Consider the following 115,343-nt stretch of genomic DNA (forward strand, 5'->3'; position numbering starts at 1 on the left):
TCCCTGTTCGACGCGTGGGAAAAGCGCCAAGAATCCCAGGTGCGCACCGTGGGGCGTCGGGTTGTCCACGCGCTTGGCTTCGAGGGCGGTCTGGTGCTCATTCTTGTGCCGATCCTCGCCTGGATCCTCTCGGTCACGCTATTGGAAGCGTTGATTCTGGAGGCCGGGTTGTTGGTGTTCTTCCTGATCTACACCTTCGTCTTCGCTTGGCTATTTGACCGGGTTTTACCGGCCAAAAAATCCACACCTGCCGAAGTCGAAGAGTCGGCGAAATAGCACCGCCCACCAGCGAAACCGAGTTGGCTTCCTGTTGGACTAAACACCCTGGCTTCCGGCGCTGTCACAGACCCGGAAGCCGGGGTGTTTTCGTTAGGATGGAAGCATGACTTTACGTGCCGACGGCCGCAGCGCCGCGCAACTTCGCGACATCACCATCACCCGTGGATGGTCCACCCAGGCCGAAGGCTCGGCTCTGATCGAATTCGGAAACACCCGCGTGCTGTGCACCGCTTCCTTCACTCAGGGTGTGCCGCGCTGGCTCAAGGGCGAGGGCACTGGCTGGGTTACCGCAGAATACGCAATGCTTCCACGCGCCACCAACACCCGTAACTCCCGCGAAGCGGTCAAGGGCAAGCTATCTGGGCGCACCCACGAGATTTCCCGGCTGATCGGCCGCTCGCTGCGCGCGGTGGTCGACACCAAACAGCTGGGCGAAAACACCATCGTGCTCGACTGCGATGTCTTGCAGGCAGATGGCGGAACCCGCACCGCCGCGATCACCGGTGCCTATGTGGCGCTGGCCGAAGCTCTGGAATGGGCCCGGGGCGAGGGAATCCTCAAGGCCAACGCGAAGGTGCTTTCCGACTCGGTCGCCGCGATCTCCGTGGGCATCATCGACGGCACCCCGATGCTGGACCTGCCTTATGAGGAAGACGTTCGCGCGGAGACCGACATGAACGTTGTGGTCACCGGTTCCGGCGACTTCGTTGAGGTGCAGGGCACCGCCGAAGGCGCACCATTTAATCGTACAGAGCTCGACTCACTGCTGGACCTCGCGCTGATCGGAACCACCGAGCTTGCCCAGATCCAGACCGAAACCCTGCGTAACGCCAAATGAGCGAGGCAATACTTGTCCTAGCCTCGCGGAACCAAGGCAAGCTGCGTGAACTTCGCGAGCTGCTGCGCGGCCAGGTGCCTGGCCTGGATGTTGACACCCAGGTGATCGACGCGGCCACCGCCGGCGCCCCGGACCCGGTCGAAGACCAAGTCACCTTCGAAGGCAATGCGCTGAAGAAGGCAATGGAGATCAGTGCCGCTACCGGGCTGATCGCGCTGGCTGACGATTCGGGCTTGAGCGTAGATGTCCTAGGCGGCGCGCCCGGGATCTTCTCTGCTCGCTGGTCAGGAGTGCACGGTGACGATGAGGCGAATATCGACCTGTTGCTTGGGCAGCTCGGCGATATCGCAGAGGAGCACCGCGGGGCTGCCTTTGTATGCGCCGCGGCGCTCGCTACTCCGAGCGGTGCGCAGCATGTGGAACTCGGCAAGCTTGCGGGCCGGTTGCGCCGCGAGCGTGCCGGCGAGCATGGCTTCGGTTACGATCCGGTCTTCCAGCCCAAGGATTCCGATCGTTCGTTAGCGCAATTCTCGGCGGATGAAAAGAACATGATCTCGCACCGAGCGCAGGCGTTCAAGCAGCTGCTGCCAGCGATTGTCACCGAGGTCAGCAAGGCATTAGACGCCAAGTAACCGCTTACGTGGCTTAGCTCAGCTAGCCATCCAGTTTCTGGTCAACCGGCCGGTTTTTCGTATTTTTCCGACTCAGGAAATGCGGGGAACCGGCCGGTTTTTTCGTACCCGGAAGAAGACAGATATTGCAGAAATCCATTCTAGGTTCTATGGTTAGTTACATGAGTAATGAACCAACCAACTAAGTTGGTGATTCGGTTCCAATAACGAGGGGAAGTGCATGGCGTGATCGATGATTCGAAACCGATTTTCATGCAAATCGCCGAGCTGATTGAAAATGATATTTTCTCGGGCGTGCTTGCCGAAGAGGCCCAAGTGCCGTCGACAAACGAATTCGCCGCCTTTTACCGGATCAATCCGGCAACTGCGGCCAAAGGAATCAATAAGCTCGTCGAAGAAGGGCTGTTGTACAAGAAGCGGGGGATCGGAATGTTCGTAGCACAGGGCGCGCCGGAACGGCTGAGGCAAAAGCGTCGACAGAAGTTTCATGATCTGTATGTCCAGCCGCTGGCAACCGAAGCGGGGAAACTCGGCATCGGCGTCGAGGAGCTGATGGACATGATTAAATCCGCACACCCACTGGATCCGAGTCACGGAGGTATGAGCGATGTCTAAGACAATGGCAGTTTCGGCGCACCATCTGACCAAGACGTACAAAGATGTCAAGGCGCTGGATGACGTCACCCTACAGCTGGAATCCAACAAGATCTACGGTCTGCTGGGCCGCAACGGCGCCGGCAAGACGACGCTGATGTCGATCCTCACCGGCCAAGGGTTCCCCGGCAGTGGTGAGATCAAGATCTTCGGCCACGCGCCCTTTGAGCATGACGCAACACTCTCCCGCATCTGTTTTATTCGCGAATCGCAGAAGTACCCCGATGAGTTCAATGCCCGTCAGGCTTTCAAGGCGGCATCTCTCTTCTTCGAGAATTGGGATGAAGAGTTGGCCCAAGAGCTGATTTCCGAGTTCAATCTGCCGATGAAGCGCAAGATCAAGAAGCTATCCCGCGGTCAGCTTTCAGCCGTTGGTGTTGTTATCGGTCTGGCTTCACGAGCTGAGATTACCTTCTTTGACGAGCCATATTTGGGCCTGGACGCGGTGGCTCGGCAGATCTTCTATGACCGACTGGTTGAAGATTTCTCGCTCTATCCACGCACGATCGTGCTCTCCAGCCACCTGATCGACGAGGTCGCCAATCTACTTGAACACGTGATCATCATTGATGGTGGTCGCATTGTGATGGACAGCGATGCGGAGTCGCTACAGGGCGCAGCGGTGACGGTCAGCGGTAATGCAAGCACGGTGCACGAGTTTATCCAGGGCTACCCGGTCATTCACCGAGATGCTTTGGGAACGCTGGCAAGCATCAGTATCCGAGCGCGGCTCACCGAGGCGCAGAAATCCGAAGCACGAGAGCTGGGGCTCGATCTAAGCCCAGTTTCATTACAGCAACTGGTCGTACGGACCGCCATGGGGCAGTCAGTTCAGAGCGCAACGCCCGAGGGTGATGAGGAGGCAAGGCAATGGAGCGTGTAATAAAGGTAGTTCGCATGCAGCTGATCAACAAATGGGTTTTTGTTGGCCTCCCGCTGTTGATTCTTGCCTGCTCTTTCTTTTTCTCGCTGGCGATCTTCTGGATTGTCCGCGAAGCCGGAGCTGAGGGAGCAGTTTATGGTGGCGGAGCTCAGGCGCCTATGTGGTACTTTTTGGCCTTAGGCATCCAGGCGCTGACCTTAACCTTCCCGTTCTCCCAAGCCATGAGCGTCTCACGGCGCAGTTTCTACCTCGGAACGGTCCTCTTATTTTCGGCCTGCGCGCTGGCGCTATCGGTCTTCTACTACCTGATGGGTCTTGTGGAAAAGGCTACCGGTGGCTGGTGGTTGGATTCCCGGTTCTTCGCCTTGGAGTGGATCGCGGATAACAACGCAGCGGTTCAGATCGGTTTCTATTTCGTGCTGATGGTATTGCTGTTCATGATTGGATTCTTGATCGCCACGATCTACATGCGCTGGAAAACGACCGGCATGGTGGTCTTCTTCATTGGACTAGGAGTTGTCCTCCTCGGCGTTGCTGCGCTGATGACCTTCAGTGATTTTTGGGATAATTTCTGGAGTTGGGCAATCACCTGGACTGCGGCAGGGGTGACCCTGTGGGGTGGCGTCGTAGCGGTGGCTATGGCTGGAGGCTCATATCTGACTTTGCGCAAAGCAACTGTGGCCTAGTCACTAGATAAACGGCCTGATACCCGGGGAGCGCACGAAACGCTTCCTGGGTATTCTGCTGCCCGGTGACGCGATGCAGCATGAGCCCTAGCCCATTGACTTCGCTCCGTCGATGGACTCTCGGATGATGTCGGCGTGACCTGCATGCTGCGAAGTCTCGGAACCGATGTGAAGCAATGACCAGCGCACGCTACGGCTCGCACCCGGTTCGTTCCATGGAGCCGGCGGCAGCTCGAAACGCCGGTCTAGGTCTTCAACGGTAGCCACCACCTCGTCGGTGCGTGCTGCGCATTCATCATAGGCAGCGATGATTTCTTCCAGGGTTTGATCTGCGCCCATTTCAAACTGGGCCTGCCGAATCGCGTACTCCTGCGCACCCCACTGCGCAAAATGCTTCCCATTGACCGACTGCGCCGCCATGCCTTCGGTGACAAAGCGCGCCCAAGAATCCTCAACGACGGTGACGTGCTTGATGAGTCCGCCTAGGCAAAGCGCGCTACTCGTGGGGCGAAGCCTGGCCTGTTCATCGCTAAGGTCGCGGGTCGTATATTTCAAGAAGAACCGGGCCTCGGCGAGCAGATCCAAGATGTCTTGGCGTTCGGGGGATATCGAAACCATGGTGCTCCTCGACTGACTCAACGTCTGGATGGAAAGTGCTGTGCCCAAGGATACGATGCGCCGGTGGCGGGAGGAAGCCTCCTAATCAGCTGGGCCGTACCCAAGAGCTCGGTACTCTTCGACCCATTCTTGAGTTATTGCAGGTCATCTCAAAGTAATTAAGAAGCGCGAGGAGACGCTGAAGGGCATGAAATAGGAAGAACCCATTTTGCTTTCGTGGTCAATGATGTCGAAAAGAAGAGCAGTCCAAAGGCGGTAAATGATGATGGCTTAGCCTGCCCGAATATCCAAGGCCGTGTCAGTCCATAGGGGCTGTTTGACCGAGAATGGCAATGCCTACCTGTTCCTCTGGTGTTGTCAGTCTTGCTACTCTACTTACATTGTCGTCGAGCTTAACGGATCCGAATTCCATCTCGGCTTCCGCATGGAGAATCTGGAGAGTGGCCATGAACGTCCTGCCGACCGGAGCGCGCACCCCCGACGGGGCCTTGGAGTTGCGCAGGGAATTCACAGTGTGTGCCGCTGAGCTTTGGACCTACCTAGCTGCTTCGGATCGAACTGCTCTGTGGTTCGGCCGTTGGGAGGGTGATCCTGGCAGTGGGGAAGTGGAAGTGCTCCTGAGCGCCGAGGAAGGTACGCCCCGCGAGAAAGTTGAGATTCTGAGCTGCGACCGTGCGGCCTACCGTCTTGCCGTGCGCACAGGGGAAGGCGCCGATGTCTGGCAATTGGAATTGTCGATTGAGGAAGCAGAGAACGGCAGTCGGCTGGTGTTCAAGATGCCAGAACTCGACCCAAATATGGCCGGTTCGGTGGGGCCTGGATGGGAATACTACCTAGACCGACTGGTTGCCGCCGTTTCCGGTGCAAACGCCGATGACGTCCGTTTCGAGCCGGACTATTACCCAGCACTGAGCGGCTACTACGAGGCGCTCTTTCCCTCGCAGTCTGGATAGTAGTTGCTGGTGCGTATTCGGAGCTACTGGGTATCAGCGCTTCCAACGCGTCGTTCGGCGACACCTTCACGAGGTGCAAGCTAAAACGAAGAACCGTCTCGCCGAAGACGAGACTCGTGCCAGGCACCCAGACCTCAAAGCCGATTGCCAACCTGTTACGCAGATCAGCGTGAAGTCGTGGGCGGGTAACCTCGGAGCGGTATCGGCGGGGTCAGTTCCGCAAACCCTGGAATAAGACCTCAAGATTGCAGAGGAGATGAATCACGGTGCGCAGGTGGTCCGACGCCAAAACGGGCATGCATCTCCAGATAAATGCCGATACCTCAGCGCCATCTCATGTGAAGTGTCTTGCTCTGAACAGTTTAATATGCATTGGAAGAAAAGTTTATACATACAAGTCAAAGCTCTGTTTTCTGAGATCTTCAATGCTTGGTCATACGGATGAGCTGCAGGCAAACGATCCCATTGCGCAGACATGGATGACGTCGAACTAGTTAAAGGGAGTAAACTGGCATGCGTGTCATTGGACTTCACAGCGCTAGATTTTGAAACGGCAAACGGATTTATCGGCTCGGCCTGCTCGGTCGGCCTGGTTAAGGTCCGTTCTGGACGTATCGTCGAAACCGAACAGTGGCTGCTTCGGCCTCCGGAGGGTTTCGACCATTTCGACCCACGCAACGTCTCGATCCACCACATCACCGAAGATATGGTCACGCACGCTCCACGCATCGGCGAAAAGCTTGGTGACCTCCTTGAATTTGTCGGTTCCGATGTTCTCGTCGCTCACAACTCTGCATTCGATTCGGGTGTTATTCGAGCCGCTTCCGAAGCCAGTGAGCTTTCGGTTCCGCAAATCGCTCACCTTTGCACGGTCAAGCTATCGCGCAAAGCCTATGATCTGCCAAGCTACTCCCTGCCGTTCGTCGCCGACGAGGCAGGGCACCCAATCGAAAACCACCACGAAGCCCTAGCCGATGCCGAGGCTTGCGCGTGGGCAATGATTGACATTGCACACCGCAGCAATACGAGCACCGTCTTGCAGACCGCCGATCATTACAGTGTCGGACTAGGCTTGACTGCCGCGTGGAATCCAGGCGAAGAGTTCTCCCGAGCAACCCGTGACGCTCAGGGATGGATTGCCAGCGGACACTCGCTGCCGCCCCAAGACGCCTTCGGCTCATGGCCGCAGGAGGGCGATAATCCTGAACCGAATTCGAATGCCGATCCGACGCATCCGTTATTCGGACAGGTGATGGTCTTCACCGGTAACCTCGCTGTGCCCCGCCCCAAGGCAAAGCAATGGGCCGCCAACTACGGCGCGCAGACCGCCTCGCGGGTCACCCGGGCAACGACCGCGCTGGTTGTCGGAGATGGATTTGTGCCGCAGGACCTCTCCAACGGGCGGCTGACAAACAAAGCCAAGCACGTGCTGAAACTGCGTGACAAGGGACAACGCGTGGAGATCATCTCCGAGGGCGAATTCATGCAGCTGGTCGAAGGTTTCGGAATGGCTGTCCAGGGCTAACCACGGGCAACCGCAGTAAATTCTTCAGCCACTAACGATCACGGAGCAAATTTGAGCGATAAAAATCGCGTGTTAACCAGACTCTTGCGTTTCATCGGCGTGGGCGGTTTCTGCTTTGTGGTGACGTTGGTCGTCAATTACGGTCTGAAATTCACCGTGCTCGAACAGCACCCGACGACCGCTTTCATTATTGCTAACTGCGTTGCGACAATCGTTTCTTTCATCCTCACTCGGCAGTACACCTTTCAGCATCAAAACAGTGCCTTCCGCAAGCGCGTACAGGCAATCGGCTTCTTCTCAGTTTCGCTGATTGGCATCGGCATCAATTCGGCTCCACTGTACGTGTCACGTTGGATCTTGGGATTCCACTATCCGCAGGTTTCTTTCCTGAGCCAAGAAATCGCTGACTTCATTTCAGGGCCGATTATCGGCACGCTGCTGGCCATGATTTTCCGCTGGTGGGCGCTGCACAAATTCGTTTTCCCGGATTCTGAGAACAACGCCTCTACCGATGACGCGCAAGAATTGGTTTTGGTTTCCAAGGCCTAAGAGCCTTCGCGCAGCCCCATTGATCCACACGTCATGGGCGGCAATGAACAGAAAAGAGGCAGTCCGGAACCAAATAGTTGGTTTCGGACTGCCTCTTTGAACTCTTGCGTAATTAGACGAGCAAAGCCATCCAACGATCATGCAGCTCGGAAATGATGTCATCCAATGCGGAGGCAGGACGGTCGCCCACCGCATCGGAACCGTAAACGGCAGCTAGCAGGGCTACGGCGTACGCATCGGTTTCCGGGTCGCGTGAGCTGTTCTCGTCTTCTGCCGGTGCTTCTTCGGCCTCGATATCCGATTCTTCCTCGGTCTCAGCAGGCCCTTTGTTATCGAAGTATGCTTCGTAAGCATCGGTCGGGGACAAATGCACCGAATCTCGGATGATCGAAACAACCTGGCGCAAGGCGTCGGACGAAGGGCCTTCGAGTCCTTCGAGCATGCCTTCCCACTCGCTGGCCGATTCTTCGGAGCGTTCCATGGCTGAACGAATGATCTTCGCGGCAGCGATGGCTGTATTTGCCGCTTGGGTATCGTGTGTCAGGAATGCAGCCGAGCGGGCCACGGTTACCGTCGTATCTACGGGTACGCGGGCCAGCAGCGCTGCTATGGCAGCACGCGGAAGCACACCGGTGGAATCGGCATTGGGGCCAGTGGGTCGAACTCGCTGACCCATATCGGCGGAGTTTAGTCCGGCGATGTTCTGTGGATCGCCGGGCATGATGCCGTCGTGTATTTCAACCTTGGCGAACTCGGTATCGATCCACCGTTTCAGTGGTTCGGGAGCGCCGGTGGGGAAAGACCCGGTCAGTTGTGCGTAGCCGCGCAGCGAGGCAAGCCACATGCAGGCCGCTTCATCACTGCCCACACCGTCGTTGGCCCATTCGAGGGCTTCGAGCAGCCCGTCAGCCATATACAGCGGGAGTAATTCGGTGGCGCCGGGATCGATATCGTCGCGGGCGTGGGTTGCGCCGTCGGCTATGCCGAGCAGGATCGCGAACACCTTGTCTGAGTAGTTCTCTGGCAGGAGTGCAATTTCACCGGTTTCATTCACACAACACATTCTAGTGCTCATTCTGTCCGAGTAATTGCATAAGGTGGATTCATGCGATTGCTTCACACCTCAGACTGGCATTTGGGACGGACCTTCCATGGTGCGTCGTTGCTTGAAACACAGCGCAACGTGCTTCAGGAGATCATCGATATCACCCGCGAACAGCAGGTGGACGCGGTACTGGTCGCCGGTGATATCTACGACCGGGCGCTGCCGCATGTCGACGCGGTCCGGCTATGCAACTGGGCGCTTGGTGAACTTCGCAAGACCGGGGCGACACTGATCCTGACCAGCGGCAATCACGATTCCGCTTCTCGTCTGGGTTTCGCCTCGGCACTGCTGGATTCCGCTGGCGTGCATATCTTCGCCGATACCGCACGCATGCTCGAACCGGTGCTGCTCGAGGGCGGTGACCATCAAGTGGCCGTCTATGGCATCCCCTATCTGGAACCACGCATGGTCATGGACGAACTGCAGGTCGACAGGGCCAGCCATGAAGCAGTGGTCGATGCGGCGGTCACGCGCATCGAAGGGCACCTGGCCGGCTTGCGCGAGCAGGGTTCGCCGGTTGTCTCCGTTGCCATGGCTCATCTCTTTGCAGCTGGAGGCCAGGGCAGCGACTCCGAACGGGAACTGAGCACCGGAAACCTGGACGTGGTACCCGCACGCCTGTTTGAGAACTTCGACTACACCGCGCTGGGGCATCTGCATGGTCGGCAACGCATCACCGAACACATCCGTTATTCGGGGTCGCCACTGGCCTACTCTTTCTCCGAGGTGAACCAGCGCAAGGGCGTATGGCTGATCGACACAGGAGCCGACGGCATCACCGGATACGAGGAAATCATCCTCTCGGTGCCAAAAAAGCTGGCCGTGCTCCGCGGAAACCTGGACGACTTGCTCGCGGATGAAACCCTCAATTACGCCAAGGACGCCTGGTGCCAGGTGACCCTGACCGACGCCGAGCGCCCGGCCGACGCGATGAGCAAAGTCCGGACCCGATTCCCGGACACGGTGGTGCTAACTTTTGACCCGCACGGCGGCCAAGCGAAGGAGAAATCGACGTACTCCGAACGCATGGCCAAGGCGACCAGCACCGCGGAAGTCTGCTCGGACTTCATTGAACATGTCAGGGACCGGCAACCCGACGAACTCGAACGTGAATTGCTCGATTCGGTCATTCGAACCACTCGTGAAGCACAGGTGAGCAAATGAGAATCCATCGGCTTCGAATTCAGGCTTTTGGCCCCTTCGCTGGCGTTGAAGAAGTCAATTTTGACGAGCTAGCCGCCGGCGGCCTGTTCTTGCTCGACGGGCCGACCGGCGCCGGCAAATCCAGCATTCTCGACGCAATTTGCTACGGCATCTACGGATCCTTGCCAGGTAATCGAGCCGGCAGCCGGCAGATCCGTTCGGACCATGCGGCGCAGGGAGTCGAGCCGCAGGTCATCTGCGAACTGACCATTGGTGACCGGCGTTTCGAAGTCACCCGATCGCCGGCCTGGATGCGTCCGAGCAAGCGCGGCAAGAATGGCGTCACCGAGCAAAAAGCTTCCAGCGCACTGCGCGAATTGGTCAAAGGGGAGTGGGAAGCACTGTCCACGCGCAACGACGAAGTGGGACAGGTGCTCGGGGGCCTCTTGGGGTTGGACCGCGATCAATTCACCAAGGTGGTGATGCTTCCACAAGGTGGTTTCGCCGACTTCCTGCGCGCTAAGGCTACCGCTCGCGAAGAACTGCTGAGCAACCTCTTCGACACCAGCGATTACGCGAAGATCGAGGATGAGTTCAACCTGCGTCTGGGCGAAGAACGCAAAAAGGCCGCCGATATTGAAGCGACGCTCAGCGCACGTGAAAATGGCATTCGCGAGGAAGCCACCGAGTATTTGGCGGTCCACGAGACTGTGGACCCGGACGCGCCCGTGGAAGAAGTGGCTGAAGCATTAGATCTAGACGCAGAATTTGCCGATTATGATGCCCGCATTCAGGACCTGGCCGCGACGCATCAGGAAGTCACCGCAAAGCAACGAGTGCAACGCGACAAGGCAACTAAAAACCAGCAATCCCTGGCCGAACGTCAACGGGTATTTGCCCGCCACGCCGAATTGCTGGCCTTGGAAGCCGCGCATGAACAGAAGCATCCCGCAGCAGTCCTTGCCGGACAGGCTATTGAGCTTCATGGGCGGGCCGCCGAAATCCGCGGCTATGAAGCTCAAGTCAAAGACACCCAGCGTGAGCTGAAAGTACGGACAGCACCGTGGGAAGACAGCAAAGCCACATTGCTGAAGGAACACGGAATGCAACTCCAGCCCAACGCCGAAGATCTAGAGGCCCTTCGAGTGCGAGCGCTGAAATTGAACAATCAACTCGCAGTCCTCAAGGCCGCGGTTAGTGACGAGGCCAAGCAGAAGCGCCTTGAACAAGAACATAAAGATTCGATCGAGCGGGCCGCCAAGCAGCTCAAGTCCCGCACCGACGCGGAAAAGATTCTGGAACAGTTGCGCGTTGGACGCGATGAGCTTGCCGTGGATCCTCAAAAGCTCGATGCGGTATCCGCCGCCACTGCCAAGCAGCATGCAGCTGACGAACTGAAGGCAGCACAGGAGTTGGTAGCACAGGTCAAGCTCCGCGATAAGCTCCGAATTGCACTGACCGAAGCCGAAATTGAGTATGCCGAACAGAGCTTGAAGCTCAATGCCGCGGAAAATGTGCATATCGCCGCGCAACGCACCCAACTAGCTCAGAGCGCCCTGCGTCTTGCGGCGGCACTGGAAGACGGATCACCGTGCCTTGTGTGCGGCTCACTGGAACACCCGCAGCCAGCAGTGGCTGAAACAGGTGCCGAACTGATCGACGATGAACGGCTTGAAGAGCTAGAAAAAGAAGTCCAGGCCGAACGCGGACGCCAACAGCGCAAGGCCAAGGCCCGCGACATCGCGACCACCAAATTCGAAGCAGCGGACGAGGATGCCAAAGAACTCACCGTTGAGGAAGGCCAAGCCAGGGTCGGCGAGGCTCAGGAAGCACTGGACTTGGCCGTGGCCAAACAAGCTGAGACAGCCGAGCTAGTTCAAAAACTCGAATCGCTGCGCACCCGCATCGAAGAAGAAACCTCGAAAGTCGCCAAAGCAGCGATGGGCCACGCCGCGAGCACCCAGCAAGTGGAGTCCTTGAGCACGCAGATTTCCGAGCTCGAGGAGAAACTGAAGGAGCTGCGCGAAGGCAGTGATTTGGGCATCGACGAGGTGGTGCTGAAGGTACGCGCTGAATTCACGATCTTTAATCGCGCCTTCACCACGCTCAAGGAATACCTCGCGGCGGTGGACTCCGCGCACAAAGCCCGAGACGTCTGGACGCGCGAACGCGATGCGGCCGGATTCGAAGATGACGAAGAATATGCGGCCGCGCTGCTCTCCACTGAGGTGCGTGAAGAATTCCAGCGACTCCATCATGAGGACACGGTGCGTTCCAGCGCGATTGCGACGCTGAAGGGCTCCGAGGATTACCTGCGCGCCCAGGAACTCAGCGCCGCGGGCATGCGAACACCTACCGAGGAGGAGCTGGACGAGGCAGGTGAAAGCGCCAAGCTGGCCGAAGAGATGTTCGAGGCCGCACGCCAGGGCGAAGTGCTCGCCCTGACCCAACTCGAACGGCTGCGCAAATCCGTCACGTCGCTGGCCGAATACCGTTCGGAATCAGGACCGGTGATCGACACGTATCGGCGACTACGCGATCTGGCCGAGGTGATTCGCGGTGGGGGAGAGAACAAGTTCAAAATGACGCTCAGCACCTATGTCCTGGCCGCGCGTTTAGAAGAAGTCGCGGCGGCTGCGACCGAGCGCTTGATGATCATGTCCTCGAACCGCTACTCCTTGCATCACGATGATTCGACCCGCGGCAACTCGAAGTCAGGTCTGGGCTTGCGTGTGCGCGACTCGTGGACCGGAAAGGAACGCGACACGCAGACGCTTTCCGGAGGTGAAACCTTCATGGCCTCGCTGGCCCTTGCGCTGGGCTTGGCAGACGTCATTTCTCATCACAGCGGTGCCGTAGACATGCAGACGCTTTTCGTCGACGAAGGCTTTGGCTCACTTGACGCGGAGACTTTGGAACAGGTTATGGAGGCGCTGGAATCGCTGCGTGCAGGAGGCCGCATGATTGGCCTGGTTTCACACGTTTCCGAGATGAAACAACGCATTTCCAACCGCGTCACTGTCACCAAGACGCAGCATGGATCGACCATCGATATGACTCCAGAAGTGATGCTGGCTATATGAGCTAGACATTGCTGAAGACGCTGGTATGTTGAAAGTAGTGCCATCAGGCATGTCTGGGAAATTTTGTGTGTCGGGGGGCGTGGGACGACACACGCTTTGTTGTGGAGAATTGTTGACTCAACATATGTTGTCCAACGAACCAAACGAAATAATCGAACCTAAACCAGGTTTTGCATCATTGGTTCCTATGGTTGGTACCGCGTACCTTCCGTTATCTTTTTTTGCTCGGCTTCCGCTGGCAATGCTCACCATCGGGTCCATGACCCTCGTGACTGCTTCCTCGGGATCTTATGCACTCGGCGGTCTCAGCGCCGCCATGGTCGGTTTGGGTTCGGCCATCGGCGGACCGAGCCTCGGCTTGCTGGCGGACCGCTTCGGCCAGCGCCCGGTCCTCATTCCAGCCGCGATCCTGCACACCATCTTGCTGCTCATACTCACCTGGTATGGAAACAGCGGTGCGGGCATGGTGGTCGGGGTGCTCGTGCTGATTTCCCTGCTTGCCGGTGCCACCGGACCACAGGTTGGTCCGATGTCACGTGTGCGCTGGATTTCGATGACACGCCAGCAGAAGAAAAACCCGAAGGTACTGACCGCTGCGCTCAGCCTTGAATCCATGCTCGACGAACTTGGCTTCGTCTTCGGGCCGGTGGCAGTCGGCTTGCTGGCTTCGCTGCTGCACCCCACCTTGCCGTTATTGATAGCTGCGGTACTCACGGTGGTGCTCGTTCCCGTCTTTGCCAAGCACCGCACCGTGGACGCCGTGAAGCTGCACGCCACCACCGGGCAATCCGAAAAGGTCCGCATCGGGCGAGCCCGGGTCGCGGCGATTGGCGCACTGGTTTTGGGCATGATCGGTTTGGGTACGGTCTTCGGCTCATCCGCCGCGGGTACTCTGGCCTTTGCCGGGGCCCAGGGCGACTCGAACCAGGGCGGACTGCTCTACGGCGCGATGGGTATTTCCAGCGCGCTGGCTGCGGTGTCCGTAGCCGCTTGGCCCCAAGGCTTCAGCCAGATCAACCGTTGGATCACCTGCGGACTAGCACTGACCATCGCCAGTTTCGGATTGCACTTTGCCGGTACCGTGCCATGGATGCTGCTGGCCTTGTTCGTTGCTGGTTTTGCGGTGGGACCGGTGATCGTCACGGTGATGACCCTCGGAGGCGAAGTCGCTCCGCCGAAGCTGCTGTCCACCGTGATGACGCTGCTATCGGCAGGCATCGTGGTGGGTACCTCGATCGGCAACGGTTTGGCCGGGATGCTCGCCGATTCGGCCGGCTATCTCGGGGCCTTCTGGGTGTCCAGCGCCGCCGCATTCTTGATTCTGCTGGCCGCGCTGGCCATGAAACTGATCGTTGCCAAAGCGCCATCGTTGCGACGCGTTCGCTAGAGTAGCTTTTCAAATGAGCGAAGGCTCCTTCCCCGGAGGGGAAGGAGCCTTCGCTCATCTGCTGTGGTTATTGTTGCGGTCAGCTAGGCGGTGGATCTTTAGTCCAGCTCGTCGCCGATATTGATCGCTGCTTCCTTCAAAGCGCGGATGATGCGTTCGCGATCGCCCACGGTACTGGTGGCGAAGACTACCGCGATTGCCGCCGGGGTTGGACCGCTGTGGGAGATGGGAACCGCGATGGCCGTGACCCCCTGAATCACTTCATCCTCGCTGGTGGCGTACCCCTCGATGCGTGCGGTGCGCGCGGGCTCCCGATACTCGATTCCGGTTTGCATCGCTTCCCATTGGCTGCGCGTGTATTTGGACTGGATAGCGATTCCCGGGGCGCCGATATCCATGCCATGGACCGAACCGGGTCGGTGAACAATTGCGCGGTGCGAATGCAGCGGTTCGACCGACTGCAAGGTGGTGCACATATCGTGTTCCCACACCGCAATGAACGCGGTCATGGAGAGTTCGTTGGCGAGCTTGGTGAGCTCTGGCATCGCAGCGGTTTGCAGGTCGCGCTGCACAGACCGGGCGAGCACAGCCAATCCCGACGCGGTTCGAATCCGGCCGGCGTCGTCTCGGCTGAGCAAGCGGTGCTCTTCCAAGGTGCGCAGAATCCGATAGGCGATGGAACGGTGGACGTCGAGTTCGGCGGCGATTTCTGCGATGGTCAGATTGACCGTGGAGTCTGCAACGATCTCCAGTACTCGGATACCACGAGACAAAGTTTGCGAGGACGACATCTTCTTCATTCCGGCGCTGCCACCGACTTTTCCGACGGACAGCTTGCCTTGGGCTCGACGCTAGTTCTTCTTAAAGCGAGTCTAAAGGTTCGCTATCCGAACGGCGAATTCTTTTTTTGAATTCACTCATCTCTGTAAACCGGCAATCAGGCTGGCCGCTCAGCGGCCCAGGCAGTGGCACGAACCTTCGTCGCTTGTGAGGATGATCACTTGTAATCTACTATTGGTTTGTTACCCGTCCGAACGGTCGGTATTTACTCGCATCTTCAGCTGAGGAAACTCGCACATGTCTATAACCGCATCTCGCACCCAGGAAGAGCGGCGCGTTCTCGCTGGCACCCTGGTCGGTACCACCATCGAGTGGTATGACTTCTTCATTTTCGCTCAGCTCACCGCAACGTTGCTGACTCCGCTGTTCCTGGAGCCACTGGGTGAATCGAACCCTGCGGTGGCGCAGATCCTTTCCTTCGCCATGATCGGCATATCCTTCTTCTTCCGCCCGCTGGGCGCCATCGTGGCAGGCCACTTGGGTGACCGCTACGGTCGAAAGAAGATCTTGGTGCTGACCCTGATCCTCATGGGCGTGGCAACCTCGCTGATTGGCCTCTTGCCGACTTACGCTGCGATCGGCGTTGGCGCGCCAATTCTGCTGGTGCTCTTGCGTGTGGTCCAGGGCTTCTCGGCAGGTGGCGAATGGGGCGGAGCCGCGCTGATGGCGGTGGAGCACGCACCGAATGCCCGTCGCGGTTACTTCGGCGCTTTCCCGCAGATCGGTGTGCCTATCGGCATGATCCTGGCGACCGGGCTGCTCTTCATCCTGCGCGTGTCGATGACTCCGGAGCAGTTCCAAGCATGGGGCTGGCGCATTCCGTTCCTGCTTTCGGTGGTGCTGATTCTTGTCGGCTACATGATCCGCCGTGCCGTGGAGGAATCCCCGGTCTTCAAGGCCATGGCACAGCGCAAGGCTTCCGAGCACACCCCGCTGCGCGAACTGATGAACACGAACCTCAAGCAGGTGCTGCAGGCCGCGCTGATCTTCGTTTCAAATAACGCAGCCGGCTACCTGGTGATCGCGTTCTTCATCTCCTACACCACCAAGGTGCTGGGGATGGAGCTGGCCCCGATCCTGCTGGCAACTACCATCGGCTCGGTCGGCTGGTTGATCTTCACTCTGGTCGGTGGCTGGCTTTCGGATAGGCTCGGACGCCGCAATACCTTCCTCATCGGCTACGGAATCGTGTTCGTTTGGATGATTCCGATGTTCATGCTCGTGGACACCGCAAATATCGTGCTCTACACGATCGCGATCTTTGTGCTCACCATCGGCTTGGGCCTTTCCTATGGTCCGCAGTCGGCGATGTACGCCGAGATGTTCCCGGCACGCATCCGCTACTCGGGTATCTCCATCGGCTACGCGCTCGGTTCGATCCTCGGCGGTGCCTTCGCGGCTACCGTCGCGCAGATCCTGCTGACCTCAACGGGCTGGTCCGGTTCCATCGCCATCTACATTATGGTGCTGACCATTATCTCCGCCGGTGCCGTGCTGTGGGTTGGCGAAACCCAAGGCCGCAACCTCCACCTGGAAGAAGTTGAGGACGAGGAAACTACCGCACCTACCGTTCGCTAGCTGAAGCTAGAGAACAAGAACAAGAACTGAATAATGGCGACGCGCTCATCGGCTCAGGCCGGTGGGCGCGTTGTCGATGAACGCACGATCAGCCGATGCTTGATCTGGTGCCCTTCGGCGGCTTCCAGCCCGCGGATGGTGCGCAGCAGCATGGCCACGGCAGTTTCGCCCTGTTCGTGCGGACGCTGCTCGATGGTCGTCAGGCGGAACATCTCGGCGAGCTCGTGGTTGTCGACGCCGATGACCGACAGATCATGCGGAAGCTGCAGGCCCAGATCCCGGGCGGCGAGCATCGCACCGATGGCCATCTCATCGCTCGCGGCAAAGATCGCGGTGGGACGGTTCACGGGGTGCCCGAGCAGTTGCTTGGCCGCCTCATAGCCTTGGGCCATGGTGAAATCGGCACCCATATACAGCTCCTCGTCCACGCCCAAGCCGGCTTCGCGCAAGGCGCGTTCGTAGCCGGCGCGGCGGTGGGTGGGGAGCTTGAAATCAAGATCGGTTTCCTGGCTGCCACCGATATGCGCGATCCGCGTATGGCCCAAGGCGATCAGATGCTCGGTGGCCAGCGCAGCGACGGCTTCCTCGTCCAGATACAAGGTCGGCGCTCCGGGAAGCGGCCCGCCGACTCCCACCAACGGTTTATCCAGTGCATGCAAGGCGGCCACCTCGGCTTCGCTGAGCTCGACGTTCACCGCGATCACCGCGTCCACGCGTTGGCGCAAGAGGAAATCGGAGAAGACCTTTTCGCGCTGATCCACGTCCTTGCTCAGCTGGTACAGCGTGGTGTCGTAGCCTTCGCGCATCAGCGCCGTGCTGATCCCTTCCAGCACCGAACCGTAGTACCAGCGGTTGACCATCGGCACCAGCACCCCGATATTACGGGTCCGCCCGCTGGCTAGCCCCGAAGCGCTGGAGGAGACGACGTAGTCCAGCTCTTCGGCCGCGCGGCGTACTGCGGCCAAGGTGGTGGCCGAGACGTTTCCGCGGCCCGAGAGCGCTCGGGAAACGGTGGCAATGGAAACCCCTGCGGCTTCTGCCACGTCTTTAATACCGGCCACGTTGACCCTTCCTAAATGCATTGCTGGGTGGGTGCGGCATCCGCTGCCCGGATGCCGCACGTACATTCGAGACTACCGGGCGCTACCGGCGCTCGGTGCCAAGCCACAAGGCCGATTCGGCCTCGATGACCCCGAGCCGTGATTGCTCGGCGCTGCTCTGCAGGACCTGCAGCTCTGCCAGCTCCGCGGGTAGCTCGGCGCGTTGCCCGGCGAAATTCACGATCACGACCACCGCGCGGTTGCGCAGTGCCAGCAGCTGCTCGCTGCCAGTCTCCAACCATTGCACGTCACCGGAGCCCAAGAGGTTTTCACGGCGCAGACGCAGCATCGAGCGATACATGTTCAGAGTCGAATCCGGCTGTGCTTCCTGTTCCGAACGCGCGTAGCGGTCCCAGTTCGCAGGCTGGGGCAGCCAGCTTTCCCCTGTGGCGCTGAAGCCGAAGGCGGGGGACTGGGCTTCCCAGGGGATTGGGACGCGGCAGCCGTCGCGGCCGTAGCGCTCGCCGTTGGTGCGGAACCACGTGGGGTCCTGCCGGGATGCATCTGGCAGTTCCATGGCTTCGGGCAGGCCGAGCTCTTCACCCTGATAGATGTAGGCGCCGCCGGGCAAGGCCAGCATCAAGGCGGATGCCGCCCGAGCTCGGCGCAGTCCAAGTGCCGGATCCGGGTGGTTTGGTGTGCGCGGGCCGATGCCTTCACCCTGCGGGTTGTCCTCGCTCAGCGCGAGGCGCGAGGCATGGCGCACCACGTCGTGGTTGGATAGCACCCAGGTGCTTGGCGCGCCGACGGCGCGGAAGGCACGCAAGGAGTCGTCGATGACTTGGCGCAGGGCCAGCGCGTCCCACTCGGTGCCCAGGTACGGGAAGTTGAATGCCTGATGCATTTCGTCCTCACGCACCCATTTGGACATCAGTTCCAGCGGGCTGACCCAGGCTTCGGCGCAAAGCACCCGGTCGCCTTCGTACTCGTCCATGACCTTGCGCCAGTCGCGGTAGATTTCATGCACGCCGTCCTGTCCCCACCATGGGGCGAGCACTTCGTCCCCTCCCATGGAGTCGCCTTGCGCCGGCGGGGTGAAATCGGGCAGGCCTTCGGCCTTGATCATGCCGTGGGCGACGTCCACCCGGAATCCGTCGGTGCCGCGGTCAAGCCAGAAGCGCAAGACATCGCGGAACATGGCGCGCACTTCCTCGTTATGCCAGTTGAAGTCGGGCTGGGAGGAATCGAAGATGTGCAGATAAGCCTGTCCGGGGGAGCCATCCGGGTTAGTCGTACGGGTCCACATGGAGCCGCCGAAGACCGAGTCCCAATTGTTGGGCAGGGAATCCGCGGGGGCGTCGCGGAAGATGAAGCGGTCTCTTTCCCGGGAACCGGGCGCTGAGTTCAGTGCTTCCTGGAACCAGGGGTGCTGATCGGAGCAGTGGTTCGGCACCAGATCGATGATGACGCGCAAACCGAGTTCGTGGGCGCGGGCCACCATCTTGTCGTAATCGGCCAGGGTGCCGAATAACGGGTCGACGTCGCAGTAGTTCGAAACGTCGTAGCCGCCGTCTATTTGCGGGGAGGTGAAGAACGGGGAGAGCCAGATAGCGTCGATATCCAGATTTGCCAGGGAATCGAGGCGCGAGGTGATGCCGGCCAGGTCTCCGATGCCGTCCCCATTGGCGTCGGCGAAGGAGCGGGGGTAGATCTGGTAGATCACCGAGGTGCGCCACCACTGCGAGCCGTGCTCGAACGCTGACGATTCCGAAAGAGTACGCGATTGAGTCATGTCGGTAACGATAGGCGATGAAACTAGGTTTGTAAACGCTTCCAATTAAGTGTGAAGTCGCGCTTGGTTGCTTCGATTAAGTGTCCGGCAAATCTCTGATGAATCCGGGAGGTGTTGCCAAGTCTGATGAATTGTGTCACTCTGGAAACGCTTACATTCTTGTCGTGATTCACGACACACTAACCCGTCCGGCCCAGGCGCAGCATATCGAGACTCAGCCGGCGCAGATCAATCAAGTTGCCACGAAAGGTACACCCAATGAAGGTGAACACTCGCTCCCTGATAGTCGGCGGGGCCATGACGGCCATCGCCGCGCTTTCGCTGACCGCCTGTGGCGGATCCGGCACGTCCACCGAACCGGCGGCCTCCAACTCACCGGCGGCTTCCGCTTCGGCGCCAGCATCTGCCGGCTTGCTGACCGTCTGGGTCGACGCCAACCGCGAACCGGTGTTGAAGCAGGCGGCCAAGGACTTCGCCGCAACCAGCGGCGTGAAAGTGGATCTGGTCATTAAGGACTTCTCCAAAATCCAGGAAGACTTCCTGCGCCAGGTTCCCACCGGCAAGGGGCCAGATATCACCATCGGTGCCCACGACTGGTTGGGCAACCTAGTCAACAACGGAGTCGTGCAGCCGGTCGAACTCGGCGACAAAGCGGCCGACTTCCAAGAGGTCGCAGTCACCGCAATGAGCTACGAGGGCAAGGCCTACGGCGTTCCGTACGCCACCGAAAACCTGGCGCTGCTGCGCAATACCAAACTGGCCAGCGAAGCACCGGCCACCTTTGACGACATGGTCCAAGCAGGCGAAAAATCGGGCACCGACTTCCCCTTCCTGGTCCAGGTCTCCGAAACCGGTGACCCCTTCCACCTCTACCCATTCCAGACCTCCTTTGGAGCGCCGGTCTTCGGCACCGATGACCAGGGCGCCTACGATGCCAGCAAGCTGGAGTTGGGCAACGCCGGCGGTGAAGAATTCGCCAAGTGGATGGCCGAGCAGGGCAAGGAAGGCACGCTGAAAACCTCGGTGGACAGCGACATCGCCAAGGAGAAGTTCATTTCCGGTGACTCGCCGTTCTTGATCACCGGCCCATGGAACGTCGATGCGGCCGAAGAAGCGAAAATCGATCTGGCCATCGACCCGATCCCTAGCGCCGGCGGCGAACCAGCACAGCCATTTGTCGCGGTCCAAGGCTTCTTCGTCTCCTCCAAGACCGAAAATCTGTTGGCGGCCACCGAGTTCTTGACCAACTACATCGGCACCGAAGAAGTGCAGACCGAATTATATGAGGTGGGAGATCGCCCGCCAGCAAACAAGGCCGCCTTCGAAGCGGCTAAGTCAGATGAGGTCGTGGCGGCCTTCGGCGAGGTCGGCGAGAACGGCGTTCCGATGCCTAACGTGCCAGAGATGGCAGCGGTCTGGGAATTCTGGGGTGTGGCCGAAGCAGACATCATCTCCGGCAAGGCCAAGGATCCAGTCAAGCGCTGGGATGAAATGGCTACGGACATCGAAGCCGCAATTTCCAAGTAAGCACGCGAGCGGCTGCTGGGGTTCGACCCGCTTGGGCGGACCCCAGCTGCCTGCCACCGATCATCGTTCACCAATGACCGTCTGAGGAACTCCGGGATGACCATGAAAACCACCGCGCCGAAAGAACATGCGCCCGCAGATGAACCGCCTAAGCCTTCCTCCGCGGCCCAAGGATTTACGCGCAACCTGAGCACCGGACTTGGTGCGATGCTCTTCAAGATCCTGGCCATCGCGGTCCTCGACGCGACGGCGATCTTCGCGGTGTTCCTGGCGGTTGCCAAGGATGCGCTGCTGATCGCAAGTATCATTGCGGTGATCACCTTGGCCATCAACGTCATTTACTTCAAGCGCGGCTGGCTGCCGGCGAAGTATCTGGCTCCCGGGGCGGTGTTCCTGCTGATCTTCCAGGTATTCGTGATCGGCTACACCGGGTATATCGCCTTCACCAACTATGGTTCCGGGCATAACTCTGACAAGGACGACGCGATCATGTCCTTGCTGCAAACGAACCAGCAGCGCGTCCCTGAATCTGCCGGTCTGCCGGTGACCGTGCTCGACGGCGCCGAGGGCTTGGCCCTGCTGGTCGAACGCGAGGGGCAGCAGCTGGTGGGCGACGTCGAGGAACCGCTGGCTCCCATTGACCCGGCCGCGCTGTCGCAGTACACCCAGCTTTCCTTCGCGGACCTGCTCGGGCGCCAGCAGGAAGTCACCTCGCTGGCGGTGCCGATGAGCGAGGATCCCGCCGACGGAACGCTGCGCACCTCTGATGGCCGCACCGCCTACCAGTACACCTCCACGCTGGTTTATGACAAGGGCGCGGACACCATGACCGATTCGCTCACCGGCATTCTCTACCAGGACACTGGGGTCGGAGCCTACAGCGCAGCAAGCGGCGAGCAGCTCATGCCCGGCTGGTCCATCAACGTTGGCTTGGATAACTTCACCCGCGCGATCACCGATTCCTCGATCCGCAGTTCGCTGATCTCCGTGACGGCTTGGACCTTTGGCTTCGCATTCCTGTCGGTGGCCACCAGCTTCTTCCTCGGACTGTTCCTGGCGATCGTATTCAACGACCTGCGGATGAAGGGACGCAAGGTCTACCGCGTCATCTCGATCCTGCCCTACGCGTTCCCCGCCTTCCTCGGCGGCCTGGTTTGGGCAGGCATGCTGAACAAGGACTTCGGCTACGTGAATCAGGTGCTCTTCGGCGGAGCGTCGATCCCGTGGTTGACCGACCCCTGGCTGGCGAAGTTCTCGGTGCTCTGGGTCAACCTCTGGCTCGGCTTCCCGTACATGTTCCTGGTATGCACCGGAGCGCTGCAGTCGATTCCCGACGAACTGGCCGAGGCAGCCAAGATCGACGGGGCCAAGCCCTGGCAAATCTTCCGGCTGATCAAGTTGCCGCTGCTGCTGGTTTCCGTCGCCCCGCTGCTGATCTCCTCCTTCGCCTTCAATTTTAATAACTTCAACGTGATCTACATGCTCACCGAGGGCGGACCACGTCTGGCTGACTCGGGGATGAACGTCGGTGCCACGGACATCTTGATTTCCATGGTCTACAAGGTCGCCTTCGTCGGCTCGCAACGCGACTACGGGCTGGCCAGCGCGTTTTCCATCATCATTTTCCTGATCGTCTCGATTGTCGCGATCATCAGCTTCAAACAGACCAAAGCCTTGGAGGAACTGAACTAATGAGTGCTCCAAAAACCGTCCCACGCACAGCGCAGAAGAAAAGCTTCGGCCAATGGTTCGCAGCGACCGGCTGGCGGCACCTGATCGGTGTGGCGCTGTGCATCTACGCGGCCTTCCCGCTGCTCTACGTGCTCTCCGCGTCGCTGAACCCCAACGGCACCTTGCTTTCCTCCAATGGGTTCTTCTCCACCATCGGCTTCGAGAGCTACAGCAAGCTCTTCGCCAATGAACAGCGCCCATTCGCCGCTTGGTTCGGCAACACCATGTTCATCGGGCTGACCACCGCCGCCGCTTCGGTCTTCCTCGGCGCCCTCGCCGCATACAGCTTCAGCCGGATGCGCTTCAAGGGCCGGCGCTTCGGGCTGGTCTCGCTATTGGTCGTGCAGATCTTCCCCCAGCTGCTGGCGGTGGTGGCGATCTTCATCCTGCTGACCACGCTGGGAGACGTGTACCCGGGCTTGGGCATCGACAACCAAATCGCGCTGATCATGGTCTACCTCGGCGGTGCGTTGGGCGTGAACACCTACCTGATGTACGGGTTCTTCAATACCGCGCCGGTGGAAATCGACGAGGCGGCCAAGATCGACGGGGCCGGGCACGCACGGATCTTCTTCACCATGATCTTGCGCTTGGTCGCACCGATCCTCGCCGTAGTGGGCCTGCTGTCCTTCATCTCCACCACCAGCGACTTCGTGATCGCCTCGGTGGTGCTGGTCAGCCCGGAGAACCAGACCCTCGCCGTGGGCCTGTACTCCTACGTCTCGGAGGAATTCACCTCGAACTGGTCGGTGTTCGCCGCCGGTGCGGTGCTCGCCGCGATCCCGGTGATGGCGTTGTTCCTTTTCCTGCAGAAATACATCGTTGGCGGACTGACCGCGGGTGCCGGTAAATAGGCAGCTGAGGAACGCTCTAAAAGCACTTATCAGGCGAAGGGACACCGCAAATGCGGTGTCCCTTCGCCTTCGTCAAACTAGCCCTTGCACCGCGTAAAGTAAGGCTCATGAAGTCACGTCTTCCCCGAGCCTCCCGCAACTATGTGGAACAGCTGCGCCAAGAGTTGAGCCATCTGACGTCTGCGGAACGAAATAAGGTCATCGAGCAGACCCGGGCGAAAATCCAAAAGCTCCCGGGACGTGGCCGCAAGCAGGTTGAGCTGATCGAACAGCTGGGAACCCCGGGCATGCGAGCCGCGAAATTCCAGCGCACCGAACCCGAGGCGCTCCAGGTGCGCAGCGGCAAGGAATTCCTCAATCGCATTCTCGGCTGGCCGATTCTCGCCTTCGCGCTGCTCACCACCGTGGTGGTGTACTTCGGCCCTATTGCGGCACCGGGGAACTCCGGTGAATGGACGCCCTTCGCTGGCGCGGATGGGGCACTGGCCCGGTTCGAAGCGGTGGTCGGGGCTCAGGTGATCTGGGTAGCGATGCTTCCGGTGCTGCTCAGCGTGCTGGGCCTTTACCTGCAGAATATCTTCTCCACGATCATCGGGGTGCTCGGCGCCAGTGCCATCACGCTTGTGGTGATCGCCGGGTCCGCGGGCATCGGCCTGTTCTTCCTGCCCATCACGGTGCTGCTCTGGGCACAGGTGCTCACCCCGCTGATCATGATGCGCGGCTCCATGGCCCGACCAGGTCCGCTGTGGCTGATCGCCGGAGCGCTGCTCGTGCTGGCCACCGGAGTCTGGGTGGTTTCCGCAGGCCTTCGCGCCACCGAGCTCAATGGCTGGCTGATTATCGGTCCGGCGAGCCTGCTCGGCTTGCTGGCAGTGCTGCTGCCCACCCGTCAATGGTGGGCGCACGTCCTCTTGGTCAGTGTGGGCATTCTGGTAATCGCCGCCGGACTGGTGGCGGCAATGAACTCAATCGGCGCGCTCGCGTTGATCGGACCGTGGGTTTTCGGAGGCGTTGCGTTCGCCGTGGGGCATTTGGCGCTCGCCGGAAGCCTCTGGCACGAGCGGGCACGCAAGCTGTTGGCCCTGTATTAGACCCATTTTTGCGATAAAAGCCTGACGGCCGGAGGAATTCCGAAACTGGGCGCTGTCTAGGCATAGACTGTTGCTATGAGCGAAGCCACAAACCAGTTACCGGAAATTTCTGCAAAGCGTGGGCGTGGCCGCCCACGCAAGGATTCCGCCTGGACCGCATTTGCCCGCGAGGATCTGGCCGAACGGGCGCTGTTTATCGCCGGCGACGAAGGCTTCGCAGCGGTGACCATGCACCGCTTGGCCGCTGAGTTCAATGTGACCCCGCGTGCGTTGTACAACTACGTCAAGGACCGCCAGGAGATCATCAACCTCGCGGTGGAACTCTTCTTGGACAAGGCGCCTCTGATCGAATTCGATCCAGTGAACTGGCGCGATAGCGTGCGTTTGGCCTATGCGGAATCGCGCCGGATCCACCGGGAGTTCCCGCGGGCCTCGCTGGTGGGCATGGAAGAGAACGTCCAGGTGGAAATCGGTCCAAGGCACACGCTGCTGATCGAGCGGCTGCTCCAGTTCTACGTTGATATCAACTTGCCGCTGAAAACTGCTGTCACCATGGTCCGAGCCCTGGAGCAGGATGTGCTCGGCTTCGGGCTGCGTTTCGACTACGCCTATGACCGATTGCCTGCGGACCACAAAGATCTTGCCACTCGCGTGATGCCCGAATCCCGGTTGGATGCCGCCGCGCAGGTAGCCGCGCCGCAATGCCGAGCGGCGCTGCAGCTGCCCGGACAAACCAGCGACGAGATGTTCGAGGACCTGATCGAGCTGCGCATTATCGCCATCGAAGCGATTCTGGCGAGGAACGTGGCCTCCCACTAGGGAATAAGTTTTTGATTAGTTGCGCTGAACTACCTGTGCGCGCCGTGCGGCCACCCCCGATGGCGCTGCTAAACCTTGGAAAGTTGGACAATGCCTGAGCGATCTTTGACGGTACCTGAACCGCTATCGTCCGGCGCCCGCTGGCGATTGCTCTGGGTGCTGCTGGCGACCATGTTCATGTCTCTGGTCAGCGTCAGCATCGTAAACGTGGTGCTGCCATCGATCGAAAGCACACTCGGTGCCTCCGAAGCCGATATGCAGTGGGTATTGGCCGGTTATGCGCTGACCTTCGGTGTGGTGCTGGTAGCCGCGGGCCGCGCCGGCGACGTGCTGGGACGCGGTGTGGTGTTCGTGGCCGGCGTGGTCATCTTCACCCTCTCTTCCATTCTGGCCGGCTTGGCGCCGGATCCGACGAGCCTGAACGTTGCCCGGTTCATCATGGGCTTTGGCTCCGGACTGCTCAACCCGCAGGTAATGGGCATGATCCAGCAGCACTTCAAGGGCCATGAACGAGGACGCGCCTACGGGCTGCTGGGTACCGTCATCGGCGTCTCCGTGGCGATCGGCCCGGTGCTCGGCGGCTTCCTCATCGGCGGGCTCGGACCCGACGCCGGGTGGCGTTGGACCTTTTTGATCAACGTGCCGGTGGGAATTATCGCCGTAGTCCTGGCACTGCTGTGGCTTCCTAGGCCGCTCCTTGTGCGCGGCACCGGAAAGCTGGATTTGGACCCGGTTGGCGGCGTATTGCTGGCGGTCGGCTTGCTCGCCTTCCTGCTGCCCTTCGTGCAGGGACGCGAGAATCCTGTGCTCTGGTCGTTGCTCGCCGTTGGTCTGGGGATCTTGGCGTACTGGGTGTACTGGGAGAAAAAGTACAAGGCGCGCGGACGCTCCCCGATGGTCGAGCTGGCCCTGTTCAAGATCTCCAGCTTCACCAATGGAAGCCTGATCGCCGGACTGTACTTCATGGGAGTCAGCAGCGTCTGGGTGCTGGTCGCAATCTATGTGCAAAGCGCACTGGGTTTCAGTGCCCTGCAGGCGGGCTTGATCTGCCTGCCGGCGGCCTTGATCTCAGCCGTCAGCTCCCAGCTGGCGGGAAACTACGTGATGAGCGTCGGGCGCAAAATGATCGTTTTCGGTGCCGGCTGCGCGCTGTTTGGCTTGCTGGCCACCATCATGGTGGTGGAGCTCCAAGCACGAGACCTGCTCAATATCTGGTGGATGATGCTTTCGCTGGCCTTTATCGGCATCGCGCAGGGCTTCATCATTTCACCGAACCAGACCCTGACGCTGATGGAAGTTCCGGTGGAAAATTCGGGCAGCGCCGGAGGACTCATGCAGACCTCCCAGCGTATCGGCACCGCGGTGGGCCTGGCGATGATCACCGCGATCTTCTATGGTGTGAATCATTTATCCGGATGGACCAATGCGATGAGCTTCTCCTTCATTGCCATCGCGCTGCTGGTGCTGATCACCATGTTTGTCGCCATCATCGATCAGCGCAAAGGACACCGGGACCTGGTCTCGATCTCCTAAGGACCCGCTCAAAAGCAACGGCGCGTCCAACGAGAGCCGTTCGTTCTAGACCTCTGCACCCTCTTCGCTGCGTGCTACGCGTCAACGCCGCACTATGCGGTGAGCGACTTGATGCCGGAGTTCGCCGGGTGCTTCGTTGTATTTGGCGCGCTCCGGCGCCGGTTTCGAGCGTGACTGCTCCGCTCATTTCCTCTATTGCGTCCTTAGTTCATTGTTCCGCTGCTGCGTAATTCCATTCATCTTGCCTAGTCAATCGGTTTCAGTTGGCATTGTGCGGCGAGGTTCTGAGAATTGTCCGCGGAAAGTGTTGCTGTGTTCCGTATCACTTGCTACAGTTTTACCGCTCAAGGGGAAGCTATTCCCAGTGCATGGGAAGACGTTGCAAGTTGAACAGGGGTCAAAACATTGACTGAGAATCTACATCTAGGCGAGAACAATCTGCCACTGGCCGGTATTCGTGTGCTTGAACTAGGCAATTTTGTTGCTGCGCCGTTCGCCGCACGCATCTTCGGTGACTTCGGCGCCGAGGTGATCAAGATTGAACGGCCTAACGTAGGTGATGAACTGCGCGACTGGCGCAAGAGCCGTGGAACAACCTCGATGCTCTTCCGTACCGTGGGCCGCAACAAAAAGTCGGTAGCGCTGGATCTGCGCAGCGAACTCGGAGCCGAAGCGATTAAGAAGATTGTCGCCACTACGGACGTGATCATCGAGAACTTCCGCCCCGGAACCCTTGAAAAGTGGGGTCTGGGACCAGAGGTGCTCAATGAGATCAACCCGAATCTAGTGATCGTGCGGATCTCGGGCTACGGTCAGACCGGTCCTTACAAAGATCGTGCAGGCTTTGGCAGCTCGGCCGAGTCCTTCGCCGGACTGCGCTACATCACCGGCGAGCCCGACCGTCCGGCCGGCCGCGCAGCAGCCAGCCTTGGAGATACCGTCGCCGGACTCTATGGAGTCATCGGCGCGCTGATGCTGATGTTCAATCGCGCCCGAGGGGGCGGCAACCAAGCAAGCAACGTGGTGGACGTGGCCCTGTACGAGGGAGTTTTCTCGCTGCTCGAATCCCTCGTTCCCGACTACGACGCCTACGGGATGGTCCGCCAACGCACCGGCGGGCGACTGCCTGGCGTGGTGCCCACCGGCTCCTATACCTGCGCGGATGGGCTGGAGGTAGTAATCGGCGGGAACTCAAATTCAGTATTCGTCCGGCTGATGAAGGCCATTGGACGCGCAGACCTTGCAGCCGATAAGAGTCTGCTAACCACCGAGGGACGCGGGGCGCGCGAAGAAGAGCTGAACGGCGCCATCGAATCGTTCACCGGGAGCCTGCCGCTGGAACAAGCGCTTGAAGCCCTAGACGCCGCCGGAGTTCCCGCCGCACCGGTCTACGACGCACCATCCATCGCCAAGGACGAACACTATATCGCCCGAGGAATGATCGAAACCCATGAGGTCGTCATCGACGACGAACCAGAGCTGATTCGTTTCCCCGGTGTGGTCCCTAAGATTCCGGGCCACGAAGGATCCGTGCGCTGGATCGGACCGGAACTGGGAGAGCACACCGAGCAAGTCCTGCGTGAGCTGGCCGGCTTTGACACCGAGCAGCTGGCGGCCCTGAACGCCGAAGCGGTGAACAGCTAATGCGGGTCGAAGTTACCGACGTCTTCTTGCGCGATGGGCTGCAAGACGAACCAGTGCTTGTCGCCACCGAAGACAAGCTGCGCGTTGCCGAAGCAATGATGGATGCGGGGATCGGGCGGCTCGAGGTCGCTTCGTTCGTAAACCCCGCGCGGGTTCCGCAAATGGGCGATGCCCATGAACTGTTCGCCGGGCTCAACCGCCGTGCCGGAGTGGAATACACCGCATTGGCGCTCAACGGCAAAGGCATCACCCGCGCGATCAACGCGGGGGTGAGCGAAATTTCGGTGGTCTCCTCGGCTAGCCAGGCGCACAGCAGCGCCAACGCCGGGGCGAGCATTGAAGATGCGCTGGCCTCGCTGGCTGAAGATGTGGCCAAGTATCCGGCCATCCGGTTCGTGGCAGGAATTTCCACGGCTTTTACCTGCCCGTTCGAAGGCGAAATCAGCGCGGAACACCTGCTTCGGGTGGTGCGTGCCTTCAAATCCATGGGTATTAACGACATCGGGCTGGCCGACACCCTGGGCACTACAGAACCTGGGCGCCTCATGGACTCGGTTAAATACGTGCAGGACCAGGAACCGGAGCTGACCTACTACCTTCATCTGCACAACGCCCATGGCAAGGCACTGGAAACCGTAGGGCTAGCCGTGGACGCAGGGATAACCCGCTTCGATGCTGCCTTGGGCGGCTACGGCGGATGCCCATTTGCACCGGGAGCGGCGGGGAACCTGTCCACCGGTGAGCTGGTGAGCTACCTGCACGCCCAGGGGCACGACACCGGAATCGACGAAGTCGCGCTGGCCGAAGCAACCGCGCTGGCCCAGTCAGTGGTCGCTGCCTCTCCGGCACTAGCACCAAAAGAACTTCCTGCCCGTTAGGCAACGTAGCCTAATAACCTCACAGGTCCAACTATCACCAGCGGCATACGCCAGGCCGATGCTAAATGGACCGGCAAACATCGGGAGAATACGATGTCAAAGATCAATCAAGATGTAAACTTTCCGGGCCAAGACATGGATCGGGACCCGGAAGCCTTGGAGCAGCTGATTCAAAAGGCGCAGCTTCCCAAGGGCGCGCATCACTCAAATCCGCGCCATACGGCCATTACCGGCATGCCGATCTGGTTGTATGCCATCCTTGCCGCCGTGGTGCTGATCGCTGCGCTCACCGAGAAGCTGCCAGGCGGGATGCTCGGCGGTTTTGCGGTGGCCATGCTGCTCGGTGGACTGTTGATCTGGCTGGGTAACCTCTTCCCTGTGGTCCGCGACTTTGGATTGCCCACGGTGCTGTGCACCTTCGTTCCCGCGGTGCTGATCTTCTTTGGTCTGATGCCCGAAGCGATGACGGTGGTGGTGACCGAATTTGTCACCACCCACGGGTTCTTGGACTTCTTCGTCGCCGCGGTGATCGCCGGTTCCATCCTCGGTGCCCCGCGCGCCCTGCTGATCAAGGCGGGTCCGCGTTTCGCTATCCCGCTGATCTCCTGCATCTTGCTGGCTTTCACCCTGACCGGGGTGCTTGGTGCTCTCAGCGGCTATGGCTTCTGGACCGCGGTACTCACCGTGGCGGCGCCAGTGATGGCCGGTGGCCTTGGCCTCGGCGCGGTGCCGATGAGTGAAATGTACAGTGCGCACACCGGACAGGATTCCTCGGTGTTCATGGGGGACCTGATGTCTGCCGTGGTTATCGCAAACATCTTCTGTATCCTCATCGCCGGCGTGCTCAACGGCATGGGCAAGCGCAAGCAGCTGTTTGTCGGATTCAGCGGCAATGGTGAATTGATGCGAGTCAAGGGAAAGCGCCAAGAACTGGTCACCCCGCCCAAGCGTACCGTCGCCAGCTTCCTGACCTTGGGCAAGGGATTGGCCCTGACCGCGGTGCTCTTTGTGCTCGGTGAATTGCTTGGCGCCTACTTCGAAGTGCTGCATCCTTACGCCTGGATGATCATTGCGGCCGCGTCGCTGAAGATCTTCGGCCTGCTTCCCAAGGATCTTGAGGAGGCCACCACCGACTGGGGCGAAATGGTCACCGCGGTAATGGTTCCGGCCTTGCTGGTTGGCGTGAGCATTTCATTCATCGATATCAATGAGGTGCTCGGCTCGCTGGGCGACCCGATGTTCATGGTGCTCGTGGTATTCACCGTGATCATCGCGGGCCTCTCGGCCGGTTTCATCGGCTGGCTGCTGAAGTTCAACTTCGTCGAGGCCGCGATCACTCCGGGCCTGGTGATGGCAGATACCGGCGGCTCTGGTGATGTCTCGGTGCTCAGTGCCGCCGAGCGGATGCACCTGATGCCATTTGCTGCGTTGTCCACGCGCATCGGTGGCGCCTTCGTCTTGTTCCTTACCACTTTGCTGGTGCCCTTCCTTCCGCTATAAATCAGCGAACTTTTCTCCCTACGAGAAGGGCCCGAGCTGCGCAGTGCGCGTAGCTGGGGCCATTCTCGTATGTGCTCAACTATGTGACCGCAGGAGATCAAGCGCGAGGTTCTCGGTGGTGGCTTCGAACCGCTCGTAGTATCGACCCACTGCGCCAAAGTGCTGCGGGCAGTGCAAAACGTGGTATTCGTCTGCGAACTTCTCCAACTCATCGAGCGAGGAAACCGGAGCCACCGGCACGGCGGCGATCAGCCGGTGGGCGCCTAGTCGCCGAGCAAGCAGCAGCGCTGCCTTCATGGTGGCCCCGGTGGCCAATCCATCGTCACAAAGCACAACGGTAGTACCCGTCAGCGGGGGAGCGTAGCCAGCGAAGAGCCGGTCCAGCCGGTCCGCTACAATCCGGGCATGCTCCTCCACCCTTTCAGCCCGTGGCCGTCCGAACTCGGCGAGCACCTGGGCATGGATCGAGGGGTTGAGATAGGTCGCGAAGCTCCCGCGGTAGCTGGCCAGCGCACCGAATGCAGTTTCGGCAAAGCCCGGAAATCCCAGTTTGCGCACCGTCATCGCGGCCAGCGGGGCACCTAGCGCTTTGGCAACTTTGGCGGCGATCGGCACCCCGCCGCGCAGCAAGCCGGCAACCAGGTAGTTTGCCGGCGGCAGGGCGCTGGCCAGCTGAGCTCCCAGCTGCGTGCCGGCATCTTGGCGATCGGCATACTTCGGTGCTGCTTCGTTATCCACCCTTATAGTTTGCTCGTTTTGCGCCACCGACGATAGGCCTGGAAGGCGCTGCACGTGCAATCTCCGTCCCGCGGGCGTTGCCAGCCAATCTGGGTAATGCATCCGGGAGTGCCGGGTGAGGGCTACCAATTATCGATTCTTCATTGGCTCACCGCCCAGGTCGTTCTAGGCTGGGACTATGAAGCGATTCGTAGCAGTTCTAGTGATGCCGCTTCTTGCGGTGAGCCTTGCCTCCTGTGCCAGCAGCCCAGGGGCGGATGCAAACCCGGCCGGGCTGTGGGGAGACAAGGCGCAGGGCAGTCCGTGGCTGGAGCTGACCGAGGACGGAAAGGTGGCGGGCAACGATGGCTGCAACCGGATCGCCGGCCAATGGAGCGAAGCCGAGGGCGAGATCCGCTTCGAACAGCTGAGCAGCACCAAGATGTATTGCCTGGGGATCGACCCGTGGTTATCTTCCGCGGTGACCGCCCAGGTTTCCGGGGACAATATGCTCGTCCTTGATGCAGATAATGCCGAGGTCGGCACGCTGAAACGCGGAGGCTAGCAAAGCGGCGGATGAGAAGGCAGAAAAGCCTCAGGGGAGGATCCGAAATGGATCCTCCCCTGAGGCTTTTGAAATGCGGTCGGACTAGATGGTTCGGAAACCGGTGACCATCGGGCAATCGAATGGGTCGCGGGCCGAAAGGCCAACCTTGTTCAGGTAGGTGATGACCTGCGAGTAGGACTCACGCACGCTGGCGATGGTGTACGGAACGTCGTGGTCTTCGCAGTACTGGCGAACGATCGCTGATACTGCGGCCAGGTTAGCGCGTGGCATCGACGGGAACAGGTGGTGCTCCACCTGGTAGTTCAATCCGCCATAGACGTGCGACAGGATGCGGTTGCCCCAGGTGGACTTGGCCATGACGTTGCGTCCGGTCAGTACCTGGCGGGAGAAGAAGTCGATGCGTGCGCTCTGCGGAATCATCGGCATGCCCTTGTGATTCGGTGCGAACGAGGCACCCATGTAGACGCCGAAGACTGCCAGCTGCACGCCGATGAAGGCGAAAGCCATGCCGATTGGCAGGAAGTAGAAGATCGCCGCTAGGTAGATCGCGATACGCAGGGCGATGGAGATCATTTCGCGTTTGCGGTTCTTCACTCGGTTCGCGCGGAACAGGTACTTGATCGACTGCATGTGGAGGTTCAGGCCCTCCATGGTCAGCAGCGGGAAGAACAGGTAGCCCTGGCGTTCGGTGATCCACTTGAGCACACCACGCTGGCGCTTGGCATCTTCGGTCTGGAACGAGATGGTGTCCCACTCGATATCCGGATCCTTGCCGATGGTGTTCGGGGTGGCGTGGTGCTTATTGTGCTTGTTCATCCACCACTGGTAGCTGATGCCCACCACGATGTTGGCCAAGAACTGGCCAAGCTTGTCGTTGTGCTTGCCCGAGGACAGAATCTGGCGGTGCGCCGCTTCGTGGGCTAGGAAGGCGAACTGAGTTAGCAATAGCCCCAGAGCGCCGGCCATGAGCAGCTGGAACCAGCTGTCACCGAGCAGGATGAATCCGGCAATTGTTCCGCCAAGAAGGACGGTTAGGACTGTCGCTACGCCGAGGTAGTGACCGGGGCGGCGCTGCACCAAACCGGCATCAGCAACTAGCTTCTTCACGTGGAAGAAGCTTTTCGGATCGCCAGGTTTGACAGAGGGTGCGGTGGATTCCATGACTGAACTGCTACTCATGTAATTATCCTTGGGGTATAGGCGTCGACTTTACAGTCGAAAGAACTGAAAAACTCGGCTCCCATGTTTTAAAGCTTACGTTGAATATCTGTGAACTGTCTGTCCAGAGCCGAGAATTTCAAATTGTTTCGATTTCAATTGGCCTCGAAGTCAACACCTCTACGCCCGTGCTGGGCTAGTGGCGGACCGTAAGCTGGCCGTCGGCTATTTCCCACCGCGCGTCCAGACTCACATTTTCAAGCATCCGCCGGTCGTGGGTGACGAGCAGCAGTGCGCCCTCATAGCTATCAAGTGCCTCTTCGAGCTGCTCGATGGCCGGCAAATCAAGGTGGTTGGTGGGTTCATCAAGCACCAGCAGGTTCACCCCGCGCGCCTGGAGCAGCGCCAATCCGGCGCGGGTGCGTTCTCCGGGGGAGAGCGCGCCGACCAAGGAGGCCGAATGGTTCGCCTTCAACCCGAACTTAGCCAGCAGCGTGCGCGCATCGGCCGAGGTCATTTCCGGCAGGGCGTTTTCGAAGGCGGTGCCTAAGGGCAGATCTTCGGGCAGGTAGCTGCGCCCCTGGTCGATCTCGCCGATGGCCACCGAGGTGCCCAGCGTTGCGGTGCCCGAATCCGGGGACAACTTGCCCAGCAGCAGGTTCAGCAACGTGGACTTTCCCGCGCCGTTCGGTCCGGTGATGCCGATCCGTTCCCCGGCGTTCAGCTGGATGGACAGCGGGCCGAAGCTGAAATGCCCGCGATCCAATGCCACCTCGTTCAGCGTGGAGACGACCGAGGAGGAGCGTTCGGCCTCGGCGATCTCGAACTGCAGCACCCATTCCTTGCGCGGTTCAACCACCTCTTCCAGGCGCTTGATCCGCGATTCCATCTGGCGGACCTTCTGCGCCTGCTTCTCCGAGGATTCGTTGGAGGCTTTGCGGCGTAGCTTGTCGTTATCCGGGTTCTTCTTCATCGCGTTGCGCACGCCTTGGGAAGACCACTCACGCTGGGTGCGCGCCCGGGAGACCAGATCGGCCTTCTTGCCGGCGAACTCGTCATATGCCTCGCGGGCATGGCGGCGGTTGATATCGCGCTCCTCCAGATAGGAGTCGTAGCCGCCTTCGTAGACCGCGACCTGGTTCTGCGCCAGATCCAGCTCCACGATGCCGGTGGTACAGCGGGCCAGGAATTCGCGGTCATGGGAGACCAGGACCACGCCCGCGCGCAGCGAGGTGATGAAGTTTTCCAGGCGTTGCAGCCCGGCCAGATCCAGATCATTGGTGGGTTCGTCGAGCAGCACGAGGTCGAAGCGAGAGAGCAGCAGGGCGGCCAAGGCGATGCGCGCCACCTGTCCACCGGACAAGGCGGTCATCAGCGAATCCATGGGCAGCTCGAAGCCCAGTTCCGCCAGCACGGCCGGGGCGCGGTCCTCCAAGTCCATGGCGCCGGAGGCCATCCAGTGCTCGAAGGCTACCGCGTAGGCGTCATCGGCTCCGGGTTTGCCGGAGCCCAGCGCTTCGGCGGTGGCTTCCATGGTCGCGGTGGCCTGGGCGCAGCCGGTGCGGCGGGCCAGATAATCGGCGATGCTTTCGCCTTCGATCCGTTCATGCTCCTGGGGCATCCAGCCGATGAACGCGCCATCAGGAGCGGTGGACACGCTGCCACCCATCGGCTCATCGACCCCCGCCAACAGCCTCAGCAAGGTGGTCTTGCCGGCGCCGTTGGCGCCGACGATCCCATAGACCTCTCCGGGGGAGAGGGTGAAGCTGAGCTTGGAGAAGAGAGTTCGATCGGCGTGGCCCCCGGCAAGGTCCTTGGCCACCAGTGTTGCAGTCATAGTCTCAAGTTTAGGTTCTACCGTGCCCGACTCGTGCACATGCCTAGCGTTGGTTGGCGAAGGCCTGGGAAATCTGCGCGGCCGTGTGGGCAACCAGCGCTCCGTGGTCCACGCCCGGGGAGACCTCGCAGCGCGTGAGCGGCATGGCGAGGCAGATCGAGGCCACCACATGGTCCTTCTGGGTGATCGGCGCGCTGACCGAGCCGAGGCCCGGGGTGCGCAGTCCCACCGACTCCACCCAGCCGTTGGCCTCTACCGAGGAGAGGGCCGCGGCATCGAAGGCAAGCAGTCGGCCGCTGGAACCATAGGGCAGCGTCAGGCTGGCGCCGACCGGCAGGGTGGCTTTCAGTTCGTGCCGCGAGTCGACCGAAGCTACGCAGACTCGCGAGTCGCCGCGGCGGATCCACAGTTGGGCGGTCTCTCCGGTGGTATCGCGCAGGTGGGTCAGATGGCTGAGCCCCACGATTTCGAGGCGACTGCGCACGAAGCGTCGGCCGAGGCTGAAACTTCCCGAGGATTCGCGGCGCAGGAAGTCGTATTCGGCCAGGTTGAGTGCCAGACGGTGCGCGGTGGAGGTTGACAGTCCGGTGCGCCGGGCCAATTCGCTGGCCGTGGCGTCGCCGAATTCCAGTGCGTCAAGTATCAGGCAGATGCGGTCGAGCTGGCGGTTCGCGGTGGTCTCGGACAAGTGTTTGGCCTTTTCGCTGGAGGGAAATACCTCTTCAGCTGGCAGTTATTGCCACTTAGAGGAAACTGATTCCTACTGTATGGGAAAGAGTGGCGCGCAATCAAGGAAGAATCTTCGCGCCCCAGGCTGGTGATTCCGATCGCCTGCTGTTATTGTATTCCCACTAAATAGCAAAGATTTCCCATTGAGTGGGATTTATTGTCGAAGGCAGGAAAGTTATGGCGCAGTACGAAATTTCGGTTATCCCCGGCGACGGAATCGGCCCCGAGGTTGTTGAATCCGCACTTGCGGTGCTCGGCGAATGCGAAAAGCAGTTCGACCTGAACCTGAACTACACCACCTATGACTTCAGCGCCGACCTCTACCGCCGCACCGGACGCAAAATTACCGCAGCGGATATGGACGTGATCGGTGAAACCGACGCGGTCCTCTTCGGTGCCATGGGACTTCCCGACGTGCGCGACGAGCACGGCCTGGAGCTCGGTGCCCAGGTGGAAATGCGCGCCTATTACAAACTTTTCGCGAGCCTGCGCCCGGTGAAGCTCTTTGCGGGTGTGCCCTCCGCGGTGAAGGCCGAAAAGGTGGACATGCTGGTTATCCGCGAAACATCCGAAGGAATGTTCGCCGGGCTCCACGATGTACATGAGCCAAGTGATGAACAGGCCACCGACCGGATGACCATCACCCGCGCCACCAGCGAGAAACTCTTCGACGTGGCCTTCGAAGAGGCCCGCGCCCGCCGTAAGCGGGGCACCCCGGGCCGCGTCACCCTGCTGCACAAGTCCAACGCGCTGCGCAGCAACGTGCTGATGGAAAAGGTCTTCGACGAGGTGGCCGCGAAAAACACCGACATTGAGAGCAACAAGTTCTACATCGACGCCGGGTCCATGTACATGGTCACCGACCCGGAACGCTTCGACGTGATCGTCAGCGAGAACATCTTCGGCGACATCACCTCGGAGATCGCCGCCGGGCTGGTTGGCGGACTGGGCGTGGCGCCCTCGGCCGACGTGAGCCTGAAGCACGGGGTCTTCCAGCCTTCGCACGGCAGCGCCCCGGATATCGCCGGCGCCGGCGTTGCCAACCCGATTGCAATGATTCTCTCCGCCGCGATGATGCTGAACTGGCTCGGCGAACGCCGCGAGGACGCCGAGTGCCTGCAGGCCGCACGCCATATCAATGAAGCGGTGGAGCGCGTTTTGGCCAGCGGGCCACGCACCAAGGACATCGGTGGCACCGCCAGCACCGATCAGGTGACCGAAGCGGTGCTCCAATCGCTGAAGTCCGCCGCCGCGCTATCCACCCAGAGCTTGTAGAAAGGCCCGGAACATGAGCTATAAAGTTCTGTTTTTGAACCCCTTGAAGGACTACATCGACGGGTTGGAACGGTCCACCCCGGAAGGATTCCAGCTGACCGTGCTGCCCGCAGGCACCTCAACCCAGAGAATGTGCGAGCAGGCGGCGGACGCTGACTTCATCATCTCGGGCATCGAAATCCCTGAAGCGGTCTTCCGTGCGGCAGGCCAGGCGAAGTTCATCCAGTACATGAGCTCCGGCTACGGCCAGCTGTCCGAAGAGGTGCTCAACGACCTGGGCATTCCCGTAGCGCAAATGAAAACCCACTCCATCTCCGTCGCCGAGCACGCGGTCACCCTCATCCTCACCCTGCTGCGCCGCATCCCGGCCTCCAAGGTGGCGCTGCGCGAAGGCAAATGGCGCCAAGATCTTCAGGAAGCATCCTATTCGGAGCTTTACGGCAAGACCGTGGGCATCGTGGGGCTGGGAAATATCGGCCGCTGGGTCGGCAAGGTGGTGCATCACGGTTTCGGGGCGAACGTGGTCTTCTATGACAACGCCGAGATTCCGCTGACCGTCTCCGAGCTGATCTCCGCCAAGCAGGTTTCGCTCGATGAACTGATGCGAGAATCCGACATCGTCTGCGTAAACCTTCCGCTGAACGCCGAATCGGAGAAGCTGATCGGCCGTGAAGAGCTGTCCAAGATGAAGCAGCGCAGCATTCTGGTCAACGTTGGACGCGGCGAGGTGATCGACGAGGAAGCACTCATTGAGGTCTTGCGCGAAGAGCGCATCGCCGGGGCCGGTCTGGATGTCTTCGAAAGTGAGCCGCTGAGCCTGAATAGCGAACTGCTGAAGCTGGAGAGCGTTGTCTGCACCCCGCATATGGCCGGGGTGGGCTGGGAGAACGTGCAGCGGCGCATCGAGACGGTGTGGGAAAACATCCACGCGGTGCTGCGCGGCGAGATCCCACGCGGGGTCATCACGCAGACCAAGCGTGCACCGAGTCTGGAAAACGCGAGGTAGTTTCCGCGCGACAACCCGCACTCTTTTGAGGGCGGGTTGTCGCGTTGCCGCAGAAGCAGCTGCTGTTGTGCTTCGCGAAAATGGCAAAAGACATTGAAGAACATTGAAAAGGGCATCGTCGGAGCGTGTATTACAGCCTCGGCGATGCCTTCGCCGTGCGTCGCCAAGGTACTGCGCGATCTGCGTGCGCATAAAAACCGACCTCCCGAGATTGTCGAAGCGCGCAGCACTCTGGAAGTTAAGCTTGTCGCCTTGGCTGCCGAACCTCGCACTGAAGCGGACCTGGAGAAAATAGATCAGGCACTGGTCGTGAAGGCCGAAGAAATCAGCGGTGGTGGACGCGGAGCGCGTGGGGATGAACTCTTCCACGAGGCGGTCACGGGCGCCGCTAAATCAGCGGTTATGCAAAAGGTCATGAGTTTTATCGCCGAGATGGTGCTCGAAACGCATCACAAGATCGCCACTGCAATCCGCGCTGGTGATGCCAGCGGAGCCACAGAAGCGATGCAGGAGCATACCGAAATGGTTTCGGATGTTCCGCTGCTCAAAGAAGACGAGGCCTAGGGTTCTATTGGCGAACGCAGCGCACTCCGATGAGCTTCGTGGCCGAAGATCGGCTGGGGGCAATGAACGCGCATGAGTTAGAAGAAGAACTCAATGACGTGCGCACCCAGTCAGTTGACTCCTGCCGTGCAGTCCGCTGCTAAAAACCTCGTCCGCCGGCCACATCTGAAACGATAGGGGACTGCTACTATGAGTCACCCCAAAGCATAGGAGAGTCCCATGGGCAAGGTTGTCATATACGGCTCGGTGTCGGTGGATGGCTTCATCGCGGATGAAAACGACCAGCCTGGACCGCTCTTCGAATGGCTGGTCAGCGGAGACATCCCGTTGGACGAAAGCGGCGAGGTGAAGGTGTCTCAGAACTCGTACAACTACACCAAGCCCTACTGGGACCAGATCGGTGCGACTATCGTTGGCCGCCACGTCTTCGACATGACGGACGGTTGGGACGGGACGCCGCCGAGCGGGGTAGAGCACATGGTTGTGGTGACGCACCGGCCGAGACCTGAGGGCTGGGATTCCGAGGCGCCATTTTACTTCGTCGACTCTGTCGCGGCGGCCGTGGCCAAGGCGCAGGAACTCGCCGGTGAACGCATCGTCGAGGTTTCCGCGGGCGAGGTCGGCGGCCAGGTGCTGGCCGCTGGGCTGGTGGACGAGGTGCGAATGGACGTCGTCCCCGTCGTATTCGGCTCCGGCAAGCGCTTCTTCGGATCGGTCGCCGCCCAGCACCTGCTGGAAGATCCCGACGCAGTCATTCAGGGTCAGAGGGTACTCCACTTGCGCTACCCGGTGCGCCGGTAGTCGATCGTGCTTTGACACCAAAAAATCCCGGGGCACCAGCGAATTCAATCGCTGGTGCCCCGGGATTTTCACGTAGCAGCTCAGGGAAGCTGCCTCGGCGAGGTCTTAGACCTGGTTACCTAGCTTGAAGCCCTTGGAAGGCTCTCCGCGGTAGGTGCCATCTTCGTCCTTCTCACGGGTGTAGGAGAAACCGTCGGCGCCGACGGTGACATTCATTTCCGAGGAGTCGGTGCGGGGTGATAACTACCTGCACGTTGCTGTCCACTGTTCCTAATGCAAAGCCTTAATCGTAATAGAACGGAGAATTTCAAGTAGGTCTGTGGATTCATCCGCTAACGACTGTGAAACACTCGGGTGTGAAAAAGCGGACGCTAGTCGCTTTTTGGCTCTAGATTCCTTGCTATCTTGCTTTTCCTTAGGTAATTCATCCCAAGCCGTATCAGCTGGTGCGTTGACATTGTGAAGTGATTTCGCAACGACGGTGGGGACATCCACATACTTCCATTCGAGCCCGGCAACCGAGTCATCGAATTCTTCGTCAAACTTCGCAAAATCGGAGTACGCATGCTGGATGGATTCGTGAGTTAGATAATTTTCCATTTCTCGCGAGTCGAGTATATGCACTTCACGTAAGTCGTCCGCTGTCATCATTAACTTCTTCATCTCGGGCTTTAGGTCTGTTGTTGATTCCAAACGGTCGCTATCCATGATGTATATTTCGTGTCTACGGAATGGGGATAAATTACTGTTCCACAGAGATGCGCTACCGCCACCGCCGATTGGCAAGAAGCAAATAAGTCCCTTTGCCTCAAGATCTGAGAATGAATGAACCCCCTCGATTCCGTGGTCTTGGCAGGACGCACTTAAATTCTTTAAACCCGTGATGTCGTTGCGTCCTTCAATTAACACGAAGCATCGGACATTGTGATCGCTAAATACGCCTAGCGATTCGTTGAGTTTAACGAGCAAGTCTTCGGCATTTTGCGGATCTTTAGCAATCGTGCAGGTACGGCGTGAGGCTTCATCTGAAGAGATATATCTAATCGAATCGACTGGTACCAGCCTGATTAAATTGGCACTGTGAGTCGTTAGAATAACTTGACGATGAGGTAAATCACCGATATCGAGCAACGAGTTAATAATTTCTGTCTGCAAATCTGCATGTAAAGCCGTCTCTGGTTCTTCAACGGCCGTAATCACTCCACGATGATATTGCTCAGATGGTTGTTCTAATTCCCGAAGGGCCCGTTCTGCAGTTGCACGAAAGAAACTCAGTAGTACTAGACGCCGGGTACCGCTACCCCGTTTTGCCAGTGGCACATCATTCTCATCGGTAAATTGCAGTCCTGAGTACGCTTTAGCCCAATTCGGTGACGGATTGCTTGGAGAAAGCGATTTGGCGACCTGCGGAGCGATATCTTGGAGCACAGTCACGACCTCGCGGAGGAGGTCAGAGACCTTCTCCTGTATGACAGAGCTTAGACCCGCAAGTTCGTCTGAGTGTTCCTCGAGAACGGACTTTATGACAGCCGTTGCTGGATCTTGAGCGACCTTGTCAGATTCATCGCCCTGACGGTCGGCTTTGAACAATTGAAAGAGGGGCAGGTAGTTGGAGATGGTTGTTGCCACTTGTTTACCATCGTTGGTAGTGAGCGGAACTCGTTTGTCTACCAAAGTAGCTTCCGATGTCCTGAGGGATTCTCGCCAAATGGCTGCTCTGTAGGACGAAGAAGTACGCCTGTCATCTATATCTCCATCGGGGATTGATAACTTTGCCGCTTTAGCGCGGAGAGCATCGATTTTCGAGTTTAGTAGATCTGTTCCGTCGTTTAATTCAGGGTGAAGAGCCCAAGCCGATAGCGAGGGCGTTGATAATTTTGATCTCGACCAAGTTTTGATCAGTTTAAGTTTTCGATCATTGGTCAACAGGTACTCGGCCTCAAGGCTGGTAGTCCGACTGGAATCAATCACGATAGACTCTGGAAGCTCCATAAACGTGCAGCTTATTTCGATTTCATCCGAGTTCTTTACCGAGAAATCCTGGCTATCCAGTTTTCCGGAACCTAAAAAAATATCTAGCGCTTCAAGTAGGCTAGACTTTCCGGCATCGTTTCGACCGATGATTGTTGTTGTTTTTGAATCGATTCCGATAGTCAGTTTTTCTGAATATCCTCTAAAACCGCGGATTTCCATTTCAGTGAGTCGCATTGAATCCTCAATATTAGACGGGCAAATTAATCTCAGAATATTGCATCGTTCCGTTGGATGCGAAGATTCTAGTAATGTGACTTGTCTGCTGACTATTGAAGCCGCGTTTAAGATTGTTATATTACGCCTCATAAATAGGGCGCGTCTCCCACTTTGTTGTTGAAAGTGATTTTGGCACAACAAAGCCCGGTGCGGTTCACAGGAAATCAGGGAAGAAATCTGTGATCCGCACCGGGCTAGGTACTGGAAGCTAGAAGCTACCTCGGCGAGGTCTTAGACCTGGTTGCCGAGCTTGAAGCCCTTGGAAGGCTCTCCACGGTAGGTGCCGTCTTCGTCCTTCTCACGGGTGTAGGAGAAACCATCGGCGCCGACGGTGACATCCATTTCCGAGGAGTCGGTGCGCTCGATGACTTCCTGCACGTTGCCGTCCAGGTCAAGGACCTTCGAGGCTTCGGTGTACCACGATGGAACAACTGGGTTGCCCCACCAGTCGCGGCGCTGGTTGTCGTGCACGTCCCAGGTGATGACCGGGTTGTCCGGGTCGCCGGTGTAGTAGTCCTGGGTGTAGATCTCGATGCGGTGGTCATCTGGATCCAGGATGTACAGGTAGAACGCGTTGGATACACCGTGGCGGCCTGGGCCGCGCTCGATGCGGTCCGAGATGCGCAGGGCGCCCATCTTGTCGCAGATCTGTATGATGTTGTGCTTCTCGTGGGTGGAGAAGGCCACGTGGTGCAGGCGTGGGCCGTTGCCACCGGTCAGCGCGGTGTCATGTACGGTGCCCTTGCGCTGCATCCAGGCTGCGTAGGTGGTTCCTTCATCATCCTGGATGTCTTCGGTGACGGTGAAGCCCAGGTCTTCGAGGTACTTGCGGCCGCGTGGCACGTCCGGGGTGACCTGGTTGAAGTGGTCCAGACGGACCAGCTCGCCGGCGGAGTACAGGTCGTAGCGCATGTGCAGACGCTCAACGTGGGTGGTTTCGAAGAAGAACTCATAAGGGAAGCCCAATGGATCTTCCACGCGAACCGCATCGCCGATACCGCGCACAAAGCCTTCCTTGCGGCGCTCGGTGCGGCAACCCAATTCCTTGTAGTATGCCTCGGCAGCGTCAACCTCAGCGGTGGAGCGCACGCGGAAGGCCATGGCCTTCAGCGCAGCAACCGGGCCGAGGGTCAGCACCAGGTTGTGGTGGATGAACTCTTCGAAGGAGCGCAGGTAGATCTGCTTGTCATCCTCATAGGAGACGTGCAGGCCCAGGACGTCCACGTAGAACTTACGCGATGCAGCCAGGTCGGTGACGACCAGTTCCGCATAGGCGCAGCGCAGGATATCCGGCGCTGGCACCGATGGGGTAGGGATTGGGTTAGAGATTTCTTTAGCCATGAAGTTTGCTCCTTTGCAAAAGCGAGAAGGTGGGTTAGACGCCGAACTTAGGGGAGTGGGATTCGTTCAGGGTGATCTGAATCGACTGCTGGGTGGTGTAGAAGTCCACCGAGCGGTAGCCTCCCTCGCGGCCCAGACCCGAAGCCTTCACGCCACCGAATGGGGTGCGCAGGTCGCGGACGTTGTTCGAGTTCAGCCAGACCATGCCCGAATCGATGTCGTGCGCGAAGTTGTGCGCACGCTTCAAGTTGGTGGTCCACACGTAAGCGGCCAGGCCGTACTTGGTGTTGTTGGCCAACTCCAGCGCTTCTTCGTCGGTGTCGAACGGGGTGATCGCTACGACTGGGCCGAAGATTTCATCCTGGAAGATCTGTGCCTCCGGAGCAACATCGGCGAAGACGGTCGGAGCAACGTAGTTGCCCGTCTCGAAGCCTTCGGCGCGTCCGCCACCTGCAAGCAGACGGCCTTCCTTCTTGCCGATTTCGATGTAGCTCATGACCTTGTCGAAGTGGTTCGGGTGAACCAGCGAGCCGACCTCGGTCTTTGGATCGCTGGGCAGACCCACGCGGATGTTCTTGGCGCGTTCTGCGAACTTGGCAACAAAATCATCGTAGATTTCGCGCTGGACCAGCACGCGGGATCCGGCGGTGCAACGCTCGCCGTTCAGCGAGAACACACCGAAGACGGTGGCATCCAGCGCCGCGTCAAGGTCTGCGTCGGCGAAGACGATGGCTGGGGACTTGCCGCCCAGTTCCAGGGACAGGCCCTTGAACTGCGGGGCCGCCGCGGTGGAGATGGTGGCGCCGGTGGAGCTGTCGCCGGTGAAGGAGACCAGTGGCACGTCCGGGTGCTTGACCAGGTAGTCGCCGGCCACGCCGCCGGAACCGAAGATCAAGTTGAAGACGCCCTCTGGCAGGCCTGCTTCACGGAAGATCTCTGGCCACAGCACTGCCGAGAGCGGGGTGTAGCTGGCAGGCTTGAGCACTACCGAGTTGCCGGTAGCGATGGCCGGAGCCAGCTTCCAGGACTCCTGCATGAACGGAACGTTCCATGGGGTGATCAGTGCGGCGGTGCCAATTGGCTTGCGGTTCACGTAGTTCATCTGGCGGCCTGGAACGCGGAAGGTGTTATCCACCTGGGCAACGATCAAGTCGGCGAAGAAGCGGAAGTTCTCCGCTGCGCGGCGTGCCTGGCCCTTGGCCTGGGTGATTGGCAGGCCGGAGTCCCAGGACTCGAGCAATGCCAGCTCTTCGTCGCGGGATTCAACGATGTCGGCGATCTTGTGCAGCACGCGGGAACGCTCGCGCGGCAGCATCTTGGACCATGGGCCTTCCTTGAAGGCCTTGTTGGCGGCGGCTACTGCCAGGTCCACGTCTTCGGGCTGAGCCGAAGCTACGGTGGCGTAGTTTTCGTTGTTGACCGGTTCCTGCACATCGAAGGTTGCCCCGCCGATGGAGTCGACGAACTTGCCGTCGATGTAGTGCTGCAGGTGGGTTGGGAGATTCTCCGGAACGTTGCTCATGGATGTTTTCCTTTCGCGTGGCTTTCAGCAATGAAAGTCTTGAAATGATGAAAATTTGCGGGGTCTAGATGGCGCTGGGTGCCATATTGGCCTGGGCCAGGTAGGCATTGAGCGTGTTGGTGCGGTGGGTGCGTGCTGCCTCTTCGATTTCTCGGGGGGAGGCGTGGGCGGCGATGAGTTCCAGCAGGTGCTGGTGCTCTTCCACCGACTGCCTGGCACGGTGCGGGATGTGGGTGAAGGAGCTGGCTCGCATTGCTGCGAGCCGGCGCCATCCGCGCTGGACCAGATCCAAGATGTGCGGGTTGGGGCACTGGCTGTAGAGCTGCTGGTGGAACTCGTTGTTCAACTCGGTGAAGGCCACCGGGTCAAAGTCCTCCAAGCACTGGCGCATCGCATCGTTCAATTTCTGCGCCTTGGCCAGCCAAGCCTCGTCCATGGCGGAGGCCGCAAGCGCGGTGGCCGCCGGTTCGATAACCGCGAGGGTCTGCATGGTGTGCAGGTACAGGGTTGAATCGACCTGAGCGACGGTCGCACCCACATTGCGGGTGAAGTGCACCAGCCCTTCGGCTTCCAAGCGCCGGATGGCCTCGCGAACCGGGACCACCGAGCAGCCCAGTTCTTCGGCGATGGTTCCCAGAACTAGTCTGTAGCCCGGGGAGTAGGCCCCGTTGACGATCCGTTCGGAGACCAGCGCGTAGGCGACCTCGGACTTGGAATTGCTCATTAGAGTTCCCAGCTGGCCAGATCCGGGGATCCAGCGCCCTTCCAAGCGTTGTACTTGCTCTTCCATTCGGCGTTCATAGGGAATAGACCCTCGATGCCGTGGCCGCGCTGGACCATGGCGAAGATGAACTCGTCATTGGATTCGGTGACCATGGCTTCGGCAGCGACCTCTTCGACAAGGGCTGGCGGGATCACCACGATGCCATCCGAGTCCGCCACGATGACATCTCCGGGCTGGACCGAGACGCCGCCGCAGGCAACGGTCAGGTCCTTGTCCCAAGCCACGTGTTTGCGTCCCAGGACCGCCGGGTGCGCTCCGTTGTAGAAGACCGGGATCTCCAGGTTGGAGACCGCATCCAGGTCGCGCACACCGCCATCTGAGATGATCGCCGCGGCGCCCAGCTGCTGGCTGCGCAGGGCGAGGATATCGCCCAGGGTGGCCGAGCCGGTTTCCCCGCGGGCTTCCATGACCAGGATTTCTCCGTCGCCCAGGGAGTCAATTGACTGCTTCTGCATGTTGTAGCCCGCGCCGTAGGCCTTGAACAGGTCCTCGCGGTTCGGGATGTAGCGCAGGGTGCGGGCGGTGCCGATAACGCGCTTCATGCCCTTGGTGGCGCCCGGTACTTCGATGTTCACATTGTTAAGCCCGCGCTTGCGCAAGGTGGCTGACAAGGTGGCGGTGGCAACGGCGGCGAGCTGCTCGCGGACCTTGTCGGTGAGCACCGACTTGCCGGTGACAACCGTTGGCATGCCAGCGGTTTCGCGGTCGCCGTAGGCGTCTTCCTTGTCCTTGTCGGTGACCTTTGGCTGGTTGCCGAAGGCAGCGAAGGCGGTGGTGCCTTCCACCGCGGTGGTCTTCAGGCGGCCGGTGGTGGCGCCGGAGAGCAGGTCGGTGACCTCAACCTCGACGACGTCGCCTGGGAAGAAGACGGTGGAGCCGGCCGGGGTGCCGGTGAGGATGACATCCCCTGGCTGCAGGGTCATCTGCTGGGAAAGATCTGCGACGATTTGCGCGAAGGAGAAGAGCAGCTCCGAGGTGTCGGCATCCTGGGCGATCTGGCCGTTGACCCAGGTCTGCACGCGCAGCTTGGCTGGATCCAGCTCGGCTGCCGCGAGGGCGGTTGGGCCCATCGGGGTGTAGCCGTCGCCGGACTTCGAGCGGATGTTCGAGCCCTTGTCAGCGTATTTGATGTCATGGACGCCGAGGTCGTTCGAGGCGGTAACCGAGCCGACGTAGCTCCAGGCTTCCTCAACCGAGACGCGGCGGGCGGCCTTGCCGATGATCAATGCGATTTCGCCTTCAAAGGCGAGCAATTCGGTGCCGGCTGGACGTTCAACGGTGGAACCGGTAGTTGCCAGCGAGCTGGTGGCCTTCATGAAGTAGCTCGGGAACTTCGGGGTGCGTCCACGCTGGGCTGCACGCGAGGAGTAGCTCAGGTGCACTGCAAGAACCTTGCCAACCTGGGCGAAAGTTTCTTCGCTCACCGGAATCGGATTACTCATCTTTGATTTTCCCACTTTCGTCGTACATCAAATCGTATACGATCAGTGTGCTCCTAATCTCAATCGGTGTCAAGTCATTGAAGTGGATTGCTTCGTCGAATTCAGATTGAGACCTTCGGTAATCGAAAATGTCCCGCCATTCCGGGGAAGTTACTCCCGATTCTTCACCTGCCGAAGAAGATAAACAACCATTATTCTGAATCCGAATCGGTGGGAGAAATAACCCCCTGTCGGATGTCGAGTGAGCGAGATTGTATATACGATCCGTCAGTTTTGGTGAGCAGTGCTAAGGGTCTTATTCGCGCATGGACCACGCGTGGTAGTTGATTTGAGCAGCTTTGCTTTCTGAGGAAGTCCCGTTTTCCATTTTCCGTATAACCGACGTCCTATCAGAAAAAGTAATAGGTTAGATAGGTTCCGATATGCTGGCTGTTACAAAAATCTGACCTACGCAAGTGACTTATTATGAGAACCGAAAATTTTATAAACTGGCGCGTGGAGTAGTTTGCGAATATTGCAGGGACCTTAGTCTGTTCTTGTTCCTCAATTTCCGATGTGGGGCTCATGCAGAAAATTGACGACGGGATGCATTTAATGTTGAATCTTGAATCACTACATATAGATTGGCCGACTATTGATGCCGTATTGCTCGGTGTGATTGCGGGCGTTCTTCTGAAGCCTGTTTTCCGGGCGTATGCTGTCGAGTGGCCCGCGCAATACTCCGATGTTTCTAGCGTGGTGGATTCGGCCAGTAGTCGGAACTATCGAGTGTATCTGGCGTTCAGATTCGTTCCAGTACTTCTGACCTCTGCGCTCGTAGTTGGGATTGCTGAGGCATTCGACCTGAACACATCGTGGGCAGTCCTCGCATTAATAGGAGTGCATCTTGTCTTGACAAGCTTGTCGCCTGGAATCTGGCGCGACGTTGTACGGCAAACTGCTGGAATAAGATTACGGCGTTCGTTGATTCACATAATGTCGGCTATGTTGATTGCACTAGCAGCTTTTATTCCGCTGTGGCTTCGGAAATACCGAGAAATTTGGGTTCCGAGTGTGGAGCAGCTCAAAGAAGCTTTTTGGGCTTCACTAATTATCGGATTAGTTTTTCTTGTTTATCGACGCCTAACTGAGTTTTCCAAAGATGAATCGACAGCTGATGTCAGTGGAAACCTCAAAAGGATTAACGCTGCGAATGAAAAAGAAGTTATGTTCTGGTCGCATCGATACTCTACGTCGCCACGATTCGTTATGTCGGTAGTCGCCGCCGAAAGCATTAATCGACCCAGAATTCTCCGCATGTTGGAGAGACTGGTTGGAATTGTATTTAGATCCGGTTCATATGGGATTGCCCAGATGCAGTCTAAGCGCCCAGTATCCGACAGCGAATCGATACGACTTCTTTGCAAACAGTATTCTGAATTTTTTCCGTCTCAATTAGGAGATGATTTTAAGGATATCAATTTGAGGATGAAGTTTGCTGAGCATAACGTTGGTTCTAAATTTGTCAATCTCGCGCTGAGCATTTACGACTCTTTTGGCCAGGGGGATTTTTATGGATCACGAGACGTAGACTACGAGAACGACTTGCCAGTAGTAAAGCTATCCGGAAGTGAACTAACCAAGCAGGGATTGAAAGTCAAGATTTCAGTTTCAGCTGATGTTAGTAGCGTTCAGGTTAATTCAGGGCCTAACGAGATTCTGCTTGTTCAGGAAGGGCATCAGTGGCTGAACAGAAGAGTCTTCACATTCAACTTAATGTACCCGATTACAGAGCCCATCGTGATCGAGGCACATTCAGAATCGCACGATAATACAGTTCGTCTCGAAGTAGACTCTGGTTGGACGCTTAGCGACCTCTGACGAATCGGAGATAGCGAGCATGATGGGGTGGATATTGATCTTCTCTTTATTGGAATCCGAAATAAGTGAAGTGACTTCAAGGCATGAGTGTTCAGGGCTAGAAGTGCTCTTGCTCGCACCGTCGGTGAGGCAGTGTTTGTTGCGTATGGTTTTAGGACTTTTAGAAGTTGAGCGTGGTGCAGGATGTTCAGCCCGGACTTAAATCAGACGCATATTACAATATCTGAAGAGGGCAATGATCATGCTTCCGGGAACCTTGACCTATCCGTTTCAAGGTTTATACGGACAAATTCGCCGCTTCACTACGAGCATTCCTCAACCTCGTATGAACGAACGCCAGCAACTCCGTGCGCCATCTAGTGAGCGTACGGAATAAAGCTTTCGCTTCGAGTGTCTCCTTTCTCTCACTGACTTTTCCAGTAACGCCCACCTCGCTTGGATATCTGGGTATCCCGTGTTTTCAGCAGCTCTCGCAGGTGTTCATTCATCCGATAAATCGGGTCAAGTTCGGGATCTGATTCAAGGATCAACTTCAGTGGCTCAACTTGCTTGATCGACAAGTTACCAAATTGCAGGTCAACAATTTCCAATACTTGTAGGCTGGATCAATGGGGCTCTTCGTCGGCGCTTGAATACTCGTGCGAGCGACGCCGACGTACCTGAGAAATCACGAGATTCGTCCGTTGAGTGACATGAAAACGGGCCGGCAAGCCTGATCTAGGCCAAACCTAACTGACGGCGCTATCTCAATGCGCATTCTCAAACCGATTCGTCTCGTCAAAATTCCCTGTTAATCCGATAGGGGCATTGCTCATGCGTTGCGCCCCGCGTCTTTGGTTCTACGCTTCCAGTGGTTCCGATGAGCGGCCGAACTCAGGGAAATATATTATCTGAAGCGATGCGAGTGGGTAAGAAACCCTCTTAGCGCCCGTTGAAATTTCCTGTGAATTGACAGCCGTCAAAAGTTTTGTTCACTTAGCGTATTGTTAGCTAGGTAAGATACTTTTGTGGGATTGATAAATTTCGGCGAGAACCCGGGTGGGCACGGAGGTTTCATGCATTCGCTGTGTCTGCCAACAGCGATTGCTTTCTGCAACCGGACGGCGAGATTTATGCAGGTAATACCAAAATCAGACGATGAATCAGTGAGTGAAACCGATGGAAAATATTGATCTGCAGCCCTTTGACGCCGTAGTGTTGATGTCGTTTGGAGGTCCTGAAAAACCCGAGGACGTTCTACCGTTCTTACAGAACGTGACTCGGGGACGCGGAATCCCTGATGAGCGTCTGGAAGAAGTCGGGGAGCATTATTATCTTTTCGGCGGGAAGTCTCCCATTAACGAACAGAATCAAGCATTGCTGCAGGCTATGAAGAGCGAATTCAGCTCCCGCGGCATTCTCACGCCGCTATTATGGGGAAATCGAAATTGGAACCCCTACCTTACCGACGTTATTCGGGAGCACGCTTCTAACACTGGTGCGAGGAATTTCTTAGCCATTGATACCTCGGCATACTCCTCCTACTCGTCATGCCGGCAATATCGTGAAGACTTTGCTGAAACGGTGGACACACTGGATACCGAGGGGCTGAAGATCACTTTCGAAAAGATTCGGCAATACTACAACCACCCCGGATTCGCAGAAGCAGAGCTGAAATGCGTGCGGGATGGGCTGGCGGGTTTTAAGGAAGTAGTCGGGGAACTAGATCCTGCACGCCATAAGATCCTGTTCGTTACCCACTCGATCCCTTCCGCGATGCAAGCTACCTCAGAACGTTTTACCCCGGGTTACCAAGCACAGCATGAGGAACTGATCAAGTGGATCGGACAAGAACTCGACGGTGGCGAAAAGCTTGATGCCGAACTGGTCTTCTGTTCCCGTTCGGGCTCTCCGCATACTCCTTGGTTGGAGCCAGACATCAACGATCGTATGCGTGAGCTTTCCGACGAAGGTATAGATGGTGTACTCGTAGTACCTATCGGGTTTGTCTCTGATCATATGGAGGTCAAATTCGATTTGGACACGGAGGCTGCACAAACAGCCCAAGAGCTGGGAATGTCCTTTCTTCGCGCAGACAGCGTGGGGACCTCTTCACCATTTGTCAGCGGGCTAGTTGACTTGGTGATTGAACGAGTAGCGCAGGTCAGAGGAGAACAGGTTAATCCCGCAGTGATCAACGGTGGGACGGCGCTGAGGCCAGGTAGCGGAGCATGTTCATTGACGTGCTGTGAAGGTGCAAAGTGGAAAAATACGGTTCCAAATTGGAGCCGGTCTGTACCTCAAGGGTGAGAAATCAGCTTGGTTGATTGCTCATGTGGGCACTCCCATGGAAGGTGCTCTGAGATAAGCAATAAAGCGCAGATAGCAAGTGATCCCTATACCGGAGGACCACAGCAATTTTCTACCGTGCAACAGCAGGGAAGGGGCGGTGCACCAAACGTGGCCGTTTCTGCTTACGAAGCTACTTTTAGATTTCATGCGAGCGATCTTTTGAGAATTGCCGCGCTATTTTTGGTGCCCCTGGCATGGATGAAGGCAGGCCCTGCTGCCGCTGCCGCGATGGTTCTGGTTTCCGGTGGCACATGGTTGCTTCGATACTATGCAGGATCTCGTGCGCAAGATGTGACCGGCCAGCTAGTCTTCATCTCCGCGGGGATATTTAGCTCGATTGGACTCTACCAAGCTATCTGGTGGTTGGATCTGACGGTGCACCTAACCGTCATGACAGTGGTTACCGCCTTGATCTATGACATCCTCATCAGGCGAAAAGACCTCGCCCAGGTGGCTATCCGAGTCCAACAGCGACACGTAGCACTAGCGCTTTTCACTTATGGGTCTTTAGCCGCGGCACTCTGGGAGTTTGGTGAATGGGGCGGTTATTTCTTCGTTTCGCCCGAGATTGGGGTGGGGATTCTAGACAGCGCCACTGATTTTGTCGCCGGTGTTCTAGGCATCCTTGGCACCGTGTTTTGGATCAGTTTGAACAGAAAGTCTCAGTAATTATGCGCATCAGTATTGTGATCCCTGTGTTGAACGATGAGGACTATTTGAAAGTTCTTATGGCTGATCTCGCGCATCAGACCTTACCGGCAGACGAGATTATCGTGGTGGACAATGGGTGCACAGATGCTAGCGCCGATGTCGCGAGATCTGCCGGCGCTATAGTCATCGCCGAGAAAAATATCGGTATTCCGGCAGCCGCAGCCACAGGATATGACCGTGCAACGGGCGAGATCATTGTGCGCTGCGATGCTGATTCTCGGCCACCGGCGGATTGGCTCGAGAAAATCGAAAAGAAATTCAGGGAATATCCGGCTACTGGGGCGCTGACGGGTCCCGGTTTCTTTTATGACTTGCCCTTGGGAACTCGCTGGATAGGTTCAGCTCTTTACGCCGTGGGATATTTCTTCATGCTAGGTTCTGCTCTGGCCACTATTCCACTTTGGGGATTCAATATGGCGTTTCGAAGAGCTCTCTGGAATGGAGTACGAGAACGGGTAAGCCGAACCGGGACCAAGATTCATGATGATCTGGATCTGACGTGCACCGCGCAGCAGAGCTTTGTCTTGAAGTTCGGGCCAACACTTCGGGCGGGCGCAGCCGGACGCGTTTTCCACCGGCCTCGGGGCTTTCGAGATTCCAGTCTCCATGCCTTGAACACATTGGCGAGGCATGGAGGTATCAAAGAGATATTCAAGCGCTGGCAGTCTGCTTTACGGTTGAAATAGGCTTGAAATATCATACTGAAGGTTACAAATCTGATTCGGATCCGGTAATTATCACGAAATTTATGGACGAGGAATTATCATTAGCATGGGACTTCACTAACGATTATCGGCTCTTAGAATTTAACTGTGGTGCAGAGTCCTCAGTACGGACGTAGGCCCGCCGTATACAGCAATAATCTGTGATGGGTCACGCCCCAGCGGGGTGGACATTCTTCTGATCAACCTACCGCGGTGGGCCGGATTGGTCACGATCGATCCACTCCGTGCGGTTGGACAAGTCCATTCAATGACACCTTGCGGGTCAATTACTTTATGAGTCATATCCGGGGATGGAGCGGCTCGTTCTCATCCTGTCAGCTAGTCCCAGACCAGCTACTTCAATATTCACAAATTGTTTCAGTCGACATCCATTTTCGCAGAAATGACTGCGAGCCTCACTTATTTTGTTTCGGGGCCACGCTAAAAATCGAAGAGCCACTCAATGAAAAGTATCTGGGCGTCTGTCGTTCAAAAAGTCATCGATTGAGTCGAAGTGGTGGTAATTGGTTAGCGGGCTCTGGACATTCCTGTTATGAATGCAATCAGGCAACTGATCGTGATTCCAATCGACGCACCAAGACCAATGCCTGCCATGTCGTGTTCAAGTGGAGCGTTGCGCTTTTCAAAGAGGTATGAAGGCGGAACTGAATAATCTACGTATGACTCGCCCAAGCTGAAGTTGTTGCTTTCCGCCAGCGCACCCCATCCGTATAAGCTTGGGACGACCGAAGGATATGATTCTGTTAAACGTTGTTGTTCGACCCGGTTAACTTCGTAATAACTTGCCAACTTGTCGAGATAATTCCCGTCCTCATCGGTATTCTCATCCGAAGTAAAACTTAATAGATTGATTTGTGGAGGTAAAAATGATGAGTAAGTAGATTCTGGCCAGCTTTTCTCTCCACGTGTTTCCCACACGTTGGATGAAGGCAACGTGCATTCCTGAGCAAAAAGAAACTCATTGACAGGTTCGCCAGAAGTAATTATTCGATGCTGTCGGTCCCATGCATTTCGTTCGTCCGCCCAAAGGCCAATCCGCGACTGAAGTACTTGTATTTCCTCATCAGCCACGGAAGTGAAGATTTCTTCACTTTCGTCTTCGCCGTCTTTCGTAGCATCCCCTTGTGTTTCAGTTAACCGATCGATAAAATCTTCGGATTGGGATAATGCGGAGGAAGGCCCGTCAGCATTTATATCTGTCCTAATTAATTGCTTAAGTGATTCATTTAAGTCTCCATATTTCACTGTTTGCAGATCGAGTCCTTCGCAAACTACCTTGTCTTCCCCAAACCCCACGAAGGAGAGAGTTGCCGGCATCGAGACTGGAGACCATGCTGCAGTATCGTCCTTCCCAGTATCCGGGGCGTAACCAGAAATGACGAAAGTTATCTCAGAAGTTTCGGAAGCTGTTATGACAGCCCGAGCAGTCCAGGGCCTAGGCCTTTCTCCTGTTTCAATTATAATGAGCCCACGCGAACGAAGGCTAGGGGTAGGGTCCGCTTCTACAAATTTCAAGGAGAAGAAAACCGTAGATGCAATACCGAGAATCGTTAGGAATAAGAACATTCGAACGAAACCAACTTTGAGCAATTTTCCTCCCCGGGGAATGGTTTCTTAACTACGGATTTTCCTTGTATGTGACATTATGCACTTATAATATTTAAATGAATAGACAGTAGGGTCGATTCTTGGGAATCCGTTTTAAAGATTGGTGCGATAAATTCGGGGGTTCTGGCCGTTTATTCGATCTATAAGGAGTCGAATTCCGTGAAATGCGGGTAGTTGATCGAACTTAAATACCACTGTGGAAAGAATGTTTTTACACTCCTGTCACAGCTGAGCCAGCGGAACTACATCATTAGATTCAGGAACATGCGACTCGGTAAGTTGTTTGCATTGGGTGCATTGGGAGTACCTTGGCATAGTGTTGGCGACGTTTGATGGGAAAACTGAAGGCACCGGATGGGATATCTCCCGGCCGGTGCCTTCCTTTTTATGTGTGCGGTTCCCGAATTGAATTAGGAACTGCACGAATCAAACGCGGATCGCGTCCACAATACGCACACGGGCGGCAACGAGCGCGGGCAGTACACCGGTAAGCGCACCGACAGCGATGGAAACTCCCATGCCTAAGAGGGCTGCATCCACCGGGAAGCCAGGCATGTCATCTATCCCCATGGCCAGTACGGAGTTGATCAGCTTCGGATTTGTCACCAGCGCCACCGAGATCATCACGCCGAGCCCGCCGGCCACGGCGGTAGCCACGACACTTTCCATCATCACCGAGAAGAAGATGCGTCCGGTGGTGGCGCCAAAGCTTCGACGAATGCCGACCTCGCGGATTCGCTGCTTCATAGTCACCATGGCTACGTTGAGCAGGCTCAGCGATCCTAGCAGCAAGATGATGCCCGAGATCCCGCCGACCACGAGGCTCAGCTGCGACAGAGTATCATCGGCACCCCACGCCAAGTAATCCTGGCGATTTGAATCCACCATGTAGCCAGGTAGCTCCGCTCGCATCTGTCGCGCAAATTCGAAGGCTAGTTCCTCGGATCCCTCGATGGGAACCCACATGACATAACTGACGTCATCCAGAGGGGTGCTAGATGCAAACCAATGCTCATAGGTTTGTGGCAACATCCATAGTTGCCCGCCCATGCCCATATCTCTGGTGGAGGTTGCCCCGATTACCGTCACCGAGACGGTATCGCCGCCGCTCGTTAAATCGATGGTCGCCGGCAAAGAACCCTTGTCCAGTCCCAACTGAGTGAACAGCGCCTTGTCTACTACTACCGCCGGAGAAAGATTATTGGCGTCTTCGGATTCCAGCCAGCGCCCGTGCTGGGCGAAGATCCGGTGCATTGGTCCGTAACTCGGGTCAACTACCTGGACTATGGCCTCCGCGTTCAGACCCTGATAGGAGGCTTGCGGACCATAGGTTCGCCCAATCATTGAGGTGTATTCAATGTTGAAGCGTTCGCTGGTCTTCTCGAAAGCCTGCGACACTTCCGCCGAACTGCTAGGGATTCCTAGGCCGGAAGAATCCGCGGCAAAGGTTGAGATCAGTGCCGGACGTCCTTGGCGTTCAAGCTGTTCGGTCATCATTTGCTTTGCCATCGAAGCCCCGGCTACCGCGGTGGTCAGCGAGGCCACCGCGATGGTGACCCCGATGAGTGAGAGCAGTACCCGGAGCTTGTGAATGCGCAGCTCTTGCCAAGCTTCGAGCAGTGCAGCAATAAATCCGGTAGCCATGCGTGCAAGGTTACGCATTAGGCAACCTCCAGACTTAGCGGATGGAGCAGCCCGGATTCCAGCCGGAACTGTTGGCGAGCCAGCGCCGCCACGTTGGCATCATGGGTAATGGTGATCAAAGCGGCTCCGGAGTCAACGGTGGCTGCGTCCAGTAATTCCATGACCGCACGCCCGGTCGACACATCCAGTGCACCGGTCGGTTCATCGGCCAGCACCACGCGTGGCCGGCGGACCAATGCGCGGGCGATGGCCACACGTTGTTGTTCGCCTCCCGAGAGAGTTTGCGGCATTGAATCGAGTCGGGTGCCAAGACCCACGCGGTCAAGTGCCTCGCTGGCTAGTTTGCGCCGTTGCCAGAAGTCGCGTCCGCTGGCGTACATCAGCGGTGCCATCACGTTCTCCAAGGCGGTTCGTCCGGGCAATAGGTTGAATTGCTGGAAGACGAAACCCAGATCCCGTCCGCGGGCGGCGGCCGCACGCCGGGCACTCAAGCCGGAGGCATCTTTACCGCGCCAAGCAACAGTTCCTGAGGTGGGTCGGTCCAATAATCCGAGGATGTTGAGCAGAGTAGATTTACCTGTGCCAGAGCGTCCCACAATGGCGATATGATCGCCTTCGGTGACAGTCAGATTAATTCCATTGAGAATGTCTAGCTGGCTATTATCGGGCAACAGCACGCTGCGTGTGACATCTGTGAGCTGTAGCAGCTGAGCTGCACTCATCAGGGGTAGATCTCCATTCCCATGTCCTCATCAAATTCCTGATCTGGAACCGGATCCGAACCTGGAACATAGCGCAGCACTTCGCTCTCGGCCTTCAGCCCAGAAATGACCTCGATGATTTTCCCATCGGTAACTCCGAGCTCAACCTCTGTGCGTATTTCCTTGCTATTCTCATCCAGCCGCCAGACCGCGCCCTGACCTACCAGTCCACGCACGGCGCTTACCGGTACGGTCAACACGTTCTCGGCGGATCCGGCCTCGATGTCCATGTTCATGGTGAGCCCGTCAAAAACGACAACATCCGCAGGAACCTCGCAGGAGATTTCGCTGCCTGAGCTTGTCTCTGTCTGGGACTGACCGTTCATGGTCTCCATGCCGGCATCCGGATCTTGGTCCTTGGAAGAATCGGAGGATGGGGCGGAAGTGTCACCTACACGCAGGTTTTTGCAGGTGAAAGGTTCGGGCCCACCATCGATGGTGACCGTAGCTTCCAGGGTTGAATCCGTGAGCCGGTAGCGGTCCAACGGATTGATGGTGCCCACCGCGATGAAGTTTTGTGGCTGCACATTGGCTAGGTCTGCGCCCTTGGTGACTTCATCATTCAACTCAATATCAAACTTGGTGACCTTGCCGGTGGCCGGCGCGTAGATATCGCGGTAGCTCACCGCTGGCTTCGCTGGGTTCGAAGAAACCTGATCGGTGTCTGGATCGGGGTCAACCTCGGAATCGGTTTGCTCGGTGTTCTCGGGCATGGTTTCAATGCGCATCTGGAAGATACGATCTCCCTTGCTCACGTGATCTCCGGGGTTCACGAAAGCCCAATTGACCACGCCATCTACAGGGGCATTAAGCGACTGTGATTCTAGGAGCTTGATGCTGCCGGCAATTTTCAGAGTGTTCTCGATAGTGGAGGTTTCCACCATGACGGTTTCGGCAGGTACCTCGCCGGTCGGGTACAGCTGGTCATCTTCGGCCGCGGCGCTGCCGGTAAAGGCGAGTTTCACGAGGCTGACGGCAATCAGCGCGCCGATCAGCAACCAGGCGGTGGGCAGGACGAAGCGGCGGAATGCGCGGCGTTGGCTCATGGAGCGGCTCTTTTCACCACCCCATCGAACCAAACTGTTTGGTAAATTCTAGGTATAAACACGCTAATTAGTCTGCTTTACCTAATCGTTATGGATTTTCATACCACAGGTCAATCTTGTGAGACTTTGACCGATTCAAACCTCACAGGCGATTTATGGTGCGGGAAGCAGAAGGTTGGTGATTGAATTCTGCCTGAGTCGAGCGCCGGTGAAGAGCCATGTATTGTCAGGGCGTGAACTCGCCTAACAGCTGGATATAGATCACCGACGCTCAGCATCATCTGAACGGTTCGGTAGGGTCAAGGTAGCTAGCTAACGAATGTTTGAAAGGATATCTATGGGCTTCACCGTTCCTGAGTCCGCGATCCCACTGGTACTTAAAGCTACGGGCACCAACAAACCGTTTGTGACCGAAGCCGGGGCTCGGAAACACCTCAAGAAACGCTATCTACGGCCCGTTCCCTTTGGACCGCCGTCCAGGCTTCGAGGTGTGCGCGTAGAACGCCGGATATTAGATCCGTCCGGGTGGCCGGTATACGACGTACATCCGGGAAAGAAGACTTTTTCACGCCGTGCCGCGGACGGCGTAGTGGTATATCTTCATGGCGGCGGTTGGGTCAACGAGATCGCTAGTCAGCATTGGCAGATCATTGCACGCATTGCTCGGGACACCGGTCAGCGAGTGGTGGTGCCGATTTACCCTCTCCTGCCATTAGGTAACGCTCGTGAAGTGTGCGAGACGACTGTAAATCTGGTCTGCGCGGAAGTGGAATCAACGAAACAGGTCCGTATCGCCGGTGATTCTGCTGGCGGTCAAATTGCATTATCCGTGGCTTTGAAATTGCGTGATGCGGGTATCCGTTTGCAGGGGATCACGTTGCTCGCTCCGGCGCTGGACCTGACGTGGTCTAATCCTGGAATTGATATTGTGCAACCCAGTGATCCGTGGCTTGGTGTTCCGGGCGGCAAGGTGCTTTCCGAAGTCTGGCGTGGTGCGGATGATCTGACGGATCCTGTAGTGAGTCCGTTGTTCGGAGACTTCTCTGGGCTTGGTCCCATGACGATACTGGCTGGCACCAGAGACGTGCTTAACCCGGATGCTCATCTACTGCGGCGTAAAGCAGAAGCCGCTGGAGTATCGGTGACATGGCACGAAGCCCAAGACCAATTGCACGTATTTGCACTTCTGCCAACCAAAGCCGGTGAACTTGGTGCCCAACAAATTGTAGCGAGTCTGCAACCGGTTGCGCCGGGGAGGTAAGGCCTCGACCAAGCTAGTATCGCAACGCGCGAACGCCCGTTATCTCCCAAATATTTGGGAGGTAACGGGCGACTTTCCGTACTAAGAAACGGGACTGATTAGGCCTTGGCGGTTTCGGCAGTTCGTAGAGCTGCCGCGGCACGCTCATCCGCTTCGCGCAGGGCGCGCTCAACACGATCAACGTCGCGCACGGCGCCCTTGTCCGCGGACAATGCCATGGCGGCATAGGCACGAAGCGCGGGGGAGACCACGCGTTCGCGATTGGCCGGACGGTATCCGGTGGTGGCCAGCAGGCGTTCGCGGCGCTCGGCCAAAACATCATCCGAGACGTTCAGCGTCAGGTCGCGGGTTGGGATGTCAATGGAGATAATATCCCCGTCTTCTACCAAGGCGATCATTCCGCCGGATGCTGCCTCGGGGGAGACATGTCCAATGGATAGTCCCGAGGTGCCGCCGGAGAAACGGCCATCGGTGATCAGCGCGCAGGACTTGCCCAGGCCGCGTCCTTTGAGGAAGGAGGTTGGGTAGAGCATTTCCTGCATGCCAGGACCACCCTTTGGTCCTTCGTAGCGGATGACCACTACGTCACCGGCCTTGACCTGCTTGTTCAGGATCTTCTCTACTGCTTCGTCCTGGGACTCGCAGACTACAGCCGGACCGGAGAAGGTCCAGATGGATGGGTCTACGCCTGCGGTTTTGACCACTGCACCATCTACGGCAATGTTGCCGCGCAGCACAGCCAATCCGCCGTCCTTGGAGTAAGCGTGCTCTACCGAGTGGATGCAACCCTCGGCGGCGTCGGTATCCAGTTCTTCCCAGCGCGCGGACTGCGAGCCGGCGGTGGAGGAACGTACACCACCTGGAGCGGCGTGCCACAATTCGAGGGCCACGTCGGTGGCTTTGCCGCCGCGGATATCCCAGTCGTCCAGCACCTCGCCCATGGTGGCGGCATGCACGGTGTTCACCGTGTCATCGAGTAGTCCTCCGCGGCGCAGTTCGCCGAGGATGGCAGGGATGCCACCGGCACGGTGGACATCTTCCATGTAGTAGATCTTCCCTGCACCGGCGGAGTTCGGGGCGACCTTGGCAAGGCATGGTACCCGGCCAGATATTTCATTGATTTCTTCCAGCCCAAACTCGACGCCAGCCTCGTGGGCGGCGGCCAGCAGGTGAAGAATCGTGTTGGTGGAGCCGCCCATAGCGATATCCAAGGTCATCGCGTTGCCGAAGGCCTCGATGGTGGCGATATTGCGTGGCAATACTGTCTGGTCGCTGTCCGCGTAGAAGCGGTTGGCGATATCCACGATGGTCTTGCCGGCGTTTTGATACAGTGCGGTGCGTGCGGTGTGAGTAGCCAGGGTTGAACCGTTGCCCGGCAGGGCCAGACCCATGGCTTCGGTGAGGCAGTTCATTGAGTTAGCGGTGAACATGCCGGAGCAGGAGCCGCAGGTAGGGCAGGCCGATTCTTCGATGCGCAGCAGGTCTGCATCAGAGACGTTTTCGTTCACTGCCTCCGAGATGGCGTCAACCAAATCCAATGTGCGCACGGTGCCATCAACCAGAGTGGCGCGTCCGGATTCCATCGGGCCGCCGGAGACGAACACGGTGGGGATATTCAGGCGCAGGGCTGCCATGAGCATGCCCGGGGTGATCTTGTCGCAGTTGGAGATGCAGATCAGCGCGTCCGCGCAGTGCGCGTTGACCATGTACTCGACCGAGTCGGCAATCAGATCGCGCGAAGGCAGTGAGTAGAGCATGCCGCCGTGCCCCATGGCGATACCGTCGTCCACGGCGATGGTGTTGAATTCGCGGGGGATGCCTCCGGCCTCGATGATGGCGTCGGAGACGATGCGGCCTACCGGCTGCAGGTGGGTGTGGCCGGGAACGAATTCGGTGAAGCTGTTGGCCACGGCGATGATCGGCTTGCGGCCGAGATCTGCGCCGTTGACTCCGGCCGCGCGAAGCAGTGCGCGGGCGCCTGCCATGTTGCGGCCGTGGGTGATGGTGTGCGAGCGATAAGTGGTCATTTTAAAATCTCATCATAGATTTGTTCCCTGACCCAGACGGCGTTGATACTAGTAGTACTACTACCATGATAAAAGGACCAATTATGAACGCTGGTCAGCGGCGCAGGGAAGAACTTGCAGCCTTCCTCAAAGACCGCCGAGCTCGCGCGGAGCGTGCCTCGCATGGACTGCCCGAGGTAGGGAGAAGCCGAGTGCGCGGGCTGCGGCGCGAGGAGGTCGCCACCCTCGCTGGAGTTTCGGTCACCTGGTACACCTGGCTGGAACAATCAAGGGACATCAACCCTTCACGCCAGGTACTGGACTCGCTGGCAAGGCTCTATCGACTGACTCCGGTGGAGAGTACTTACCTCTTGTCGTTGGGTGGGCACGGCGAAAGCATTTCAGATGTGACAAGTGAGGTGACCCCCGCCCTGCAGCGATTGCTCGATGCCTTGGACTTCCCTGCGTTCCTGATCGCCGCGGACTGGAGAATTATTGGCTGGAACGCAGCCTACGCAACGCTCTACCCGCGGATTGCATCTCTTGAAGAGACTGACCGGAACCTGCTCTGGCTGGTGTTCACCGATGATCAATTACGCGAAATGCTCCCAGACTGGGAAGCACAGAGTCGAAGCTTCGTGGGCAGCTTCCGTGCCGAAACCCGGGGATGGCTCAGCCCTTCGGGGGATAGCGGCATCGTGGCACGCGTATCGGAAGCTTCACCGGAGTTCGCCGCAATCTGGAAGGAGCGTGATGTCGCCGGATTCGGCACTCGCGAGCGCCTTTTCCAACACCCCGATAAGGGACTTACCCGGTACGAGCAGCACAATCTGACTCCGGCGGAGGCTCCGGATCTCACCTTATTGGTTTATGCCCCGCGCTAGGATGCGGCTGCTCATCCGCTGCTGTGGTGGTGGTTAGTCGAGATCGAGCTTGAAGTCCGAGCCATCCGGCCGGGGAATGCTGATTTGGCCGAGCCCGTCCGCGGTTTGCGGGGTCATGGCTACGGATACAAGTCCAAAGTTGGTGGCATTGAATTCGACCGGCGGACGTAGATCCTCATGATTTCCTGGAATCTTCAGCAGTTCTGTGCGGACTACATCTTCGGTAAGGTCTGGAGGCAGCATATGGAGCACGACGCCGGGGTTGCCCTTAGTGCTGTCGATTCGAAGGGATAGTCCCTCGGACTTCACCTCGGCAGGCTCGTCGCATTCGATTTCCGGTCCGGTGAGCGTCGCCGTGCCGTCTCCATCTCCGCTATTTGCCCACGCGATCAAGCACAGGTCACCGGATTCGTTGACCGCTGCGAATTCTTGCGCATACGCCAACGACCCCAGGACGCGGAAACTCACTTGCTTGATCGATGGGTCTTCAATTTCTGCCGGCGGCTGATCTTCAGAAGTATCAGGGCGGGTCAAGGTTGGGATGATGTCATCCGCGGTGACTTGATCGTCACCGGAGACTGGAGTGGACCCAGTGGCGGACGAGGAATTACTCGGTGAAGGACTATCCGTGGATTTGGCTACGGGAGGGCTACTCGGGCTGCTGCTGGGCTCGTTGACCGCTGCGCACGAGGTGGCGAGCAGCAGAAGGAATCCTAGCGAAAGGATGAGCGGGAGATTGTTTTTCATCTTGCACCTTCTGTGGATTGGGTGGACGATCCGACATCTTTTGATTGCTGAAATTTCGCGAGCCGTGGAAAAGCATTTATCCCATTCCAACCATTTGCAGAAATAATAAAACACAAGCTAATGGCTAGTAATTCTTTTCTGTGTCTTCGACGGTAACTTCTCATGGAAGGCGTGCGCAACACTTTTGGAAGGTTCTCTCGCCAGAATTTTGGCTCGACTAAAGTCCACAGCGTGACGGTGAAAAGTTCGTTAATAGTTGGCAAACTATGCATCAAAATTAATGCTGGCTCACCAGAAATATGCGAACTCAGTGGTATCTCTAGAGCTCGACCCAGATTAATGAGGGTGTAATGGAGTGGATAGTTTCACTACCGCCACATAAAGAACGCCAATTTTGTGCCCAAGGTTCACAGGAACTATATGGCTACCCAATCTCAGCCCGTATTTTCTTCGAAGCATTTAGAACAAAAACGCAGGACACCAGCATCACTGCTCTGATGAATAATCGCGAATGAAACCGACTGGGCACCGGGCCTGAAACTTGAGAAGCCTGGACCGCTTTCGCGGTAACTTCATTGCCAGTCACGAAGACGTCGACAACGAACAGACCTAACTTGGCTACCCAATACTGTTCCCACTGTGGCGCAACTAGTTGGTATGGGGCCTGAGCTATAGCGCAGTTTTACTAATCCACGTAGTGGAAACAAAACAATGTAGACGAAGAAATAGTATTGCATCCTGTGAAATAGCGTCCGGTCAGCCGATTGTGGCACGTTCTGCAATCGCTCAGTTGGAATGCGTGAACCGGCGTAACTGGCAATATCGAAGGTTCTCGATCCAGCACGTTCGTGGTTTTCACGATTGATTCGACTGGGCAGGGGATTCAATGTGCAGGCATTCTGTCCAGATCATCGCCTCGTACGGCCAGAGTCTGACCCAGTCGGACAAGAATCTCGTCATAGTGGATGTGTCGGCAACCTGCTAAGCATCAATGATCGACTGTTGAAAACCAGTTATAGGAGGGCATGGCAACCAACAGCACTAATAAGAAGCAATAAAACCTCGTCAAAGTTAGCAATATGCTGCAGCGCGGTCAACTTGTCGTGCGACATACCAGAGGATGGGCGCTATCGGGGATTCAGTGATTCCGGCCAGCCATGACTGTAAAAATCCTCAAGTTATGATGGAAAATTTCCTCTCCTCGACCTTAGTATTCGAACTCGATTGCCCAGCGATCTCCGCTGGGGACGATCCTTTGATATTTCGACTTGGTCGTTCACATTGCCGAGAAGTGTTAATAATGCATTGCCGCGCGAGGCGTGCCTACGAACGCCATAAAATTGCATGCATCCCATTCAATCCATTTGCTGTACTAACTGTATTGGCTATGGGTGGCGACAGGTGGGCGCAGGATAGCTGTCCTTCCGTGCCGGATTGAGAGGGGCGGTATGGACTGTCGAGAAGCGCAGCGCAGAGCTTCGTAACTAGAGCCTACCCTCGCAAAACCTGAGTAAAAGCTATGAATAATCTCGGAAATTCAAGGATCTCTGTGAGTCTGATGGTTCTTGGTATTAATTCGACTTGAGGCGCATCTCCTGGATTTTGGTTGTTGGAGGGGGCAGCGACTGAGCAGAATTGGCTTAAGGCGGCCCGCAAGTGAACCCTCTAAGGGCTATCCATTTCATGAGGGACATTCGAAATGATTACCAATTGCTTTTGAAGATACTTTTTCTAAGGTCGTAAAAACGTGATTTTCAGACGTTCAGGTTTGGGAATTTAGAATGGCTTAAATTGGCTTCAGGTTGTTGCATCAACTAATATAAGCGCATAAAGCAATAAGCGGTCCGGTGGGGGCTTCAGAAAGAACTTGGGGGGACTGTGCAGCTTAAAGCCGCTCAGCTACGAGATGCGCGCTTGCGCTCATTAATGCAAATATTTATCGACTGTGCTATCTGGTTTTTATCATTGAATGCATCAGTTGTATTACGTTATGAATTTCACCTCGAATCGGTTTCCTGGCTTCCAACGCTTTTATTAGGTGTTGGAGCGGGAATTCTGCACGTTGGAGTGGGATTCTATTTAGGCCTGTACTCGGGGCACTTTGCTTATGGCTCGTTCGGCGAAGTTCGCGCTGTTTCAATCTCAGTATTCGTTGAGGCTGCGGTACTGACGTTTATAGTCTTAATATTCGGAACTTCGTTGGGTATTCCACGGAGTTCTGTACTAATTGCCTTCCCACTTGCTCTAGTGATGATGTTTGGCGTTCGTTACCTACGACGTATTTCTTCGGAGCTATCACGCAGGCCAAACACCGAAGCAGCACCAACAATCGTGGTCGGTGCCGGAAATGCTGGGGGACTAATCGTACGTAGCATGATGACCGACCCCGACTCTCCGCTACGACCGGTTGGACTGCTAGATGACGATCCGTCAAAGCGCCGACTGAAACTGCACGATGTTCAGGTCTTGGGTAATACTGACCGAATCATTGAGACTGCCCGGGAGACTAGTGCTGAGGTTCTCGTTATTGCAATTGCAAACGCTGAAGCCGCATTGCTTCGCAGGCTCACTGATGATGGTGTAGAAGCTGGGCTGCAGGTGCTAATTACGCCAAGTGTGCAACAAATGGTTTCAGGGACAGTGTCCGTTTCAGATCTACGGAACATTAAAATTGAGGACCTGCTCGGTCGACAGCCATTGGATACCGGCGTGGAGGACATTGCGGACTACGTAACCGGTAAGCGTGTCCTAGTCACTGGGGCTGGTGGATCAATTGGTTCGGAATTATGCCAGCAGATTTATAAGTTCGGTCCCAAGGAACTCATCATGTTGGACCGTGACGAAACCGGTCTCCAACACGTTCAGTTGAAAACTGTGGGTAACGGACTGCTTGATTCGCGTGAAGTGGTTCTTGCGAATATTCGCGAAGAAGCGAACTTGCTGGACATCTTTAAAGACCGTAAACCGGAAGTAGTCTTCCATGCGGCTGCCCTTAAACACCTGCCAATGTTGGAGCAGTACCCACTCGAAGCCTGGAAAACCAATGTTCTGGGTACGCTTAACGTGGTGAATGCTGCTAGAGCAGTCGGTGTCATGACATTCGTAAACATTTCCACCGATAAGGCTGCGAGCCCTACTAGCGTGTTGGGGCACTCCAAGCGTGTCGCTGAAAAGATCACGTCGTGGGCCGCAGAGGACACCGGACTAAAGTACCTTTCAGTTCGATTCGGAAATGTTATCGGTAGCCGTGGATCGATGCTACCAACCTTTCAAACTTTGATTGAGGCCGGTGGACCATTGACCGTGACTCATCCAGAAGCAACCCGCTTCTTCATGACTATTCCAGAAGCCTGCCAACTTGTTATCCAAGCGGGCGGTATCGGTCGGGCCAGTGAAGTCCTGATCCTCGATATGGGGCAGCCTGTTCGAATCTTAGACATTGCTAAACGAATGATCGCCATGTCAGGCAAGAAAATCGAAATAGTCTTCACAGGACTGCGTGAGGGGGAGAAACTTCATGAGGTGCTCGTAGGTGAGCACGAAGACCTCGAAAGGCCATTCCATCCTCAGATTTCCCACACGCACGCAAACCCGTTGAGTCCCGATCGTTTGGATGAGAATGTCTGGATGGAACGAATGGGCATGCAGAATCGAATTAAAAGTGATTCCAAGAATCTACAGTCGGACACAGAGACCGTAAAGCCTTGATCAATAGAAATTCTGCAACTGAGATTTTTAGTTACCGAAAGGATGAGTCGTGAAAATCGGCATTCTGACTCAGTGGTATGACCCAGAGCCTGGGCCTGCGGCTTTACCGGGGGTCCTTGCACGTGAACTCGTTCGGCGCGGTCATGAAGTTACGGTTCTTACGGGATTTCCTAATTACCCAACAGGGAAAATCGCGGACGGATACAAGGTCTCAGCCAAGTCTCGTGAAAAACTCGACGGTGTAGACGTCACTAGAACTTTCTTGTTGCCACAGCACGGCCGCTCCGGCATAGGAAGAATTGCTAATTACCTATCGTTCGGGATGAGCGCCGCATTATTTGGTCGTTCTGCGTTCCGGGATATTGACGTATTGTGGGTCAATTATTCGCCGATTACAGTCGCAATTCCGATGTGGTTGCAGAAGTTGACTCGTGGTACACCGATCGTATGCGAAGTAGCGGACCTTTGGCCGGACACGATGCTCGTTTCTGGCCTATCGGGATCCCAGAAAGTTGCCTCTGTGGCGGGACCGATACTTAAAGCATGGACAAATGCTATGTATCGCTCGTCGGAATCTATAGTGCATATCGCAAAAGGCGTCGGTTCAATCTTGGTCGCGCGCAAGGTTCCGGCTAGCAAGATCCATTACGTCCCCAAACCTGCTGATGAGGTGCACTTCAACACCGAAGGGTCTCAACTTCGCACAGAGTTCGACATCACGGATGATCAGATCGTGATCTTATACGCCGGGTCGATGGGTACTGCCCAGGGACTTGACTCGTTGATCGCAGCTATGGGCCAGATTGACTCGAGGAATATAAGGCTCATCATGGCCGGCTCGGGAACTGAAGAGGAATCCCTGCGACGGCAGGCCTCCGTTGACGGCCGCATTCAGTTTATCGGGCGGCAGCCGATGGAACAAATGACAGACCTTTTAGCGACGGCTGATATCGCCTACGTTGGACTGGCAGACCATCCCTTGTCACATGTAACGATGCCCAGTAAAACTCAATCAATTCTCGCCTCTGGAAAAGCCGTTCTGGTGGCCGCATCAGGAGATGTAGCGGATGTAATTGAAGAAGCGAAGGCCGGATTTGCAGTGAAGCCAGGAGACACGGTTGCAATTGCCCATGCTCTTGAACAGGCAACTGCGATCGGTCGCGATGGGCTTGCGGCCCAAGGCCTTGCTGGCCGCAAGTACTACGAGCAAACATTCAGTTTAAGCGCTACTACAGATGCAATTGAGCAAATACTTTTAGATGCATGCAAGAAAGACAAGATTTCCAAAGCACTTGGTCCGATCCGTCCGGAAGACATTGACCAACTAGCAGCTCTACATCGTCAGGCCTTTCCTGGATATTTCCTTTCTCGTCTCGGAGACAGCTTTCTCAGGCAGTTCTACCGGGGATTCCTCGGCGACCCTTCCGCATTAACTTGTGTGGCACGAGACAATTCAGGAAATGTGCTCGGAGCAGCGGTCGGTAGCGCTGATCCGAATGGATTCTTCGGCAGACTCCTGCGTCGACGCTGGTTAGGGTTTGCTCTTGCAAGTTTGAGACACGCACTTAGCGCTCCCAACGAAATGCCAAGGCTGTTTCGCGCAGTGACTTATCGAGGAGATTCTTCGGGACCGATACCTGGTGCACTTCTTAGCTCTATTTTTGTCGCTCCAGCAGGACAAGGAAAAGGCATAGGTAAAGATCTCTTGGACGCCTGGGTACGTGAAGCTCGTGCAAGTAAGGTACCGAAAGCGTATCTCAGCACGGATTCTGAAGAAAATGATCAGGTACGTCATTTTTACGAGTCGAACGACTGGTCGTTGGACCGTATGTATTCCACTCGTGAGGGGCGTTCTATGGCGCAGTATTCTTATGAATTATCAGCAGACGTTCAACTATCCGACAAGTTCGGGTCTAAAATCCCGGAAACGGAGCAGTAAATGAGCATGGAACAGGAATTTCTGCCGTTCGCTTTGCCTGACATCACAGAGCAAGAAATTGAAGCGGTGGTAGAGACCATGCGTTCAGGTTGGGTAACGACAGGCCCAAAAACTGCTGCCTTCGAACGAGCGTTTGCTCATTTTTTGGGTGATAAAGAGCTTCACTGTGTTGCTGTCAATTCAGCGACCGCCGGATTGCATTTGGCCGTCGAAGCGTTGGGTTTAGGGCCTGGCGACGAAGTACTGGTTCCTACTTGGACATTTACTTCGACAGCTGAAGTAGTTAGATATGTAGGCGCCACTCCCGTATTTGTCGACGTGCATGAACATACTTTGAACATTGATTTTGACCATGCCGCTACAATGGTTACCCCGCGAACTAAAGCCGTTATGCCCGTCCACTTTGCTGGTAACGCGATTGATTCATCGGCACTGGAAACATTTTCTACCAAGTTTGGTCTAAAGACGGTAGAGGACGCAGCTCACGCTTTTCCTGCTACCAACGGAACAGCCTTCGTAGGCAATAGCTCGAGCGATGCCGTGGTCTTCAGCTTCTACGCGACAAAGACCATCACGACCGGAGAAGGCGGCATGCTAGTTACACGTAATGCGGAACTAGCTGCACGAGCACGCACCATGCGTTTGCACGGTATTAGTCGCGATGTTTTTGCACGCTATACGTCTAAGGTTCCATCTTGGCGATATGAAGTCGTGGCACCAGGGTTTAAATACAATATGACGGACATCGCCGCAGCAATTGGGACGGTTCAACTTGAACGTGCCGAAGAGATGCGTGCGCGTCGGCAACAAATTGCTGAACGATATCTGGAAGCTTTTGCGCGTTTACCACTTGGATTGCCTGAACTACCTGCCGAAGGCCAGACTCATAGCTGGCATTTATTTGTGGTGCGAATCGGCGAAAGCCCAGGTATCGCACGCGACAAATTCATCGAAATGATGGCGGAGCTTGGAATCGGAACCAGCGTCCACTTCATTCCGTTGCATCTGCACCCATACTGGTCTGAAACGTTTGCTCCCCTGGCTGAGGATTTCCCTGGAGCCAATAAAGCCTTCGCGGAAACAGCCAGCCTTCCGATTTTCTCGTCGATGTCAGATGAACAAGTCGATCGTGTTATTGCTGCCGTTATAAACATTGTAGGAACCCGATGAACCGTGTTGTTGACATCGCTGTGGCTGGTATTGGCCTCGTGATCTCGGCACCTGTTTGTGCAGTAATCGCGGTACTGATCAAGTTCACATCGGATGGACCTGTATTGTTTCGGCAAGAACGGGTGGGGTTACGAGGACATACTTTTACTATCCATAAATTTCGAACCATGAGGACTGAACACCAAGGGCCGGCGGTTTCTTCTACTTCAGATCCGCGGATTACTCCAATTGGTGCCATACTACGGCAGTCGAAATTGGATGAGCTACCACAGCTATGGGATGTTGTGCGAGGAGAAATGTCTTTGGTTGGACCGCGACCGGAAGTACCTGAGTATGTGAAGCAATGGCCTGATGACCTAAGACCACTAATACTCAGTGTTCGACCGGGAATTACCGATCCTGCGTCCATCCATTATCGAAATGAAGCAGCAGAACTTGAAATAGCTGATGATCCCGCTAGCCATTACATTAAAGTTATTCTACCGAGAAAAGCAAAAATGTATGCCGAGTACGTTGAACATCGAAGCATGTCGGGCGACATAAAAATCATTCTTCAGACCATTCGAACGGTGGTGGCATCTTGATGCCGGTGCCAACTTCACTATTCACGAAATCTAAAGGAGCAAGCGTGCAAGAACCAAGCCCCGCAATGGTCGTTCCATCGGCTGTTCTCATCACAGGAGGCACCGGGAGCTTTGGGCACCGAATGGTGCGGCACTTGTTAGATTCTGGGTGTGAACGAATCAATGTATTGAGTCGTGACGAAGCCAAACAGGATGCCATGCGTCACGAACTTGGCGATGACCGGGTCCGATACTTTATTGGAGATGTGCGCGACTTCGATAGCGTAATACCCGCATCTAGAGGAATGTCGCATGTGTTTCATGCCGCAGCGCTGAAACAGGTTCCTTCGGCCGAGTTTTTTCCTATGCAAGCTGTCAAGACAAACATCCAGGGTAGCCAGAATGTTATTAGAGCAGCCGAACAATCCGGTGTTCAATCGGTAGTTTGTCTAAGCACCGACAAAGCGGTTTACCCGGTAAACGCTATGGGCATGACCAAGGCGTTGATGGAAAAGGTCGCGCAAGCACACGGACTGGAGAATCCCTCAGCCGAAACGACAGTGTCCTGCGTACGCTATGGAAATGTGTTGTACTCCCGAGGTAGCGTTGTACCACTTTTCATTAAACAGCTGAAGCAAAATCGACCCATTACTGTGACAGATCCCAATATGACGCGCTTCATGATGAGTTTAGATCAAAGCGTGGATCTAGTTTCATATGCCTTCGAAAATGCTCAGCAGGGCGACTTGTTTATTCGAAAGGTGCCTTCGTGCACCATCGGAGACCTTGCGACTGCAGTATGCGAGATTTTCGAACTTCCATCAGAGATCAACGTTATTGGAACCAGACACGGCGAAAAGCTATCAGAACAACTTGCAACTCGTGAAGAACTTGCGCGCGCCGATGATCATGACTCTTACTTCCGTGTAGCCGCAGATAATCGCCAGTTGAATTACAAGCCATTCTTTGAAGAGGGGCAAAAGCTTGTAAGCACTTATGACGATTACGACTCCCACACAGCACCTCGGATGAGCATCGAAGAGACGAAACAGTTGCTTCTGTCGTTACCTGAAGTACGTGTTGAGCTTGAACGGTGGAAGTCATGAAACTGGCGCTCACTGGAGCTGGCGGATTTTTAGGATGGCACACGCGAATCCTGGCTTTCGCTCGGGGCATTAAAGAGGTAGAAACGATTAAACTTGGTGATCACTTTGACCTCCAATCTGTAACATCTGCAGTGGAAAGTGTAGATCGCCTAGTACATTTAGCTGGAATCAACCGTGCATCTGACGAAGAGGTAGAGCAAGGGAACAGACTTCTTGCAGAGCAACTTGTAGGTGCTTTAGAAGCGGCAACTAACCCACCAAGAGTTGTTGTTTATGCGAGTTCAATTCAGGCGGATCTTGATAACCCTTATGGTCGTGGCAAACGAGTTGCAGCAGAAATTTTGGCTCTTACCTGTACCAACCTAGGTATTCAGTTCATAGAATTGAAACTACCGAACTTGTTTGGCGAAGAAGGACGGCCCTTCTACAACTCGGTAGTTGCGACTTTCGCACATCAAGTCGTACAAGGGATGCCCCTCACCGTGAAAGAAGATCGAGAGCTTTCGCTGATGCATGCTCAAGAAGCTGCTCGGCTCATTCTCGATGCAACTAGCGATTCGGACATAAGTAGTTCGCAAGTTCGAAAGGTCGCCGTCTCGGTCATTGCGGAAGTGTTTATTGATTTCCACGAGAAGTATGAGCGCGGAGAAATCCCGGATATTTCAATGCCATTCATGAGGGACCTATTCAACGTTTATCGTGCTGCTTCCTTCGCGAAACGAGCAAAAATATCGCTAGAGCCGAAACGTGACGATCGTGGTTTCTTAGTCGAAACACTGAAAAGTCATGGGGGAGAAGGTCAGACATTCTTCTCGACGACAAAGCCCGGAGTGACGCGGGGAGACCACTACCATTTGCGAAAAGTGGAACGGTTTATTGTTCTTGCGGGACATGGCAAGATCTGTTTGCGCAAGATGTTCACCGATGAGGTCACGGAGATAATTGTGAATGGTGACGAACTATCTGCAGTGGACATGCCCATTGGCTGGGTCCATAACCTCACCAACACCGGAAACTCCGAAGTACTCACCCAGTTTTGGACAAATGAAATCTTCAACCTATCCGATACAGACACCTTCTACGAGAAAGTTTAGTGATCACATAATGAGTGCCAGCTCAAAGCTGAAAGTCGTAACCATCGTAGGAACTAGGCCAGAAATCATTCGCCTCGCCAGCGTGATCCATCGGCTAGAAGACGCAACAGATCACGTGCTTGTCCACACCGGGCAGAACTACGACTATGAACTAAACGAAGTCTTCTTTGAAGACCTAGGGCTTCGCCGTCCGGATCACTTCCTGAACGCAGATACTACGTCGCTAGGCAGCGTGCTCGCAGATGTCCTAAAAGGTACCGAGCGGGTCTTGCTCGAAGAAAAACCTGACGCCATGGTTGTCCTGGGAGACACGAATAGTTGCGTGTCAGCTTTGATGGCCAAACGATTGAAAGTTCCTGTCTACCACCTCGAAGCAGGTAATAGATCGTTTGATCCAAATGTTCCGGAGGAGATAAATCGGCATCTTGTAGACCACGTTAGTGACTACAACCTGGTGTACACCGAACATTCGCGACGAAACCTGTTAGCTGAAGGTTTACACCCGAAGAATATCCTGCTGATGGGTTCGCCTATGGCAGAAGTTCTTTCAAAGTACGAAGGTGGTATTCGACGTTCCAATATACTCGAGCGATTGAATTTGCAACCGAAAAAGTACCTTCTTGCAAGCGTTCATCGTGAAGAAAATGTTGATCGCCAAGATCGTCTCCAACAGGTTCTTGATTCTTTGCAAGCGGTCGCTGACGATCAGGAATTACCGATGCTCGTTTCTACTCATCCGCGCACGAGACAACGGATTGAGCAGTTCGGTCTTGCTCACGGATCGAATATAAAACTACATAAACCGCTGGGTTTCTTGGACTATAACAAACTTCAGTTAGATGCGCGCTGTGTGATATCTGATTCTGGAACGATTTCAGAAGAGTCAACGATGCTCGGTTTCCCTGCAGTTACTCTCCGAGACGCAATCGAACGGCCGGAAGCTTTGGACACCGGTGGAATTATCACCTCGGGACTAAACCCGACGGATGTAGTCGACTCAGTCCGGATTACGTTGGACCAACATCACTACGAGGGGCCAAACACCATTCCATCTGAATATCTAATCGGGGATTCATCCAGACGCGTCATGAACTTTATTCGATCCACTGCCAGCACCCACCACGCACGAAACGGTATTCGCAAATAAAGCGGATCGTCCGATGCTGAGACTCCGGTTAGAACTAAAGGATCAATCATGACACAGAAAACTCATTGGTTAATTGACGTGGCAGGAGCAGCTACTGGGGGCTCTGCTAGATATTATCGCGAACTGCGAGCTTACTTAGATGAGCACCAGAGACACGATCAAATTTCCGTTATCGGCGAGGGATCAAGGCTAACTCCACAGTGGTTGCTGAAAAGAGAGATTGCGGGCCGTGATGCGGCTAACCGCATCTCTTTGAACAACGCAAGTTTCTGGCACGGTCCAGAACGTAACAAGACCCTACTGGGAAACATACTGCACTTTGCTGGACCATCTGATTTCAACCCACTTGGATTCAAGCCGACAACGGAACTAAAAATGCAGATTCCATTGATTCGACAATTAGCAAAGCGTTCTGCGAATCTAATTGCACCGTCTTCCAGGATGGCTGAGCAAGTCGCCTCATCATGTCCTGCGCTGGCAGATCGGATTCAGGTACGCTTCCATCCGATAGCCACTCCGGAATGGGCCGGTACCGAACCTGTGCGGCGGTCCGAAGTGTTGATGCCAATCATTCCGCAACCATACAAGAACCTTGGTCTTCATGCTTTGCAGTTTCTCGAGGAAACTGAAAAATCACCCGAGGTTCAGCTAACAATACCAAGTTGTTCCGACCAGATTCCAGAGTTGGAAGGACACCCTCGAGTTAAATTCATTGGGCACCAGACTAGCGAAGAGCTCGAAATTTGGTGGCAAGAATGCCAAGCGGTATTTTTCCCACCGGAATTCGAAGCATTCGGTTATCCGCTAGCTGAAGCACGAGTGTACGGGCGTAGCGTTATTGCACACGATAATTCACAGCAACGGGAACTTGCCGGAAATGCCTTGCACGGATACAACAAGGATCGGAAAGGTAGCCTGGGCCGAGCCGTCTCTGACGCCTTACAAGATTCACCTAATCCTGATGGGAAGCCGTTTAATCCGACAGACTACTTTGACTGGATGCTGGTTCCTATTTAGAAAATCGTTTTCTTCCGTCGTATGGACTACAGGAATTCGTGAGTTGGCGTCTAGTACTCAGAAGGAATTGCATGCAGCAAACCACTATTTTGTTTTGGCAACACATGTTGTCAATTCATCAGGCACCCCTTATATCCGAATTAGCCGCGCTCTCGAACCACAAGGTTATTCTTATGGCGACTAGCGCTGTCCCAAGCGAGCGTACCCGGCAGGGCTGGGACTCAGGAAATTTCGGGCAGGCAGAGGTAATTGTGGCTCCCTCTTCAGCCACCATCCTCCAGATGGCCATGCTACCCGCCGCCAATACTGTGCATATCGTCTCAGGCTTGAGGCATGAAATATGGAAGCACAAAAAAGTTTTGGATCACTGGAACGGGCACAGACCTAAGGTCTTAATTTATTCGGAGCCTTGGGATGAGCGGGGCATTCGCGGAAGGCTTCGGACTGTGGCTTTCCGCCAACTCGCACGGACTCTGAATCCTTTTATAAGCGGGGTATTGGCAACTGGAGGCCTTGCGAAGTCTCAATTCATTAGGGCAGGATTCACGGATGTATTCCCATTCGCATACTTTGTGCTGCCTAGCCAGAGAATTGATAGCAGGGCAAATGGTGTAGGGGCAAATATAAGCGGCAAGGGGATAAAATCTAGACCGTCCGAATTTCTTTATGTTGGAACTTTTGAATCCAGGAAAAATGTAACTGGTCTGGTTCGAAGTTTCAAGACTCTGCCAAAAGAAAGTCGTCTTACCATAGTAGGATCAGGAAGTCAGCAGTCACGATTGTTGAGGTTGTGTAATTCTCCCGGCATAAGAGATAGAGTCCGAATCCTAGGAAACGTACCTAATCTTCAGGTTCGAGATTACATGGCCAACGCCGACGTATTAGTGTTGCCCTCTTTATACGATGGCTGGGGGGCCGTCGTTAATGAGGCTTTGACAGAGGGTACTGCGGTGTTGGTATCCCAATCATGCGGATCAGTGGAGTTACTTCGCTCATCCATTGGCAGCAGCTTTAACCCAACGAAGTCAGGAGAATTGCAGGCACAGCTGCATCAGATAAATAACATGGTGCAAAATTCGAAATTCGATCGCGAGAATATCGCATGCTGGGCGGACAAATGTATATCCCCAAAGTCTGGAGCCCGCTACCTTCATGCAATTATTGGCTATTTAACTGACGGATCGGCTCGTCCCGCTGCACCCTGGATAAAAGATCCCGAAACAGAGGCGAAATAGAATATATGATCGCGGATCCGCTCATTTTAATAACTGCCAGTGTGCTAGGGCTTTGGGCAGTTGGCCTAATATGTCAGTTTCCTGGGTTTGGCATTGCACTGACCTTAATCAGCTTTTTACTTACAGCTATGCAACTGCCGTTAGTTTTTGATCCGCGTACTGTATTAGTGGGCGTGACCATTCTGCACTTTTCACGAAACTTGATTCTCCGCCAACCGTTGTTCGAATTAAGGGCATTGCGTCCTTTCCTAGTCCCTTCCCTTGTCCTTTGCTCCCTGATGGTTCTCTCTATCGCATGGAGTGAAGCGCCGGCTGAATCCCTAGGTGCAGCAATTGGTTATGCATCAGTACTGCTGTTCCTGGTTATTCATAGCCGCTATCTGTCAACTGGTCGTTCACAACAGATCGTGACAGGAATACTTTCGATCTTGATGATTACATCCATGCTCGCTGTTCTAGCAGGGCTTCCTTTCGCTTTTCTAGGAGATAGAGCGCGCGGGCTGACGAGTAACCCTAACGCTTTCGGGATCTTCGCGGTTTTCTGGTTGTCCGTTTCCGCACGCGCTAGCCCGAGAATATTATTTTCCGTTTGGGCGATCTCTTTGACGGCGATCGTGATGGCAGCATCCCGAGCTTCCTTGGTAGCTGCGGTAGTAGTCATAGCTGTCATAATTTTCTATCGCTTAGGCTCTCGTTTTTACCGAGTCTTAGCAATCTTTGTGTTGTCAGTGGTTACTGGATGGTTCCTGGTTTATGGATTCGAAATGCTTTCGAAAACAACCGACGCCAAGATACTTCGAACCAATAACTCACGCACCGACGAAGTTAGCCAAGCCATTGATATATTTCAGAGCCACCTATGGTTAGGCGGTGGTGCGGGTGCATATATGTTCGAGCCAGGCTCAATGCTGAAATTAGCAGCCGAGCTCGGACTGCTCGGTATGTTAGTCGCTGCCGTGTTGATTCCATCTTATTTAGTGCGAACAAGCGCGGACTTTCCAGTTCGGGCTGCCGTAATTGGTTCAGTGGTAAACGCTAGCATCGAAGGCTGGTTGTTTACCGGGGGATCAGTGTTCTTACTTTTCCTGCTCGTGTTGGTAGCAGGTGCGCGTTCGCCTCGGAGTAAGAAATTGAGCGGAGCTCTACATATTGGTGCAGAGGCCCGAAAATGAATTTTATTAAGAATATATTGGACGCTAGTTGGTACCGAACCTCAGTTACTTCTTTGGGTGCGGTGGTTGGATCTGCGTTTACGCTACTAATCTTAGTGGTAGCGACACGTCAGAACCAGATCATTGAAATTGGAGCGTATAATGCAGGTGCGAGTATAGCAGCGATCATCGCCGTGCTCGCAGCCGGTGGAACAACCGTAATACTTGCAACTGGGGCGACACATGTGGAACTTGCCGTTCGGTATGTTCGTCACAGGCTTATAACTCCTAGCTTGATATTACTGGGCGCTGGTTCCGGGCTGGTCTTCAATCACTTTGTGGAACTACCTTTAGCGCCAATTCTCTATGGCATTGCTGCGGTCGTACTCACTAACCTTGCAGAATTAGAGACGAGTATGCTGGAGAAAAATCTGCAAACGCACAAGGTACTGTGGGCTCTGTTCAGTTCAAAATCTATCGGTTTGATCTTAATGTTACTCGGATTTAGCTTTGCCAAGGTGATGGCTGTTTCAGCGTTAATTTTCTTCTTCGTCAGCTATTTGTCAGCGCGACCTTATTGGGCAAAAGGACCGAGTCCTACAGGAATGCGCGAAGCTGCTTCACTTGTTTATCAATGGCCGATGATTGGGCTGACATTGTCTGATGCTCTGTACGCCAGGGTGCTCTATGTTGCTGCACCGATGATACTGTCACCCGCTTTGGCTGGCGCTTTCGCAACGATATTGAGTCTATTGCAGGCTTCTAGCGCCATTATTACCAAAGGTCTGTACACGCTGATGGCAGTCCGGTCTAAACGTGACGAGGAACGCTGGATGCGGTTCTTTGAGTTAGGTACGCTTGGATTTGCGGTCGTTTTCTGGGCTGTGACACTGGTTGGTGGCCGTCTGTTCTTGCAAATTCTGGAAATTGATATGCCCGTCGCACACCATATATGGGTGATAGTTTTCACGGCTCTTCCAGCGATCGTTGTGATCGAGAAGACGAAATATAAAATCCTGTCTCTAGGTGGTAGCAGAAAAGCTTTTATTATCGTTCTAGTAATGGCGTTTATAACAGTCCTTATGGCGATTGTTGGTGTGGTATTTCAGACTAGAGAATGGCTGTGGTGGGCCCCAACTATAGGAGCATTGAGTGGAATTCTCACGATTTTAGCTACACGTGAGAAATTCAAAGGAGTTAAAAATTGAAAATTGCATTCATCTATCTGGTACACGATGACCCGGAATTGACGGCTCGTGTTGCGAAAAGATTAATTCAACACAGAAATTTTGACGTATTTATTCACGTTGACAGAAAAGTTGACATTGATGCATTCAAAGAAAAATTACTCGGATCTCCGCGAGTACAATTGATTGTCGAGCGTAAAGAAATACACTGGGCAGGATACAGTCAAGTTGAAGCTACTATATCGACAATTAGACAAGCTCTGGAATCTAAGGATTACGATAGATTAGTCATTCTGCAGGGAGGGAGCTACCCAGTCTGGCCGAACAGCAGAATTGCAGCCTACTACGAAAATTTGAGCGGTGTCCAGGAGCTTCGAATGAGTGAGCCTGACTTAGCCGTATTCAACGATGTGCACAAGTATCGGTTTAACTGGTACATGGATGCTACATCTGGCACTCGAAAATTTCAGAACCTGTTTACCCGTTTTCTCTTCCGCGCTCGACTACCCTTTTGGCGTAAGCCAGTCCAGGCTCCGTCGACTAGGGGCCCATTACCAATACGAGAAGCATGGGCGCAGGTCTCCATCACCGGGGAATGCGCCCGGGAATTGCTGGAATTTCATCAAAACGAATCCGCCTATAACGATTACTTTGCTAAGACATACGCACCTGATGAATCATACATTCCGACTTTCATTGCTGGTTCAAAATATTCTGCTCAGACAGTCGAGGGCGGACGAATTCGACGAGCGCGAAACTCCACTGACATGCTAAATACAACATACTTTGAATATCCGAATACAATTCGTGTTTTTACCGATCCATTAGATCTTAGTTTTCTATTGGATCGTCGGCAGCCATTTTTACGTAAGGTTGATTCAAGGCGAAGTCTGGAGTTACTGGATTTGATTGACTTGAAAACTGAATCCAGTCTAGGGGATTTCTAGTAAGCAGCGGACGGAGGTATGAAGCGTCCGGTGACAGTTGTGTTTGACGCTGCCAGTTGAGGCTTTGGGGTAGATTCAGGGTACCGCGTGAGTATGCCTCGCTCTCTAAATGATTTTACCCATAAAGTTCTAGAATGGTATTCCAAGTCGGACCGAACCGTAAAATAAAAGAATTCATCGTATTATGGGAAGTGCTAATATTTGAAGGTGATAACATTAAGATTACAGGTCAAAGCGTTGGACGGCTGACACTGGGTGCCGTGAAGCCAGCTGCTAAACGAATACAAATCTTCCAAGGTAAATTATTAAAAAAAGTGAAAGCATGTTTCAATTCCAATGACGCTTGCCTTCGTATCTAATTATAGGAGATTCAGCGCGGTGGACTTGCGTGACTATCTACGAATCCTGCATAAAAACTGGATTCTAATTACGGCATTATCGTTATTTGGTGTGATTGCGGGTGCTGGTACATCTCTGATAATGACTCCTAAATACCAAGCCTCTACCGAGCTGTATGTTTCTGTGAGAGGAGAAGCGCAAGGAATTTCTGACCTAGCACAGGGTTCAAGCATTGCTCGTCAAAGTGTTTCTACATATGCCGCAATAGCTACAACAGATAGTGTACTTGGGCCAGCAATTAAAGAATTGAACCTTGATTTAACCTCAGAAGAATTGGCCTCGCGAGTTCAATCGAGTGCGCCGGAGAATCAGTCATTGGTGATCCTGACTGTTACTGGGAGTGATGCACAGCAAACTGCAAATATTGCCAATGCGGTTGGTAAAAGCTTAAAGGAAATCGTAGAAGAAGAACTTGAAGCATCTACGGTTAAGGGCAACCCCAGCCTCGTATCGCTGAATACCGTTCAGCCTGCGTTTGCGCCTGCCGACCCAGTCAGTCCCCGTGTTTCGCTAAATATTGTACTAGGTGCAGTATTAGGATTTGCTATAGGACTTGGTATTGCGGTCTTGAAATTCACCCTTGATACTCGAATTCATTCTTTGCATGATGTTGAACAAGTCACTGACGCCCCATTGCTTGGTGGTATAACCTACGACGCAGACGCGTCAAAGCGGCCGCTCATAGTTCATTCGAGTCCGCGAAGCCCCCGAGCTGAATCGTTTCGAACATTGCGAACGAACCTTCAGTTTTTGGCTGTAAGTGATTCAGAGCAGAGGCACGCACACACATTTGTAATTTCATCTGCAGGGGCCGGTGAAGGAAAATCAACTACATCGTCCAATCTGGCTCTGGCTCTGGCTGAAACAGGATCTCGTGTATTGCTGATTGATGCTGATCTACGCATGCCCGCCATTGCTAAATACATGGGCATTGAAGGTGGCGTTGGTCTAACGGATATTCTCATTGGAAAAGTAGAAGTGGCTGACGTGCTGCAGCGCTGGGGCCGCGATGAACTATACGTCCTACCCTCGGGCAAGATTCCACCAAATCCTAGTGAACTCCTGGGGTCGCGTGCGATGGATGAGCTCTTGGAGGTTACGGGGGAATACTTTGATTATGTGATCATCGATTCGCCTCCCATTCTTCTCGTCACTGACGCTGCCGTAGTTGGTAAGCGCACGAACGGCGTCTTACTTGTTGCTGCGTCCGCTTCTACCCGTAAACAGTCTCTTGCGGGTGCAGTAAACAGCTTGCAAGCTGCAGGCGGAACGCTGCGTGGAATCGTCATGACGATGCTACCGACAAAGGGTCCTGATAGCTACGCATATGGCGCCTACGGTGCATATGGGGCTTATGCCGGTGATCATTTGCCCGACAGAGAACAGTTCTCGGTTGAAGAGCCGCTTAACCTCAGAGCTCGACGAGTCGAAAGGTAAATTGAAAAGTGCTCTCTCTTTTTGATAAAACTCCAGATCGTTCCACTTTCAATATATTAATGGTATGCACTGGAAACATCTGCCGGTCTCCCTTGGGAGAGTCGCTTCTCAGAAACGAACTTTCGCGTCTTCCTGTTCAAATTTCTAGCGCTGGTACGCATGCCTTAGTAGGAAAACCAATAGATGCCCCAGTGCAGAAATTTGCAGATGAATTTGGATTGAACGAAGCGGCTGCCCATCAGGCCAAACAACTGTCACTCGTGATGCTCAAGGACTCTGACTTGATTCTTGCCATGGATAGAGGCCATCGTCGAGAGATTGTTGAGTTGTGGCCGCGTGCCAGTCGGCAAACATTTACCCTTCGTGAGTTTGCTCGTTTAGCTGACCAGGTCAGCAACGAGGCCATTGCCATGCGTTCAGGTCGCTCTCCGTTGGAACTCCTCAGGGGTGCCGTTGAGTCAGTTGCCCAATTACGCGGAACTTTGCCGTTGCTCGACGATCCCTCACAAGAAGATGTAATCGATCCTTACGGGAAAGACCAAGCCACGTATAAGCTATCGGTGGGACAAATTCTCCCGGCGGTCAATGCAAGCACGCGGTTGTTCAAAGACGCAGTGGGAGAAATCTAGTGGGTGTGAAACAAGCTCCAAGGCCAAACCATAGGAAGATTCCGCTTGCAACCGTTTTGCTAATTTTAGGTGTTCTTACCGTCGCTGCCGGACTGGTTTGCACGCTCGCGCTCACCTAGTGCATTGAATCCGAAGCTCAGCATAATTGCACTTTTGAATCAGAACGAATAGTGCCGCATCCTAGGTAAGAATACTCTTTAGGGCTGATTCAGTTCGTTGGCAAGATCGTTAACGCTTGGTTCGGGCGACGAAACCGCACTATCGCAACAAGCTATATCCCGCGACTCCGGCAGCCACCATGAATAGTGTGCCAAGTAGAAGATAATGCCATATCCGTGGACCGGATGGTGTGGTGCGGCGGTGCTTCTTTTTGGATTCTGTATCGCGCATTTTGCTTGCCCCCAAGGCCTCAAAAAATAATGAATTATTCAGGTGGATGTTCCCCAGTGACTCCTGAAATACCAATGAATTTTTTTGCTCATTGGTTTAATTCCAATCTAAGGCGAACTCGAAGATTTGAGCAAGTTACGCGTGTCTTTTTTCGATTATTTCTTTATTGCCGAAGGTCTCGTAATGGGTTAATCCTAATTTTTGCACTATTCGAGGCGCATCTAAGCCATTTACCTGAACTCCATTGGCGATTGACAACCTCGAATGATTAAGCCGCCATTTCGTGTAATATTTTCAATATCTGTACTGCCTCGATATTTAACTAAACGTCAAAGAAATCTAGGGCTTTTACCTTAAACTCTCTACTGGTCACGGCATTGGCGTGGTTACGTCCTGGGAGCCAATGGATGGCGGACTCGGTTCCAGCGTCTTTTAGTAGTCGACGCAACTGAGGCATGGTGGTCGCTAGGTCATCGTGATCCCCAGCGACAAGCAGCGTCGGGCATGCAGGTACATTGGAAGCCGGTTCGTACGGGTCAGCTTTGATTGCCTCGATGAGGCGAAATAGTGCATCAAAATCATTCGCACTTTCCGACTTGGCGATGTTGACGACCTTAGCGGTGTACTCGTCATGGATTTCTTCACCTTTGCTCATGAAGGCTCGTGCCTGATCCAGCTGAAAAGCAGCTAGAGGGTCAGCGCTGGTCGGACCGCCCATGACAAGTTTGTTGACCAGTTCAGGGAAATAAGCTGCGAACTCCCAGCCAAGCCGTGCGCCGAGTGAATATCCGAGTACGTCGACGGGTCCGAGGTTCAACTGGTTGAGCCCAACAGCGATCGCCTTGCGGATACGAGTCGGAGTCCAGCTTCCTTCGTTGCGGTATGGGTCCTCACCGTGTCCCGGCAGGTCGATCAAGATGACGTCCCGGCCGTGTTCGGTGAAATGCTGTACCCAGCGCGAACGGTTCCAGTTCATCTCGGCCGACGAAGCAAAGCCATGAATGAGCAGCACCGCACGCGCTTCCGACTCGCTGTTTGCGGAAATCACACGAAGACTTAGATCCAGGCTCATAATCATGATCCTAGGCGACTTTACGGTTCTCTGTCCTGCTGTGACGTGCCCAGCAGTGCATTGCGGAGCATCTTGTCCAAAGAGCGCATCTGCGTGGACAAATGGACGAATTTTATCTGCATTGAGCATGGTTCGTAGATGCTCGGAAGGACGCTTCAGTGACAGGTCTATAGTTCCGAAGCAATCGGTTGTTTTGGACCTCTACGCGTCACCAGCGAAATATTTCTTCTCGGGCTAGAGCTACAAATTCTAGGCCATTAGGCTACATATTTTCTCAGATCAGGCGCGGATTTTTAATCCCGTGCACCCAGTGGGAACGCCCGTATCCGGTGTCGACTAGCTATGACAAGATACCCGACTTTGGTGATGTGGCTCGCGAATGATTCCAGTTAATGTCAGAATGACTCTAACGAACTGGAATGCGACAATCTCGCACCCCAGAACACTGGCGAAAGAACGTAGATCATGTCATCGGTTCCCGGATGGGCCAACGTCGACGAGCGGCGCAATCTGCCGCCCGCCTTGGCAGTCTCCACGGTAATCCTCGGGATCCGGCGCGATCCGGCGGGCGGACCTGGCAAACTCTGTTTACCCGTGGTGCGACGAATTCGCCAACCGCACGCAGGGCTTTGGGCGTTGCCCGGTGGGCCAGTGGGATCACGGGAGTCCTTGGGGCAGGCCGCAGGACGCACCTTGGCCGATACCACCGGGCTGCACCCGAGTTATTTGGAACAGCTTTACACCTTCGGCGATATCGATCGCTCGCCAACCCACCGACTCGTGACCATTGCGTATTTCGCGCTGGTGAACATCGAAGAGGTGGGGACGCGCGTACCGGATGAAAATGTCGCATGGTTTGACGTTGACGATCCACAAATATCAGTGATGGCCTTTGACCATCGAAAGATCGTGGACTACGCCCTATGGCGACTGTCGAATAAAACCGAATACGGGCAGATTGCGCACCGGCTGCTCGGCGAACGGTTCACGCTCGCACAGCTGCGAATGGTGTACGAAGCGATCTTGGGCAAGGAACTTGATCCGGCGAACTTCCGCCGGCAGTTGAAGAACACAGCCTCCATCGAGGCCACCGACGAATATTTAGCAGGCGGTCAGCACCGACCGCCACGGCTGTACCGGTATCTCGGACACGGCCCCGATCCTATGGAAGTAGACACCAGCATATGAGCACCCAACTCACCGATAACTCCGCCGGATCCGTGGCGCAGAACATCACCCGGCTGAACCTGCTGGCTCCGGGCTCCACCTGCTCCACGGAGCTGGCCTCCAATCCATGGGATACCCCGGCAGGCTACGGCCCGGGTGCCTCCCAAGAGGACAAGATCCCGTCTGGATACCCGGTGCAGGGCAGCTTGCCCGAGGAATATCTGAAAGCCAGCGACGCCGAACTCGACACGCGCATCCGCGCCGCCAAGGACACACTGGGGGAGCGCGCGGTCATCCTTGGGCACTTCTACCAGCGCGACGAAGTGGTGCAGTACGCGGACTTCGTGGGCGATTCCTTCCAGTTGGCCAATGCGGCGCTGACCCGTGACAAGGCCGAGGCGATCATCTTCTGCGGCGTGCATTTCATGGCTGAGACTGCCGATATTCTCTCCAAGCCCGAACAAGCGGTGATCCTGCCGAACCTTGCGGCTGGTTGCTCCATGGCGGATATGGCTGATGGCCCCAGCGTCCAGAAATGCTGGGATGAGCTCACCGCGCTGTACAAGGATGAGCCAGATGACGGCCGGATGCCCGTCATTCCGGTGACGTACATGAATTGCTCTGCGGAACTCAAAGCATTCGTAGGAAGAAATGGCGGACTGGTGTGCACCAGCTCCAATGCGGCGACGGTGCTTGAGTGGGCCTTCGAACGCGGACGCCGGGTGCTGTTCTTCCCGGACCAGCACCTGGGCCGCAACACTGCCAAGGCCATGGGGATTCCGCTGGAAAAGATGCCTATGTGGACCCCGCGCAAGGCGCTGGGCGGAAACAGCGAGGAAAGCATGCGCGAGGCGCAGGTGATCCTGTGGCACGGGTTCTGCTCCGTGCACAAGCGCTTCAACCCCGCACAGATAACCAAGGCCCGCGAGGACTACCCAGGCGTGCGCGTCATTGTGCACCCCGAATGCCCTATGGAGGTTGTGGATGCAGCTGATGAGGCAGGGTCCACCGACTACATCCGGCGCGCCATCGCGGATGCCACCGAACCGACGGTGTTCGCCATTGGCACCGAGATCAACATGGTCAACCGGCTGGCTGCCGAATACCCGCAGCACACGATCTTCTGCCTTGACCCGGTGATTTGCCCTTGCTCCACGATGTACCGCATCCACCCGGGCTACTTGGCTTGGGTTCTTGAAGAGCTCGTGGCCGGCCGCGTAGCCAACCAGATCCGCGTGCCGGAAAACCAGCGGGGGGATGCAAGGATCGCCCTGGATCGCATGCTCGCGGCCAAGCCATGAATGAAACCAGCGGTCGCAGGATCGTCATTATCGGTTCCGGGGCCGCCGGGCTGAGCGCCGCACTGGAAGCAGTGCGCCTCGGCTTGACGGTGACGGTGCTGACAAAGGACGCGCTCGGCGACGGGAACAGCAAATTTGCCCAAGGCGGGATCGCAGCGGTGACACTGCAGGGCGAGTCCGCTGGAGACAGCGTCTCAGCCCACATGGCCGATACCTTGAAAGCAGGAGCCGGTCACTGCGGAACTGACGCGGTACTGCAAATGTGCGGCTCTGCCGGAGGCCTAGTCTCAACGCTGGAAGATTACAAAGTGGCCTTTGACAGGAACACAGATGGAAGCTACCAGCTGGGCCTTGAAGCCGCGCATAGTGCGCACCGTATTTTGCATGTTGATGGGGACGCTAGCGGTGCGGGACTGATCGATGCGTTGAGGCAGTCTGTCCGTTGTGCACAAGCAGCCGGGCAACTGAACATTATCGAACATGCGCTGGCCACCGAGCTCGAATTCTCCGCCCACCGGCTCAGCGCGGTCCGCTACCTGCAAGAGGATCAAGAGCTGGTGCTCGAAGCAGACGCGGTGCTGCTCGCGACCGGGGGATTGGGCGCGCTCTACCAGGCGAGCACTAACCCGAAGGGTGCGACCGCGGATGGGATCGGGTTGGCCGCCCGGGCCGGCGCGGTAATCACCGATGCCGAATTCATCCAATTCCACCCAACTCTGGTGGATCCCTTGGCTTACCCGGGCACCGGAATGATCAGCGAAGCGGTACGCGGTGAGGGAGCGATCCTAATCACCGAAACCGGTCACCGGTTCATGCCCGGCCTTCATGAGCAGGCTGAGCTTGCCCCACGCGATGTGGTCGCCCGCGCGATCCACGCACAATACGTGGCAGGGCACCGGGTGTTCCTCGACGCCCGGGGCGTGGAATCAGCACGCGGGGACGATTTCCTGGCGCGGCGTTTCCCCTCCATCTCTGCGCGGCTCAAAGCTGCCGGCTTGGATCTGGCAGCCGAGCCGATTCCCGTGGTGGCCGCCCAGCACTATGCCATGGGCGGGATCCATACCGACACCTCCGGACGCAGCAGCGTACCCGGGGTCTATGCCGCCGGGGAATGCGCGAACACCACGGTGCACGGAGCGAACCGGCTGGCGAGCAACTCACTGCTTGAAGCCATGGTTTTCGCCCGCAAGGCGGTGTACGCCATGGGCCACGACGAGCCCGGACGTACCTGCCAGCTGAACAACGTGGAGCTCGGTGAATTGCCGCCGGTGAGCACCGACGCGCCACTGGAACTGGAGCAGCTGCAGGCGCTGGCCAGCGAACATCTTGGCGTGCACCGCACCGGGCAGGGCCTTCAATCCTTGATCCAAGTGCTGAGCTCCAGCGCGCCGGTGGCGCAGGGCAGTCGCGAACTCGCTGAACTGGACAACCTCTGGATCACTGCACGGATGATCGCCCACGCGGCCGCCGCCCGGGACACCAGCCTCGGCGCACATCATCGGCTCGATTCTACGAACACGGGCGAGCACACCACTACACGATACGGCTGGGTTCTGGCTGCCACGCAGCGAACCAGCAATCGGCCACAAAGCAAGGAAATCAACGCGTGAACCAGCCAATCCACCCGGTCCCCACTGCGGCAATCGACCGCATCCTCGAATTCGCCTTTGCCGAAGATAATCCACGCGGGGACCTGACCGCGGATACCATCGTGCCCGCCGGGGCCAAAGCCACCGCCGCCGTGCGGGCACGCGAGGCCGGTGTCTTGGCCGGCGGCACCGTCTTCGCCCGAGCAATGACGATGATCAACCCCGAGATCCACGTGGTTCAGCTGGTCAAAGAGGGCCACGCCTTCGAGGCTGGGGATAGGCTGCTGACGGTAACCGGTCCGGCCGCCTCGGTATTGACCGCCGAACGCGTGGCGCTGAACCTCTTGCAGCGGATGAGCGCAATTGCCACCGCCACACGGCAGTTGGTGGATCTGGTGGCGCACACCAAAGCGAGGATCGCCGATACCCGCAAAACCACCCCGGGGCTGCGCGTGCTCGAACGCTATGCGGTGCGCTGCGGCGGCGGAGTGAACCACCGCGACAACCTCTCCGAGGCGTTCATGGCCAAGGATAATCATCTGGCCCTGCTGGATGACGGTGAAGAGCTGACAAATGCGTTGATATCGGTGCGCGCCCGGCTGGGTCACACTACCGCCATGGAGGTGGAAGTTGACTCCATTGAGCAGCTTCCCGCGGTATTGGCGGCAAAGGTGGATGTAATCATGCTTGACAACTTTGCGCTGGCAGATCTGCCGGCGGCCATCAAACTGATCAACGGCCAGGCAATTATCGAGGCCAGCGGCAATGTACGTGCCGAGACAGTTGCCGGGATCGCCGAGACCGGGGTGGACATCATTTCCTCCGGTGCGATCACCCACTCGGTGCAAGCCATAGATCTGGGCTTGGATATGGTGGTTGCATGATCTATATGGATGCCGCCTCCACAGCTCCTCCTCGCCAGGAGGTGCTGGATCTGGTCACGCCGCTGCTGACCAGCAACTTCGGCAACCCAGCCTCGCTGCACGAATTGGGGCACCAAGCCAAGCGCGCCAATGATTGGGCTCGCACGCAGGTCGCTGCGTCACTTGGCGTCGCGGAGTCGGAAATCTACTTCACCTCCGGCGGTACCGAGGCGGATAACACCGCGATCATCGGTGCCGCGCTGGCGCGCCCCCGCGGCAAGGTAGTGGTGACCAGCTCAATCGAGCACCCCGCGGTGCTTGAAGCCTGCGCTTATCTTGTGGACTTCCACGGCTTTAGCCACCGATTGATTCCGGTGGATGCCACCGGGATGGTGCTTCTAGATCAGGCAGCGGAGCTCATCGATGACCAGGTTACCGTGGTATCGGTGATGGCGGTGAACAACGAGGTCGGCACGATCCAGCCGATCGCCGAGCTGGCCCAACTGGCTCGCGCGGCAGGGGCGGTCATGCACACCGACGCGGTGCAGGCAGCAGGCTGGCTGGATTTGGCCGAATTAGCCTCGCAAGTGGATGCTTTGAGCCTGTCCGGGCATAAGATCGGTGCGCTCAAGGGCAGCGGAGTGCTGTACTTCTCCAACGAGCACGCGCTGGTGCCGTTGCTGCACGGTGGCGGGCAACAGGGTGGAAATCGTTCCGGCACCGAAAACCCGGCCGCCGCGGTGGGTATCGCCCGTGCTCTGCAGGTCTGCGCCGAACAGCGTCTTGCCGGCACAGGTGATGGCTACGGCGAGTATCTGATCAATCGCATTACCGAGCAGCTCAATGCGCAGCAGCAGGGATTGGTCCAGCTAACCGGTCATCAAAAGAAGCGTGCAGGCGGGATCGTTTCCTTCGTCTTTCCGCGTACAGCGGGGGAGACCGTGCTGATCGAATTGGAACGGCGCGGAGTGCTCTGCTCTTCGGGGTCTGCTTGTTCGGCTGGAAGCACCGACCCTTCGGCGGTGCTCACCGCTATGGGATACGAGGCTGAGCTGGCGCACACTGCCGTCCGGCTGTCCTTCACCCGCGGGATCAAGGAAAACGAAATCAGCCAGGTGGCTAGTGCAGTCGTGACGGCGGTGACTGCTTTGGTGGCGTAGTCAAGTCGGTCGATCATTCAGATAGATAAGGTTTATCTCCGAAGCGGCAGGCACCCGGCCACCTCAAATACATTGGAGCAAAAGTAAAATTTTACTAATCCCAAGGTGAATGATGAGGATCTGAGAGATTTTTGCTTTCATTCAGTCCGCTTACTCGGCAGATAGCTCCATCGGCGGAGTGTAGGTATACTTTGTTTTTTGATCAAGTAAATAGGGGAACTGAGTGCAGGGTGTTAGAGAACGCGATACTTGGGTCGACGCAGCTAAGGGTGTAGCAATCATCCTTGTCGTGCTGACTCATGCCTATGGGTACTCTGCGATCATTGGAGCCGAATCCGAGCTGTGGCGGAGTATGAATGCACTGTTCGCGACCCTGCGAATGCCTATGTTTTTCATGCTGGCGGGCCTTTTTGCGACGTCTTGGATCGGGCGTTCATGGAGCGAGCTTTTACGCGGCAAGGTTATTCTACTGATGTGGGTCTATCTGCTGTGGGTGATAGTCCGGTTCCTGTTCTTTTCGCTTGTGCCAAGCCTGATATATCCCAGCGAGTCCGGGTCGCTGGTTCGCCTGTTCGCCCAAGCTGTATGGTCGTCCATGCCCACTTGGTTCTTGTATGCCCTTGCCGCCTTTTTCGTTGCCGCAAAGGCTCTTTCAAAGCTCCGTGCAATCACCCAGCTTGTTGCCACTGGAGCGATTTCGATTGTCTTCATGGCGGACCTGATAACGCTCCCCAGTTCACTTTGGACAGGGCTTGCCGAGTATTTCTTCTTCTTCCTGCTTGGTGCGCACGGAAGTTCCATTATTCGGACAAGGGCTAAGACTTTCGGGGGCAAAACGGTCGCGTTCGCTTTAGTTCCTATTTGGATTGCTGCGGCTTGGCTCTGCCAGCAGGCGAATCTGCTGGACGTCATCGGGGTGCGGTTCGCGCTGTCGATCTTGGCCTTGCCCGCCGGTGTGGGGTTAGGTCTTTTGCTCTCACGCGGACGGCTGACCGCGTACTTGGGGAAGAACACGATGCCAATTTATTTGGCGCACTCCCTCGTCCTCGGAGGGGTAGCAGTTCTCCTTTCTGGACTCCCGCTCGACAGCCTCCAGACAATGGCCGCATGGCTTACGCCAGCGCTCACGGTTGCCAGCGTCGCCGTCTCACTTGGTGTTCATTGGCTCCTGATGCGTATGAATGTGCGTGGAGTATATGAGACCCCCGGATGGCTAGACCGGAAGATCGCGCCGCGAGGGACATCCGTGGCTACCCCTTAGGGTGTTAGGTGCGTTAGGCTCCCGCGCCCGTGAGTCCCCATGACCAGTAGTATGCCTTACCCCACCCGTCTTTTCGGACTCTCTTTCGCACCCAAGCAGTATGGCTCGGAGCAATGATCATGTATGACGTCACGACTATTCACTTCGAGTCGAAAAAGGAAGATGACCTCCACAAAGTTGGCATGAGCAAAAAGCTCCGCGTGGACCCGCAAATCCAAGTCGGGCTTCTAGCGGAGCCGGCCGGGTTCCAGCTGGAAATGCATATGGTTGCCGGGAACAAGGCCGAGACCACCACGATCGTTCCGGTAGTCCAAGCGTTTCAGGAACGCCACGGAATCACCGATATGGTGGTCGTCGCTGATGTCGGCATGCTCTCCGCAGCGAACCTGACCGCATTGGAAGACGCCGGATTCAAATTCATCGTCGGCTCGCGTATGGCCAAAGCACCTTATGACTTGCAAGAACATTTCGATACGAATGGCAATCGGTTCGCTAACGGGCAGATCCTGGAATCGAAGCGCGTCAAGGGTATCGGCGCAAAAGGCCGAGAACGCCGGGTGATTTATCAATGGTCTGCGAAGCGTTTTGTCACTGATAATCGGAACACCAATCTGATGGAGTGCCGTGCCATGGATATCGCTGAAGGCACGAGCCAGATGTGTAAAGCTCGGTTCGTGAAAACGACCGGGACGAAGCCTGCGGTGGATGGGGCCAGGATTGAACGAGCCCGTATGTTGGCCGGGTTCAAGGGCTACGTGAGCAATGTCGAGCAGTCGGTGATGAAAGGTCAGCAGGTCTTTGATTCGTATCATGACCTCTGGCAGGTTGAAGCGTCATTCCGTATGACCAAGAGTGACCTTTCCGCTTGTCCGGTGTTCCATCGGCATGAGGACGCGATTGATGCTCATTTGACTGTGGTGTTCGCTGCGTTGACGATTGGCCGGCATTTGCAGGAGGTGACTGGGATGACTTTGAAGCGGATTATCACCGATTTGAAGGGCGTTCGTTCGGCGAAAATACAAGTCAATGGTGATCTCTGCTGAAGTTTCTGCTGGGATTCGAGAGCTACTGAAGAATCTTCATCGTGGATAAAAGTACTTACTAAGGCTTTGGCACGAAATAGGCGGGGTGCTGTGTTCTTCGGGGTCCGCTTGTTCGGCCGGAAGCACCGACCCCTCGGCGGTGCTCACCGCTATGGAATACGAGGCGGAGCTGGCGCACACTGCCGTCCGGCTGTCCTTCACCCGCGGGATTAAGGAAAACGAAATCAGCCAGGTGGCTAGCGCCGTGGTGGCCACGGTCAAGGCGCTGACGGGCAACTGATCGCCCTGTCATCCGATTCCCAAAGGGCTTGGATGAACTGTGAAAGCCGTGATTCCATAAGTGCATGAGGATCGTGCTGGTCGAAGGGGAAAGCGATGCAGTTGCGGTGCGGACGCTTGCCGCGCGACTGGACATGCCCGTTCCGCGGGTGCTGCCGGTGGGCGGATCCAAGGGCGCTCGCCGTGCCGCGCAGAAGCTGGACGGCCAGGAACTGCTCGGCTTGGTGGACGCCGCCGAGCGGCGCGACTTTGAACGAGCGCTGAGAACTGTGTTCGTGTGCGATCCGGATTTGGAAGTCGAATTCATTCGGGTACTAGGGCCGGTTGGGGTCGAATCTGTGATCGCCGGACAGGGGGAGTTGGAATCCTTCCGCCGCCTGCAAGCCCAGCCCTACCAGCGAGACCAGCCCGTGGAACGCCAGCTGGTCAGATTCTTTGGAGGACGCAGCGGCAACAAGGTGCGTTACGCGCGCCTGTTAGCGCAGGCGGTGCCGCTGGACGCGATCCCTGCTCCGCTGGCGGACCTGCTGGAACGTCTTAGCGCCCCGCTTCCAACGGGCGAAGTCTGAGCCAACGAGCGCACCGGTTGGCCCGGCAATTTTCCATTGGAGTGCCAGTTCCAAGGACCACATTTTTGGAGGGGAATTCCGTGGCGCCCCGTTGGGGAAGCCTAGCTGACCGACCTAGTCATGGAAGACGTCGAGCTATTCGTCAGCAAAACAAAGCCGGGCTAAGTGATGAAGCACCAAGGCAGACCCTCGTAATTGCCGGGGGTCTGCCTTGGTGCTTCAGGGATTATCGTGTGCCGTGAGGGATGCTACCTAAGGTAAGTCCCCGAGACCCAGCCCTTCTTCGACTTGTACTTCACCGGGTACCAACCGGACTTCTTCGAACCAGTGATCTCGACCTTTTTGCCCTTTGGGATGGTCAGGATGATCTTTTTATTAGTGCTGTTGCCGGCGCGCATATTCAAGTTCGCCGTCGTGTACTTGGTCTGTACCTTTTTCTTAGGCGTGCTTTCGGTCTTCGGCTTGGATTTCTTCGGAGTGGAAGTATTGGTCAAATATGTTCCGGAGACCCAGCCGGTCTTCGACTTGTAGGTCACCTGCAGCCAGCCGGATTTGCTCTTACCGGTCGCTTTGACGCTCTTGCCCTTCGGGATTGTGAGGATAACCCGGTTGTTCGTGCCGGCACCGCTGCGCATATTCAGATTAGCGGTGGTCTTCTTTGTCGAGCCGGTATTCTTCTGCGGCGTCGGTTTCTTCTTGGTTTCCGTCTTGGGCTTCGAGGTCTTCGGCATCGAAACGTTGCTCAGGTAGGTGCCCGACACCCAGCCGGTTTTCGACTTGTAGCTGACCTGGTACCAACCGGACTTTTTCGAACCGGTCAGCTTGACGGTCTTGCCACGAGGAATGGTGAGGATGACGCGATTGCTTGAGCCGACTCCGGTGCGCATATTCAAGTTCGCGGTGGTTTTTGCGGTGCCTTTGCCGGACTTCGGAGCATTCTTCTTCGTCGAAGCCACCCCGTGGTAGTGCTCAAAGGTTTTGGCGCCCGAATTTGTGTAGGACTTGGCTAGCGCAGTACCGACATAGCGGAAGTGCCATGGCTCGTACGCGTATCCGGTGACGGATTCCTGACCTTTCGGATAGCGCAGGATGAACCCATGCTTGTGGGCATTTTTCTTCATCCATTTGCCCACCGGGGTGTTTTCGAAGCAGGACTGCAGGGCGCAGGCACCGTTATTGTTGCCGACGTCTGCGGCCAGACCGGTCTGGTGCTCGCTCGTGCCAGGTTTGGCGGAGATGCGTTCGGCGTACTTCTTGCCGTACCACCGGGTGTATTGATTGAACAGCTGCGCTTGGCGGTCATAGGAGCGGTAGCCGCTGATCAGCTTGATTCTGACCCCGGACTTCTTGGCAGCTTTGACCATCTTGTTATAGGCCTTGGTTGCCTCTGGGCGCAGCTTGATGCCTGTGCCGGACACAGTGCTGGTTTTAGGTTTGTATTTCGCTGGCTTCAGCGGGTAGTTCTTATTGACGAAGACATCAAGGTGGTTGGGATTCCGGTCCAGCTTCCTGGCTGCGGATACAGACACCGAAGGGGAGCCCGCTGGTGCCAGGTTCTGTGTGGCGGCCACGGAGGTCACCGTCTGCGTCGCGCTTGCTTGGCCGGAAGCCATGGCCGGTCCTGGCAGCACTCCCAGAGTGAGGACCGTGCTGAGGGAGAGGGCCATTAAAAGCTTGGTGCGAGAATATTTGGGCATCTCGTATTGCTCCGTTGTCCGAGTGATGATGATTCATTCGATCATCGATGACTATCTGCGGGCAAGGGGTGCATGCGACTTGTTACGCAAAGTTCGTCTGTCGATTGTCGTTTATTGCTACGAGTGGCGAATCAAAAATCACCTATAGAGCATGGATTTAATCGTTGTGATGCCTTGTGGAAGCAAGGTCCTGTGAATCATCGAGTCTTCATCGGGCCCACAATTTTGGTAAGTTATCCTTCATGCAGATCAGGCAGGAAGTCTTCGATGACAGGGCGGGAATCTACGCTGTGACGCATGCGGCCTTCAGCAAGGACGACCATTTGGTCGAGCCGATGGAGGTCGGATTAGTGCAGCGGCTTTTTGATTGCGACGCCTACTCGCCGACCTTTTCCCTGGTGGCGACGAACGATAAAACCGTAATCGCACATGTGATTGCCACGTGGGGCACGGTCGATGGAAAACACAGCCTGTTGGGTCTTGGCCCGCTTGCTGTAGCTCCCGAATACCAGAATATGGGTGCCGGAACCGCGCTGATGCAGGCTATCTCGGACCGCGCGGAAAGCGAACGCATATCCGGAATCGTGTTGCTGGGAGCGACAACGTACTACAAGCGCTTTGGCTATGTTCCGGCAATCGCCCGAGGCATTATCCCCACGCAGCCTTCGTGGGGAGATAACTTCATGGTTCGCGTTTTCGACGAGCGGACCCTGCCTACCGGAAAATACCGGTACGCTTCCCCATTTGGGTGCTAAGCGCACCGATTTTCTCTCAGTTCCAAGCTAACTCTCGAGTTCCAGCGTCTGCGCTAGTTCTCCCAAAGCTCCGGGAACTACTGAGTAATAGGCCCAGACTCCGCGTTTTTCACGGTGCAAGAGGCCCGCGTCCACCAAGATCTTCAGATGGTGGGAGACCGTAGGCTGCTTGAGCGCCAGCGGTTCGGAGAAGTCGCAGACGCAGGTTTCGGCCTCGGCGCTGGAAGAAATGATGGACAGGATGCGCAGCCGGTTAGGGTCGGCCAGCGCCTTGAAGCGCGCGGCCAAGAGTTCTGCATCTGAAGTGTTCAGCGACGGTTGGCCACTTTCGGGCACGCAGCATCCGGCGCCCGGAACAAGCTCGGTCCGACTGGTATCGAGTACGACGTTTTGTGGCATCCCTGTGTTTCTTTCTGAACGGCTGCGGGCAGATCAATCATATTGACAACCTTCGATACATCTAATCATACTAGGTATATCGATATTCTTCGATGTCTATGATTTGGATGTACTCGTGAGTCAATCTGTAGCGCCCGTTGACACCGCCAAGGTGGCAGCAAAAATGTCGACACTTGATCGTTATCTCGCCATATGGATCCTCGCCGCAATGGTGCTGGGTCTTGGGTTGGGACGCATCATCCCGGGGCTGGGCAAGGCTTTGGACTCCCTTCAAGTTGCCGGAGTTTCCCTGCCTATCGCCATAGGTTTGCTGGTGATGATGTACCCGGTACTGGCCAAGGTGCGCTATGACCAGACGCACCGGGTAATCGGCGACAAGAAGCTGATGGTCACCTCGCTGCTGATTAACTGGATCCTCGCACCGGCATTCATGTTCGTGCTGGCCTGGGTATTCCTGCCCGATTTGCCTGAGTACCGCACCGGCCTGATTATCGTCGGTCTGGCCCGGTGCATCGCGATGGTGCTGATCTGGAACGATCTGGCCTGCGGTGACAGCGAAGCTGCCGCCGTGCTGGTCGCCATCAACTCGGTGTTCCAAGTATTCGCCTTTGGCGTGCTCGGCTGGTTCTACCTGCAGGTGCTGCCGGGCTGGCTGGGACTGGAAACCACGAGTGCCGAATTCTCCGTCTGGGCCATTACGCTCTCGGTGCTGGTCTTCCTCGGCATTCCGCTGCTCGCCGGATTCCTCACCCGCACACTGGGCGAAAAGGCCAAGGGACGCGAGTGGTACGAGTCGCGCTTCTTGCCGAAGATCGGCCCGTTGGCTCTCTACGGCTTGCTGTTCACCATTGTGCTGCTCTTCGCGCTTCAGGGCGACACCATCATTTCGCGTCCGTGGGATGTAGCACGCATGGCCGTACCGCTGCTGACCTACTTCGTGGTGGTCTTTGGTGCCAGCATGCTGATCGGCTGGGCGCTGAAGCTCGGATACGCACGCACCACTACCTTGTCCTTCACCGCTGCCGGCAATAACTTCGAACTGGCCATCGCGGTTGCCATTGCCACCTTCGGTGTCACCAGCGGCCAAGCGCTCGCGGGCGTTGTAGGGCCGCTTATCGAGGTGCCGATCCTGGTAGCTCTGGTCTACGTGGCGCTGTGGTCACGCAAATTCTTCCCCAACCAAGCCGTCGTCAACTCGGCATCAAGCAAAGGCTAAGATCTTGTCTACTTCCGCAAAGAAGCCATCGGTCCTGTTCGTCTGCGTGCACAACGCCGGCCGCTCGCAGATGGCAGCAGCATTCTTGTCCAATCTCTCCGAAGGCCGCATCGAGGTACGTTCTGCAGGCTCGTCCCCGGCGTCGGAAATCAACCCTTCCGCCGTGGCGGCCATGACCGAGGTGGGCATCGACATGTCCGCCGAGGTGCCGAAGGTGCTGACCACCGAAGCAGTCAAGGAATCCGACGTAGTCATCACCATGGGCTGCGGAGATACCTGCCCGGTATTCCCAGGCAAGCGCTACGAAGACTGGGAGCTGGAGGATCCAGCCGGGCAGGGCATTGACGGTGTGCGCCCGATCCGCGACGAAATCCGCGCAAGGATTGAAAACCTCATCTCCGAATTGCTCGAAAACAAAGCCTAGAGTTTGTAGCTAAGGAAAATCATGGAATCCCAGTTCCCGGTCATCGTCATCGGCGCCGGCCCCATCGGTTTGGCGGCCGCAGTGCACCTGCTCGAACGCGGGCAGGCAGTTCGCGTCTTGGAAGCAGGGGCGAGCGCCGGAGCAGCCATCAAAGCGTGGGGGCATATCAAGCTGTTCTCCACCTGGCGCTACAACATCGATGAAGCCAGCCGCCGACTGCTCGAAACCCCAACCGAGCACTACGCTGGCGATTGGGAAGCTCCGAATCCCAAGCGACTGCCCACCGGCGCAGAACTGGTGTCCGAGTATCTAGAGCCATTGGCTGCCCACCCGCAGCTGCGCGAAGTCATTGGCTACGGTCAACGCGTCAGCTCGGTCAGCAGGGTCGGTGCCGATGGCAGCGGACTGGATAAGGGACGCTCGGCGGACCGCGATGATTCGCTGTTCTTGGTGCGGGTCGAAACCGCCGACGGCACAACCGAACTTACGGCACGTGCGGTGATCGATGCCTCCGGAACCTGGGAAAAACCAAATCCGATTGGCCGTTCAGGCCTCAGTGCGCTGGGTGAGGATACGGCTAGGGACCTAGGTTTCATCACCTCGCCCTTGCCGGATCCGCTGGACGCCGACGCGGAACGCTTCGCAGGCAAGAAGGTGCTGGTCCTTGGGGCCGGGCACTCGGCCGCCAACACGCTGATCCTCCTGGGACGGCTGAAGCAGCAAAATCCCGAAACCCAGATTCTCTGGGGACTGCGTGGGCAAGCTAATCCGGTGCGTCTGTACGGCGGAGGCTCTGCCGACGAACTGCCGGCCCGTGGCCAGCTGGGCACGAGCTTGCGCCGCCAAGTGGAAACCGGACAGGTGACCCAGCTTGAACATGTCTCGGTGCGCGAGCTGCGCTCGGCAGAACGCCTGCAGGTGCTCCTTGCGGACGGACGCGAGCTCGAAGTCGACTTCGTGGTTCCTGCCACCGGCTTCCGTCCGGAGTTGGGGATGCTTTCCGAGCTGCGCCTGGATCTGGATCTCGCGGTGGAAGCGCCGCGTGAACTTGGCCCGCTCATCGATCCCGAGTTCCATAGCTGCGGCACCGTCTCGGCCCACGGCGAACGGGTGCTGGCGCACCCGGAGAAGAACTTCTACATTGCCGGCATGAAGAGCTATGGCCGTGCCCCGACTTTCTTGCTGGCAACCGGCTACGAGCAAGTTCGTTCACTGGCTGCCGCATTGTCCGGGGACCGCGCCGCGGCGGACCAAGTGGAACTGGATTTACCGGAAACCGGAGTATGCTCCACGGACTCAGGTAATTCCTGTGATGTGCCAGCGGTCGGTGCGAAGGCGAATACATGTTCCCCTGAAGCGAGCGAGGAGCCTGCGCAGGAAGAGTCTTGCTGCTCGGCTCCAACACCAGTGAGCTTCGGGTTGGCAACAGGAACCCAACACGGCTTCGCGGAACTGGCTGAACGCCAATAATCGCAACTGTTGACGCGCGCCGGACAGCGGGGTAAAGATGCAGTATGGAAACTAATCTGCCCTCCGAACCGCTGTCCTTCAACGTCACCGGCCACATCTCCAAATCGTGCCACGATGTCTACGAAGCCGTGGCGGATCCGGAAAAACTGTCAGCCTACTTCACCACCGGTGGAGCGAAAGGGCGTCTGGAAGCTGGCGCGGAAGTCAGCTGGGATTTCCATGATTTCCCCGGACGCTTCCTGGTGCAGGTACTTGAAACCAAGGCTGATGAACTCATCGTCTTGAAATGGGCGGGTGAGGGCGTCGCCGCGGATGACGGGATGAATACCGTCACCTTCGAATTCCAGCCGGTCGAGGGCGATGCCCGAACCAAGGTGAAGATCACCGAGTCCGGATGGCTCTCTTCTCCGCAGGGGCTTACCGGGGCCTTCGGCAATTGCGAGGGCTGGACCGGGATGCTCTGTGCGATGAAGATCTGGCTGGAGCATGGAATTAATATGCGCGAGGGCTTTTACAAGTAAACGCGGCTAGTTCATCAAGGGCCGGATCTCCACACTGCCGTAGGACAGGTGCGGCATGCGCCGGGCAATTTCCTGCGCCTGCAGTTCACCGGAGACCTTGATTGCGTGCACCGCGAAGACGATCTCCTTGTCGGTCTCTATCTCAGCGGTGGATTCCTGCGTGCACACCAAGCCGCGGTCCTGCAGAGCGTAAGCGGAGATCAGGATGTCTTCGGAGCGCAGTTGGGCATCCAGCGATTCCCACTGGAGCATTTCGGCATCGAATTCTTCGCTTGGTGGTTGCGGGCCGCTGCCCGGAAGGTAGCGGTGGATGAGCAGATGCGTTGCATCGTTCACGAGGACTCCTGCGGGTCAGTGGTTAGGTGCCATAGACAATACATGATTGCTATGCGCCGCTATTGAGTCCGTCGAGGCATGTATTTATGGCACGAAAATGCAGGTGGATGAGCAGCTGGCCGATGACAACTTGCGGTGGCCGGTATGAGTTCCAACGGCGATCCAGGGCGCAGCGAACCCGACGAATCGTTGACATTCACGGGATCTAGAGGTGAATTGGATTTGCATCAATTCTAGATCGGAGAGTCATACATTAACCGATTGCCCGACGGTTGCAAGTATTGGAACCGGCAGACGTTTCGTGCTTTCATTTCATGGCCGGTAACCGTAGGCAGGATCACGGATCGCAACAATCGAATCACTTCCGCTGGGGCAAACAAAAGCTCAAACGCTAATTGGGCTCGCCCAATCTAACGAGCGACAATTCCGTGATCCAAGCACGCTGTAACTGGCTGTAAGGAGCAGCAAAAGCTACAATTGAATCAACAGGCGCCCTCTTGATTCAAAAGTGCGTCAAATTCGTAGGAGTTGAGCCGCATGGCATACACCACAGGCGACCGCATCAAAAATTACCGCGTGCAAGCCGAAATTTCGCAACGAGATCTCGAAAGTAGAACTGAACTTTCCCAATCGACGATTGCCAGAATTGAATCTGGCGATCGAATCGTCAAGCCATATGAACTTGCCGCAATAGCGCATGCCCTCGGATGCCCAGAATCTAGCCTCATGGAATCCGACCCGATACGCGATCGAGTTCAATTCGCCGCGAGAACTTCGGTGGATGCTAAGCCAAACACTCAACAGGTTAAGGATCACCTTCTCTATCTGTTGGAAATGGACAACTACCTCACCCGTGCCCTTGCACTGTCGATTACTAAGTAACCGCCGGTAGCAACGATGGAATCTTCAAATGATGAAATGGCTGCGAAAGTCGCGAAAGATTTCCGCCGTACCTATGATCTCGGAAATGCTCCAATTAATGATCTAAGCGACCTGATCGAAGGCCGACTTGGAATCGACGTTGCCATCATGGACATGGACGAAGGTCTCGACGGCATGGTGTTGCTAGATCCTCATACCAATCAAAAGATCATATCTGTAGCTTGTTCGAACTCGCCCGAACGCCAACGCGCAACATTGGCACATGAATTGGGGCATATTGAACTCAAGGACTTTGCCGACGGTGGCGTGATCCAGTGTGGCGCTCGGACTGACTCGGAAATTCGGGCTGACTCGTTTGCCCGGCATTTGCTCATTCCCAGAGATGGCGTATCCGAATTTCTTGAGGGACTCGGCAGAAAACATAGATTATTGGACGAAAGCGACCTTTCGCATTTGGTTAGATATTTCGAAGTGTCTCCCAAGGTGGCCCTAATTCAGCTGGAGGCTGACGATTGGCTGGTTTCCGGGCAGAAAGAATCTTGGTGGTCCCTATCGACGGGTAAGCTCGCGGCACGCTACGGATGGTCAGATGATCATCTAGCTTCGCGTAAGAGAGCACAGACCCCGCAAGCGCCAATGCGAATCGTAGCCGAAGCGATGGCTGCATATGAGAACAACCTGATCGGGCTTGAAGCCGTAGCCAGAATTCGAGGAATTCGACCAGCAGCGCTTGAAGCAGAATTGAAAGAAGTTGGCATTGCGCCAAGACAGGTCGAATTACCAGCGACGAGGTTCGGCCGGCGTAAATGAGCGAAGGTATTAACGACCCTGACCGCAGCGAGCTAGTCATCCTTGATGCTGGACCCGTCTTGAACTTTCTAGCGCGAAAAGAAACGGCCGATTTATACCTAGAGACGCTTCAAGGAATGGCGGACAAGATTTGTGTGCCGGATGCTGTAGTAGACGAAATCGAAAACAAATCCAAGAAGGACAAGCGTTTTTCGGCGTGCCGCACCAAACTGCAAACCATCTTGATCGGCAATCATATGGTGTCGCTTCAGTCTCCGCCGCTGCATCAAGATGCAGATTTTGATTTTCACTGGTCATGGGTGCGAAATAACTGCTCGAAGGCTTCGTTGGCGTCTGGTAAAGACCGTGGGGAAATGGTGCTCGTGGCACACGCCCGAGTCCTACAGGCGCAAGGGCTCGACGTTGTCGCCATGATCGATGATCAGGGTGCCGTCAATCTCGCGCACAAGGCGGGCATACCAACTTTTAGTACAGTTGATCTATTCGTTCAAAGCATCATTCTCGGGGTCATTGTTGATAGACCTCAGTTGAAGAGACTCTACGGACTTGTAGAGGAAATGGACGACGGATTGCTTCCGTTCAAGCAAACGTTACTTAACCGAGAGTTTCGTAAATAGATGCGAACGTCGTTGGTGCATCGTGGTCAAGCCCTTTCGCCGTGCATCGGTAATATGTAAAGCTCATGATCGACTATCCTGGCACCTGCCGATTGTTTATGTGCCAGGATGCCAGAGTTCGTTTTACAAACCTTTGGCAATCGGCAGGCTATCCTTGTCCATTGCGACAAATAGATTTGAATGGCCGATTACAGACAAAAGGGCTACCAGTGTTGAACTGGTAGCCCTTTGATCTGCGCTTTTGGCGCTTACTCCACCGCGTTGCGCAGCTTAGTGCTCAGCCGCTGGAGCTCGATGAATTCATCCTCGCTCAACGCCTCGCCCATCAGCTGATGCAGCTGCTTGACGTGCGCCCGGCCAATGTCCCGCTGCGTGGCCAGTCCCGCCTCGGTGAGCCTGATCCGGCTCGCCCGCTGATCGGTGGGATCGGTGCACCGGGAGACCAGCCCGCGCTCTTCGAGACGGGTGATCATCCGGCTCAGGCTCGGCTGGGAGATCAGCAGGTGCTTATTCAAATCCACCAGGCGAGTCTCGTTCTCCGGTGCATGGCGCAGATTGAACAATACGTCGTATTCCCGGATGGAAATTTTGGCGAATTCGGGCATCGCGGTGATTTGGCGCATCACCGCGACCTGCGCCCGGAACAGTGCCTCCCACGCGTCGGTGGTGACCTTCAAGGAGGCCTGGGGGTTACTGGTCCCGGTCACTGACTTCTGGCTCCTTAGGGGCGTTGGCTTTCTCGGCTTCCAGTTTAGCCTTCTGGGCAGCAACGCGACCTGCGTGGGTTGGGGCTTCGGCGATATCCGGGGCCGCCCGCGATGCCATTTCCTTCTTCAGCTCTGGCAGCACGTACTCGCCGAACATATCCAGCTGGTTCAGCACGGTCTTCAGCGGCAGTCCGGCGTGGTCGATGAGGAATAGCTGGCGCTGGTAGTCGCCGAAGTATTCCTGGAAGCTCAGGGTCTTCTCCAGTACCTGCTGCGGGGAGCCTACGGTGAGCGGGGTCTGGGAGGTGAAGTCTTCCAGCGACGGACCATGGCCATAGACCGGGGCGTTGTCGAAGTACGGGCGGAATTCCTTGACTGCCTGCTGGGAATCCTTGGCCATGTAGAACTGGCCGCCCAGGCCGACTACAGCCTGGTGCGCCTTGCCGTGGCCGTAGTGCTCGTAGCGCTCACGGTAGAGGTCGATCAGCTGCTTGTAGTGCTCCTTTGGCCAGAAGATATTGTTGGCGAAGAAGCCGTCCCCGTAGTAGGCGGCGATCTCTGCCACCTGTGGGGTGCGGATCGAGCCGTGCCAGACGAATGGCGCCACGTCGTCCAGCGGACGCGGGGTGGAGGTGAAGTTCTGCAGCGGTGTGCGGAACTTGCCTTCCCAGTTGACCACGTCCTCATCCCAGAGGCGGCGCAGCAGGTTGTAGTTCTCCACGGTGAGGTTCACCGAGTCCTGCATGTTCTTGCCGAACCATGGGTAGACCGGGCCGGTGTTTCCGCGTCCCAGGACCAGATCTACGCGTCCGTTGGACAGGTTCTGCAGCATCGCGAAGTCCTCGGCGATCTTCACCGGATCATTGGTGGTGATCAGCGTGGTCGCGGTGGAGAGGATGATGCGTTCGGTCTGCGCGGCGATGTAGGCCAGCGTGGTGGTAGGTGAGGAGGAGAAGAATGGGCGGTTGTGGTGCTCGCCGATGGCGTAGACATCCATGCCGATTTCTTCGACCTTCTTGGCGATGGCTACCGACGCGTCGATGCGCTCTTTTTCGGTAGGGATCTTGCCGGTGGTCGGGTCGCGGGTGATGTCGCTGACTGAAAAGACTCCGAATTGCATGTCCACTCCTAAATTGTCGAGATACGCTGTGTGCTTACCTCTAATTTATATGCGTATGCATGTAATAACAAGTTGATGCGTCAAATATTCCCAGTTTAATTCTGTGTGAACGGTCACTTGGCAGTCGGAGGGTTCGGCTACGTTGCATTCGAGGTGGTAGTACCTTGCGAGGCTCGAATGCTTGGTTGTTACTGCGCCGTCGGGATTCCGGAAATGTCCAGAGTGTTGGCTTGGGGATCTGCGACCTGGGTGATTCGGCATGGAGGGGCCCGCTGGTGATCTAGGTGCGCGGAGTGGTCCACCTTTCCGGATGGCAGTAGTGGCCAGTGTGCCCTTAACTTCGTTGTGTGCCACCGGGAATGTCGACAGGGGCTGGGGCGATTCTCGAGCTCTAGTTGGCGCTGAGGAAAATTCTAAGCATCGATAATGTAGCTATTTACATTCACTATATGAGATTATGTTTATAGATAGCTACATTAGGAGCTGAAATGCTTGAGGCTCAAAAGCTTGGTGCAAGCCTGCAGGAATGGCGCATCATTCTTGGGCTGACCCAAGAACTGGTTGCTGAGCGGGCTGGCATCTCCAGGAGCACTCTGATTAAGCTGGAGCAGGGCGCCGGAGCAAAGTTGGAAACCTTCCTTGCGGTCGCCAAGGTTCTAGGCATTGCCGACCGTGTTCAGGAAGCTGTCGAGCCGCTCAACACTGACCTGGGCCGTGCAAGATCACGACTGCTTAGCCGCCAGCGTGCACCAAGGGGCAGCTCATGAGCCCGCGGAACCGCATAAAAATCAGAACCGTCGAGGTGCTAATTGGAGAGACTGCAACCGGCACTTTGGCGGTCGAGTCTGATGCACTCTCGCCACTGGAGCATATAGCCTTCACATATTCCGACTCTTGGCTTGCCTCTGATCGCTCCTTCGCTATCTCGCCTGAACTCCCATTGATCAAGGGGCCGCAGCGCCCCACCTTGGGACGGGAGATGTTCGGCTCGTTCATGGACGCCGCACCGGATGCGTGGGGTCAGCGACTCCTCAATGAGGAGGCCCGACTTCATTCCAAGGCAACCGGCGTACCTGCACCTAGGAATACGCAGATATCCCGGCTCTTCATGGTTAACGACCAGACGAGGCAAGGCGCCTTGCGGTTCCGTGAAAACGGAGAATTCCTCTCCAGCTGGGGTCGACGGGCAGGTGTTCGCGACCTGCCAGAGCTTGCTGAACAGTCCCGCACCTACGAGGAAACCGGGTACATAGACGAGCAAAACAGCTTGCTCATCGGGGCCGGATCATCTCCAGGAGGCGCTCAGCCAAAAGCCTGGGTTCGCGATGCGGATGGGTCGATGCTGCTCGCCAAATTCCCAAAGACCTCGGACCTGGGCAATGTCCAGCTCTGGGAAATGGTGGCGATACGCCTGCAGCAGCGAGCTGGAATCGAAGTTCAACCTTCCCGGCTGATGAGGCTGGATGAGTACCACCAGATCTTCCTCACCAAGCGTTTCGACAGGAACGGCGATGAGCGCATTCCATATATGAGCGCACGCACGGCCCTCCAGCTAAGTGACGGCGAGCATCCAAGCTATGTCAAGCTTGCCCGTGAAATTTCGATGATCTCATCCAACCCTGTGGCAGATTCCAAGGAGATGTTCAGCCGAGCAGCGTTCGGCGCCATGGTCAATAATATAGATGACCACATGCGAAATCACGGCCTACTTAAGATTGGCAGGGGCTGGAGGCTATCGCCGTCCTTTGATGTGAACCCCATGCGGACAGGCACCTCGGAGACTCCGCTCGTGCCGAGTGGGGAGACATTCGACCGGAACGTACTCGAACTGCTGGACCATCTTGACTCGTTCAGGCTCACCCGTACCGAGGCCGTCATGCGTCTGCGCCAGATAAATGATGCTGTCTCCCATTGGGCCGAGGAAGCGATCAGGCTCGGTGCCGAGGTCGATGAGACCGAATCAATGCACCGCGCCTTTGAGGGCTCGAACCGCAGCCGAGTCGCGGGCCTAAAAGACATCTCACCAGCCACTTCCATCAGCTTCGGGGAATCGGCGGGAGAACCCGGAGATTCCGACCAGCCGCAAGCTGGACAGGTGTGGATCAAAGCCCACCACCGTTCGGGCAGGTACGTCCCAGGGCATTATCGGTCTCGACCTAAGCACTAGCAGCACTAGGTGGAAGGGTAGGATCCACCTGATTGCTAATCAGCGATGCTCTCCAGGTGGAGGGCGGGCGAAGAGGTCAATAGCCTGTTCTTCGCAATCTTTGCTCGCTTTATCCTTGGGCAACATATCTTGAGCCGCTATGGGTGGACTAGGCCCGCACGATAGGCGATCAGCGCGGCGTCCACGCGGTTGCGCGCACCGAGCTTGAGCAGAATTGCAGTCATATGCCCCTTGACTGTTGCCTCGGTAAGCATCAGACGGACAGCGATCTCCGCGTTCGTCAGGCTCGCACCCACTAGCGCGAGCACCTCCCGTTCGCGCACGGTCAACCCCTGGACCAGAGACTGGGCCCGGGTTAGCGAGGCGGTATCAATTCCGCGCACCTTGTCGATCACCCGCCGGGCAATGCTCGGGGAGAGGGCGGCTGCTCCCTCGGCCACCGCATGGATCGCGCCGAGCAGCTCCTCGGGTCCGGAGCTTTTGAGCATGAACCCGGACGCCCCGCCGGACATGGCCCGGTCGATGTATTCTTCCTCGCCGAAAGTGGTCAAAATCAGCACCTTGGCCTCCGGTGCCTGGAGCAGGATTGATTCCATGGCGCTAAGTCCATCTTGCTGCGGCATGCGGATGTCCATGAGGATCACCGTTGGCTCTAGGCGCAGGGCCAGTTCGATGGCGCGCACCCCGTTTTCCGCTTCACCGATGATGGAGATCTCTTGGTCGCTGGACAGGATCGCGCGCAGTCCGGCACGGATCAGGGAATCGTCATCCACCAGCAAGACGCTGAGGGGCGAATCAATGCTCATGAGTGAGTCCTTGGCTTAGCTGGCGGGGTAGAGATGGTCGGTGGAGGTCAGTACGTCAGCGGTGAAGCACAGGCGGAACATTTCGCTGCCCAGATCAAGCACCCCGGTGCGTGCGGCGTAGTAGTGGCACTTCGCGCCGGGCGGGGGAGCAACTTCCTCAATGACCGGAAGCGGCTCATCCAAACCCTGAGCGTGGACTATCTGAGCGACCTCATCTTGGCTCATGCCCACCGATAGCCGTTGGAAATCCTTGGGGTGCAGCGCCGTAGCCCGATTGGTGGCATCTTGCAGGAGCAGTAGACCCGAGGCGATGACGGTGACGGCGATGATCGGCAGCAAAAGCAGGGCTCGCCGGCTGGGGCGTTTCACCGCGGGAAGGCTAAGCGGCAGCACCTTGTTGTTGCGGCTTCTCGTGATGGCTGCGGTGAGTGAGAAGTCCCGCGCAGTCTGCCTCACCAGCAGAGAGCCGCCCTGCGCTTCGAGGGCTGCCCGCAATGAGGCGAGGCCGGTGGCTCCGAGACGCGCAGGGGCAGCTTCAGCGGTCAATGGATTAGAGATCTGCACGGTGATGGGATTAGCCCGGGTATCCAGTTCAATGTCCACCGTGGCACCGGGCGCGTACTTCGCGGCATTTGTCAGGGTCTCCTGAACAACTTGATGGAGCAGTTCCGCCCCGGAGCCTATAGGAGGAGACCCCAGCTGGCTGAAGCTGATCGCCATCCCTTTGGCGCGCGTTTGCTCAATGAGCCGGTTGAGAGAATTGCCAACGGGTTCCATAGGTGCCGGATCACCGGCAGCATGCAGCACCCCGATGATCTGGTGCAGATGCTCGATAGCTTCATCTGCCTGCTTGCGGATCTTTGCCGCCTGCCCATATGCGGGTGTTCCTTTGTCCAAGGAAACTTGCAGCCCGCCGGACTGTAGGGCAAGCAGCGCGAGGTCGTGGCCCAGCTGGTCGTGCATGGCCTCGGCAATACGCGCCCGTTCGCGCAGTTCTGCCTGCACCACAACATGCCGTCGCTCCTGGGCGCGAAAGATCAATGATCTGCGCCGCGCCCGCCCGATCCACCACGGCAAGAGAGCAAAGAGCACCACACCGGTGAGGATATTCAGCGCGAAGGTCAACAGACTCACCGGGGAAGAGACAACGAGCGTCAATGCTGCGGCCAGGGTGCCGGCTCCGAAGGCCAGCAAACCATGGAGCAAAGAGGCCACATGCCGCCCGGCCAGATAGCTGAACACCGTCGCCAACGGCGCCAACAGGATCCACGCCCCATTGGTGGAGATCGGAACCAGATAAGCGCAGAGCGCCAAAGCTACAAGGAGTGCCAGCTGCTTCCACGTGGTTCTCATGTAGAACATGCTACTCAGCGAAGGCGCAGGCGAACACCGACTAAGGTAGGGGATGAGGCCAATAGAGTGCGGACCAATGGCCGGTGTGCACCGGCAGTCGAAATCCTAGGGTTGGAACAGAACCCAAGGAGCACATCATGATCACCTTAGAAGCACTGACCAAGGACTTCGGCGCCACCCGTGCGGTCAATCAGCTGAGCGTGAATATTGCGCCAGGCAAGGTGACTGGATTTCTCGGCCCCAACGGGGCGGGCAAATCCACCACCATGTGCATGATTCTCGGACTGGACGCACCGAGCCAAGGGCAGGCACTGCTCAACTCGGTTCCCTACGCGAAACTGCGCTACCCCATGCATACGGTAGGCGCGCACATCTCCGGCACCGCCGGCCACCCGGGACATAGCCCTCGCACCTTCCTGAAAGCCCTGGCGCAAAGCAATCGAATCTCGGCCACCCGCGTGGATGCGGTGCTGACCGAAGTCGGGCTGCAGTCGGTGGCCAGCAAACGGATCGGAGGGTTCTCCCTGGGCATGCGCCAACGCCTGGGCATCGCTGCGGCACTGCTGGGAGATCCGCAAATCCTGATCTTGGACGAGCCAATGAACGGATTGGACGCCGAAGGCATCGGCTGGATCAGGGCACTGATGCGCACGCGGGCAGAACAAGGTGGGACCATCTTCGTCTCCAGTCACCTGATGAGCGAAGTGCAGCAGGTGGCAGACCACCTGATACTCATTGGCCGCGGGGCACTGATCACCGAAGCGCCGACGCAGGAACTGATCAAGGAATTCACCCAACAGGTCATCACGGTGCGCTCGCCGAAGGCCACCGCGCTCGCCGGACTGCTGGAACGAACTGGAATTGAGGTGATGGCTACCGCGGTGGACCAGCTGGAGGTGATTGGCATGCCACTTGAAGGCGTCGGCTCCTTGGCCTTTGCCGGTGGTATCGAGCTGCATGAACTCAGCGTCACCCACGGTTCGCTGGAAAACGCATACAACCAACTGACACATGACACGGTGGAATACTCCGCCGAACTATCCGGGGGAGTGGCAAGGACATGAGCACGCTGGAAATCAATGAAATGAAGACCGGACACTTCGCTGGCCCGCTGCTGGGGGCCATCCGAGCCGAAGCGACCAAGTTCTTCGGACTCCGGGCCCTGGTAGGGCTCTATATCACGGGAATCCTGATGACCATCGGATTGGGTTGGCTGCTGGGCGCCAGCGCGAAAGCCAGTGGGGATAATAGCTTCGACACGGCGATGCCGGCACCGCTGCTGGTGTTCGCCACGCTGCAGTTCGGGCAATTGTTCTTCGCCGCTGCCGCCGCGCTGCAGATCACCAACGAGTACTCCAGCGGGAGCATCACCACCACCTTGCAGTCGGTGCCGCGCCGCAGCATTATGCTCGGCGCTAAGGCCTTGCTGCTGGCATCCCTTGGGTTTCTCACCGGAGTGATCATGACGCTTGCGGCAACCATTCCAACGGCCTTGAGCGCGGGGGTCTATGGGGTCTTCGACTTCGCGGATCTGCTCTCTGCCTGTCTCGGCGCAGGAGTTTATTTGGCGCTGCTGAGCTTAATGGTGCTCGGACTTGGCTTGCTCTGCCGGAACTCGGCGGGCGCGATTGTTTCTGCGATCATGCTCGTGATTGGACTGCCGCAGATCCTGCAGTTGATCCCGATGCAATGGGTGCAGACGCTGACTCAGTACCTGCCCACGAACGCGGCTACTTTTATGGCCACCGGTGCTGCCGAACCTTATGGGCCAGGCGTGGCGTTGTTGGTGCTGATCGCCTGGGCCGGAGTCCTGCTGGGCGCCGGATACGTTGCACTGAAACGACGCGACGCCTAGAAACCGTTGTTGATCCCGGCCGATTGCCTCCGAAGTTCTACAGACAGCACAAAACGAAGTATCCGGCGCGAGGCCGGATACTTCGTTTTGGGTTGGGGAGTCTGCCTTTACCCTTTGGTCCGGAGCTGGGCACGGTCACGCCATGCGGCGGTGCTCCAGAGTGCGAGCGCTATCAGCACCGGTTGGAAGAAAAGCCGGGTCAGTCGTTTCCCATCGGTATCCAGACCGAACGCATCGCGTCCCTCCTGCCATTGCGCGAAATTGCCGGGGAACACCGCGACAAAGAACAGGGCAACAATCCAGCCGACGTGGACTCGTTTTTTGATCAAAGCCAGCAGGGATAGTCCCAGTCCGATTTCGGCGACGCCAGAAAGTATCACCGTCAGATCTGGATCCAGCGGAACGAAGCCGGGAACTTGGGACAAGAATTCCTCGCGGGCAAAGGTCAGGTGGCTCACGCCGGCGAAGGTAAGGAATGCTCCTAGAACAATTCGTGCACCGTGCCGGGCGAACCCCAGCGGTTTCACCGCCGGGGACTTAGTCATCGCTGACGCTCACCAGTACGTCGATGTTGCCACGGGTCGCGTTGGAGTATGGGCAGACCTGATGGGCGGCATCTGCAAGTTCCTGCGCGAGCGCGTGTTCCATGTCGGGGATAATCACTTCCAACTCGACGGATAGCTTGAATCCGTTTTCTCCATCACTGTGCAGGTGGACTCGTCCGCCTACGCTTGAGTTCTCGATTTTGACTTTGCGGCTGCGTGCCACCACGTTTAATGCCGAGTGGAAGCATGCAGCATATCCTGCGGCGAATAGCTGTTCAGGGTTCGTGCCTGTGCCGGAGCCGCCCAGCTCCACCGGGGGAGTGAGGTTCAGGTCGAGGGTGCCGTCGTGGGTTCGCACGCGGCCGTCGCGTCCCTGGCCAGTGGAGAGCGACTCAGCGGTGTATAGGGATTCCATGGAACTGCCTTTCGTAGGTGGTGAAAGTTTGTGAACTGTTCCTCCGGTTATTGTTCCGGGGAAGTAATTTTCTGCATGGACGCTGTGATGCGGTGCAGGGTTGCCAAGAGTGCTTGCGCGCTTTCCAAATCCGGGAGACCGGTGCCGCAGGCAATCTGGGCTGGAATATGCGCAAGTTCTTTGCGCAGGGATTTCCCGGTGGGAGTCAGGCTGACGTTGACAACGCGGCTGTCATCCTCATCGCGTTGACGTTCAATGAGTTCCTTCTGTTCCAGCCGACGCAGCAGCGGGGACAGGGTCCCGGAGTCCAGCTGGAGCATCTCGCCGATTTCCCGGACTGGCTTTTTCCCTTCGGACCACAGCGCAACGAGCACCAGGTACTGGGTGTAGGTCAGCTGCCAGGTAGCAAGCAGCTCGGTGTACGCCCGGGTGGTTGCCCTGCTTGCCGAGTAGAGGGAGAAGCAAACCATTTCGTCAACTATTGCCATGAAATAATGATTGCACGCAATTCAATTGTGCGCAACTTAAATTATTGATCTTTTGGGCACGGTGCTTTGCGGGCTACTAATCGGGCTCTTGGCGTTAGTGGCGAATTGGTTATGGCTACGGAGTGCTTGGCTAGATTGAAGCATCCTGGGTCATCCAGCACCGTAGGGTGGTCCGGTCATGTTTCGCGCGGTTCGACTGGCATCGCTAAGCTGGGATTCATGAACATCGGCAAGCATCTGGCGAATGCCGGCGGGCGTAGTTACCCCCGTCTGGCGGTAGTTCGCTCGATGTTGCTGATTAGCGCGGTGCTTTTCGGTTTGTTCTCGATGCACGTGATGAATCATGGACTCTCGGCTGAATCTTCGGCTTCGCTCGGGCAGACGCATCCGGCAGAAGCCATGCCCCTGCACCATGCTCCGTTAGCCGATCCGGGCAATCATTCCGAGCAAGGCTGCGCCGACTGTCCGATGGGCCATGAGATGGCCGCCGCGGGTTGCGTATTGGCGTTGCTGGTCATGCTGTTGTTCTTGCGGCGACCGCATACCGTAGCCGTGGCTCGGTCGGTGTTCCTGCGGACCTTGTGCGCGGCTTCGAAGCTTCGTGGGGTCGCGCCGGGCAAGCCCGATCTGACTGCCTTGGGGATTTGCAGAACGTGAGCGTTTGGCGAGTCAATTGACCCGCCGCCAGCTAGTTCCGGTGCCGCCGCAGGCAGGCGCCGCTCACATTCCAAACTCATCAGGAGAATCACCCATGAACAAGCAGACCTTCTTTTCCAGCGCCCTCGCACTGGGCGCAATGCTCGCCTTCACCGGATGCGCCGGGGAACCATCGAGCACTCCGGCGCCAAGCGCCTCGGCTTCCGAATCGCATTCCGGGCATTCCATGGAGCAGTCCGCATCGGCCAACGATGCCGATATGGCGTTCGCCTCGGGCATGAAGATGCACCACGAACAGGCGATCGACATGTCCGACATCCTGCTGGGCAAATCCGGGATTCCTGCCGACGTTGTGGCCCTGGCCGAACGGATCAAGGCAGCGCAAAGCCCAGAGATCGAACGCATGGACCGCTGGCTTTCCGAGTGGAACATGCCCGAGGGCATGGATCACGGAGGCATGGACCACGGCGACGGGATGGTCCCGGAAGATGAGATCAAGGCACTTGAAGACGCAACGGGATCAGAAGCTGCCCGGCTCTTTCTTGAGCAGATGATCATGCATCACGAAGGTGCCGTGGTGATGTCCGAGACCGAAATCAATGAAGGTAGCTACCCGGCGGCCATCGACCTGTCTCAGCAAATCGTTGATTCCCAGACCGAGGAAATCAATGAAATGAAGCAGCTACTTGAAACGCTGTAGCCGGGAATTGGAGACTGAAAGGTTGGGGTTGACCGTGCCCAAAAAATTCATAGGCGGCAAAGGCACTCGTGCCAGAATTGCGGCTTCGGCCGCCGTCTCGGTGCTCGCGTTGGCCGTGTTGACCGGGTGCAGCACTGCCCCGGCGCCCGTTGCGCAGCCTGAGCCTACGGTGGTTGCGGCCGAGCGCACCGGGGAGTTCCTCGCAGAGCTTGGCCTGGCCGGGCTCGACGCCAGAGCGGCGATCGACCGGCTCGACCGGGTGCCGGTGGCGCAGCGTCCCAGCGATTTCACCGCCTCGGTGCAGCCGGCCCAGCTGGTGCTCACCGATGCGTCGGGACGCACCGCTGGTCTGCCGATGCCGGAAGATGAGTACTACCTTTCGGCGGCACCCTATGTAAGCCAGACCCACAGCTGCCATTTCCATAGCCTGACCACGTGCTTGGGGGAGCTGGCGGGAAAGGAAATCCAGGTGAAGGCAACTAACGCCGACACCGGCGAGGTGCTGGTGGAGAAGAGCGCAAAAACCTTTGACAATGGATTCCTTGGACTCTGGGTTCCGCGAGGAATCAATGTGGATCTGGAATTCGGCTACGAAGGCAAAACCGCGACGACCACGGTTTCCACCGCTGGCAGCGCAAACGCCACCTGCCTGACCGAGCTACCGCTGGTCTAAGGCAACGCGGCTGCGCAGCTAAAAAGCATTCGGGCCTGCAACCACATCTCGTGGTTGCAGGCCCGAATGCTTGGCGCCGGAGAGCTTAGTCTTTAGGCTCTTGGGTGGCCTTGTTCATCAGTTCCTCGAACTCCCGGCGTTCCTTGCGGGAGACCGGGATCTGGCCGGTCAGCGGGTTGACTACCTGGCCCGGAACCGCGTTGGGTTTGCGAGGTTCAGCTGGTTTGCTGTCCGCCGCCTCAGGCTTTGGCTTGGCATGCTTCTTTTCCTTGACCTGCACCGGCGTCTGCTGGGCCTCCGGAGTGACCTTCGCGGTGGCGCCGTTCATGGCCACTGCAAGTTCCTGAGCCGCCGTGTGCTGCTCGGTGGAGTGCTTACGGGCCGCACGGCGCAACTCGCGCTTCTCCTTGCGGGACTCCACCAGACGGTAGAGCACCGGTACCAGGATCAGGGTGAGCAAGGTGGAGGACACCAAGCCGCCAATGACCACGACCGCCAGTGGCTGGGAAATGAACCCCGACTGGCCGGTGAGTCCCAGACCCATGGGGACCAACGCGAAGATGGTCGCCAGCGCGGTCATCAGAATGGGGCGCAGACGCTGGCGGGCGCCCTGCATAATGGCCTCATCCAGCGGCATCGCAGGCCGCTCCGGGGTGTCTCTGCGGTACTGATTGATCAGGTCGATCAGCACGATCGCGTTAGTCACCACGATGCCCACCAGCATCAACATGCCGATCAGCGATGGTAATCCCAGCGGGATGCCGGAGATCAGCAGCAGGCCGATAGCGCCGGTGGCAGCGAACGGGATGGAGACCAGCAGCACCAGCGGCTGGATCAGCGACTTGAAGGTTGCCACCATGATCACGTAGACGATCGCGATAGCCGCCAGCAAGGCGAGATACAGCTGGTTGAAGGACTCGGCCTGCTCGGTGGCTGCGCCACCGATTTCGGCCGAGGCACCCTCTGGCAGGTCCACCGAGTTCAGGCGCTCGGTGACGTCCGCGGAGACCGCACCAAGCATATTCTCGGCCGGGGTCAGCGTGACGGTGGCGATGCGCTCACCATTGGAGGTGGTGACCTGCTGGACTACCTTCGTGCGTTCAACCGTTGCCAGATCCTGCAGCTGCACCGGACCGGTGGCGGTAGGGATCTGCAGTTCGCGCAGCTTATTCAATCCGTTCAGATCCATGCCTTCGCCGATCTGCACGGTCATGTCCGTGAAGTCCAGACGCAGGGTGCCGGCCGGAACGGGAGATACCTGGGAGGCGACAAGGCCTGCAAGCTGAGCTTCGGTGAACCCGGCCTCGGCTGCCTGATCTGCATTGATATCGATGGAAACCTGCTCGCGTTCCGCGGAGAGGTTATCCGTTATCTCGGTGACATGCTCGGTGCCGGTCAACGCTGCACGCAGCTTGTCGGTGGCCTCGCGCAGGATATTCTCATCCGGGGCCTTGACCTCCACGGTGACATCGCTGGACATCATCGCCGAGGAGTTCGAGCCGAAGCTCAGGTCCAGATCCTCTGACAGATCAAGCCCCTGGATTTGCTCGCGGACCGTATTGGTCAGCGCTTCCTGATCGACATCTGGGTCGGTGATCACGGTGAAGCTTGCGGTATCCGCGCCGGAGGCGAACATCGCCGCCATGCCGCTGGCTGTACCGACGGTCATCTGCACATCTTCCAGGCCCTCAATGTCCTGCAGTTTCGCTTCCACCTTTTCGGCTTCCGCCAAGGTGGTGTTCAGCGCGGTGCCCGAAGGCATCTTCGCGGTGATGGAGATCGAGTTCTCCCCGGTGGAGCCGAGCAGGTTGGTGTTCAGCAGGGGAGTCATCGCCACGGTGCCGGCCAGGATCAGCACGGAGGCCAGCAGCGTGATGACCGGGTGCTTCTGCGTGCCGTTGAGCACCGGCACGTAGGCGCGCTGCAGCCAGGACTTGTCTTCTGCCACATGGACCGTGCGGGTGGCCCCGGTTCCCGGGCGGTGCGGCAAGAACCAGTAGGCGAGCACCGGAACGATGGTCAGCGAGACCAGCAGGGAGGCGAGCAGGGCGATGGTCATGGTCATTGCGAAGGGGCTGAACAGCTCCCCGGCCAGGCCGCCGACCATTGCAATCGGCAGGAACACCGCCACGGTGGTCAGGGTCGCCGCGGTAATTGCCCCGGCAACTTCCCTGACCGCCAGCAAGATGGACTGGGCTTTGGACTCGCCGTGGGCCAGATGGCGCTTGATGTTCTCAATGACCACGATCGAGTCATCAACCACGCGGCCAATGGAGATGGTCAGCGCGCCCAAGGTCAGCATATTCAGCGTGTACCCGAAGAGGTTCATGCCGATGAAGGTGGCCATCAAAGATAGCGGAATGGAGATCGCGGTGACCAGCGTGGAGCGCACGGAGAAGAGGAAGATCAGGATGATGATCACTGCGAAGCCAAGGCCCAGTGCGCCTTCCAGCGCCAGGTGGCTGATGGAGTCTTCGATAAATGGCGCCTGATCGAAGATGGTGGTCATCTCCGCCTTGTTGCCAAGCTCGGCTTCCAGGTCCGCGATCATCGCGGTGACCGCGTGG

Annotated in this window: 103 protein-coding genes and 2 pseudogenes (2 of these 105 cut by a window edge); 71 read left to right on the top strand and 34 right to left on the bottom strand. The window is 56.7% G+C overall.

Features of this window, described 5'->3' with window-relative positions; all coding sequences use genetic code 11:
• The 6 genes from LG294_RS06150 to LG294_RS06175 all read left to right on the top strand — a co-directional run.
• Nucleotides 1-276, top strand: the 3' portion of a protein-coding gene (locus tag LG294_RS06150; protein ID WP_404290510.1) for a PACE efflux transporter. It extends 165 nt beyond the left edge of the window; the window shows 276 of its 441 coding nt (coding positions 166-441); its start codon lies beyond the left edge, outside the window; the stop codon is at nt 274-276.
• Between the two features lie 106 nt (nt 277-382).
• The gene (gene rph / locus LG294_RS06155) at nt 383-1,117 is read left to right on the top strand and encodes a ribonuclease PH (RefSeq protein ID WP_404290512.1); all 735 of its coding nucleotides are present in this window, start codon (nt 383-385) and stop codon (nt 1,115-1,117) included.
• Nucleotides 1,114-1,749 carry an RdgB/HAM1 family non-canonical purine NTP pyrophosphatase gene (gene rdgB, locus LG294_RS06160; RefSeq protein WP_404290514.1) on the top strand — a complete coding sequence of 212 codons (636 nt, stop codon included), beginning with the start codon at nt 1,114-1,116 and terminating at the stop codon, nt 1,747-1,749. Before rph ends, rdgB begins: the two co-directional genes overlap by 4 nt.
• A 225-nt stretch (nt 1,750-1,974) precedes the next feature.
• On the top strand, nt 1,975-2,364 hold the full coding sequence (locus tag LG294_RS06165; RefSeq protein WP_404290516.1) for a GntR family transcriptional regulator: 390 nt from the start codon (nt 1,975-1,977) through the stop codon (nt 2,362-2,364).
• Nucleotides 2,357-3,286 carry an ABC transporter ATP-binding protein gene (locus tag LG294_RS06170; RefSeq protein WP_404290518.1) on the top strand — a complete coding sequence of 310 codons (930 nt, stop codon included), beginning with the start codon at nt 2,357-2,359 and terminating at the stop codon, nt 3,284-3,286. Before LG294_RS06165 ends, LG294_RS06170 begins: the two co-directional genes overlap by 8 nt.
• Nucleotides 3,274-3,972: a hypothetical protein gene (locus LG294_RS06175; RefSeq protein WP_404290520.1), complete on the top strand. Its 699-nt coding sequence runs from the start codon at nt 3,274-3,276 to the stop codon at nt 3,970-3,972. The genes LG294_RS06170 and LG294_RS06175 overlap by 13 nt, the downstream gene beginning before the upstream one ends.
• 87 nt (nt 3,973-4,059) lie before the next feature.
• Here the strand turns inward: LG294_RS06175 and LG294_RS06180 are convergent, their stop codons facing one another.
• The gene (locus LG294_RS06180; RefSeq protein WP_404290522.1) at nt 4,060-4,590 is read right to left on the bottom strand and encodes a DinB family protein; all 531 of its coding nucleotides are present in this window, start codon (nt 4,588-4,590) and stop codon (nt 4,060-4,062) included.
• A gap of 440 nt (nt 4,591-5,030) precedes the next feature.
• On the opposite strand from LG294_RS06180, the gene LG294_RS06185 reads away from it, so the two are divergent.
• The 3 genes from LG294_RS06185 (at nt 5,031) to LG294_RS06195 (ending at nt 7,617) form a co-directional block, all read left to right on the top strand.
• Complete coding sequence (locus tag LG294_RS06185) at nt 5,031-5,543, top strand: polyketide cyclase (RefSeq protein ID WP_404290524.1); 513 nt, start codon at nt 5,031-5,033, stop codon at nt 5,541-5,543.
• Between the two features lie 517 nt (nt 5,544-6,060).
• Nucleotides 6,061-7,068: an exonuclease domain-containing protein gene (locus tag LG294_RS06190; RefSeq protein WP_404290526.1), complete on the top strand. Its 1,008-nt coding sequence runs from the start codon at nt 6,061-6,063 to the stop codon at nt 7,066-7,068.
• A 51-nt stretch (nt 7,069-7,119) separates the two neighbouring features.
• A complete protein-coding gene (locus LG294_RS06195; RefSeq protein ID WP_404290528.1) occupies nt 7,120-7,617 on the top strand; it encodes a GtrA family protein in 498 nt (165 codons plus the stop codon).
• 112 nt (nt 7,618-7,729) lie between these two features.
• Here the strand turns inward: LG294_RS06195 and LG294_RS06200 are convergent, their stop codons facing one another.
• Nucleotides 7,730-8,671, bottom strand: coding sequence for an ADP-ribosylglycohydrolase family protein (locus tag LG294_RS06200; protein WP_404290530.1), 942 nt, complete (start codon nt 8,669-8,671; stop codon nt 7,730-7,732).
• A 51-nt stretch (nt 8,672-8,722) separates the two neighbouring features.
• On the opposite strand from LG294_RS06200, the gene LG294_RS06205 reads away from it, so the two are divergent.
• The 3 genes from LG294_RS06205 (at nt 8,723) to LG294_RS06215 (ending at nt 14,335) form a co-directional block, all read left to right on the top strand.
• Nucleotides 8,723-9,886 (top strand): exonuclease SbcCD subunit D, encoded by a 1,164-nt coding sequence (locus LG294_RS06205; RefSeq protein WP_404290532.1) that lies wholly within the window; start codon nt 8,723-8,725, stop codon nt 9,884-9,886.
• Nucleotides 9,883-12,948 carry an AAA family ATPase gene (locus LG294_RS06210; RefSeq protein WP_404290534.1) on the top strand — a complete coding sequence of 1,022 codons (3,066 nt, stop codon included), beginning with the start codon at nt 9,883-9,885 and terminating at the stop codon, nt 12,946-12,948. The genes LG294_RS06205 and LG294_RS06210 overlap by 4 nt, the downstream gene beginning before the upstream one ends.
• 259 nt (nt 12,949-13,207) lie before the next feature.
• The gene (locus LG294_RS06215) at nt 13,208-14,335 is read left to right on the top strand and encodes an MFS transporter (RefSeq protein ID WP_404290536.1); all 1,128 of its coding nucleotides are present in this window, start codon (nt 13,208-13,210) and stop codon (nt 14,333-14,335) included.
• A gap of 98 nt (nt 14,336-14,433) precedes the next feature.
• Here LG294_RS06215 and LG294_RS06220 read toward each other — a convergent pair whose 3' ends face one another.
• Nucleotides 14,434-15,135: an IclR family transcriptional regulator gene (locus LG294_RS06220; protein ID WP_404290538.1), complete on the bottom strand. Its 702-nt coding sequence runs from the start codon at nt 15,133-15,135 to the stop codon at nt 14,434-14,436.
• Nucleotides 15,136-15,412: 277 nt separating this feature from the next.
• On the opposite strand from LG294_RS06220, the gene LG294_RS06225 reads away from it, so the two are divergent.
• A complete protein-coding gene (locus LG294_RS06225) occupies nt 15,413-16,753 on the top strand; it encodes an MFS transporter (RefSeq protein WP_404290540.1) in 1,341 nt (446 codons plus the stop codon).
• A gap of 53 nt (nt 16,754-16,806) precedes the next feature.
• Here LG294_RS06225 and LG294_RS06230 read toward each other — a convergent pair whose 3' ends face one another.
• A complete protein-coding gene (locus LG294_RS06230) occupies nt 16,807-17,814 on the bottom strand; it encodes a LacI family DNA-binding transcriptional regulator (RefSeq protein ID WP_404290542.1) in 1,008 nt (335 codons plus the stop codon).
• Between the two features lie 82 nt (nt 17,815-17,896).
• Nucleotides 17,897-19,585 (bottom strand): glycoside hydrolase family 13 protein, encoded by a 1,689-nt coding sequence (locus LG294_RS06235; RefSeq protein WP_404290544.1) that lies wholly within the window; start codon nt 19,583-19,585, stop codon nt 17,897-17,899.
• Nucleotides 19,586-19,843: 258 nt separating this feature from the next.
• Here LG294_RS06235 and LG294_RS06240 point away from each other — a divergent pair, with 258 nt between their 5' ends.
• The 9 genes from LG294_RS06240 (at nt 19,844) to LG294_RS06280 (ending at nt 31,162) form a co-directional block, all read left to right on the top strand.
• Nucleotides 19,844-21,112, top strand: coding sequence for an extracellular solute-binding protein (locus LG294_RS06240; protein WP_404290546.1), 1,269 nt, complete (start codon nt 19,844-19,846; stop codon nt 21,110-21,112).
• Between the two features lie 96 nt (nt 21,113-21,208).
• Entirely contained in the window at nt 21,209-22,804 is a 1,596-nt protein-coding gene (locus tag LG294_RS06245) for an ABC transporter permease subunit (protein WP_404290548.1), read from the top strand.
• Complete coding sequence (locus LG294_RS06250; protein WP_404290550.1) at nt 22,804-23,697, top strand: sugar ABC transporter permease; 894 nt, start codon at nt 22,804-22,806, stop codon at nt 23,695-23,697. The genes LG294_RS06245 and LG294_RS06250 overlap by 1 nt, the downstream gene beginning before the upstream one ends.
• Before the next feature lie 107 nt (nt 23,698-23,804).
• Nucleotides 23,805-24,788, top strand: a complete 984-nt coding sequence (locus LG294_RS06255; protein WP_404290552.1) for a hypothetical protein — start codon at nt 23,805-23,807, stop codon at nt 24,786-24,788.
• Nucleotides 24,789-24,863: 75 nt separating this feature from the next.
• Nucleotides 24,864-25,607, top strand: coding sequence for a TetR/AcrR family transcriptional regulator (locus tag LG294_RS06260; protein WP_404290554.1), 744 nt, complete (start codon nt 24,864-24,866; stop codon nt 25,605-25,607).
• Nucleotides 25,608-25,697: 90 nt separating this feature from the next.
• A complete protein-coding gene (locus tag LG294_RS06265) occupies nt 25,698-27,140 on the top strand; it encodes an MFS transporter (protein WP_404290556.1) in 1,443 nt (480 codons plus the stop codon).
• Nucleotides 27,141-27,545: 405 nt separating this feature from the next.
• Nucleotides 27,546-28,784: a CaiB/BaiF CoA transferase family protein gene (locus LG294_RS06270; RefSeq protein ID WP_404290558.1), complete on the top strand. Its 1,239-nt coding sequence runs from the start codon at nt 27,546-27,548 to the stop codon at nt 28,782-28,784.
• Nucleotides 28,784-29,662, top strand: coding sequence for a hydroxymethylglutaryl-CoA lyase (locus LG294_RS06275; RefSeq protein ID WP_404290560.1), 879 nt, complete (start codon nt 28,784-28,786; stop codon nt 29,660-29,662). Before LG294_RS06270 ends, LG294_RS06275 begins: the two co-directional genes overlap by 1 nt.
• A gap of 93 nt (nt 29,663-29,755) precedes the next feature.
• Nucleotides 29,756-31,162, top strand: coding sequence for a 2-hydroxycarboxylate transporter family protein (locus tag LG294_RS06280; RefSeq protein WP_404290562.1), 1,407 nt, complete (start codon nt 29,756-29,758; stop codon nt 31,160-31,162).
• A gap of 75 nt (nt 31,163-31,237) precedes the next feature.
• On the opposite strand, the gene LG294_RS06285 is transcribed toward LG294_RS06280, so the two are convergent.
• Complete coding sequence (locus LG294_RS06285) at nt 31,238-31,900, bottom strand: phosphoribosyltransferase (RefSeq protein WP_404290564.1); 663 nt, start codon at nt 31,898-31,900, stop codon at nt 31,238-31,240.
• 178 nt (nt 31,901-32,078) lie between these two features.
• Between LG294_RS06285 and LG294_RS06290 the strand changes: the two genes are divergently transcribed.
• Nucleotides 32,079-32,444, top strand: a complete 366-nt coding sequence (locus LG294_RS06290; protein WP_404290566.1) for an META domain-containing protein — start codon at nt 32,079-32,081, stop codon at nt 32,442-32,444.
• An 84-nt stretch (nt 32,445-32,528) separates the two neighbouring features.
• On the opposite strand, the gene LG294_RS06295 is transcribed toward LG294_RS06290, so the two are convergent.
• From LG294_RS06295 to LG294_RS06305, 3 genes are all read right to left on the bottom strand, one after another.
• Complete coding sequence (locus LG294_RS06295; RefSeq protein ID WP_404290568.1) at nt 32,529-33,626, bottom strand: fatty acid desaturase family protein; 1,098 nt, start codon at nt 33,624-33,626, stop codon at nt 32,529-32,531.
• 175 nt (nt 33,627-33,801) lie between these two features.
• Complete coding sequence (locus LG294_RS06300; protein ID WP_404290570.1) at nt 33,802-35,442, bottom strand: ABC-F family ATP-binding cassette domain-containing protein; 1,641 nt, start codon at nt 35,440-35,442, stop codon at nt 33,802-33,804.
• A gap of 43 nt (nt 35,443-35,485) precedes the next feature.
• Complete coding sequence (locus LG294_RS06305; RefSeq protein WP_404290572.1) at nt 35,486-36,130, bottom strand: IclR family transcriptional regulator; 645 nt, start codon at nt 36,128-36,130, stop codon at nt 35,486-35,488.
• A 218-nt stretch (nt 36,131-36,348) separates the two neighbouring features.
• Between LG294_RS06305 and LG294_RS06310 the strand changes: the two genes are divergently transcribed.
• The 4 genes from LG294_RS06310 (at nt 36,349) to LG294_RS06325 (ending at nt 39,817) form a co-directional block, all read left to right on the top strand.
• Entirely contained in the window at nt 36,349-37,446 is a 1,098-nt protein-coding gene (locus LG294_RS06310; protein WP_404290574.1) for an isocitrate/isopropylmalate dehydrogenase family protein, read from the top strand.
• Nucleotides 37,447-37,459: 13 nt separating this feature from the next.
• Nucleotides 37,460-38,452: an NAD(P)-dependent oxidoreductase gene (locus LG294_RS06315; protein WP_404290576.1), complete on the top strand. Its 993-nt coding sequence runs from the start codon at nt 37,460-37,462 to the stop codon at nt 38,450-38,452.
• 93 nt (nt 38,453-38,545) lie between these two features.
• The gene (locus LG294_RS06320) at nt 38,546-39,016 is read left to right on the top strand and encodes a FadR/GntR family transcriptional regulator (protein ID WP_404290578.1); all 471 of its coding nucleotides are present in this window, start codon (nt 38,546-38,548) and stop codon (nt 39,014-39,016) included.
• A gap of 219 nt (nt 39,017-39,235) precedes the next feature.
• The gene (locus LG294_RS06325; protein WP_404290580.1) at nt 39,236-39,817 is read left to right on the top strand and encodes a dihydrofolate reductase family protein; all 582 of its coding nucleotides are present in this window, start codon (nt 39,236-39,238) and stop codon (nt 39,815-39,817) included.
• 105 nt (nt 39,818-39,922) lie between these two features.
• Here the strand turns inward: LG294_RS06325 and LG294_RS06330 are convergent.
• The 6 genes and pseudogenes from LG294_RS06330 to LG294_RS06355 all read right to left on the bottom strand — a co-directional run.
• Nucleotides 39,923-40,051, bottom strand: a pseudogene (locus tag LG294_RS06330) (3,4-dihydroxyphenylacetate 2,3-dioxygenase); the annotation flags it as partial.
• A gap of 36 nt (nt 40,052-40,087) precedes the next feature.
• A complete protein-coding gene (locus LG294_RS06335) occupies nt 40,088-42,025 on the bottom strand; it encodes an ATP-binding protein (RefSeq protein WP_404290582.1) in 1,938 nt (645 codons plus the stop codon).
• A gap of 273 nt (nt 42,026-42,298) precedes the next feature.
• Nucleotides 42,299-43,396 (bottom strand): 3,4-dihydroxyphenylacetate 2,3-dioxygenase, encoded by a 1,098-nt coding sequence (gene hpaD / locus LG294_RS06340; protein ID WP_404291662.1) that lies wholly within the window; start codon nt 43,394-43,396, stop codon nt 42,299-42,301.
• A gap of 46 nt (nt 43,397-43,442) precedes the next feature.
• Entirely contained in the window at nt 43,443-44,930 is a 1,488-nt protein-coding gene (gene hpaE / locus LG294_RS06345) for a 5-carboxymethyl-2-hydroxymuconate semialdehyde dehydrogenase (protein ID WP_404290584.1), read from the bottom strand.
• Nucleotides 44,931-44,994: 64 nt separating this feature from the next.
• Entirely contained in the window at nt 44,995-45,654 is a 660-nt protein-coding gene (locus tag LG294_RS06350; RefSeq protein WP_404290586.1) for a GntR family transcriptional regulator, read from the bottom strand.
• Entirely contained in the window at nt 45,654-47,156 is a 1,503-nt protein-coding gene (locus LG294_RS06355; RefSeq protein WP_404290588.1) for a fumarylacetoacetate hydrolase family protein, read from the bottom strand. The genes LG294_RS06350 and LG294_RS06355 overlap by 1 nt, the downstream gene beginning before the upstream one ends.
• 564 nt (nt 47,157-47,720) lie before the next feature.
• On the opposite strand from LG294_RS06355, the gene LG294_RS06360 reads away from it, so the two are divergent.
• Complete coding sequence (locus tag LG294_RS06360; protein ID WP_404290590.1) at nt 47,721-49,016, top strand: hypothetical protein; 1,296 nt, start codon at nt 47,721-47,723, stop codon at nt 49,014-49,016.
• Nucleotides 49,017-49,230: 214 nt separating this feature from the next.
• Here LG294_RS06360 and LG294_RS06365 read toward each other — a convergent pair.
• A pseudogene (locus LG294_RS06365) lies at nt 49,231-49,714 on the bottom strand (transposase); the annotation flags it as partial.
• 460 nt (nt 49,715-50,174) lie between these two features.
• On the opposite strand from LG294_RS06365, the gene LG294_RS06370 reads away from it, so the two are divergent.
• The 3 genes from LG294_RS06370 to LG294_RS06380 all read left to right on the top strand — a co-directional run bounded on the left by LG294_RS06370 (nt 50,175) and on the right by LG294_RS06380 (nt 52,744).
• Nucleotides 50,175-51,305, top strand: a complete 1,131-nt coding sequence (locus LG294_RS06370) for a ferrochelatase (protein ID WP_404290592.1) — start codon at nt 50,175-50,177, stop codon at nt 51,303-51,305.
• Between the two features lie 240 nt (nt 51,306-51,545).
• Nucleotides 51,546-52,016, top strand: coding sequence for a hypothetical protein (locus LG294_RS06375; protein WP_404290594.1), 471 nt, complete (start codon nt 51,546-51,548; stop codon nt 52,014-52,016).
• Between the two features lie 2 nt (nt 52,017-52,018).
• Nucleotides 52,019-52,744, top strand: coding sequence for a glycosyltransferase family 2 protein (locus LG294_RS06380; RefSeq protein ID WP_404290596.1), 726 nt, complete (start codon nt 52,019-52,021; stop codon nt 52,742-52,744).
• A gap of 546 nt (nt 52,745-53,290) precedes the next feature.
• Here LG294_RS06380 and LG294_RS06385 read toward each other — a convergent pair.
• The 4 genes from LG294_RS06385 to LG294_RS06400 form a co-directional block, all read right to left on the bottom strand.
• Nucleotides 53,291-54,100, bottom strand: coding sequence for a hypothetical protein (locus tag LG294_RS06385; RefSeq protein ID WP_404290598.1), 810 nt, complete (start codon nt 54,098-54,100; stop codon nt 53,291-53,293).
• A 717-nt stretch (nt 54,101-54,817) separates the two neighbouring features.
• A complete protein-coding gene (locus LG294_RS06390; RefSeq protein WP_404290600.1) occupies nt 54,818-56,053 on the bottom strand; it encodes an ABC transporter permease in 1,236 nt (411 codons plus the stop codon).
• Complete coding sequence (locus LG294_RS06395) at nt 56,053-56,757, bottom strand: ABC transporter ATP-binding protein (protein ID WP_404290602.1); 705 nt, start codon at nt 56,755-56,757, stop codon at nt 56,053-56,055. Before LG294_RS06395 ends, LG294_RS06390 begins: the two co-directional genes overlap by 1 nt.
• Entirely contained in the window at nt 56,757-57,842 is a 1,086-nt protein-coding gene (locus LG294_RS06400; RefSeq protein WP_404290604.1) for an efflux RND transporter periplasmic adaptor subunit, read from the bottom strand. Before LG294_RS06400 ends, LG294_RS06395 begins: the two co-directional genes overlap by 1 nt.
• Nucleotides 57,843-58,179: 337 nt before the next feature.
• Here LG294_RS06400 and LG294_RS06405 point away from each other — a divergent pair, with 337 nt between their 5' ends.
• Entirely contained in the window at nt 58,180-59,103 is a 924-nt protein-coding gene (locus LG294_RS06405) for an alpha/beta hydrolase fold domain-containing protein (RefSeq protein ID WP_404290606.1), read from the top strand.
• A 98-nt stretch (nt 59,104-59,201) separates the two neighbouring features.
• Here LG294_RS06405 and ilvD read toward each other — a convergent pair whose 3' ends face one another.
• The gene (gene ilvD, locus LG294_RS06410) at nt 59,202-61,130 is read right to left on the bottom strand and encodes a dihydroxy-acid dehydratase (RefSeq protein WP_404290608.1); all 1,929 of its coding nucleotides are present in this window, start codon (nt 61,128-61,130) and stop codon (nt 59,202-59,204) included.
• An 83-nt stretch (nt 61,131-61,213) separates the two neighbouring features.
• Between ilvD and LG294_RS06415 the strand changes: the two genes are divergently transcribed.
• On the top strand, nt 61,214-61,993 hold the full coding sequence (locus LG294_RS06415) for a helix-turn-helix transcriptional regulator (protein ID WP_404290610.1): 780 nt from the start codon (nt 61,214-61,216) through the stop codon (nt 61,991-61,993).
• A gap of 33 nt (nt 61,994-62,026) precedes the next feature.
• Here the strand turns inward: LG294_RS06415 and LG294_RS06420 are convergent, their stop codons facing one another.
• Complete coding sequence (locus tag LG294_RS06420; protein WP_404290612.1) at nt 62,027-62,740, bottom strand: hypothetical protein; 714 nt, start codon at nt 62,738-62,740, stop codon at nt 62,027-62,029.
• Between the two features lie 1,878 nt (nt 62,741-64,618).
• Between LG294_RS06420 and LG294_RS06425 the strand changes: the two genes are divergently transcribed.
• The 14 genes from LG294_RS06425 (at nt 64,619) to LG294_RS06490 (ending at nt 81,469) form a co-directional block, all read left to right on the top strand.
• Nucleotides 64,619-66,448 (top strand): polysaccharide biosynthesis protein, encoded by a 1,830-nt coding sequence (locus LG294_RS06425; RefSeq protein WP_404290614.1) that lies wholly within the window; start codon nt 64,619-64,621, stop codon nt 66,446-66,448.
• Between the two features lie 49 nt (nt 66,449-66,497).
• On the top strand, nt 66,498-68,387 hold the full coding sequence (locus LG294_RS06430; protein ID WP_404290616.1) for a GNAT family N-acetyltransferase: 1,890 nt from the start codon (nt 66,498-66,500) through the stop codon (nt 68,385-68,387).
• Nucleotides 68,388-69,557, top strand: a complete 1,170-nt coding sequence (locus LG294_RS06435; protein WP_404290618.1) for a DegT/DnrJ/EryC1/StrS family aminotransferase — start codon at nt 68,388-68,390, stop codon at nt 69,555-69,557.
• The gene (locus LG294_RS06440) at nt 69,554-70,141 is read left to right on the top strand and encodes a sugar transferase (RefSeq protein WP_404290620.1); all 588 of its coding nucleotides are present in this window, start codon (nt 69,554-69,556) and stop codon (nt 70,139-70,141) included. Before LG294_RS06435 ends, LG294_RS06440 begins: the two co-directional genes overlap by 4 nt.
• Nucleotides 70,142-70,206: 65 nt before the next feature.
• Complete coding sequence (locus LG294_RS06445; protein ID WP_404291664.1) at nt 70,207-71,226, top strand: polysaccharide biosynthesis protein; 1,020 nt, start codon at nt 70,207-70,209, stop codon at nt 71,224-71,226.
• Nucleotides 71,223-72,320 carry an NAD-dependent epimerase/dehydratase family protein gene (locus LG294_RS06450; protein WP_404290622.1) on the top strand — a complete coding sequence of 366 codons (1,098 nt, stop codon included), beginning with the start codon at nt 71,223-71,225 and terminating at the stop codon, nt 72,318-72,320. Before LG294_RS06445 ends, LG294_RS06450 begins: the two co-directional genes overlap by 4 nt.
• A gap of 10 nt (nt 72,321-72,330) precedes the next feature.
• On the top strand, nt 72,331-73,467 hold the full coding sequence (gene wecB / locus LG294_RS06455; RefSeq protein WP_404290624.1) for a non-hydrolyzing UDP-N-acetylglucosamine 2-epimerase: 1,137 nt from the start codon (nt 72,331-72,333) through the stop codon (nt 73,465-73,467).
• 48 nt (nt 73,468-73,515) lie between these two features.
• On the top strand, nt 73,516-74,484 hold the full coding sequence (locus LG294_RS06460) for a glycosyltransferase (protein ID WP_404290626.1): 969 nt from the start codon (nt 73,516-73,518) through the stop codon (nt 74,482-74,484).
• Nucleotides 74,485-74,555: 71 nt separating this feature from the next.
• Nucleotides 74,556-75,719, top strand: a complete 1,164-nt coding sequence (locus LG294_RS06465; RefSeq protein WP_404290628.1) for a glycosyltransferase — start codon at nt 74,556-74,558, stop codon at nt 75,717-75,719.
• Nucleotides 75,720-75,724: 5 nt separating this feature from the next.
• Nucleotides 75,725-76,891: an O-antigen ligase family protein gene (locus LG294_RS06470; protein ID WP_404290630.1), complete on the top strand. Its 1,167-nt coding sequence runs from the start codon at nt 75,725-75,727 to the stop codon at nt 76,889-76,891.
• The gene (locus tag LG294_RS06475) at nt 76,888-78,078 is read left to right on the top strand and encodes a hypothetical protein (protein ID WP_404290632.1); all 1,191 of its coding nucleotides are present in this window, start codon (nt 76,888-76,890) and stop codon (nt 78,076-78,078) included. The genes LG294_RS06470 and LG294_RS06475 overlap by 4 nt, the downstream gene beginning before the upstream one ends.
• A complete protein-coding gene (locus tag LG294_RS06480; RefSeq protein WP_404290634.1) occupies nt 78,075-79,004 on the top strand; it encodes a beta-1,6-N-acetylglucosaminyltransferase in 930 nt (309 codons plus the stop codon). Before LG294_RS06475 ends, LG294_RS06480 begins: the two co-directional genes overlap by 4 nt.
• Before the next feature lie 378 nt (nt 79,005-79,382).
• Nucleotides 79,383-80,840 (top strand): polysaccharide biosynthesis tyrosine autokinase, encoded by a 1,458-nt coding sequence (locus LG294_RS06485; RefSeq protein WP_404290636.1) that lies wholly within the window; start codon nt 79,383-79,385, stop codon nt 80,838-80,840.
• A 59-nt stretch (nt 80,841-80,899) separates the two neighbouring features.
• The gene (locus LG294_RS06490) at nt 80,900-81,469 is read left to right on the top strand and encodes a low molecular weight phosphatase family protein (RefSeq protein ID WP_404291666.1); all 570 of its coding nucleotides are present in this window, start codon (nt 80,900-80,902) and stop codon (nt 81,467-81,469) included.
• 712 nt (nt 81,470-82,181) lie between these two features.
• On the opposite strand, the gene LG294_RS06495 is transcribed toward LG294_RS06490, so the two are convergent.
• Nucleotides 82,182-82,931: an alpha/beta fold hydrolase gene (locus LG294_RS06495; RefSeq protein ID WP_404290638.1), complete on the bottom strand. Its 750-nt coding sequence runs from the start codon at nt 82,929-82,931 to the stop codon at nt 82,182-82,184.
• 465 nt (nt 82,932-83,396) lie between these two features.
• Between LG294_RS06495 and LG294_RS06500 the strand changes: the two genes are divergently transcribed.
• The 9 genes from LG294_RS06500 (at nt 83,397) to LG294_RS06540 (ending at nt 92,163) form a co-directional block, all read left to right on the top strand.
• The gene (locus tag LG294_RS06500; RefSeq protein ID WP_404290640.1) at nt 83,397-84,119 is read left to right on the top strand and encodes an NrtR DNA-binding winged helix domain-containing protein; all 723 of its coding nucleotides are present in this window, start codon (nt 83,397-83,399) and stop codon (nt 84,117-84,119) included.
• The gene (gene nadA, locus LG294_RS06505) at nt 84,116-85,399 is read left to right on the top strand and encodes a quinolinate synthase NadA (RefSeq protein WP_404290642.1); all 1,284 of its coding nucleotides are present in this window, start codon (nt 84,116-84,118) and stop codon (nt 85,397-85,399) included. The genes LG294_RS06500 and nadA overlap by 4 nt, the downstream gene beginning before the upstream one ends.
• A complete protein-coding gene (locus tag LG294_RS06510; protein WP_404290644.1) occupies nt 85,396-87,009 on the top strand; it encodes an L-aspartate oxidase in 1,614 nt (537 codons plus the stop codon). The genes nadA and LG294_RS06510 overlap by 4 nt, the downstream gene beginning before the upstream one ends.
• Entirely contained in the window at nt 87,006-87,872 is an 867-nt protein-coding gene (gene nadC, locus LG294_RS06515; protein ID WP_404290646.1) for a carboxylating nicotinate-nucleotide diphosphorylase, read from the top strand. Before LG294_RS06510 ends, nadC begins: the two co-directional genes overlap by 4 nt.
• Nucleotides 87,869-89,011: a cysteine desulfurase family protein gene (locus tag LG294_RS06520; protein WP_404290648.1), complete on the top strand. Its 1,143-nt coding sequence runs from the start codon at nt 87,869-87,871 to the stop codon at nt 89,009-89,011. The genes nadC and LG294_RS06520 overlap by 4 nt, the downstream gene beginning before the upstream one ends.
• Nucleotides 89,012-89,300: 289 nt before the next feature.
• Nucleotides 89,301-90,272, top strand: coding sequence for an acyltransferase family protein (locus LG294_RS06525; protein WP_404290650.1), 972 nt, complete (start codon nt 89,301-89,303; stop codon nt 90,270-90,272).
• A 182-nt stretch (nt 90,273-90,454) separates the two neighbouring features.
• Complete coding sequence (locus tag LG294_RS06530; protein WP_404290652.1) at nt 90,455-91,315, top strand: transposase; 861 nt, start codon at nt 90,455-90,457, stop codon at nt 91,313-91,315.
• Between the two features lie 85 nt (nt 91,316-91,400).
• Nucleotides 91,401-91,595 carry a hypothetical protein gene (locus LG294_RS06535; RefSeq protein ID WP_404290654.1) on the top strand — a complete coding sequence of 65 codons (195 nt, stop codon included), beginning with the start codon at nt 91,401-91,403 and terminating at the stop codon, nt 91,593-91,595.
• 64 nt (nt 91,596-91,659) lie between these two features.
• A complete protein-coding gene (locus LG294_RS06540) occupies nt 91,660-92,163 on the top strand; it encodes an ATP-dependent endonuclease (RefSeq protein ID WP_404290656.1) in 504 nt (167 codons plus the stop codon).
• Between the two features lie 248 nt (nt 92,164-92,411).
• On the opposite strand, the gene LG294_RS06545 is transcribed toward LG294_RS06540, so the two are convergent.
• Nucleotides 92,412-93,860 carry a D-alanyl-D-alanine carboxypeptidase family protein gene (locus LG294_RS06545; RefSeq protein ID WP_404290658.1) on the bottom strand — a complete coding sequence of 483 codons (1,449 nt, stop codon included), beginning with the start codon at nt 93,858-93,860 and terminating at the stop codon, nt 92,412-92,414.
• Nucleotides 93,861-94,102: 242 nt separating this feature from the next.
• Between LG294_RS06545 and LG294_RS06550 the strand changes: the two genes are divergently transcribed.
• Nucleotides 94,103-94,615 (top strand): GNAT family N-acetyltransferase, encoded by a 513-nt coding sequence (locus LG294_RS06550; protein WP_404290660.1) that lies wholly within the window; start codon nt 94,103-94,105, stop codon nt 94,613-94,615.
• A gap of 27 nt (nt 94,616-94,642) precedes the next feature.
• Here the strand turns inward: LG294_RS06550 and LG294_RS06555 are convergent, their stop codons facing one another.
• Entirely contained in the window at nt 94,643-95,014 is a 372-nt protein-coding gene (locus LG294_RS06555) for an ArsR/SmtB family transcription factor (protein WP_404290662.1), read from the bottom strand.
• Between the two features lie 163 nt (nt 95,015-95,177).
• Here LG294_RS06555 and arsB point away from each other — a divergent pair, with 163 nt between their 5' ends.
• Genes arsB through LG294_RS06575 form a run of 4 tightly spaced genes read left to right on the top strand, consistent with a single transcriptional unit; the run spans nt 95,178 to nt 98,645 of the window.
• Nucleotides 95,178-96,230, top strand: a complete 1,053-nt coding sequence (gene arsB / locus LG294_RS06560) for an ACR3 family arsenite efflux transporter (protein WP_404291668.1) — start codon at nt 95,178-95,180, stop codon at nt 96,228-96,230.
• 4 nt (nt 96,231-96,234) lie between these two features.
• Nucleotides 96,235-96,654: an arsenate reductase ArsC gene (locus LG294_RS06565; RefSeq protein WP_404290664.1), complete on the top strand. Its 420-nt coding sequence runs from the start codon at nt 96,235-96,237 to the stop codon at nt 96,652-96,654.
• 21 nt (nt 96,655-96,675) lie between these two features.
• Nucleotides 96,676-98,124: an FAD-dependent oxidoreductase gene (locus LG294_RS06570; protein WP_404290666.1), complete on the top strand. Its 1,449-nt coding sequence runs from the start codon at nt 96,676-96,678 to the stop codon at nt 98,122-98,124.
• 44 nt (nt 98,125-98,168) lie between these two features.
• The gene (locus LG294_RS06575; protein ID WP_404290668.1) at nt 98,169-98,645 is read left to right on the top strand and encodes an SRPBCC domain-containing protein; all 477 of its coding nucleotides are present in this window, start codon (nt 98,169-98,171) and stop codon (nt 98,643-98,645) included.
• A 6-nt stretch (nt 98,646-98,651) separates the two neighbouring features.
• Here LG294_RS06575 and LG294_RS06580 read toward each other — a convergent pair whose 3' ends face one another.
• Entirely contained in the window at nt 98,652-98,981 is a 330-nt protein-coding gene (locus LG294_RS06580) for a hypothetical protein (RefSeq protein ID WP_404290670.1), read from the bottom strand.
• 537 nt (nt 98,982-99,518) lie between these two features.
• Here LG294_RS06580 and LG294_RS06585 point away from each other — a divergent pair.
• From LG294_RS06585 to LG294_RS06595, 3 genes are read left to right on the top strand one after another with little or no spacing between them, the layout of a single operon-like run.
• Nucleotides 99,519-99,863: a helix-turn-helix domain-containing protein gene (locus LG294_RS06585; RefSeq protein ID WP_404290672.1), complete on the top strand. Its 345-nt coding sequence runs from the start codon at nt 99,519-99,521 to the stop codon at nt 99,861-99,863.
• A gap of 15 nt (nt 99,864-99,878) precedes the next feature.
• Nucleotides 99,879-100,673 (top strand): ImmA/IrrE family metallo-endopeptidase, encoded by a 795-nt coding sequence (locus LG294_RS06590; protein ID WP_404290674.1) that lies wholly within the window; start codon nt 99,879-99,881, stop codon nt 100,671-100,673.
• Nucleotides 100,670-101,290, top strand: coding sequence for a hypothetical protein (locus LG294_RS06595; protein WP_404290676.1), 621 nt, complete (start codon nt 100,670-100,672; stop codon nt 101,288-101,290). The genes LG294_RS06590 and LG294_RS06595 overlap by 4 nt, the downstream gene beginning before the upstream one ends.
• 248 nt (nt 101,291-101,538) lie before the next feature.
• Here LG294_RS06595 and LG294_RS06600 read toward each other — a convergent pair whose 3' ends face one another.
• Complete coding sequence (locus tag LG294_RS06600) at nt 101,539-101,997, bottom strand: MarR family winged helix-turn-helix transcriptional regulator (protein ID WP_404290678.1); 459 nt, start codon at nt 101,995-101,997, stop codon at nt 101,539-101,541.
• Nucleotides 101,981-103,117 carry an LLM class flavin-dependent oxidoreductase gene (locus LG294_RS06605; protein WP_404291670.1) on the bottom strand — a complete coding sequence of 379 codons (1,137 nt, stop codon included), beginning with the start codon at nt 103,115-103,117 and terminating at the stop codon, nt 101,981-101,983. Before LG294_RS06605 ends, LG294_RS06600 begins: the two co-directional genes overlap by 17 nt.
• Before the next feature lie 488 nt (nt 103,118-103,605).
• On the opposite strand from LG294_RS06605, the gene LG294_RS06610 reads away from it, so the two are divergent.
• Together LG294_RS06610 and LG294_RS06615 are read left to right on the top strand one after the other, a co-directional pair.
• Nucleotides 103,606-103,884 carry a helix-turn-helix transcriptional regulator gene (locus tag LG294_RS06610; protein ID WP_404290680.1) on the top strand — a complete coding sequence of 93 codons (279 nt, stop codon included), beginning with the start codon at nt 103,606-103,608 and terminating at the stop codon, nt 103,882-103,884.
• The gene (locus LG294_RS06615; protein ID WP_404290682.1) at nt 103,881-105,284 is read left to right on the top strand and encodes a type II toxin-antitoxin system HipA family toxin; all 1,404 of its coding nucleotides are present in this window, start codon (nt 103,881-103,883) and stop codon (nt 105,282-105,284) included. Before LG294_RS06610 ends, LG294_RS06615 begins: the two co-directional genes overlap by 4 nt.
• A 137-nt stretch (nt 105,285-105,421) precedes the next feature.
• Here the strand turns inward: LG294_RS06615 and LG294_RS06620 are convergent, their stop codons facing one another.
• Together LG294_RS06620 and LG294_RS06625 are read right to left on the bottom strand one after the other, a co-directional pair.
• Complete coding sequence (locus LG294_RS06620) at nt 105,422-106,090, bottom strand: response regulator (RefSeq protein ID WP_404290684.1); 669 nt, start codon at nt 106,088-106,090, stop codon at nt 105,422-105,424.
• 15 nt (nt 106,091-106,105) lie between these two features.
• Complete coding sequence (locus LG294_RS06625) at nt 106,106-107,443, bottom strand: sensor histidine kinase (protein ID WP_404290686.1); 1,338 nt, start codon at nt 107,441-107,443, stop codon at nt 106,106-106,108.
• Nucleotides 107,444-107,580: 137 nt separating this feature from the next.
• Here LG294_RS06625 and LG294_RS06630 point away from each other — a divergent pair, with 137 nt between their 5' ends.
• Nucleotides 107,581-108,507 (top strand): ATP-binding cassette domain-containing protein, encoded by a 927-nt coding sequence (locus LG294_RS06630; protein ID WP_404290688.1) that lies wholly within the window; start codon nt 107,581-107,583, stop codon nt 108,505-108,507.
• Complete coding sequence (locus LG294_RS06635; RefSeq protein WP_404290690.1) at nt 108,504-109,298, top strand: hypothetical protein; 795 nt, start codon at nt 108,504-108,506, stop codon at nt 109,296-109,298. The genes LG294_RS06630 and LG294_RS06635 overlap by 4 nt, the downstream gene beginning before the upstream one ends.
• 107 nt (nt 109,299-109,405) lie before the next feature.
• On the opposite strand, the gene LG294_RS06640 is transcribed toward LG294_RS06635, so the two are convergent.
• The 3 genes from LG294_RS06640 to LG294_RS06650 are packed head-to-tail and all read right to left on the bottom strand — an operon-like array spanning nt 109,406 to nt 110,746.
• The gene (locus tag LG294_RS06640; RefSeq protein WP_404290692.1) at nt 109,406-109,843 is read right to left on the bottom strand and encodes a hypothetical protein; all 438 of its coding nucleotides are present in this window, start codon (nt 109,841-109,843) and stop codon (nt 109,406-109,408) included.
• Entirely contained in the window at nt 109,836-110,258 is a 423-nt protein-coding gene (locus LG294_RS06645; protein ID WP_404290694.1) for an organic hydroperoxide resistance protein, read from the bottom strand. Before LG294_RS06645 ends, LG294_RS06640 begins: the two co-directional genes overlap by 8 nt.
• Nucleotides 110,259-110,305: 47 nt before the next feature.
• Nucleotides 110,306-110,746, bottom strand: a complete 441-nt coding sequence (locus tag LG294_RS06650; protein ID WP_404290696.1) for a MarR family winged helix-turn-helix transcriptional regulator — start codon at nt 110,744-110,746, stop codon at nt 110,306-110,308.
• 219 nt (nt 110,747-110,965) lie between these two features.
• On the opposite strand from LG294_RS06650, the gene LG294_RS06655 reads away from it, so the two are divergent.
• From LG294_RS06655 to LG294_RS06665, 3 genes are all read left to right on the top strand, one after another.
• On the top strand, nt 110,966-111,403 hold the full coding sequence (locus LG294_RS06655) for a hypothetical protein (protein WP_404290698.1): 438 nt from the start codon (nt 110,966-110,968) through the stop codon (nt 111,401-111,403).
• A 94-nt stretch (nt 111,404-111,497) separates the two neighbouring features.
• Nucleotides 111,498-112,103: a DUF305 domain-containing protein gene (locus tag LG294_RS06660; RefSeq protein ID WP_404290700.1), complete on the top strand. Its 606-nt coding sequence runs from the start codon at nt 111,498-111,500 to the stop codon at nt 112,101-112,103.
• 34 nt (nt 112,104-112,137) lie between these two features.
• Nucleotides 112,138-112,776, top strand: coding sequence for a CueP family metal-binding protein (locus LG294_RS06665; protein ID WP_404290702.1), 639 nt, complete (start codon nt 112,138-112,140; stop codon nt 112,774-112,776).
• An 85-nt stretch (nt 112,777-112,861) separates the two neighbouring features.
• On the opposite strand, the gene LG294_RS06670 is transcribed toward LG294_RS06665, so the two are convergent.
• Nucleotides 112,862-115,343: the 3' portion of an efflux RND transporter permease subunit gene (locus LG294_RS06670; protein ID WP_404290704.1), read on the bottom strand. It continues 881 nt past the right edge of the window; only the last 2,482 of its 3,363 coding nucleotides appear in the window; its start codon lies off the right edge, out of view — the gene reads right to left on this strand; the stop codon is at nt 112,862-112,864.

It is taken from the genome of Glutamicibacter arilaitensis, assembly GCF_044793945.1.
Lineage (GTDB): Bacteria > Actinomycetota > Actinomycetes > Actinomycetales > Micrococcaceae > Glutamicibacter > Glutamicibacter arilaitensis_B.

Coding starts and splice junctions, on each gene's coding strand:
- LG294_RS06245 (WP_404290548.1), top strand. CDS start 21,209: ATGACCATGAAAACCACCGCGCCGAAAGAACATGCGCCCGCAGATGAA.
- LG294_RS06390 (WP_404290600.1), bottom strand. CDS start 56,053: ATGCGTAACCTTGCACGCATGGCTACCGGATTTATTGCTGCACTGCTC.
- LG294_RS06310 (WP_404290574.1), top strand. CDS start 36,349: ATGGCGCAGTACGAAATTTCGGTTATCCCCGGCGACGGAATCGGCCCC.
- LG294_RS06595 (WP_404290676.1), top strand. CDS start 100,670: ATGAGCGAAGGTATTAACGACCCTGACCGCAGCGAGCTAGTCATCCTT.
- LG294_RS06295 (WP_404290568.1), bottom strand. CDS start 33,626: ATGAGTAGCAGTTCAGTCATGGAATCCACCGCACCCTCTGTCAAACCT.
- LG294_RS06180 (WP_404290522.1), bottom strand. CDS start 4,590: ATGGTTTCGATATCCCCCGAACGCCAAGACATCTTGGATCTGCTCGCC.
- LG294_RS06570 (WP_404290666.1), top strand. CDS start 96,676: ATGGAATCCCAGTTCCCGGTCATCGTCATCGGCGCCGGCCCCATCGGT.
- LG294_RS06280 (WP_404290562.1), top strand. CDS start 29,756: ATGTCAAAGATCAATCAAGATGTAAACTTTCCGGGCCAAGACATGGAT.
- rph (WP_404290512.1), top strand. CDS start 383: ATGACTTTACGTGCCGACGGCCGCAGCGCCGCGCAACTTCGCGACATC.
- LG294_RS06460 (WP_404290626.1), top strand. CDS start 73,516: ATGACACAGAAAACTCATTGGTTAATTGACGTGGCAGGAGCAGCTACT.
- LG294_RS06325 (WP_404290580.1), top strand. CDS start 39,236: ATGGGCAAGGTTGTCATATACGGCTCGGTGTCGGTGGATGGCTTCATC.
- LG294_RS06315 (WP_404290576.1), top strand. CDS start 37,460: ATGAGCTATAAAGTTCTGTTTTTGAACCCCTTGAAGGACTACATCGAC.
- LG294_RS06445 (WP_404291664.1), top strand. CDS start 70,207: ATGGTCGTTCCATCGGCTGTTCTCATCACAGGAGGCACCGGGAGCTTT.
- LG294_RS06510 (WP_404290644.1), top strand. CDS start 85,396: ATGAATGAAACCAGCGGTCGCAGGATCGTCATTATCGGTTCCGGGGCC.
- ilvD (WP_404290608.1), bottom strand. CDS start 61,130: ATGACCACTTATCGCTCGCACACCATCACCCACGGCCGCAACATGGCA.
- LG294_RS06175 (WP_404290520.1), top strand. CDS start 3,274: ATGGAGCGTGTAATAAAGGTAGTTCGCATGCAGCTGATCAACAAATGG.
- LG294_RS06645 (WP_404290694.1), bottom strand. CDS start 110,258: ATGGAATCCCTATACACCGCTGAGTCGCTCTCCACTGGCCAGGGACGC.
- LG294_RS06375 (WP_404290594.1), top strand. CDS start 51,546: ATGAAGGCAGGCCCTGCTGCCGCTGCCGCGATGGTTCTGGTTTCCGGT.
- LG294_RS06420 (WP_404290612.1), bottom strand. CDS start 62,740: ATGAAAAACAATCTCCCGCTCATCCTTTCGCTAGGATTCCTTCTGCTG.
- LG294_RS06275 (WP_404290560.1), top strand. CDS start 28,784: ATGCGGGTCGAAGTTACCGACGTCTTCTTGCGCGATGGGCTGCAAGAC.
- LG294_RS06225 (WP_404290540.1), top strand. CDS start 15,413: ATGTCTATAACCGCATCTCGCACCCAGGAAGAGCGGCGCGTTCTCGCT.
- LG294_RS06205 (WP_404290532.1), top strand. CDS start 8,723: ATGCGATTGCTTCACACCTCAGACTGGCATTTGGGACGGACCTTCCAT.
- LG294_RS06360 (WP_404290590.1), top strand. CDS start 47,721: ATGCAGAAAATTGACGACGGGATGCATTTAATGTTGAATCTTGAATCA.
- LG294_RS06405 (WP_404290606.1), top strand. CDS start 58,180: ATGGGCTTCACCGTTCCTGAGTCCGCGATCCCACTGGTACTTAAAGCT.
- LG294_RS06265 (WP_404290556.1), top strand. CDS start 25,698: ATGCCTGAGCGATCTTTGACGGTACCTGAACCGCTATCGTCCGGCGCC.
- wecB (WP_404290624.1), top strand. CDS start 72,331: ATGAGTGCCAGCTCAAAGCTGAAAGTCGTAACCATCGTAGGAACTAGG.
- LG294_RS06415 (WP_404290610.1), top strand. CDS start 61,214: ATGAACGCTGGTCAGCGGCGCAGGGAAGAACTTGCAGCCTTCCTCAAA.
- LG294_RS06400 (WP_404290604.1), bottom strand. CDS start 57,842: ATGAGCCAACGCCGCGCATTCCGCCGCTTCGTCCTGCCCACCGCCTGG.
- LG294_RS06495 (WP_404290638.1), bottom strand. CDS start 82,931: ATGAGCCTGGATCTAAGTCTTCGTGTGATTTCCGCAAACAGCGAGTCG.
- LG294_RS06250 (WP_404290550.1), top strand. CDS start 22,804: ATGAGTGCTCCAAAAACCGTCCCACGCACAGCGCAGAAGAAAAGCTTC.
- LG294_RS06590 (WP_404290674.1), top strand. CDS start 99,879: ATGGAATCTTCAAATGATGAAATGGCTGCGAAAGTCGCGAAAGATTTC.
- LG294_RS06465 (WP_404290628.1), top strand. CDS start 74,556: ATGCAGCAAACCACTATTTTGTTTTGGCAACACATGTTGTCAATTCAT.
- LG294_RS06625 (WP_404290686.1), bottom strand. CDS start 107,443: ATGAGAACCACGTGGAAGCAGCTGGCACTCCTTGTAGCTTTGGCGCTC.
- LG294_RS06615 (WP_404290682.1), top strand. CDS start 103,881: ATGAGCCCGCGGAACCGCATAAAAATCAGAACCGTCGAGGTGCTAATT.
- LG294_RS06635 (WP_404290690.1), top strand. CDS start 108,504: ATGAGCACGCTGGAAATCAATGAAATGAAGACCGGACACTTCGCTGGC.
- LG294_RS06585 (WP_404290672.1), top strand. CDS start 99,519: ATGGCATACACCACAGGCGACCGCATCAAAAATTACCGCGTGCAAGCC.
- LG294_RS06640 (WP_404290692.1), bottom strand. CDS start 109,843: ATGACTAAGTCCCCGGCGGTGAAACCGCTGGGGTTCGCCCGGCACGGT.
- LG294_RS06500 (WP_404290640.1), top strand. CDS start 83,397: ATGTCATCGGTTCCCGGATGGGCCAACGTCGACGAGCGGCGCAATCTG.
- LG294_RS06335 (WP_404290582.1), bottom strand. CDS start 42,025: ATGCGACTCACTGAAATGGAAATCCGCGGTTTTAGAGGATATTCAGAA.
- LG294_RS06575 (WP_404290668.1), top strand. CDS start 98,169: ATGGAAACTAATCTGCCCTCCGAACCGCTGTCCTTCAACGTCACCGGC.
- LG294_RS06630 (WP_404290688.1), top strand. CDS start 107,581: ATGATCACCTTAGAAGCACTGACCAAGGACTTCGGCGCCACCCGTGCG.
- LG294_RS06235 (WP_404290544.1), bottom strand. CDS start 19,585: ATGACTCAATCGCGTACTCTTTCGGAATCGTCAGCGTTCGAGCACGGC.
- LG294_RS06610 (WP_404290680.1), top strand. CDS start 103,606: ATGCTTGAGGCTCAAAAGCTTGGTGCAAGCCTGCAGGAATGGCGCATC.
- LG294_RS06170 (WP_404290518.1), top strand. CDS start 2,357: ATGTCTAAGACAATGGCAGTTTCGGCGCACCATCTGACCAAGACGTAC.
- nadA (WP_404290642.1), top strand. CDS start 84,116: ATGAGCACCCAACTCACCGATAACTCCGCCGGATCCGTGGCGCAGAAC.
- LG294_RS06605 (WP_404291670.1), bottom strand. CDS start 103,117: ATGCAATTCGGAGTCTTTTCAGTCAGCGACATCACCCGCGACCCGACC.
- hpaE (WP_404290584.1), bottom strand. CDS start 44,930: ATGAGCAACGTTCCGGAGAATCTCCCAACCCACCTGCAGCACTACATC.
- LG294_RS06380 (WP_404290596.1), top strand. CDS start 52,019: ATGCGCATCAGTATTGTGATCCCTGTGTTGAACGATGAGGACTATTTG.
- LG294_RS06440 (WP_404290620.1), top strand. CDS start 69,554: ATGAACCGTGTTGTTGACATCGCTGTGGCTGGTATTGGCCTCGTGATC.
- LG294_RS06470 (WP_404290630.1), top strand. CDS start 75,725: ATGATCGCGGATCCGCTCATTTTAATAACTGCCAGTGTGCTAGGGCTT.
- LG294_RS06435 (WP_404290618.1), top strand. CDS start 68,388: ATGAGCATGGAACAGGAATTTCTGCCGTTCGCTTTGCCTGACATCACA.
- LG294_RS06520 (WP_404290648.1), top strand. CDS start 87,869: ATGATCTATATGGATGCCGCCTCCACAGCTCCTCCTCGCCAGGAGGTG.
- LG294_RS06350 (WP_404290586.1), bottom strand. CDS start 45,654: ATGAGCAATTCCAAGTCCGAGGTCGCCTACGCGCTGGTCTCCGAACGG.
- LG294_RS06385 (WP_404290598.1), bottom strand. CDS start 54,100: ATGCCGGCAACTCTCTCCTTCGTGGGGTTTGGGGAAGACAAGGTAGTT.
- rdgB (WP_404290514.1), top strand. CDS start 1,114: ATGAGCGAGGCAATACTTGTCCTAGCCTCGCGGAACCAAGGCAAGCTG.
- arsB (WP_404291668.1), top strand. CDS start 95,178: ATGTCGACACTTGATCGTTATCTCGCCATATGGATCCTCGCCGCAATG.
- LG294_RS06660 (WP_404290700.1), top strand. CDS start 111,498: ATGAACAAGCAGACCTTCTTTTCCAGCGCCCTCGCACTGGGCGCAATG.
- LG294_RS06650 (WP_404290696.1), bottom strand. CDS start 110,746: ATGGCAATAGTTGACGAAATGGTTTGCTTCTCCCTCTACTCGGCAAGC.
- LG294_RS06220 (WP_404290538.1), bottom strand. CDS start 15,135: ATGAAGAAGATGTCGTCCTCGCAAACTTTGTCTCGTGGTATCCGAGTA.
- LG294_RS06255 (WP_404290552.1), top strand. CDS start 23,805: ATGAAGTCACGTCTTCCCCGAGCCTCCCGCAACTATGTGGAACAGCTG.
- LG294_RS06490 (WP_404291666.1), top strand. CDS start 80,900: ATGGTATGCACTGGAAACATCTGCCGGTCTCCCTTGGGAGAGTCGCTT.
- LG294_RS06395 (WP_404290602.1), bottom strand. CDS start 56,757: ATGAGTGCAGCTCAGCTGCTACAGCTCACAGATGTCACACGCAGCGTG.
- LG294_RS06540 (WP_404290656.1), top strand. CDS start 91,660: ATGAGGATCGTGCTGGTCGAAGGGGAAAGCGATGCAGTTGCGGTGCGG.
- LG294_RS06260 (WP_404290554.1), top strand. CDS start 24,864: ATGAGCGAAGCCACAAACCAGTTACCGGAAATTTCTGCAAAGCGTGGG.
- LG294_RS06475 (WP_404290632.1), top strand. CDS start 76,888: ATGAATTTTATTAAGAATATATTGGACGCTAGTTGGTACCGAACCTCA.
- LG294_RS06450 (WP_404290622.1), top strand. CDS start 71,223: ATGAAACTGGCGCTCACTGGAGCTGGCGGATTTTTAGGATGGCACACG.
- LG294_RS06655 (WP_404290698.1), top strand. CDS start 110,966: ATGAACATCGGCAAGCATCTGGCGAATGCCGGCGGGCGTAGTTACCCC.
- LG294_RS06555 (WP_404290662.1), bottom strand. CDS start 95,014: ATGCCACAAAACGTCGTACTCGATACCAGTCGGACCGAGCTTGTTCCG.
- LG294_RS06530 (WP_404290652.1), top strand. CDS start 90,455: ATGAGCAAAAAGCTCCGCGTGGACCCGCAAATCCAAGTCGGGCTTCTA.
- LG294_RS06545 (WP_404290658.1), bottom strand. CDS start 93,860: ATGCCCAAATATTCTCGCACCAAGCTTTTAATGGCCCTCTCCCTCAGC.
- LG294_RS06550 (WP_404290660.1), top strand. CDS start 94,103: ATGCAGATCAGGCAGGAAGTCTTCGATGACAGGGCGGGAATCTACGCT.
- LG294_RS06620 (WP_404290684.1), bottom strand. CDS start 106,090: ATGAGCATTGATTCGCCCCTCAGCGTCTTGCTGGTGGATGACGATTCC.
- LG294_RS06290 (WP_404290566.1), top strand. CDS start 32,079: ATGAAGCGATTCGTAGCAGTTCTAGTGATGCCGCTTCTTGCGGTGAGC.
- LG294_RS06300 (WP_404290570.1), bottom strand. CDS start 35,442: ATGACTGCAACACTGGTGGCCAAGGACCTTGCCGGGGGCCACGCCGAT.
- LG294_RS06240 (WP_404290546.1), top strand. CDS start 19,844: ATGAAGGTGAACACTCGCTCCCTGATAGTCGGCGGGGCCATGACGGCC.
- LG294_RS06210 (WP_404290534.1), top strand. CDS start 9,883: ATGAGAATCCATCGGCTTCGAATTCAGGCTTTTGGCCCCTTCGCTGGC.
- LG294_RS06215 (WP_404290536.1), top strand. CDS start 13,208: ATGACCCTCGTGACTGCTTCCTCGGGATCTTATGCACTCGGCGGTCTC.
- LG294_RS06370 (WP_404290592.1), top strand. CDS start 50,175: ATGGAAAATATTGATCTGCAGCCCTTTGACGCCGTAGTGTTGATGTCG.
- LG294_RS06355 (WP_404290588.1), bottom strand. CDS start 47,156: ATGAGTAATCCGATTCCGGTGAGCGAAGAAACTTTCGCCCAGGTTGGC.